This is a genomic window from Ochrobactrum sp. P6BSIII (assembly GCF_014138065.1).
Lineage (GTDB): Bacteria > Pseudomonadota > Alphaproteobacteria > Rhizobiales > Rhizobiaceae > Brucella.
Genome location: NZ_JACGXB010000001.1, coordinates 1 through 115,343, shown reverse-complemented (window position 1 = coordinate 115,343; position 115,343 = coordinate 1). Strand labels below are relative to the sequence as shown.

The following is a 115,343-nucleotide window of genomic DNA, read 5'->3' as shown; positions in this document are numbered from 1 at the left end:
TAGCGCGTGAATTGATCCCGCTGATGCAGGAACAGGGAACCGGTGACGAAGAAGCTGCGATTTCGCTTGGCGCCAACGGCTGGCAGACATTTCGCTATGTCACGCTGCCGAACGTCAAATGGGGCCTCCTCTATGGCGTTCTGCTTTGCAATGCGCGCGCCATGGGTGAATTCGGCGCCGTATCCGTGGTATCGGGCCGCATTCGCGGTCTCACCAATACGATGCCTTTGCATGTGGAAATTCTCTATAACGAGTATAACTTCGTCGCGGCATTCGCGGTGGCCTCGCTTCTGGCCCTGCTTGCGCTTCTGACGCTGGCGCTCAAGACAATCCTCGAACTGCGCTATAGCGATGAGCTGGCGGGCAGCAACGGGCACTGAAAACAATCTGGGATGCTGATCCCATGCGCTTGAACGCGCTTGAAAGAACGATGGCCGCGAAGCGGCAGGGGAAAGGATTGGGAATGGAAGTTCGTGTTGCCGATGTGCGTAAAGAGTTCGCCCGTTTTCCGGCTTTGCATAATGTGTCGCTGGATATCCGTTCTGGCGAACTGATCGCGCTGCTCGGCCCTTCCGGTTCGGGCAAGACCACGCTGTTGCGTTTGATCGCCGGACTGGAAACACCGACCGAAGGTACGATTTTCTTCGGTGAGGAAGACGCCTCGCAGAAAAGCGTGCAGGAGCGCAATGTCGGATTCGTTTTCCAGCATTATGCGCTGTTCCGGCATATGACGGTTGCGGACAATATCGGTTTCGGCCTCAAGGTTCGTCCCGGTTCAACCCGTCCGGCCACCGCTGAAATCCGCCGTCGCGCACTGGAGTTGCTCGATCTGGTGCAGTTGCAGGGGCTTGAAAAGCGCTATCCCGCCCAGCTTTCGGGCGGCCAGCGCCAGCGCGTCGCGCTTGCCCGCGCCATGGCCATCGAGCCGAAGGTTTTGCTTCTCGACGAGCCTTTCGGCGCGCTCGATGCGCTGGTGCGGAAGGAACTGCGCCGCTGGTTGCGTGAAATCCACGACAAGACCGGCCACACCACGGTTTTCGTGACGCACGATCAGGATGAAGCGCTGGAACTGGCCGACCGCGTTGTGGTCATGAGTCAGGGACGCATCGAACAGGTCGGCACGCCGGATGAGGTCTATGACGATCCGAACTCGCCTTTCGTCTATGGATTCATCGGCGAATCCAGCACGCTTCCGGTGCGGGTCGAGAATGGCGAAGTCTGGCTGACGGATCGCAATATCGGCCTCACCGCCGAGGGCGCTGCAAGCGGCGAGGCGCAGCTCTATTTCCGCCCGCATGATGTCGAACTGCTCGACGGTTGTGGCGGCTGCATCGCTGGCACGGTGGTGGCAAGCCGCCGTTCCGGCGGCAAGCGGCGCGTGGAGCTTGAGGTGGGCGGCGCGCGGGAGCGCATCGAGATCGAAATTCCGGCGGAACACCCGGCTGCGGAGAAAAGCCGCATCGCGTTTCGCCCGCGCTACTGGAAGTTGTTTCCGGCAGGTGGCCCCGAAAAGGCTTCGGCGGGAACTTCGGCAAAAGTCGACGCCTGAATCGCGATTTTTGGTCCAATAAACTGACAAAAGGCGGCTGTCGCGCGGTGATTCTTGCGCGACAGCCGCTTTTTTTGTCCTGTCGGGCGTGAATGCGGGCGCGCGCGTAAATTTCCTGCTCGCTTACTCAGAGTGGTATTATTTTAAATTTCAATATGTTACGATTGTAAAAGGCCACGATTTTCATAACGCAACATTACTGTTCGGAAAGAATTGTGCGTTGCGATTTAAACGGTTTGAATATCAGCACAATGCGCCGTCGCATTTTGGCCAAAAGCGGGCGACATGCAGGGAACCGATCAAGGATACTGTCGTTTCCCTAGACTGAATCGAATTTAGTATCCACCGCCGCAGATTACTCATTTCCTTCGGAAAGGCTGTTAAGGCAGATGCCGGAATTGTCTTCTTCGCACTCCAATTCAACCTCAACCGAGAATACATCGTCAAAGCCACCCAAAACGAATAGTCCGATGGAGCCGAAATCCACCGGGCAGGGTGGTTCTGATCAGATTCCGCCGGAACAGCCATCACCGATCCGTGCTCTCTACAAGACAGAAGATGAGCTGCGTGTTCTGGCAAGCACCGTCGCCCGCGGGGAAAATATCCCGCTGCCGGGCTATCTGGCGTTTCCGTTCGATCAGCGCCTGTCCGAAAACGGCAAGCTGATCCTGCACGCCTATCGCGCGTCTGACGCTGCGTCGCGTGCGGGTGAGACCATTACGCCTGCCGCGCAATGGCTGCTCGATAACCATTATCAGATCGACAAGAATGTCCAGCAGGCCCGCCGCGATCTGCCGCGCCGCTTCATTCGCCAGTTGCCGCCCTATAAGGCGGTTGAGGGCATGCCGCGCATTTTCGCGCTGGCCTGGCTTTATGTCGCCCATACGGACAGCAATTTCTCGCTGAAAACCCTGACGGCCATCGTCCAGGGCTTTCAGGAAGTCGAGCCGCTGAAGATCGGTGAATTGTGGGCGCTGCCGTCCGCCGTTCGCTATTTCCTGATCGAGAATGCGCGCCGTCTGGCGCTGCGCGTCGACCGCGCCCGCAACATGCGCAATCTCGCCAACACGGCTGCCGACCGTATCGTGGTCGCCGATGGCGCAGAGCTGGATTCCGTTCTGGCGCAATATACGCAGGCCGCCCGCGACAGCACTTTTGCCACGCATCTTCTCTATCGTCTGCGTTCCGCATCCACTGACACCACGGCTGCTGCCAGCTGGCTGGAGCGGATTCTGGAGCAGGAAGGCAGCAACCCGGAAGACGCCATCGTCGAGGAACATGCGCGCCAGTCCACTGGCGGCGTGACGATGGGCAACATCATTCGCAGCCTGAAATCCATCGACGACGTGGATTGGGAAACCTGGTTCGAAACCGTCAACGAGGTTGATGCGATCCTGCGCGATCACAGCGATTTCGAACTCCTCGATTTCCGCTCGCGCAACGCCTATCGCGTGACGATTGAAAAGCTCGCCCGCTATTCGGATATGAGCGAAATCGATATCACCTGGGCAGCACTCAAGCTTGCCGAGGAAGGACAGCGCGCCGAGCAGGCAGGCCATCCGCAAGCCGAAGGCAAGGGGTCCATCGCCTATTATCTTTCGGGCGACGGTCGCAGCGAATTGGAGAAGGTCTGCGGTTACAAGGCGCCCTTTGGCGTCAAGGCGCTGCGCTTTTATCGCGGGCTTGGACTTCTCGGACTGTTCATCCCGACGGCGATCTTCACGATCCTCATTCTGCTGCTCGTCAACTACTGTATGAGCCGCGCTGGTCTTTCGACCGATCTGCGCACGCTGTTCACGCTGCTGGCGATCTTCCCGGCGATGGATGCGTCCTATTCGCTGTTCAATGCGCTGGTGCCGTGGTTTGTGCAGCCAACGCGTCTGATCGGCTTCGAATACAAGGAAGGCTTGCCTGAAGAAGCGCGCACGCTTGTTGCTGTGCCGACCTTCATCACCTCGCGTGATTCCATCGATGAACAGATTCGCAATCTGGAAGTCCATTATCTTACCAATCCGCGCGGCGAGATTTATTTCGCGCTGGTCAGCGACTGGGTGGATGCGAAGCAGGAAATCAAGCCTGCGGATATGGAAATCTACGAATATGCGCGTGAGGAAATCGCCAAGCTCAACGAGCATTATACGGGCGGCGACCAGCCGCGCTTCTTCCTCATGCATCGTCGTCGCCTGTTCAACGACAAGCAGAATTGCTGGATGGGCTGGGAGCGCAAGCGCGGCAAGCTGCACGAGCTGAATCTGCTTCTGCGCGGCGACCAGGATACGAGTTTCTTCCCGCCGGACGAGCGTCTGCCGAAGGAAATCAAGTATGTGATGACGCTGGACGCCGATACGCGTCTGACGCCGGAATCTGTCACCAATCTGGCCGGCAAGCTCAGCCATCCGCTGAACCGCCCGGTCATCGACGAAAAGACCGGCAAGGTCGTTCGCGGTTATGGCATCCTGCAGCCGCGCGTCACGCCGTCGCTGACCACCGGCGACGAAGCGTCGTTCCTGCAGCGCGTCTTCTCGGTCAATCGCGGCATCGACCCTTACGTTTTTGCGGTTTCCGACACCTATCAGGACCTGCTGGGCGAAGGCACCTTCACCGGCAAGGGTCTTTACGACATCGACGCCTTTGAGGCGGCGCTGAAGGACCGCGTGCCGGAAAACACGCTTCTCAGCCACGATCTTCTCGAAGGCGGCTATGCCCGCGCTGCTTTGGTCAGCGATGTGGAAGTCGTGGAAGATTATCCGACCGGCTACAATGTCGATGTGTCGCGCCACCATCGCTGGGCGCGCGGCGACTGGCAGCTTCTGCCATGGCTGTTCTCCACCAATCGCGGCGTCAGCGCCACGACCCGGTGGAAGATGGTCGACAATCTGCGCCGCTCGCTGAACCCGATCCTGTGGCTTCTCGCTGCTGTGGTTGGCTGGAGCGTGCTGCCGCTCGGTGCGGCTGCCGTCTGGCAGGCCTTCCTGATCGTCAGCATGTTCGTGGCGCCGACTTTCGGCATCGTCACCAATCTGATCCCGGTGAATATGGATTATTCGCTGAAGGGGCATGCGCAATCGGTACTAACCGATATTGCGCTCGGCACGGCAGATGTGGCGCTGCGCACCACCTTCATCGCGCATTCGGCCTTCCTGATGGCCGATGCCATTGCGCGCACGGTCTATCGCCTGTTCGTTTCGCGCCGCAATCTTCTGGAATGGCGCACGGCTGCTCAGGCCAAGACGTCACCCGACACGCTGCTGTTCTATTTCCAGCTCATGTGGCCAGCCATGGCCATTGCGGGTCTGGCGATCCTGTTCCCGCTTGCTGCGGAAAGCCATGCCGCGCTGATTGCAGCACCTTTTGCGGTGATCTGGTTCGTCTCGCCGCTGATCGCATGGCTGGTCAGCCGTTCGGCCAAGCCGCAGGACACACTTGAAGTTCTGTCGTCCGACAAATCGGATCTGCGCCGTTATGCGCGCCGGACATGGCGTTACTTCGCCGAGTTCGCCAATGAGGAAAACCATCATCTGCCGCCGGACAACTTCCAGGAAGATCCGGCGCCGATCCTGGCCCAGCGGACCTCGCCGACCAATATCGGCGTCTATCTTCTGTCGATTGTCGCAGCGCGTGATTTCGGCTGGATCGGCTTCGATGAAACGGTAGAGCGTGTCGAGGCGACCGTCGATACGCTGGAAAAGATGGAGAAGTATCAGGGCCATCTCTACAACTGGTACGAAACCAACACGCTGAACCCGATGCGCCCGCTCTATGTTTCGGCGGTCGATAGCGGCAATCTCGCCGGCCATCTGGTGACGCTGTCTTCGGCGCTCGAAGAATGGGCGGAAGCACCGTCCGTCTATGTGCAGGGCGATCTCGACGGCATCCTCGATGTCAACGACATCCTTGAGGAAACCATCGCGAATATCCCGGACGACCGCCGCATCCTGCGTCCGCTGCGTCGCCGTCTGGAAGAGCGTACAGCCAATTTCCGCCGCGCCGTGCGCACCATCAAGGAAGAACCGGAAACGGCATCCTTCCGCACGATCAACCTGTCGCTTTTCGCCAATGACATTGTGCGTCTGATGGAAGAACTCGACAGCGAGATCGAGACGCCCGCCAGCGGCGAAGCCAAGGAATGGGCGCGTATTCTGGTCGATACCTGCCAGGCGCATACCGATGACGCCATGGGTGAACGCGATACCGACGCACTGCGCGAACGCCTGCGCGATCTCGCAACCCGTTCGCGTCAGCTGGCCTTCGACATGCAGTTCGGCTTCCTTGAGCGCAAGGAGCGTCGCCTACTGTCGATCGGCTTCCGCGTGCAGGAAAACGAACTGGACGAAAGCTGCTACGATCTTCTGGCTTCCGAAGCGCGTCTGGCGAGTCTGTTCGCCATCGCCAAGGGCGACGTGCCGGTCGAGCATTGGTTCAAGCTGGGCCGTCTTTTGGTGCCGGTGGGCTGGAAGGGCGCTCTGCTCTCCTGGTCCGGCTCGATGTTCGAATATCTGATGCCGCCGCTGGTCATGTCCGAGCCGCTCGGTTCGCTGCTCGACCAGACCAACAAGCTCGTCGTGCAGCGCCAGATCGATTACGCGACCTCACGTGGTCTGCCATGGGGCATTTCGGAAGCGGCGTTCAATGCGCGTGATGCGCATATGAACTACCAATATTCCAATTTCGGCGTGCCTAATCTGGGTCTCCAGCGCGGCCTGTCGCGCAATGCAGTCATCGCGCCTTATGCGAGCCTGCTGGCATCGCAATATCAGCCAGCGGCAGCCGTGGCCAACCTCAAGCGTCTGGCCAAGCTTGGCGCGCTGGGCCGCTATGGCTTCCACGATTCCGTGGACTTCACCCCGTCGCGTGTTCGCGAAGGCGAAACCTGCGCGGTCGTGAAGAATTATTATGCCCACCACCATGGCATGGCGATCATCGCGGTCAACAACGTGATCTTCGAAGGCCGCATGCGTGAGCGTTTCCACTCCGATCCGGTGATCGAAGCAGCCGAACTGCTGTTGCAGGAAAAGGCGCCGCGCGAAATCCCGATGATCTACGCCAAGACGGAAAATCCGATGCGCGTGGATTCGGGCGGTTTCGACGATGCGCCGATGCGCATCATCGACAAGCCGTTCAAGGCGCCGCGCACCACGCATATGATGTCGAATGGCCAATATGCGCTGATGGTCACCGCCAATGGCTCCGGCTACAGCCGCTGGCACAATTGGGACATCACCCGTTTCCACGCCGATGCATCGGAAGACCTTCAGGGCTCCTTCCTGTTCCTGCGCGATATGGAAAGCGGCTACTGGTGGTCGGCAACTGGCGAGCCGGTGCGCAATCCGGACGAAGAAACCAAGACGGTCTTCACCGAAGACAAGGCGGAATTCTACAAGACCGCCGGTGACATCAAGACCGTCATGGAAGTGATCGTCTCGTCGGAATATGACGGTGAGGGCCGCAGGCTCGACATCATCAATACGTCCGCGCGTGACCGCATCATCGAAGTTACCTCTTATGAGGAACTGGTGCTGACCGACAAGGACAGTGATGCCGCCCATCCGGCCTTTGCCAAGATGTTCGTCGAAACCGAGATCGCCGATAACGGTTCGACCATCTATGCCAAGCGCCGCAAGCGCGCGCCGTCCGATCCGGATATCCATGTGGCGCATTTCGTCACCGATCTGACCGGCGCTGTCCGTGAAACCGAGGTCGAAACCGACCGTCGCGCCTTCATCGGTCGTGGCCGCAGCCTGCGCGATGCGATCGCGTTCGAACCGGGTGCGAAGTTTACTGGCAGCCAGGGCTGCGTGCTCGACCCGATTGCTTCGGTGCGCACACGCGTTCGCGTTCCGGCGCACAAGAAGGTGAGCCTTGTTTTCTGGACCTTCGCCGGTGGCAGCCGCGATGCGGTGGAACATGCCGTGGCGATGCATCGTCATCCGGAAAGCTTTGCCCGCGAGTTCTCGCTGTCTTGGACCAGCTCGCAGGTGCAGCTCTATCATATCGGTATCAAGCCGGCGGAAGCTGCCGATTACCAGAAGGTCGCGGCCTATCTGCTCTATCCGGAGCGGACCTTGCGCCAGCCGCCGGAAACCATCGCCAGCGGTCTCGGCAAACAGTCCGATCTGTGGCCGATGTCGATTTCCGGCGATTATCCGATCTTCGCCCTGCGGATCGACAATGAAGCCGATCTTGAAGTGCTGCGTGGCGTGTTGCGCGCGCAGGAATATTGGCGCAGCAAGGGCCTCACCGTCGATGTGGTGGCGGTCAACGAACGCGCCTTCTCCTATGCGCAGGACACACAGCGCGCCATCGACTGGATCGTGGAAGGCTTCCGCGCCCGGGGTGGTGGACAACCGCACATCTTCGCGGTGCGCCGCGACCAGATGAGCGACGAAAGCTACAACACGCTTCTGGCTTCGGCGCGCATCGTCATGCATGCGCAGAACGGCTCGCTTGCCGAGCAGCTGCGCCGCAGCGAGGAAATCACGGTGGATCTGGCCGCGCGCGATGCCAAGTCGGCAACGACCGGTCAGGCTGCGGTTCAGGGTCTCGGTGCTGCGGGCCTTGCACCAGCGGTTATCGAGCGCGGTTCCAGCAGCACGGAAGAACGCCGTCCGGTCGTCAAGCCGAAGGTCACCAATCGTCCGGCTCCATCGGGCGACGATCTCCAGTTCTGGAACGGCTATGGCGGTTTTGCCGAGGACGGCAGCTATGTTGTGCGGGTCAATGGCCTGACCAACACGCCGCATCCGTGGATCAACGTCATCTCCAATCCGTCCTTCGGTTTCCATGTCTCGGCGGAAGGTTCGGCCTTCACCTGGGCTGGCAACAGCCGTGACTATCAGTTGACCCCATGGGCCAACGATCCGGTCACCAACCGTCCGGGTGAGGCGATCTATATACTCGACCGCGAAACGGGCCGCACCTTCGCGCCAACGTCGAATGTGCTGCGCGACGAGGCAGTGACTTATGAAGCCCGCCACAGCCATGGCTACAGCACCTTTGCGGCGCAGCATGGCGAGCTGGCGCTGGAACTGACCCATATCGTCGATGCCGACAAGCCGGTGCGCCTGTCGCGCCTGACGGTCACCAACAAGGGTCGCTCCAAGCGCAAGCTGCGCGCCTATGGTTATGTCGAATGGGTGCTCGGCAATGCCCGCGCCAAGAACGTGCCGTTCATCGTGCCGTCGCATGATGACGAACTGGGCGCGCTCTTTGCGGGCAATCCGTACCATCCGGACAAGTCGGGCCAGATCGCCTTCTTTGCGGCGACTGAAAAGCCGCAATCGGTGACGGCTGATCGCAGCGAGTTCATTGGTACCACCGGTTCGGTGGACAGGCCGGAAGTCGTGCTTGCAGGCAAGGCGCTATCCAATACGGTGGAAGCCGGACGCGATCCGTGCGCGGCGCTCGCGCTCGACATTGAAGTCGGACCGGGCGAAAGCCGTGAACTGGTGTTCCTGCTCGGCAATGCTGCCGATCAGGCGCAGGCGAAGAAGCTGATCTCCGATACACGGACTGTGTCCTTCGAAGACAAGCTTCAGGCGGCGAAGAACCAGTGGGAAACGCTCTTCAACCGTGTGCAGGTGAAGACGCCGGACCCATCATTCGACCTTCTGGTCAATGGCTGGCTGCCTTATCAGGCGATTGCATGCCGTATCTGGGCGCGTGCCGCCTTCTATCAGGCTAGCGGTGCCTTCGGCTTCCGCGACCAGTTGCAGGACACGCTGTCGCTGCTGCTCGTCGATCCGACGCTTGCCCGCGCACAGATCCTCAATGCCGCATCGCGCCAGTTCCCTGAAGGCGATGTCCAGCATTGGTGGCTGCCTGCCACGGGCGCCGGTGTGCGCACGCTGATTTCGGACGATGTGGTCTGGCTTGGCTATGGCACGTCGCTTTATGTCGAGACGACGGGCGACCGTTCGATCCTCGATGAAAAGCTGCCTTTCCTTGTCGGGCGCAAGCTGGAAGAGGGCGAACATGATGCCTTCTATGAGCCGGAAATCTCCAAGGACACGGTGAGCCTTTACGAGCATTGCGCGCTGGCGCTCGACCTCGCGGTTGATCGCACCGGCCAGCATGGTCTGCCGCTGATCCTCGGTGGAGACTGGAACGACGGCATGAACCTTGTCGGCGTGAAGGGCCAGGGTGAAAGCGTGTGGCTCGGCTGGTTCCTGGCCTATACGCTGCGTCAGTTCATCCCGATTGCCGAGGCGCGCAAGGACAAGAAGCGTGTCGATATCTGGAAAGCGCATCTGGAAAGCCTGACGGCTGCTCTGGATCGCGACGGCTGGGATGGCGAATGGTATCGCCGCGGTTTCTACGACAACGGCGCGCCGCTTGGTTCTAAGGACAGCGACGAATGCCAGATCGACGCCATTGCGCAATCCTGGAGCGTGTTGTCCGGCGTTGCCGATCCGAAGCGCGCCGAACAGGCGATGGTTTCGCTCGAAAAGCGTCTGCTGGATGATGAGGGCGAATTGCTTCGTCTCTTCACACCGCCTTTCGACAAGACCGTGCAGGAGCCGGGTTACATCAAGGGCTATCCGCCCGGCGTTCGCGAGAATGGCGGTCAGTACACCCATGGCGCAACCTGGGCCATTCTGGCGCTGGCCCGCATGGGCAAGGCGGCGGAAGCCTGGCGTCTGTTCTCGCTGATCAGCCCGGTCAATCATGGCCGCAACCCGGATGTCTATCGTGTTGAACCTTATGTGATCGCAGCCGACATCTATTCCGTCGAGCCGCGGCGCGGACAGGGCGGCTGGACCTGGTATACGGGTTCGGCAGGCTGGTTCTACCGCGTGGCAACCGAGGGTATCCTCGGCGTGACCAAGCGCGGTGACAGGCTGCATCTCGATCCGGCGCTGCCGCCGGAATGGGACGGCTATGAAGCCGAGCTTCGCTTCGGCGAGGCGCTCTATCGGGTCAAGGTTGTCGCCGGCGCTAAGGACAAGGCGATCAAGCTCAATGGCCGCAAGGTCGGCAAGCCGGACGAAGGCGTGCCGATCAAGCCGGATGGCGAACACGAAATTGTGGTAGAGCTTCCCAAACAGAAGTGAACCGATTAAAAAGGCGGGTGAAAACCCGCCTTTTGCACGACTCAGGGCTTATTCTTGAGCATTATCCTACGCAAAACCGCTACGCACTTTTGCTGGAAATGCTTTAAGTAAAACTGGGTCCTTGTGCCATCGGATACTTGTTATTTGCTGGAGGCCGTGATGGCCAGAACTGATATCGCGCGCCGCGTCTATAACCATGCCTGGAAGCTCGATCCGATTATCCGCAGTCTGCTGGATACGGATTTCTACAAGCTTCTGATGCTGCAGATGATCTGGGGCCTTTATCCCAAGGTCGACGCCACTTTCTCGCTCATCAATCGCACGACCTCGGTACGCCTTGCCGACGAGATCGATGAAGGCGAACTGCGCGCACAGCTTGATCATGCGCGCACGCTGCGCTTTTCCAAAAAGGAAATGATCTGGCTGGCGGGTAATACGTTTTATGGCCGCAAGCAGATTTTCCAGCCTGAATTTCTGGCATGGCTGCATGATTTCCAGCTGCCGGAATATGAGCTTCGTCGCAAGGACGGGCAGTATGAGCTGCATTTCCACGGGCCGTGGTCTCACACTTCCATGTGGGAAATTCCGGCACTTGCCATCATCAATGAGTTGCGTTCGCGCGCGGCGATGAAAAATCTCGGGCCGTTCTCGCTCGATGTGCTCTATGCCCGCGCCAAGGCCAAGATGTGGAGCAAGGTGGAGCGGTTGCGCCTGCTGCCGGACCTCAAAATTTCGGATTTCGGAACCCGCCGTCGCCATTCTTTCCTGTGGCAGCGCTGGTGCGTCGAGGCGTTGAAGGAAGGCATCGGCGATTCCTTTACCGGCACCAGCAATGTGCTTCTGGCGATGGATACCGACCTTGAAGCGCTTGGCACCAATGCACATGAATTGCCGATGGTGCTGGCCGCACTCGCCAAGACCGATGAGGAACTGCGCAGCGCGCCTTACCGCGTCTTGCAGGACTGGAACCGTTACTATGGCGGCAATCTGCTGATCGTCTTGCCGGACGCCTTTGGCACGGCGGCTTTCCTGCGCAATGCGCCGGACTGGGTTGCCGACTGGACGGGTTTCCGTCCCGACAGCGCCCCGCCCGTCGAAGGCGGCGAGCGCATCATCGAATGGTGGAAATCACGCGGCAAGGACCCGCGTGAAAAGCTGCTTATTTTCTCCGATGCGCTGGATGTCGATACGATCGAAGACACCTATCGACACTTCGAAGGCCGTGTGCGCATGAGCTTCGGCTGGGGCACCAACCTCACCAATGATTTCATGGGTTGCGCGCCGAAGAACATCGAAGGGCTGAATGCCATTTCGCTCGTCTGTAAGGTGACGGATGCCAACGGCCATCCGGCAGTCAAGCTTTCCGATAATCCGCAGAAAGCGACAGGCGATCCAAAGGAAGTGGCGCGTTATCTCAAGTTCTTCGGCAATGAAGAGCGGGTCGAGCAGCTCGTTAGAGTTTAACGAGCCGCACTTTATCGCTATTCCATCAGTCGTGCTGTGCCGGACAGGCGGATCGATCCGCCGCGTTCCGTGCCGATCTGGGCGCGAAGATGCGATGGGCTTCCCATGTCCTCGCCCTGAAACACTTCGATCTCGCCGCCATGCGGCCAGCCGATATCGCGCAGATAGGCAGCAAAGGCCGCCGTTGAAGCGCCTGTTGCCGGGTCTTCATAGACACCGCCCGCAGCAAAGGGATTGCGGCTGTGGAAGCGCTGTGGCGTTTCCGAATGGATGAGCAGGATGGTCGTCCAGCCCTGCCGTTTCATCATCACGCGGCCACGCGCCAGATCATAATGCATCGAGGCAAGCTTTTCGCGTGAGCGCAGCGGCAACAGGATATGGTCTGCGCCCGCATGGATCAGCGCAGGCGGAATGCCCGGCGCAAGATCATCCTTGTCGTAGTTGAACAGCGAGAGTGCCTGCTCCACCTCGACTTCGGCGGCGGCACGGTTGCGCGTCGGCGGCGATTGCAGGCTGGCGGCGAACAGCTCGCCTTCCTTGCGACCGTCAACGCTGATGGTGCTGCCATTGAGCTTCAGATTGAAATGTCCGTCGCCCATGCGCATGGCCAGCGCTGCACCGAGCGCAATGGTGGCATGGCCGCAGAACGGAACTTCCATTTCAGGCGCGAAATAACGTACGCGCCAGCTTTCGCCATCCGGCATGGCGAAAGCCGTTTCAGAAAAGCCAACCTCCTTGGCGATTTTCTGCATTTCCTCTGGAGAGGGAAGGCGGTCCGCAATCAGCACGCCTGCTGGGTTGCCGCCCTGATTGCCTTGCGAGAAGGCTGCGATGCGCAAGACGTCCACTGAATTGTCCTTCGCCATATTCGATTCTCTCCCACCCACTCTCTATAGAAGGCGCGAATTGAGTCGGGTCAATGGCGTAGGTTAGAAGGTGCTGTCTTATCTGTAGATGACGGAATCAATCCCGCATTTCTGCGGCCCAAGGCGGGTTTGCGCCTGCGCGGGAAACAGTGACGGCGGCAGCCCGAACGCCAAGCGCAACGGCGGAATGAATCTGGTCTTCGTTCAGATTCTCGATTGAACCCTTGTTGAGCAAGCCCTGATTGTGCAGGCTGACGAGAATGCCCGCATTGACGGTATCGCCCGCGCCGACCGTGTCCACGACATCAACCTTGACGCCCGGCACACGCACCGTTGCACCGGCCGTATAGGCATCGGCGCCATGAGCGCCCTTGGTGATGACGATCAACTTTGGACCAAGCTTCAGCCATTCGGCGGCGATTTCATCATGACTGCCATGTTCGCCAAACCAGTTGAGATCTTCGTCCGACAGCTTCACGATATCGGCCAGCGCGATCATGCGCTTCATGCGGGCCAGATGCTTCTCGCGGTCGGTGATGAAACCGGCACGGATATTGGGATCGAGGAACATGACGCGCTTTGGCGCTTCACGGGTCATCAGCGTTTCATAGACGCTGCCACACGGCTCGGAAATCAGGCTGATGCAGCCAAACAGCATGGCGTCGATGCTGTCATCCACGAAAGGCATATCGCTTTCGGAAAGCATGCGGCCAGCCGTGTTCTCATCGTAGAAAGCGTAGCGCGCCTGACCGTCCACAAGGCGGACGAAGGCAAGTGTCGTGGGGCGATCCGAAATGGCGGCAAAGGAATAATCCACATTCGAGCGGGCCAGCGTGTCACGCAGCACTTCGCCGAAGAAATCTGATGAAATGCCGGAGAAGAAGCCCGTCGGCACGCCAAGCCGCCCAAGCGCTATGGCCGAGTTGAAAACCGAACCGCCCGCAAAAGGCACGAAGGCCGTTTCGCCGGTCGCGGTTTCGCGTGGCAGCATGTCGATCAGGGCTTCACCGCAACAAAGGATCATGGCTCGGTCTACTGTTAAATTGGATTTTAAATCGATTAAAGCGAACTAAACAAAAAGCGCGGTGTTTTTCAACAGCCGCGCTTTGTATTTTTGTCAGACGTGCTGGCCGCCATTGATGTGTATTTCCGATCCTGTGACATAGGACGAAGCCTCGGTGCACAGGAAGTAGATGGTTTCTGCGACTTCCGAGGTTTTGCCGAGGCGGCGCATGGGCAATTGTTCGACCAGCTTTTCTGTGCCCGGCGACAGGATCGCTGTGTCGATTTCGCCCGGCGCAATGGCGTTGACGCGGATACCATAGGGGCCGAAATCCGAAGCCATTTCGCGGGTCAGCGAGGAAAGCGCTGCTTTCGACGTGGCATAGGCGGTGCCCGCAAAGGGGTGAACGCGGCTACCAGCAATCGAGGTCACGTTGACGACCGAACCCTGTGCTGCTTCAAGTTCCTTGAACAGGCCACGCGCCAGCATGATAGGCGCCATGAAATTGACCTGAAACACGTCGCGCCAGACGGCCATCGGTGTTTCGATCGAGTTCAGGCGGCGTCCAGCCTCGGCTTTCGGCGAAATGCCCGCATTGTTGACGAGCGCATGCAGCTTGCTGCCATTGGCTTCCAGCCGGCGGCGGATTTCGGCGATCGCCTTGCCGACATCTTCCTGATCGGCCAGATCGACCTTGATGTGGTCTTCCGGGCCAGCGGGCCATGGGCAGTTATCGGAGAAATCCTGCCGCGAGCAGGTAATCACGCGCCAGCCTGCACGTGAAAAACGCTTGACGGTCGCATGGCCGATACCACGGCTTGCGCCAGTCAGAACCAGCGTCTTGCGCTCTTCGTCAACCTTCGGGCCTTCGGACTGGGACGCGTCTGTTTTGGTCATTTGGGTCATGGGAAAACCTCGCTCTCAAATCTTGAATAGACCATGCCGCTCAAGATTTCGAGGGGAATCAGAGCATTTCCAGCAAAAGTGCGTAGCGGTTTTGCGTCGGATAATGCGTCAAAATAAATAGATAGAGCGGTTCCACGATCCGGTTCTAACCGGAACCGCTCTAACAACTGCGTGAGGAAGGTGCTTCACTTGATCGCGACCGGGGGAGCGGATTGTCATCCGCTCCCCCGGTTCTCGCCAATCCTTACTGCGAATTGCCCATGATGATATCGAGCAGCGTGGTCGAGCCGCCCTGACGTCGCTGCGGTTGTTGGGCAGGCTGCTGCATCGGCTCGCCGCCGACATCGCCGGGCGGCATCGGGCGATAGGTGTCATCATAACCGCCGGATGCATTGCCCTGTGGACCGGGTGCATTCACAGGATACGGGGCCTCTTGCGGCGACGCCTGCTGAATGTCGCCGCGCATGGTGGTCTCAGGCGCGGGCGGCCAGTAGCCATCGTCGCCGTTTGCGGCCATTGGCTGATCGCCGTAACCGCCTTGCGGCATCATGTTGGGATCGTAAGGCGCATTCGGGTCCATACCGTCGCTGCCGCCGGGAACGACATTCTGGATGTCGTAATGGCCGGGCAGTTCTGCAATGGGCACGCCTTTGTGCGCTACCTGCATGAAGCTCTTCCAGGCGGCAACCGGTAAGGTCGAACCGAAGACGCGCTTCATGCCCTTGCCGTCGTCATTGCCGAACCAGACGCCAGTGGTCAGATTGTACGTGTAGCCGACGAACCATGCGTCGCGGAAATTCTGGCTGGTGCCGGTTTTGCCCGCTGCGGGCCAGCCGCCAAAGGCTGCCTTGCGCGCCGTGCCGTCCTCGACGGTCCGCCGCAACATGGCGTTCATCATGCCGACATTGCGCTCATCGATGACGCGGGGACCGACGGCGTCGTCTTTTTGATAAAGCACCTTGCCGTCGGCATCCGTCACCTTGGTGATGAAATAGACCGGCGCGCGATAGCCGCCATTGGCAAAGGGCACATAGGCATCGGCCAGTTCCAGAAGCGTCACTTCCGAGGTGCCAAGCGCTAGCGAGGCATTCGGGTCAAGCTTCGACTGCACGCCGAGGCGATGCGCCGTATCGACCACGGTTTGTGGGCCGACTTCCATCACGAGCTGGGCAGAAACGGAGTTGAGCGAGTGCGACAGCGCGGTCGCCAGTGTCACTTCACCCATATATTTGCCGTTGTCGTTGCTGGGCGTCCATTTGCCGATCCGCACCGGCGCATCGTTGCGCACCGAATCCGGTGTGCGGCCCTGTTCCAGCGCCGAAAGATAGACGAACGGCTTGAAGGAAGATGCAGGCTGGCGGCGGGCATCCGTCACGCGGTCAAACTGGCTGGCGGCATAATCCACGCCACCGACCATGGCGCGCACTGCGCCGGTGCCGTCGATGGAAACGAGAGCGCCCTGGCTGACATTCATCTTCTTCCCGTTCTGGGAAATCTGATCCTTGATCGCTTCTTCACCGGCTGATTGCAGATTGAGATCGATTGTCGTTTCAACCGTGATATCGGTCTTTGCCTCGCCGATCAGCGCCGGCAATGCGGACACGACCTTGTCGGCGACATAGTTTTCCGAGCCCTGCCAGAAGGACGGCGCGCGCGTCGGCGGCTCGCTTTCGGCTATGGCTACCTGCTGGTCGTCGATCATGCCTTCCTCGCGCATCGCGCCCAGCACCAGCTTGGCGCGGGCGGCGGCGGCTTCGGGATCGCGGGCGGGCGACAGGCGGGATGGCGCTTTCAGAAGACCAGCCAGCGTGGCTGCTTCCATCAGGTTCACATCCTTGGCCGACTTGCTGAAATAACGCCGGGAGGCAGCATCGACGCCATAAGCGCCCGAACCGAGATAGACCCGGTTCAGATACATCTCCAGAATCTGGTCCTTGGTGTATTTATGCTCAAGCCACAAAGCGAGCATCACTTCCTGAACCTTGCGCTCCAGCGTGCGGTCAGGCGAGAGGAACAGGTTCTTGGCCAGCTGCTGGGTGAGCGTGGAGCCGCCCTGAACAGCGCGGCCCGAAACGGCATTGGTGACAATGGCGCGGGCAAGGCCGATGGGGTCGATGCCGAAATGCGAGTAAAAGCGCCGGTCTTCAATGGCCACAACGGCCTTGGGAATGAAGGCGGACATTTCGTGCAGGCCTATTGCTTCGCCGCCGGTGGTGCCGCGATTGGCAATCAGTTTTCCACTCACATCGACAATGCGCACATTCGGCGGCCTGTCGGGGATTTCCCAATCTGTCGTCGGCGGCATCTTGGCGGCGAAATAGACGAGCACACCGGCAAGGCCGATGCCGCCCCACAGGCCAAGGACGAAGCACCAGTAAATCGCACGGCGCAGAAAGCCGAAGAAGCCGCGCGGCTTCACCTTGCCGCGGCGTGCTGCACGCGGTTCACGATCCCGGGACGGTGTCCGTTTGCGTTGCTGCGAGCGCGCCATACGCTCCTCCTCATCGACATGGAAATCGTCCTCGTCAGTCCTTTTCTGTTCGTTGCCGAAAGAAGGGTCGATGCGTCCGTTCCTGTCGTCTCGCGATGCCATATTCTGCCTAAGTCGCCCACCTGCGCGCCGGTTCGTCATGCATGCGAACCGGTCATTTTCCAAAAATATTTCTGCATTGCCGTTACGTCGTCGGCGAATGCGAACAAGGGTCTACCCGGTGCAGGGTAAATGCGGCGGTTTAAAGGGACGTAAATCGCCTGTTAATAAAAAGCCCGCCATGAGGCGGGCTTTATCAAATTGTCGACGAATTATTCGCCGCGCGGCTTCTTGCTGTAGCCGCCTTCGGATTTCCGTGGGCCTTTCTTGAAGCCGTCGCCGCGAGGCTTGTCACCCCAGGACTTCTCGCCACGCGGCTTGTCGCCCCACGATTTTTCACCATAAGGCTTTTCACCACGCGGTTTGTCGCCCCAAGGCTTGTCTCCGCGCGGCTTGTCGCCCCACGACTTTTCGCCATAAGACTTTTCACCACGCGGCTTGAAGCTCTTGCTTTCGCGGCGTCCGGCATCTTCGCCAGCACCGGCAACCGCAGGGCGGATCACCAGACCCTTTTCGCCCGTGCCGCGCTCGGCAACAGACTGACGGAATTCTTCGGCCTTCGATGCGGCGATTTCAAAACGGGTTTCGCCGTCGAGAATCTTGATCGAACCGACATCGCGCTTCGATACGTCGCCTGCCTTGCAGATCAGCGGCAGCAGCCACTTCGGGTCGGCGCGGTGCTTGCGACCGGCAGAAACCGAGAACCAGACGCCGTCGAAATGCGCATTGCGGTCGAAGCGTTCGCCCGGCTCGCCGCGTTCTCCGCGATCAAAACGGTCGTTACGCTCGAAACGATCGCCACGGTCAGAACGCTCGCGCGGCTTCTTGCCGCCAACCGGATGAACTGGCGCGTCCGACACTTCTTCCGGTGCAGGCGCCAGCGACAATTCGCGATTGAGATAGGCGACAGCCAGCTGTTCCGGCGTGTAACGCTCCAGGAGCGCCTTCAGCACGTCCTGATGTTCTTCCTCGACCGGCTGGCCGAAGGCCTCGGAATTGAGAATGCGTTCGTTGTTCTTGGCCTGAACGGCGGCAATGCTTGGTGCGGGAATGGTCTGCGCATCAAGCTTTGCCATATGCAGAAGGCGCTCTGCAGAACGGCGGCGCGAGAACGGCACCACCAGCACGCAGGTGCCTTTGCGACCGGCGCGGCCGGTACGGCCCGAACGGTGCAGCATGGTTTCAGGATTGTTGGGCAGATCGGCATGGACAACCAGATCGAGATTCGGCAGATCGATACCGCGTGCGGCAACGTCGGTCGCCACGCAAACGCGGGCGCGGCCGTCGCGCATGGCCTGAAGCGCGTTGTTGCGCTCGGCCTGGCTCAGTTCGCCCGACAGGGCCACCACGGCAAAGCCGCGATTGGAAAGGCGGCTTGCCATATGCTTCACTGCTTCACGGGTCGAGCAGAAGATGATCGAGTTTTGTGAATCATAATAAAGCAGCGTGTTGATGATCGCGTGGTCGCGCTCATGCGGCGGAACCGGCATGGCGACATAATCGATATCGGCGTGCTGACTGGTTTCGCTCTGTACGGTGAGGCGCAGCGCATTGTTCTGGAAACGCTTGGCCAGCTGGGCGATGGGCTTCGGCACGGTTGCCGAGAACATCAGCGTGCGGCGGTCTTCCGGCGCTTCACCGAGGATGAATTCGAGGTCTTCGCGGAAGCCCATATCGAGCATTTCGTCGGCTTCGTCGAGCACGACGACGCGCAGCTGCGACATGTCCAGCGCGGAGCGGGTGATATGGTCGCGCAGGCGGCCCGGCGTACCAACGACGATATGGCTGCCGCGTTCAAGCGCGCGGCGCTCGGTGCGGATATCCATGCCGCCAACGCAGGATGCGATGCGCGCGCCGGTATCGGCATAAAGCCATTCCAGTTCGCGGCGCACCTGAAGCGCCAGTTCGCGCGTTGGCGCGATGATCATGGCAAGCGGTGCACCTGGTTCGCCGAAGCGAAGCTCGTCTTCCAGAATGGTGTTGGCCATGGAGAGGCCGAAGGCAACGGTCTTGCCGGAGCCGGTCTGGGCGGAAACGAGAAGGTCGGAATCGAGGGTTTCAGGCGCCAGCACGGCGTTCTGAACGGCGGTGAGGGTGTTATAACCGCGAGCGGCAAGAGCTCCGGACAGTGCCGGAGCGATGGTTTCGGGCAGAGACATGGACAACTTTCACAAAAGCTTCACAAGTCGCAAACCCATTGGCCGTAAACCTAACGTTCACGGCTCCCCTGGCGACCACCGAAGCAACAGAATTGCCGCTTCCCTATAGGGTTAAGATCGTCAGGTCAACCGGGCGAGGCCTTAATGGGCCTCATCCCAGTTATGCGCTGCACGCGCATCAACATGCAGCGGAACCGTCAGAGACACTGCCGGAAGGGCCGCATTCTCCATGATATGGCGCACCAGCGGAATGGTTTTTTCCACTTCATTTTCAGGCACTTCGAAGATCAATTCATCGTGCACCTGCAGCAACATGCGGGCAGCAAGTTTTTCGTTTTCAAGCGCATCTTCCATGCGAATCATGGCGCGGCGGATAATATCTGCCGCCGAACCCTGAATAGGCGCATTGATGGCGGCGCGCTCGTTGAAGGCGCGGACCTGCGGATTGGAGGCGCGAATATCGGGATAATGGGCGCGGCGTCCGAAAATGGTTTCGACGTAGCCATGTTCACGCGCGAAAGCCTTGGTGGCTTCCATATAATCCTTGATGCCGGGGAACCGCTCGAAATAGGTGCGGATATATTGCCCGGCTTCCTCACGCGGGATGGAAAGCTGGTTGGCGAGGCCGAAGGCGGAAATGCCGTAGATGATGCCGAAATTGATCGCCTTGGCGCGGCGACGCACTTCCGATGGCATGCCTTCCACTGGCACGCCGAACATTTCCGATGCGGTCATGGCATGAATATCGACGCCATCGGCGAAAGCCTGCTTCAATTGCGCAATATCGGCCACATGGGCCAGCACACGCAGTTCGATCTGGCTGTAATCGGCGGAAATCAGCTTGTTGCCCGGTTCCGCGATGAAGGCCGTCCGGATCTTGCGTCCCTCGGCGGTGCGCACCGGAATGTTCTGCAGGTTCGGCTCCGATGACGAGAGGCGACCCGTCGAGGTGGACGCCATTGCATAGGACGTGTGGACGCGCTTGGTTTGCGGATGGATAAAGCCGGGCAGCGCATCCGTATAGGTGGATTTCAGCTTGGTGAGCTGACGCCAGTCGACGATCCTGCGCGGCAGCGGATGGCCTTCGGCGGCCAGATCTTCGAGCACCTGCGCCGAGGTGGACCATTGGCCGGTCTTGGTTTTGGAAGCGCCAGGCAGGCCCATCTTGCCGAACAGGATATCGCCAAGCTGCTTGGGCGAGCCGATGGTGAATTTCTCACCGGCCAGTTCGTAGATTTCGTCTTCGTAACCGGCGGCAGCCTGTGCCAGATCGCCGGACAGGCGCGACAGAACCTGACGGTCCACGGAAATGCCGCGCTCTTCCATGCGGGCCAGCACATCAACCAACGGGCGTTCAAGCCGTTCATAGACCGACATGAGACCTTCCGCCGCCAGACGCGGTTTCAGGACTTGCCACAGGCGCAGCGTTACATCCGCATCTTCGGCTGCGTAAGCCGTCGCACGGTCGATATCGACCATATCGAAAGTCACTGCGTTTTTGCCGCTGCCCGCAACATCCTTGTAGGCGATTGGCGTATGGCCGAGCCAACGCTCCGAAAGCGGGTCCATGCCATGGCCGCCCGTGCCAGCGTCGAGCACATAGGAAATCAGCATCGTGTCGTCGAAGGACACGGTGTTGACGCCGTGACGGCGCATGACCAGCCAGTCATATTTCATGTTCTGCGCGATTTTGAGAACGGAAGCATCCTCAAGAACGGCTTTCAGCGCTTCAAGCGCCTGATCGAGCGGTATCTGCCCTTCGACCATACCGCCGCCGAGCAGATCGCCCTGACCGGATTTGTGCTGAAGCGGAATATAGGCGGCCTTGATCTCTTTGCTGTTCTGGGGAACGAGAGCCAGCGAGAAGCCGATCAACTCGGCCTGCATCGGATCAAGCGAATTGGTTTCCGTGTCGAAAGCCACGAGGCCGGTTTCGACAGCCTCGGCCAGCCAGAGCTTGAGCGTTGCGATATCGCGAATGCAGGTATAGGCGCTGGTGTCGATCTTCTGCGCGGTGGCTTCTGCAGCGCGCTTGTCCGCCAGCGCTTTCGGCGTGTAGCCATCGACAGCCGGGGCAGCAGCAGATGGTGCAGTGGCGTCCGTCCCGGTTGCAGCCGTGTCCGCAGCCTTGGCTGGCACATCGACATCTGGACCATGCGCATCCGCGCCCCATTCGGTTTCGACATGGGACGGTTCGACGGCCGAAGCATCCGTATCGGTCGCTTCGGCAACGCGCCGCGTCAGCGAGGTAAACTCCATGGCCTTGAGGAAGCCGATCAGCTTCGGGCCATTTTGCGGTTCGAGAACCAGAGCGTCCAGATCGACATCCAGCGGCACGTCAGTCTTGAGCGTGACCAGCTCGCGCGAAATCTTGGTCTGGTCTGCGAAGGCTATAATGTTCTCGCGGCGCTTGTTCTGCTTGATTTCCGAGGCGCGGGCCAAAAGCGTGTCGAGATCGCCGAATTCTTCCAGCAATTGCGCTGCCGTCTTGGGACCGATGCCCGGAATGCCCGGCACATTATCCGTGCTGTCGCCGGTCAGCGATTGCAGGTCGATCATCTTTTCCGGCGGCACGCCCCATTTTTCGATCACCTCCGGGATCGAAATCTGCTTGTCCTTCATGCTGTCATACATGGACACGCTTGGCGTCACGAGCTGCATGAGGTCCTTGTCGGAGGAGACGATGGTGACATCGCCGCCCGCTTGCTCGGCAAGGCGCGCATAGGTCGCGATCAGGTCGTCGGCTTCGAAACCGGCCTTTTCGACACAGGGCAGGTTGAAGGCGCGGGTCGCCTGACGGATAAGGCCGAATTGCGGAACAAGGTCTTCCGGCGGGGCCGTGCGATTGGCTTTGTATTCAGGATAAAGCTCGTTGCGGAACGTCTTCGACGAATAGTCAAAAATCACCGCGAAATGGGTCGGCACCACGCCAACATCCGTGTTGCGTGCATCTTTCAGCAGCTTCCACAACATGTTGCAGAAGCCCGATACAGCGCCCACCGGCAAGCCGTCGGTCTTGCGGGTCAGCGGGGGAAGGGCGTGATAGGCGCGGAAAATATAACCCGAGCCGTCAACGAGAAAGAGATGATCGCCTTTTTTCATGGCTTCTTTTTATCCTTCCGCACTTTCGGACGCAAAACCGTTTCGCATTTTTGCTGAATTGTTCCGGGATCAAGAGGCCCGGAACTGGAGGCCAAGAACTAAAGGAAAGCAGCCGCAAAGGGAACCTGCTCCGTGTCAGGAGAAACAATGATCCACGCGAAAGAAATCCATCACGGTAAGATAACGAGTTTGTTACAGATTTGTAATCTTCCGTGCCCTTGAATAGCCACGATTGAAAACCAAATTTTAGTCATCGACAGTTCGTCGGTCGCCGGTTTTCTGACCCGTCCCCCGTTGGATGCCGGATGCTAGCGGCAGCCTCATTCCCCTCTCCGGGCTGCCGCTTTGAGTGTAGTGATATGGCCGCTGTGGTATCCCCTCACCGCAGCGGCCAAATCATATCCGGGGCACCTTTTCCCTCATGCTTTCGGACAGTTTTTCTCAGGCGAGAAATCCCGGCTGCCATCTGGTTTGAACACTTTCGGGTTCGGATCGTAAAAGGGGCCGACGACGAGCGGTTCCGCCGGTAATATGGACTGGTCCTCACTGGAAACGACGGTGGTTGCAAGTGTCTGCAACAGGTCTCCATTCCTTGCGGTCACGCGAATGGAAACATCATAGGGCTTGTCCTTCACGATGCAGTGCAAAGGCTCGGTCTCTAGCGAAAGCTGGTCCTGATTGGGAAAGACTTTCCGGTCGACCACGACTGGCGCGCCCTGCGCGGGGTTGTCGAAGGCCGCAGTAACCGTCGCTCCTTCTTCCAGCGGGCCGATCTTGCGCAGCGTGACCAGAAAGGTTGCGCGGGCAATGCGATAATTGAAGACCACGAGCCGTCCCGAAATCTCGTAAGGTCCGGTCGTCTTTTCGCGCTGGCATGCCGCCAGCAGCGGAAAAGCGAGCGCGATTGCGACGAGCGGTTTCACATCTCTACCTCCCGATTGCGATAATAGTGGCGGCTGGCCTTGGCCCGGTTGCCGCAGACCGTCATGTCACACCAGACACGACTGCGATTGCGGCTCTGATCGAGGAAAAGCCAGCCGCAATTGGTGCAGATTTTCAGGCGATCCGCATCGGCTCCTGACTGGCACTTCGCCATCAGGCGGAGTGCTGAATGTGCGGCAGCCTTTTCCAGCGCTGCGGGCGACGTGGTCTGGCGTAGCACATCGGCTATGCATTCGAGAAGATCGGCCAGCAGCCGGTCATCAGCTTGCTCGCGAACGAATGCGCGAAAATAGCCGTCGATGGCTTCTCGCAAGGACAGAAACCGGCGCAGATTTTCCGGCTCGACCGGGACAAGCGGCAAAGGCAGGCCTTTCTCCGCGCAGAACGTTGCCGCCGCGTGCGCAAAGCTTTTCAGATTAGCCGGCTCGGCAAAACGATCCACGCTGCGCGCCGAGTCGCCGCGCAGGATGACGCTGTTGGCAATATCCAGTGCCAATGCGCCGCCGGAAAAACGATGCGGTGTCCAGGAAAAGCTCATGGCACATTATAACTGGTAAAAACCATTTTGACAGTTATAATCTTGCCAGTGTAGCGAGGGCGTATTCATGGCCTACCTCTTGCAGCAATTCGCCAATGCGGTGCCGCTGGCGGCAACCTATGCCATGCTGGCATTTGGCTATGCGCTGAGCTTCGCGGTCCTTAAGCGCGCAGATATCAGCTATGGTGCGCTGGTGGCCTTTTCGGGCCAGCTTCTTCTCATCTTCACGGCGTTTGGCTGGACCAGGCTCTGGCTGGTTCTGCCTGCCGCGATTGGCGTTGGTATAGCCGGGGCGCTGTTTTATACGCTTGCTGCCGGAGCGGTGATTGCGGGTCTCGTCATGCGACCGCTCAGTCGGGCGTCGCCCAATATGGCAATGGTGGCGGCGTTGGGCGTGGCCGTGGTGCTGATGGAAAGCGTTCGTCTCGCGGCTGGATCGCGGAACCTCTGGCTGCCGCCCTTGTTGCAGGACAAGATCACCTTCTGGGGCGAGGGGGACAAGGCGGTCGTGCTGACCACGATGCAGATCATCAATACGCTTGTCATGGCATCCATCGTGCTGATCGGCAGCTTCGCCTTGCAGCGCACCCGCTTTGGTCGCAACTGGCGAGCGGTCCGCGACGATGTGCTGGCAGCCCAGCTTTGCGGGGTCAATGCGGGGCGGGTCTTCCTTGCCGCTTATATGGGTGCGGTGCTGATTGCCGCCTTGTCCGGTATTCTGATGACGGCCTATTACGGCACGATGAGTTCCGGCGATGGGCTGCTGCTCGGCCTCAAGATATTGATGATTGGCGCCGTGGGCGGCTATTTCTCGCCGCTTGCTTCGGCAGGCGGTGCGGCCCTGCTGGCATTTGCCGAAACATTCTGGACAGCCTTTGCGCCGCTTGTCTGGCGCGAACCGGCAATATTCGCATTGCTGGTCTTTCTCCTGAGCGTCAGCCGTCGCGAAAGTCTTTCACCCTGACAAAGGCCTTCAATTTGCGGTAATCACTTGCGAATTGGGTTTCCAGCGGGAAGTGCTGGTTGTACTGTGCCGCCAGTTTACGTTTCGACTCGTCAGGAAATTTCCATGTCCCAGCAACCGTCTGCGCAATCGCTCGACAAAGTACTCAGCCACCTCGACGCCAATCTTGATAACAGCCTCGAACGCCTGTTCGAACTGCTGCGTATCAAGTCGATTTCGACAGACCCGGCCTACAAGGCCGACTGCCGCAAGGCTGCGGAATGGCTTGTGGCTGATCTGAAGACGATTGGCTTTGACGCCAGCGTGCGCGACACGCCGGGCCATCCGATGGTGGTTGCGCATCATGACGGCGCCACGCCCGATGCGCCGCATGTGCTCTTCTACGGTCACTATGATGTGCAGCCGGTCGACCCGCTCAACCTGTGGGAAAACGATCCTTTTGATCCTGCGATCAAGGATGTGGGCAACGGTCGTAAGATCCTGACCGGTCGCGGCACGTCGGATGACAAGGGCCAGTTGATGACCTTTGTGGAAGCCTGCCGCGCCTATAAGGCGATCAATGGCAATCTGCCCGTCAAGGTGACGCTGCTGTTCGAAGGCGAGGAAGAATCCGGTTCGCCGTCGCTGAAGCCGTTCCTCGATGCAAACAAGGCGGAACTGAAAGCCGATGTGGCGCTGGTCTGCGACACCTCCATGTGGGACACGGAAACGCCTGCCATCAGCGTCGGGCTGCGCGGTCTGGTTGGCGAGGAAATCGTCATCAAGGCTGCCGATCGCGATCTGCATTCGGGCTTCTTCGGAGGTGCTGCGGCCAATCCGATCCATATTCTGAGCAAGATTCTGGCCGATCTGCATGACGAAACCGGACGCATCACCGTTCCGGGCTTCTATGAAGGCGTGGAAGAAACCCCGTCGCAAATCCTGCAATCCTGGGAAGGTCTCGGTCGCACGGCGGAAAACTTCCTCGGGCCTATTGGCCTTTCGATCCCGTCCGGCGAAAAGGGCCGCAGCGTTCTGGAACTCACCTGGGCGCGCCCGACGGCGGAAGTGAACGGCATTATCGGCGGTTATACCGGCGAGGGCTTCAAGACCGTTATCGCAGCGCAAGCCTCGGCAAAGGTCTCGTTCCGTCTCGTCCACAAACAGGACCCGGTGAAGATCCGCGAAGCCTTCCGTGCTTTTGTGCAGGAACGTCTTCCGGCCGATTGTTCGGTGGAGTTCCACCCGCATGGCGGTTCGCCTGCAATCCAGCTGCCTTATGATTCACCGCTGGTTTCCAAGGCCAAGGACGCGCTGTCCGACGAATGGCCGAAGCCAGCCGTGCTGATTGCCATGGGCGGCTCGATCCCGATTGTCGGCGATTTCGACACGTTCCTTGGCATGGAATCGCTTCTCGTCGGCTTCGGTCTCGAAGATGACCGTATCCATTCGCCCAACGAAAAATACGAGCTGAACTCCTTCCACAAAGGGCAACGCTCATGGGCTCGGATTATGGCGGCTATTGCCGCCAAGTAGGGCTCGCATTATGGCGGCAACAGCCGCTAAACCGGCCCGCATTACGGCGGCAACTGCCGCGAAACAAGGACAACTGAATGACCATCCGTTTTCATAAAAACGATCTGCCGAACCTCGATCATTATCAGGTGGATGCGGTCGCCATTGATACCGAGACGCTGGGGCTGAACCCGCATCGCGACCGGCTCTGCGTGGTGCAGATTTCACCCGGTGACGGCACGGCAGACGTAATCCAGATCGAAGCGGGTCAAAAGAAGGCACCCAATCTGGTCAAGCTTCTGAAGGATCGCTCGATCACCAAGATCTTCCATTTCGGCCGGTTCGATCTGGCGGTGCTGGCCCATGCCTTCGGCACCATGCCGCAGCCGGTCTTCTGCACCAAGATCGCATCGAAACTCACCCGCACCTATACGGACCGTCACGGTCTCAAGGAACTGTGCAACGAGCTTCTGGATGTTTCGATCTCCAAGCAGCAGCAGTCATCCGATTGGGCCGCGGAAATTCTCTCGCAGGCGCAACTCGAATATGCCGCTTCCGACGTGCTTTACCTGCATCGCCTGAAGGCTGTTCTGGAACAGCGTCTTGAGCGTGATGGCCGCGCGAAACAGGCTGAAGCCTGCTTCAAATTCCTGCCGACCCGTTCGGAACTCGATCTGATGGGCTGGCCGGAAGACGATATTTTCGCGCATAGCTAGGGCTTGGTGCGAATATTGCGTCCCCATCAAACGGCGGCTGTGGCCGCCGTTTTCTTTTGCGATGCCTGATCAATGTAGGCCCATGCGGGGCGGCGGAACAGAAACTGTCCATAGCCGGTCCATTGAATAAGCCCATAAAGAATGACTGGCCCGACCACGCCGGATGCGGTGGTCAAAAGTGATACGGTGCCGATATCGATGAAGCCGAATTTCAGCAGCACTGTGCGCGCAATGGCCATCGGCAGGAAGAAGGCCAGATAGATCACAATCGAATGCGCGCCGAGCCAGCTCAAGGCGCGATGCAGCCAGTTTCGCGCAGGCAGCAGGCTTAAGATCGAAGAGATCGAAATGATCGCCAGCGCGCCGACCAGTCCCAGCAGAAGCGAAATAATGGGCAGATCGCTGACAGCGCCGCGCCCGTTCAAAAGATCGCTGGCGGGCGCGATCAGCGACGAGAGGCTTTCCGGCACCGGCATGAAGACAAGCTTGTATTCAACAAGGCCCCAGACGAGCAGCCCGGCAATGCCGACGAGCGGGCGCTGGCGCAGCCAGTCGGCGATCTTGAAGATGGCCGGTGCGAAGGCATAGCCGGCGAAGAAATAAACAAAACGCGAGCAGAACTCGTCGATCATCACCCAGCCCGTATGCACAGGCAGGATTTCCAGCACGGCCAGCACTGTAAAGGTCACCCCCACCGGCACACGCTTCAAAAGTCGCGTCGCAACAAAGAAGACGGGGAGGATATAGATGAACCAGAGCGTCCCGAACGGCTCAAGGAACGCCATGAGATAGGCTTGCACAACGCCCGAAACACCAGCTTCGCTGGCAATGCCTGGTGCCTTGAAGGCAAATTGTATGGTGAGCCACAGAATGTAGAAATAGAGGAAATGCACGACCTTGCGGTCGAGATAACGCCGCCATGGCCGGTCGATGACGAGGCTGAGAAACAGCCCGGAAATCATGAAGAAATCCGGCATGCGGAACGGTTTGGCGAAGGCGACCACATAATGCATCCAGCCTTCAGCGCCAGCTGCCTTTTCAACGCCCAATGTCGAATGCATCATGACGACGAAGATAATGCAGATGCCCTTGGCAATATCGACCCAGTCGATCCGTTCGCTGCTGCCCGCTATCCGCATATCAGTCTCCCGCCCCATTAAGCCCGACTTTCTATAGCTTGATTGGATCGGGATTAATATAGCGTGCAGGTCTTGCGGCATTTTTGGCAGTTAGTGCCCGATTTTTAACTATAAGAAGCGGTTTCACGGCTTCGTGTACGGCATTTTGCAGATTCTTCTTGCTGTGGCCCCGCTGCTACAGACTTTTATGAGCAATCGCTTATATTAAGGGCAAGCTTGGTTCAGTAAATTTCCTTCAGGAGGTTCATCATGAAGCTCAAAGCGCTTCTTCTCGCATCCACTGTCGCCCTCGTTGCTGCCACTGGCGCAAAGGCTGCTGACGCGGTTATCGAACAAGAGCCAGCACCTGTTGTCGTTGCTCCGACATTCACCTGGAACGGTGCTTACATCGGTGGCCAGGTTGGCTACGGCTGGGGCAAGGCCGACTTCAGTGGTGACGTTTTCACCAATGACAGCGTGAAGCCGGATGGCTTCCTCGGCGGTCTTTATGCCGGTTACAACTTCGATCTGGGCAACAATGTTGTGCTCGGTATCGACGGTGACATCACCTATAACGACCTGTCGAAGGGCATCCGCGTTTATGACGGCGACCTCGAAGTTGGTTCGTTTGAAAACAAGCTGCGCTGGTCGGGTGCCGTTCGTGCCCGCGCTGGTTACGCCTTTGACCGCTTCCTGCCTTACATCGCTGGCGGTGTGGCATTCGGCGACGTCAAGAACAGCGGCACGATCGACGGTATCGGCTTCTCTGAAAGCAAGACGCTCACCGGCTGGACCGTTGGCGGCGGTGTAGACTATGCCGCAACTGACAATCTGATCGTTCGTCTTGAATACCGCTACACCGACTACGGCGACAAAAACATCGACTTCGGTGGCCTCAGCGTCAAGAACGACTTCAAGACCAACGAAGTTCGTCTGGGCGTTGCCTACAAGTTCTGATCCAGCGTTAAAGGATTGCATGAGAAAGGCCCCGCACATGCGGGGCCTTTCTTTTTGCCGCTGCTAATCCGCCGGTTCCCAAACAGCAGACAAATAAAAAGGCCTCTGCGAACAGAGGCCTTTTTTGTAACGGTGCAGAACTGGATCAGACGTCCAGATTGGCGACGCTCAGCGCGTTTTCCTGAATGAACTCGCGGCGCGGTTCCACTTCGTCGCCCATCAGGCGCGAGAAGAGCGAGTCCGCGTCGGTCGCATCTGTAACCTTGACCTGCAGGAGCGAACGCACATTCGGGTCCAGCGTGGTTTCCCAAAGCTGCTCGGCGTTCATTTCGCCCAAGCCTTTGTAACGCTGTAGCGTCAGACCCTTGCGGCCGGTCGCGAAAATGGCATCGAGCAGCGCCATCGGACCGGACAGCGTGTCCGACTTGTCCTTGCGACGCAGCACAGGCGGCTCGCCGAAAGTCTCGGCAATACGGCCCGCCACGCGGTCGATCTGGCGGGCATCGGCAGAGCCGAGCAGCGCCATGTCGAGAATGGCAACGTCCTTGACGCCGCGCACCATGCGCTCGAAACGGTAGCCACCGTCTTCCATGACATGGCCGGTCCAGCCGCGCTCGGTCTCTTCCGAAATCATGTCGAGGCGCGTTGCAACCGTATCGGCGGAGCGCTGTGCCGTTGCATTGTCCTTCGATGCGTCCGGGTTGAGCAGACCGGCAATTGCCGCCTGTTCCACGACGCGGCGGTCATAGCGCGTATGCAGGCCATGCAGAAGCTGGCGCAGCGTGCGCGCATCGTCGACGACGGCGCGCAGATCCGGACCGGCGCGCACTTCGCCGCTCGCCATTTCAAGGGCCGCTTCTTCCAGACCGGTCTCGATGAGGAAGTCTTCGAAGGCGGCTTCGTTCTTGATGTATTGCGAGGACTTGCCACGCGATACCTTATAAAGCGGCGGCTGCGCGATATAGATATGGCCGCGCTCGATCAGTTCCGGCATCTGACGGAAGAAGAAGGTGAGTAGCAGCGTGCGAATATGCGCACCGTCGACGTCAGCATCGGTCATGATGATGATCTTGTGGTAGCGCAGCTTATCGGCGTTGAAGCCGTGCGTCTCATCCTTGCCGATCGACGTGCCGAGCGCCGTGATCAGCGTGCCCACCTGATCGGAAGACAGCATGCGGTCGAAGCGAACGCGTTCCACGTTCAGGATCTTGCCGCGCAGCGGCAGGATCGCCTGGTTCTGGCGCGAACGGCCGCTTTTCGCGGAGCCGCCTGCCGAGTCACCTTCGACGATGAAGATTTCAGACTTGGCCGGATCGCGTTCCTGACAATCGGCAAGCTTGCCCGGCAGCGAGGTCACGCTGAGCGTGCTCTTGCGGGTGATGTCGCGGGCCTTGCGTGCAGCTTCGCGGGCGGCGGCGGCCTGAATGACCTTCTCGACCACGGCCTTGCCCTGCGCCGGGTGCTCTTCAAGCCAGATCGACAGCGCTTCGTTGACGAGGCTTTCGACCACCGGGCGCACTTCCGACGAAACCAGCTTGTCCTTGGTCTGCGACGAAAACTTCGGATCCGGCACCTTGACGGAAAGCACGGCGGTCAGGCCTTCACGGCAATCGTCGCCGGTCAGCTGAACCTTTTCCTTCTTGGTCATGCCCGACGCATCCGCATAGCCCGTGACCTGACGGGTCAGGGCGCCGCGGAAACCGGCCAGATGGGTGCCGCCATCGCGCTGCGGAATGTTGTTGGTGAAGCACAGCACCTTTTCGTGGTAGGAATCGTTCCACCACATGGCGACTTCCACCGTCATGCCGTCTTTTTCGCTGCGGATATAAACCGGCTCGTCGATCAGCGGCTTCTTGTTCTGGTCGATATATTTCACGAATTCGACCAGGCCGCCGTCATAATGCAGCTCATGTTCCTTGGCGTCCGCGTGACGGTTGTCCGTCAGCTTGATGCGCACACCGGAATTGAGGAAGGCCAGTTCGCGCAGGCGACGTTCCAGCGTGTCATAGTCGAATTCGACCATGCTGAAGGTTTCCGTCGAGGGCAGGAAGGTCACGGAAGTGCCGGTCTCGCCATCGGCCACGTCGCCCGTCACCGCCAGCGGCGCATCGGCAACGCCGTGGGTAAAGCTCATCTCGTGAACTTTGCCATAGCGGCGGATCTTCAGCTTCAGCCAGACCGAAAGCGCATTGACCACCGAAACGCCCACGCCGTGCAAACCGCCGGAAACCTTGTAGGAATTCTGGTCGAACTTGCCGCCCGCATGGAGCTGGGTCATGATGACTTCGGCAGCCGAAACGCCTTCTTCCTTGTGGATGTCGGTCGGAATGCCGCGACCATTATCGGTCACGGTGCAGGAGCCGTCGGCATTGAGCGTCACGGTGACAAGCGTGGCATGGCCTGCCAGCGCTTCGTCGATGGCGTTGTCCACGACTTCATAAACCATGTGATGCAGGCCGGAGCCGTCATCCGTGTCACCGATATACATGCCCGGACGCTTGCGAACGGCATCCAGACCTTTCAGAACACGAATGGAATCCGCGCCATATTCGGCGGGGGCTTCGGAATTCATCTCGGGCGTCTCGCTCATGAAAATCTTTCGAAAACGTGCTGCGACTGCAGCCTTGAAGCCTGCTGCAATTGCAGCATCAAAAATACTGTCGAATCACACGACAAACATGGCTTTAATATAGGCGCTAACGGCATATTTTCCAAATTTTCGAGGTAAATTTACCGGGGATTCCGGTCGTTTGAGCGCATCTCCACCGCATATGACGAAACTGGCTGCGGATCGGCTTCTGGAAGCGCCACAATTGGCCCTTATATGTCATGAAGCAGGGTATTGGGCGGGTGTTCGAAACCCGATAGTGCGAGGAGCGCCTGATGGAAACAGCGACGATGATACCGGAAGCGCTCAAGCCCTTCGTGCCGCCAGCGCCACGCCCGCGCGAAAAGCCGGTCGGGCGCTTCGAGATGATGCGTGTCGTCTACAAAAACCCGCTCGAGCTATGGGGCGAGCCATCCTACAATGAACGGTGGATTTCCGTTAGCTGGTTTGGCCTCAAGACCATCATCGCCAACGACCCTGGATTGATCCGCCATGTGCTGGTGGATAATGCCGCCAATTATCCGATGTCCGCCATCCGCCAGCGCGTTCTGCGTCCGCTGCTGCGCGACGGTCTCCTGACGGCTGAGGGGCAGGTGTGGAAGCGCTCGCGCAAAGCCATGGCGCCGGTCTTCACGCCGCGTCATATCGGCGGTTTTGCGGAAGCCATGCGCGACCGTTCGCGCCTGTTCGTAGAGCGCTACAAGACCAGCGGCATGATCACCGATATCGCCCATGACATGACGCTCCTGACCTACGACATTCTGGCCGAAACGCTGTTTTCCGGCGAGATCGCGGGCGATCCCAATGACTTCGCGCGTCAGATCGACAAGCTGTTCGAAACCATGGGCCGCGTCGATCCCTTTGACTTGCTTGGACTGCCCGACTGGTTGCCACGTCTCACGCGTTTGCGCGGCCAGCAGTCGCTGGGCTTTTTCCGGGCGCTTGTCTCCGACACGATTGCCATGCGCAAGGCGCGTATGGATAAGGGCGAGGCGGTGCCGAGCGACTTCCTGACGCTGCTTCTGCGCGCCGAAGGCCCTGAGGGCTTGAGCCGTTCCGAGATCGAAGACAACATCATCACCTTCATTGGCGCTGGCCACGAAACGACAGCGCGGGCGCTTGGCTGGACGCTTTATCTGCTCGCCAAGGCCCCCGAAGAACGCGAGCGTGTCGAGGCGGAAATCGACACTTTTCTCGAAAAGGGTGGGCGCGATCTACCGCCGCATGAGTGGCTGGCCAGCCTGCCTTTCACGCGTGCGGCTTTCGAAGAGGCGATGCGCCTTTATCCGCCTGCGCCATCGATCAATCGAGAGGCGGCGGAAAATGATCGCTATGGCGATCTGGAAATACCGAAGGGCGCGACTGTTCTGGTCATGCCGTGGGTGATCCATCGTCACCGGCTCTATTGGGATCAGCCAGATGCTTTCATGCCGCAGCGCTTCTGGTCGGAAAACCGCGAACGGCTCGACCGTTTCCAATATCTGCCGTTCGGCGCTGGCGCACGTGTCTGCATCGGGGCCAGCTTTGCCTTGCAGGAAGCGGTGATTGCGCTGGCGACCCTGCTCGAGGGTCACCGCTTCGACGTGCTGGAGACAACAAAGCCGTGGCCGGTGCAAAAGCTCACCACGCAGCCGCAGGGCGGTCTGCCGATGAAGGTGATGAAGCGATAGCAAAAAGCCCGACCAAGTCGGGCTTTCGTTGCTGTTAGAGGCGCGCCGCATGCCAGCGAAGATGGTCGTCCATGAATGTCGAAATGAAGAAATAGGAATGATCGTAGCCCTCGCGCATATTGAGCGTGAGCGGAATGCCAGCCTTCTTGCAGGCTTCTTCCAGCAGCCACGGGCGCAGCCCGTCATTCAGGAAACCGTCCGCGGTGCCCTGATCAACGAGAAACGCCGGAAACTTGTAGCCGTCCTCAATCAGCAGTGACGCGTCATAGGGACGCCATGCGCGCTCTTCGGCCCCGAGATATTTTTCCAGTGCTGGCTTCGACCATCCGGCGGTCGACGGTTGCACGATAGGCGCGAAAGCCGAGGCCGATTTGAACCGGTCGGGATTTTTCAGCGCAATCGTCAGCGCGCCATGACCGCCCATGGAATGGCCGGTAATGGCCTGCCGCGCCATATCGAGCGGAAATTCAGCGGCAACCAGTTCGGTCAGTTCCTGCGTGATATAGCTGTACATCTGGTAATTCTTGGCGAAAGGCTCCTGCGTCGCGTCGACGTAAAAGCCTGCGCCCTTGCCAAACTGCCAGTTATCCGACTCATCCTGAACGTCATCACCGCGCGGGCTCGTATCGGGGCAAATAACGGCAATTCCAAGTTCTGCGGCCAATTGCCGATATTCGCCTTTGTCCATCACGTTTTGATGTGTGCAGGTCAGTCCGGACAGATACCAGAGCACCGGCACCGGTCCGTTTGCAGCCTGTGGCGGCAGGAAGACGGCAAAGGTCATGTCGCACTGGGTGGTTTCGCTTTTGTGCCGATAGACGCCTTGCGTTCCGCCAAAGCACTTCGCAGTCGAAATCGTTTCCAGGGTCGTTGTCATAAGAATTCCAGTTCCTGATTTGGCGCAGATTGGGCAACATCAGCTGCCGAGCGCTACGGCGGCATTGACCGCTGCCGCGACGAGAATGGTGTTGAAGAAATAGGATACCACGCTGTGCATCAGCGTCAGCCGCCGCATGGTGGTGGTGGTGACGCTCGTATCCGATGTTTGCGCGGTCATGCCGATGACATAGGCGTAATAGGCGAAGTCCCAACCCGATGGTTCCGGCGTGCCGGGAAAGTCGAAGCCGCCGCGATAGCGGCTGGCGTGGCTGCTGTCATCGCCGGCCGGATCACGGGGCTGCCAATAGGCATGGGCGTAGTGAATGGCCGTCAGCATGTGTATGGTTGCCCAGCCGAGCGGCACCGACGCAAGTGTGGTCACCAGCGTGAAACTGTCGGCCTGCGGGTGCCTGTTGACCACGATGAACAGCGACACAACCGCCACGATGACAGTTGCGAAAGTCACCAGAAAGATGATCCATGCCGGTTCATCGGTGCTGGCCGCGTGCTTTTTGAGAAATGCCGCCGTGAGCTTCGGCATGACCGTCAAAGTGAGTGCCAGATAAAGCACGAAGAATGTGTTTGCGCCGATGACTGGCGCAAGCGGGCTTTTCAGAAGCCAGGAGACGATAAAGGCTGCCGCGCCGCCGATAGCCGCGAGATAGAAGGACATATGGCGGCGCAGCAGGAACATTAGTTGCTCTTTCTTTGCGGTTGCAGCCGCATGTCTACATGCGGGATGCCGTCTTCCAGATATTCGTCCGAAATGGCTTCGAAACCAAACGAGCCGTAGAATTTCTGCAAATGGCTCTGGCCGCCCAGCTCGATGGCGGTGCCGGGAAAGCGTTCTTCCGAAAAAGCAATTGCTTCCTGCATCAGCCTTCGGCCGAGCTGGTAGCCCCGGTAATCCGGGGCCACGACCACACGTCCGATCTTGGCGGGTTTGCCTTCGCTTTCCGGCGGCAGAACCCGCAATGCGGCTGCGAGTTCGTCGCCGTCAAGAATGCGCAGGTGGAAAGCGCCAATGTCCTTGCCGTCGATTTCCGGATAGGGGCATTTCTGCTCCACCACGAAAATATCCACGCGCAATTTCAGCAGCGCATAAAGTGCGCGCGGGGTAAAATCATCCAGCTCGTCCCAGCGGGATATCAGCGTCTTTTCGCTCATCAGTAAACAATCACCGAACGGATCGACTTGCCTTCATGCATCAGGTCGAAAGCCGTGTTGATTTCATCCAGCGGCATGGTGTGGGTGATCAGATCGTCAATGTTGATCTTGCCGTCCATGTACCAGTCGACAATCTTCGGTACGTCGGTGCGACCGCGCGCGCCACCGAAGGCGGTGCCTTTCCAGACGCGGCCCGTGACCAGCTGGAACGGACGCGTGGCGATTTCCTTGCCTGCTTCGGCAACGCCGATGATGATGGATTCACCCCAGCCGCGATGGCAGCATTCCAGCGCCTGACGCATGACATCGGTGTTGCCGGTTGCGTCGAAGGAATAGTCCGCGCCGCCATCGGTCAGGTCCTGAATGGCCTGAACCACCTTGTCATTGCCCACTTCGCGCGGGTTGACGAAGTCGGTCATGCCAAACTTCTTCGCCATTTCGACCTTGGACGGGTTGATATCCACGCCGATAATCTTGTCAGCGCCGACCATGCGTGCGCCCTGAATGACATTGAGGCCGATGCCGCCGAGGCCGAACACCACGACATTCGAACCCGGACGAACCTTTGCCGTGTAGATCACTGCGCCGATGCCGGTGGTGACGCCGCAGCCGATATAGCAGATCTTGTCGAATGGCGCGTCTTCACGCACCTTGGCGACCGCGATTTCCGGCAGAACGGTGAAGTTCGAGAAGGTCGAGCAGCCCATATAATGGAACACTTCGCCGCCATCGCAGGAGAAGCGCGTGGTCTTGTCGGGCATCAGGCCCTGGCCCTGAGTCGCGCGGATCGAGGTGCAGAGGTTCGAGCGCTGCGACAGGCAGGTTTTGCACTGGCGGCATTCCGGCGTGTAAAGCGGGATCACATGGTCGCCCGGCTTGACGGAGGTCACGCCCGCGCCGACTTCGCGCACGATGCCCGCACCTTCATGGCCGAGAATGGCCGGGAACTTGCCTTCGGAATCAAGACCCGACAGCGTATAGGCGTCAGTGTGGCAGACGCCGGTTGCCATGATTTCGACCAGCACTTCGCCAGCCCGCGGTCCGCCAATTTCGACGGTTTCGATGGTGAGAGGCTTCTTTGCCTCCCAGGCAACGGCTGCACGTGATTTCATGACGATGTTCCCTTCCAGTTGAACAGTAGAGCATTTCCAGCAAAAGTGCGAAACGGCTTTTGCTTAGGGAAATACGTAAAAACAAATACTTGGCGCTCTATTTCAGATAGGTGCGCAAAATTTGCATGATTTGATCGATCTCGGCATCCGGGTCTGTTGCGACATCCCGCACGATGGTCTCACGCGCTTGCCCGAATGTCTCGCGGAAGTGACTTTCCAGAACTTCCGCCATCAAGCCATTGGCCGCGCCGCGCAAAGCTGCGATCTGCTGCAGCAGCGCCGCACATTCCGTGCCCGCTTCCACGGCGCGTTCGAGCGCTTCCGCCTGTCCACGGATGCGGCGAAGGCGCGTCAGCGCACGCTTTTTGTCTTCCGGTGAATGCGGCATGAAACCTCTCGATCTTGCGGGAAACTATATACTATGGGGGAGTATGTCAATTGCTCCTGAATTGGCTTTTGCAAGAATGGTTTTCTCTGCAATTGGCACGGCCCGGATTTTTAAGCCTCAAGCCTGAGATGCAGCAGCGGATAAGGGCGTCCCTGATCATCGGTTTCCGAGCGACCTGTCTCGACAAAGCCCAGATGGCGATAAAAGCCCACGCCTTGCGTGTTCTGCTCGTTCACATCAACGGTCAGCGCGCCGCGTTGTTTGGCGTGCGCAATCATATGCTTGCCAATGCCTTTGCCGCGCTGGTCGGGCGAAATGAACAAACTGTCGATATTGTTGTCGGTCATTCCCATGAAACCGACAGGTTTGCCGTCGTTTTCAATGACATCGACTTCCACATTCGGCAGATATTGCTCGCCGACCAGCTTTTCGAGTTCATTGAAATCGTCGGGGCTCAGAAAGTCATGCGTGGCGCGCACGCTGGCGCGCCAGATTTCGGTGAGGGCCGGGGCATCAGCCGGAATGGATTTTCGGATATGGATCATCTCTGTTCCTTGTGTGATAAGCACTGAACTGACGCATTATCTTACGGAAATTCATTTGACGAGCCTGCCCGATCTTCCCGTTACACGCATTCTACCGCAATTGGATGAGGCGATGAACGCCCATGCAAGCGCGGTGCTTGTTGCGCCGCCGGGCGCGGGCAAGACAACGCTGGTGCCGATCCATATGTTGAATGCGGCCTGGCGCGGCGATGGCATGATCGTGCTTCTGGAGCCGAGGCGTCTTGCCGCGCGTGCTGCCGCGCGCCGCATGGCGCAGCTTCTGGGCGAAGAGCCGGGCGAAACGGTTGGTTACCGGATGCGTCTGGAAAGCAAGGTGTCGAGCAGGACGAAAATCCTCGTCGTCACCGAAGGTGTCTTTGCGCGGATGATCCTTGACGATCCCGACCTCAAGGGCGTGGCGGCAGTGCTGTTCGACGAGTTTCACGAGCGCAGCCTCGATGCGGATTTCGGGCTGGCGCTGGCGCTTGATGTGCAGGCGGTCTTGCGCGACGATCTGAAAATTCTGGTCATGTCCGCAACGCTCGACGGTGCGCGTGTCGCAGCCCTTCTGGGCGATGCGCCGGTGGTCGAAAGCGAGGGCCGGGCTTTCCCCGTCGATATTCGTTATCGGGAACGAAAAGCCGACGAGCGCGTGGAAGACGCCATGGCCCGCAGCATCCGCGATGCGCTGGCCGACGAGACAGGCAGTATTCTGGCTTTCCTGCCGGGGCAGGGCGAGATCGAGCGCACGGTGCGCCTTCTGGAAGATCGTGTGCCAGCTCATGTGATGCTTGCGCCGCTTTATGGCGCGATGGAAGGTCGCGATCAAGACGCGGCGATCAAGCCCGCACCGGAAGGCAAGCGCAAGGTGGTTCTGGCGACCTCGATTGCCGAAACCTCCATTACGATTGACGGCGTGCGCGTGGTGATCGACAGCGGGCTTGCCCGTCTGCCGAAATATGAACCGGCCACCGGCCTGACGCGGCTGGAAACCGTGCGCACATCCCGTGCCAGTGCCGATCAGCGGGCGGGTCGCGCCGGGCGAACAGAACCGGGTATTGCTATTCGTCTCTGGCATCAGGGGCAGACGGCATCACTGCCAGCCTTTTCGCCGCCCGAGATTCTGGAGGCGGATCTGTCTGGCCTCGTGCTCGACAGTGCCGCATGGGGCGTGACCGATCCGGCAACGCTGAACTTTCTTGACGCACCGCCGAAACCGGCGCTGAACGAAGCCCGCACCTTGTTGCGGCGGCTCGGTGCTCTGGACGAGGCCGGGCGTCTGACCCCCGACGGCGAAGCCATGCGTCAGCTCGCCTTGCCCGCACGTCTTGCCCATATGGTGGCCGAGGCGGGCAAACGCGGCGAAGCCTCAAAGGCTGCCGAACTGGCTGTGCTTTTGACGGAGCGTGGGCTTGGTGGCAACGAAACCGATCTCGACACGCGTTTTTCGCGCTTTCGCAATGATCGTTCTGACCGCGCCCAAAGGGCCAAGGGGCTGGCAAAGCGTCTTGCGGCCAATGTGCCCAATCAGGGTACGCCCGCAGGATCAGGGATCGGTCGTATGCTGATCGACGCCTATCCCGACCGGATCGCCAGAGCGCGTGGCCAGACCGGGCAGTTTCTGCTGGCCAATGGTCGCGGCGGAGAGGTGGATAGCGCGATAAGCCTCAGCCGTGCTCCCTGGCTGGTCGTGGCGGATATGTCAGGCAAGGCAGGACGCGCGCGGGTTCTTTCGGCTGCCGAAGTATCGGAGGCGGAAATCCGGTCTGCCCTTGGCGACCGGATCGAGAGTGGGCGACAGGTTGTCTACGATCCTGAAAAGAACGCGCTCAGGGCGCGAGAAGCCGTGCGCATCGGTGCGATAGCCCTTTCGGAAAAGCCGTTGGCCGCACCATCGGGAAGTGCAGCCGATGAGGGCGTGATTGCCGCCGTGCGCGAGCATGGGCTTGGTATTCTGCCCTGGGGCAAGGAAGCCGATATTCTGCGCCGCCGTCTTGGCTGGCTTTATCGCGGGCTTGGCGATCCATGGCCATCCATGGAAGACGAGCATTTGCTGGAGACATTGGAAGACTGGCTGCTGCCCTTCCTGACCGGCGAAGCGCAGATTGACCGCATTCCGGGTCATGTGTTGAAAAATGGCCTGATGAGCCTTGTGCCCTTCGATCTCCAGCGCAGCGTGGATCAACTCGCGCCGACGCATTTCACCGTGCCGACCGGCTCGCATATTCCGATCCGCTACGATGCCGAAGAGCCTGTAATCGCGGTCCGCGTGCAGGAACTGTTCGGTCTGGGCCAGCATCCGTCCATCGCCAATGGCAAGGTGCCATTGTTGCTGGAACTCCTGTCGCCAGCCCATCGTCCGATCCAGATCACCCGCGATCTGCCTGGTTTCTGGAAAGGATCATGGGCCGATGTCCGGTCCGACATGCGTGGGCGCTATCCCAAACATGTCTGGCCGGAAGATCCGGCCAATGCGGAAGCAACACGCCGGGCAAAGCCGCGCGGGACGTAGAGCATTTCCAGCAAAACATGCATTAACCACCTGCGACCGGATAACGCAGTTCCGCTTGCATTCCTGTCTCCGCTTGCCCCATAAGGGGCAGGATAGAGGGACATCAAACTATGCACGCAGAATTCGAGAATCGCGCTTCCAATCTTTCGCGTCGTCCGCGATTGACCACGCTGGTTCGCGTGCGCTGGCTAGCCATCGCCGGGCAGACGGCAGCCGTCATGCTGGTGGCGCTTTATCTGCAATTTCCGTTTGCAGTCGGTATTTGTTTTGCACTGATTGCCTGCTCGGCCTGGCTCAATCTCTATCTGGCCTTTCGCTTCCCGACCAATCATCGGCTGAACCCGGAAGCGGCAAGCCTCGTGCTGGCCTTCGATATTCTGCAACTGGCGGGCCTGCTTTATCTCACCGGCGGGCTGCAAAACCCCTTCGTCATACTGATGATCGTGCCGGTCATCATTTCGGCCACTTCGCTTTCGGCCCGGCACACGCTGGCGCTGGCTCTGCTGGTCGTGGCCTGCACATCGGTGCTTTCCATCCGGCATGAACCGCTGCCCTGGTATCCGGGCGAAGAGTTGAACCTGCCTTTCCTGTTTGTGATCGGCATCTGGTGCGCCATCACATCGGCGCTGGGCTTTACCGGCGTCTATGCCTATCGCATTGCAGAAGAAGCCCGCCAGCTGGGCGATGCTTTGAGCGCTGCGGAACTCATTCTCCAACGCGAACAGCATCTGACTGCTCTCGATGGCCTCGCTGCTGCTGCCGCCCATGAGCTAGGAACACCGCTTGCCACCATTGCGCTGGTGGTGAAGGAAATGCAGCGTTCCTATGCCAAAAATCCGGTCGATACGGGGCTTGGGGAAGATATTGCGCTGTTGCATTCGCAAACCCAGCGCTGCCGCGAAATCCTGCAAAGACTGACCAGCCTCTCCTCGGAAAACGAGGAGCACATGTCGCGCTTGCCACTCTCTTCGCTGATTGAGGAGGTGATTGCACCGCACCGCAATTTCGGTGTGGTCATTGATGTGCAGAAAGTGGAAGGGCCAAAGCCGGAGCCGGTCACGCGGCGCAATCCCGGTCTGCTGTATGGTCTCGGCAATCTGGTGGAAAACGCGGTCGATTTTGCACGCGGCAATGTCAGCGTGACCTGGGGTTGGACGGATAATCAGGTCAGCGTCACCATTCAGGACGATGGCGAAGGCTTCAAGCCGGAAATCCTTGACCGTATTGGCGAGCCCTATATGACCAGCCGCGACAATACCCGCAATGGCGGGGGGCTTGGTCTCGGGCTGTTCATTGCAAAAACCTTGCTGGAGCGTTCCGGTGCACAGATTGCGTTCCGTAATCGAAGCAATCCGGGGCAGGGGGCCGAAGTCAAAGTGGTTTGGGCGCGTTCAACCTTCACGAGGGTATGAGCCAAAACCTGTTTTCAAATTTGTTTTTGCTCAACTTCTTGTGTTGTCTTTTAGAATTATTAATCAAATACAATGATTTATAGTCTCGCGCAAAATTCGGTGCCGTAGAAATTGCTTCAACGATTCAATGGCTATTTGACTTTTTGACGCAGGGGTATCAATAAGGGATCAAAAATACAGGCAGGAAGCACCCGATGGACGACTTGAAGCAGGAAGACAGCGAAGCCATAGGCAACGACCCCACCCTTCTTCTGGTTGATGACGACAAACCTTTCTTGCAACGCCTGGCCCGCGCTATGGAAAGCCGGGGCTTTCAGGTGACCACAGCGGAATCGGTTGAAGAAGGTATCGCCGCTGCCAAGGCAGCAGCACCCGCTTATGCCGTGGTGGATATGCGGCTGGGAGATGGCAACGGTCTCGACGTCATCGAAGCCATTCGCCTGCGCCGTTCCGATACGCGCGCCATCGTCCTCACCGGTTACGGCAATATCGCGACCGCCGTGAATGCGGTGAAGCTCGGCGCCATTGATTATCTGTCGAAGCCAGCCGATGCCGATGAAGTCTTCGCCGCTCTGACCCGCCGTCCGGGCGAGAAGGTCGCGCCGCCGGAAAACCCGATGTCCGCCGATCGTGTCCGCTGGGAGCATATCCAGCGCGTCTACGAAATGTGCGAGCGCAATGTTTCCGAAACCGCACGCCGCCTCAACATGCATCGCCGCACCTTGCAGCGCATTCTCGCCAAGCGCGCCCCGCGCTGAGCGTGACGGGAAGCAATCCGGCTTTTGGCGGCTTGTACTGAAAGTTTAGTAGTTTCTTAACTTAGTGAAAAATCCAGTAAAGCCAGATGGTTTTGCTGGATTTTTTTATTTACTGAGAGTTTTGAGGTATTTTCACTATATTATGCGCCATTCCTAGGGAATTGATCTAAAGTTGAATATAAAAATCTATAATAATAAGGCAACTAGAGCACATCCCGAAAAGTGTGAAACGGTTTTCGGATAAGATGTGCTACAAAAACAAACAGTTAGAGCGGTTCTGAAATCGCTCTAAGGCTATTCGGAGGAGAATACTGCGCTTTTAGAGCCGCAGGCCTAATTCTCTTGCGCCCGAATGCGCTATCTAACATTCAAGGCAACACATGACTGCTCATATTGATGCATCTTCAAGCGCGGCTGCTCGCCGGCGTGCGCTTATCGCCAGTTTGACTGGCAGTTCTATCGAATGGTTCGATTATTTTCTCTACGGCACCGCAGCCGCACTTGTTTTCAACAAGCTGTTCTTTCCTAATTTCGACCCCGTCGTCGGGTTGATGCTGTCTTATCTGTCGTTTTCGCTGACCTTCTTCATCCGTCCGCTCGGCGGCGTGATTTTCGCGCATATCGGTGACCGCATCGGTCGCAAGAAGACGCTGGTCATCACGCTGTCGCTGATGGGCGGCGCCACGGTTCTGATTGGCTTACTGCCGACCTATGAACATATTGGCGTCTGGGCTCCCATTCTGCTGATCCTGCTGCGCATGGTGCAGGGGCTTGGCATTGGCGGCGAGTGGGGCGGCGCTTTGCTTCTCGCTTATGAATATGCGCCTGCCAACCGCAAGGGCTTCTTCGGCAGCGTTCCGCAGGTCGGTGTGACCATCGGCATGTTGCTGGCCACGCTTTCGGTTAGCCTGATGGTGACCTTGCCGGATGAATCCTTCATGGCATGGGGTTGGCGTGTTCCCTTCGTGCTGAGCGCCGGTCTGGTTTTCCTCGGTCTGTGGATCCGTAACGGTCTCGACGAAACGCCGGAATTCAAGCAGGCGAAGGAAAGCGGCAATGTCGCCAAGATGCCGCTGGTTGAAACGCTCCAGAACCATTGGCGCGAAGTGCTGATCGCCGCTGGCCTGAAGGTCGTGGAAACCGCACCGTTCTATATCTTCTCCACTTTCGTGGTCAGCTATGCGGTGAGCACGCTCGGCTTCGACAAGAGCGCCGCGCTGAATGCCGTGATGATCGGTGCTCTGGTCGCTTCGGTTCTGATCCCGACTATGGGTCTCGTTTCCGACTATGTGGGTCGCAAGACGGTCTATGTCGTTGGTTGCGTGCTGCTTGGTCTGTTCATCATTCCCTATTTCATGCTGCTCGACACAAAGACCGTCTGGGGCCTGACCCTGGCAACGGTCATCAGCTTCGGTGTTCTCTGGTCGCCGATCACTGCCGTTCTGGGCACGCTGTCGTCGGAAATCTTTGCCACCAAGGTGCGTTATACCGGCATCACGCTTGGCTATCAGCTGGGTGCTGCTTTGGCGGGCGGTACCGCTCCGCTGATCGCCACATGGCTGCTCGCCAAATATGAAGGCAGCTGGCATGCGGTGGCGGCCTATCTGCTGGTGACGGTGCTGATTTCGCTTATCGCAATCATCGCGATCAGCCGCAGCCGTTCGCGTCAGTAACAGGAAAAAACAAACATTTGAGAGCGGGGAAACCACATCGGTTTCCCCGCTTTTGTTTGATTAGAGCGCATCTTCTCCGAAAACCGTTTCACACTTTTCGGGATGCGCTTTAAAAATCACCGCCCGGCATGTCCAATCCGGAAAGCTCCGCATAGGTCAGGCGCGCCGCGCCTGCGCGGGCAAAGCGAAGCATCAGCGCCTTGCGTGTAGCGCCTGCCAGCTTGTGTTCGGGCGCATCACGTAGGATTTCTGCGCCATAGCCGTCCGAGAGAATGAAGCCGCATTCCTCCGGAAATATCTCGCGCGGTACCGCCGGGTGGGTAGCGAAAAACAGCCGGTCGCAATAGTCGCGATATTCCGGCCATTTGCGGTCGGCCTTCCAGTCCTCGATCGATGATTTGATCTCGACAATCCAGATTTCACCCTTGCGGCTGACCGCGATGAGGTCGGCACGGCGGCCTGATGCAAGCGGCAGTTCCGGCAAGGTCGCAAGCCCCATATCCAGAAAAAGGCGCTGCACACCACGGCGTACAAGCATGGCGTTGTCCGATTGCCGTCCGTCGGACAAGGGATGGGTCTGGTTGGGAATCACGATTGGCATGGCCGCATTTTGCGTGCGGTTGCAGGGCGAAACAACTGAAAACACGCGATTCTTTGTGGTGTTTTTCGAGTATTCGCGGGTGAAACAAGGCCAAAGAAGGCAAAAAAATGGCCTAATAAAGAACTTTTCAATTTACGGTTAACGCACAGTTAACAATACTGCCGCATCTTCAAGCATGAATGGGCGATTCGCTCCTTTTGACGGCACATTTGATTCTACCTTGGGGGAATGCATGAATTCTCGCGTCCTTAAGCTGACGACGGCACTTTTTCTCGCAGGCGCACTTGCTGGCTGCTCTACTGTCGGCGGAACGTTCTACACGGCCTCTTACTCGTCGGTCACCGATGCTGGCTATGTTGTTCCTGCTATTCCGAGCGAAAAGATACCATCGCAGTATCGTCGCCAGATCGTGAAGTATCAGACCGATGAGGCCCCTGGCACGATCATCGTCGATACCCCGGAAAAGTTCCTCTATTATGTTATGCCGGACGGCAAGGCGATGCGTTACGGCATCGGCGTCGGACGCGAAGGCTTCGGCTGGTCGGGCACGGCCCGCGTTGCCATGAAGCGCGAGTGGCCGACCTGGACGCCGCCATCCGAAATGATCAAGCGTCAGCCGGAACTGGCAAAGTTCCGCAATGGCATGGATCCGGGTCTCAAGAACCCGCTCGGCGCACGTGCGCTCTATCTGTTCAACAAGGGTGGCGATACCGGTTATCGTCTTCACGGAACGCCTGAATGGTGGACCATCGGCAAGGCCATGTCGTCGGGCTGCATCCGTCTGATGAATCAGGACATCATCGATCTCTATGATCGCGCCGAACAGGGCGCAAAGGTGATCGTGAAGCAGTAAATGATACAATATCGGCGATACACGACATTAAAGTGGTGATCGTGTATCGCCGAAGTTTTAATAATAAATTTTCTCTTTTAGAGTAATTCAAGTAATCTTTCTGCATAAATCAGAAAGATATTTGAAATGGAATGTATGAATTCTAGGTATACACTTGGAAGATTTTCAATATCTATATCTGAGCAATATAATGGTATATGAATCATAGGCTCCCCTTTTATTTAATAAAATAAATTTAATATTTTTTTCGATACTGCAATCGCCATAGCTTGCTACATGATAAGTGCCATAATATAACTTATACTTAATATATGATGGATCCTCATCCACTACACGTTGATAATGACCACACCGGCCTTTCCATAAAAAACGCCGGACTGATGATCCGGCGTCTTTTCTGAATTATCAGTTTTGAGATCGATCAGATCTGCTCAACCTGCTGGACTTCCGGCACGAAGTGGCGGAGCAGGTTCTGGATGCCGTGCTTCAGCGTCGCGGTCGACGACGGGCAGCCGGAGCATGCGCCCTTCATGTTGAGGAACACGGTGCCGTTTTCGAAGCCACGGAAGGTGATGTCGCCGCCATCTTGCGCAACGGCAGGGCGAACGCGGGTTTCAATCAGTTCCTTGATGGTTTCGACGATCTCGGTATCGGCTTCATCGAAGAATTCTTCATCACCATGCGCGGCGGCGGCATCTGCATTGGCATTGCCAGCCATTGCCGAAGCGCCCGACATGAAATGTTCCATGATCGTGCCGAGGATCGCAGGCTTCAGGTGCTGCCATTCACCATCGTCCTTGGTGACTGTGATGAAGTCATAGCCGAAGAAAACGCCGGTGACACCAGGAACGGCGAACAGCTTGGCCGCCAGCGGCGACGTGTTGCCTGCGGTTGCAGCATCGCGGAAATCGGCGGTGCCTTCCGGCATGACCACCTTGCCGGGCAGAAACTTCAGGGTCGCCGGATTGGGCGTGGTTTCAGTCTGGATGAACATGCCAGTTCTCCGCTTTCAATTTTGGAACTGTTCTAATAATCGCGAAACCGCGCGGAAACAAGGGCTGTCGCTCTCAGGCGCGTTTCAGTTGCTATCAATATAGGGTGATTGCACGACGGTTGCAAACTCGTCAGGCCGTGGCGAAAGAGTGATTTTTCGAGCACCGGAGCGCGGGCAATTGCTCTTTGCAGCCCGGCATCACGAAGAATGGAACTGTTGTGTCAGGTCACCGCATCAATGTCGTCATCGGTCAACCCTGCGGGAACCACGGTGACGGGGATGGGAAACTGCGCGCGGCCAGCGAGCGATTGAACAAGAGGGCCGGGGCCTTCCTTGCCGGAACCGGCAGCAAGAACCAGAATAGCGATATCCTGATCCTCCTCGATCAAGCTGAGCAGCTCTTCGGCTGTCTGGCCTTCACGGATGCTCAGTTCGGGTTCGATGCCCTGATCTTCGCGCACAACAGCGGCGAATTTTTCCAACGCGGACCGTGCTCGATCCTGCGCTTCGGACCGCATGATTTCGCCGACGCCCAAAATTTGCTGGAAATCGGAGTCATCGATAACGAATAGCAGAATAAGCGAGCCGCTCGTGTTTTTGGCACGGCGTGCGGCATAGGCGACTGCGCGCCCGCATTCGGGCGTTTCGTCGATGACGGCTAGAAATTTGCGTCGGTGACCGGATTCCCGGCTCAGTCGTTTGGATACCATGGGCGCAATTTGCCATCAGGATTGGCCGCCCGCAAGCCAGCATTGTTTGCTGTGACCGCAAACGACAGGCGTTTTTTCTAAGCGCATCCCGAAAAGTGTGAAACGGTTTTCGGATAAGATGTGCGTCAAAGCACAAATGAAGATTAGGGCGACCGCAAAAAAGCGGTCGCCCTAATTGCCGGAATTGAAAATCAGTTCTGCAACCAGCCGATGATGTCGCGCACATCGCGCATGGTCTTCTCGGCAAGAACGCCTGCGCGCTCGCCGCCATCACGCAGAACGCTGTCGATATGGGCCGGATCGGCCACCAAACGGCGCATTTCATGGGTGATCGGCGAAAGCTTGGTCACAGCCAGTTCGGCCAATGCCGCCTTGAATTCCGAGAACTGGCGTCCGCCGAATTCGCCGAGGATATCTTCCTTCGACTGCGAAGCGAGAGCTGCATAGATGCCGACCAGATTGTCCGCTTCCGGGCGACCGGACAGACCGTCCAGTTCCGACGGCAGGCCATCAGAATCGGTCTTGGCCTTGCGGATCTTCTTGGTAATCGTGTCTTCGTCATCGATCAGATTGATGCGTGACAGGTCAGACGGATCAGATTTCGACATTTTCTTGGTGCCGTCGCGCAGCGACATGATGCGCATGGCCGGACCCGAAATCATCGGCTCGGTCAGCGGGAAGAAGCCCGAAACCTTCTCGTCGCCCACCTGCATATCCACGCCGATACCAAGCGATGCGATACGGTCGGAATAGTCGTTGTTGAACTTCTGCGCGATATCGCGTGTGAGTTCGAGGTGTTGCTTCTGGTCTTCGCCAACCGGCACGGCGGTGGCGCGATAAAGCAGAATGTCGGCAGCCATCAGGCTCGGATAGGCAAAGAGGCCAAGCGAAGCATTTTCGCGGTCCTTGCCGGCCTTGTCCTTGAACTGCGTCATGCGGCTCATCCAGCCGATGCGCGCAATACAGTTGAACACCCAGGCGAGTTCCGCATGCTGCATGACGCGGCTCTGGTTGAAGACGATGCTCTTCTTCGGATCGATGCCCGAAGCCAGAAACGCCGCCGTCACTTCACGGGTGGATTGCAGCAGTTCAGCCGGGTCGGGCGACACGGTCAGCGCGTGCATGTCCACGACGCAATAAATGCATTCTTCGGTCTTCTGGACCTCTACCCACCGCTTGATCGCCCCCAGATAATTGCCGAGGTGAAGATTTCCGGTCGGTTGGACGCCGGAGAAGATAAGCGGTTTGAACGTGCTCATGATAAAATCCTGATGTTGGCCTTCGCCGGTGGAGAGCGAAGGAATTTTTGAACGCAGGTCTTTTCGCAGAGGCACAATCGCCTTTCAAGGACAATTATGCGTCACTTTCAGGCTCCTTCTTGACCGCCCCCCGTTTGACATTGCGACGGATCATGCCGGTATTTGCGCCGCCAAGACCGAAGGCGAGGCCGAAATAGACGATCATCGCGGCAAGCACCATGGCGCAGACCGTACCGGCCCGAACCGCAAAGGGAGCGGCGGAAGAAAGCTCATAGGCGAAATGGCCGATGGCATAATGAATGCCGAATGCCATCACGCCCGCCGCGATCAACAGGCGCGGAATGCGGGTGAGAAGTGGAATATCCTGCCCCCAATGGCCGCGCTTCACCAGCGTTGCAAACAGCAGAACGGCATTGACCCAGCCAGCCACGATTTCTGCCGTGGCGATGCCGGTCGGGCCGAGGCGCGGGAACAGTGTGACGGCAAGCGACACGTTCACAGCAACGGAAATGGCCGCGAAGATCATCGGCGTGCGCGTATCCTCGCGGGCGAAGAAGCCCGGAATGAACGCCTTGATCAGCACGAAAGCGGGCAGGCCGAGACCGTAAATCGCCAGAATGTTGGAAACCACAATTGTGGAATCCGGGCTGAATTTGCCGCGTTCGAACAAAAGCCGCACGATGGGTTCCGACATGACGAGAAGCGCTGCTGCTGCGGGAAGCGTAAGAAACAGCGTGAACTCGACCGAGCGGTTTTGCAGGTTCGAGGCTTCCTTCATGTGGCCGCCCCGCAAGGCGCGCGACAGTTCCGGCAACAACACGGTGGCAACCGCAATGCCCACCACGCCCAGCGGCAGCTGATAGATGCGGTCGGCATAGACCAGCGAGGAAACAGCGCCTTCCATGCCGGAAGCGATATTGGTGTTGATGAGAAGGTTGATCTGCGTGATGCCGCCGGTGATCGCGGCAGGCAGGGCCAGCACCAGCAGTCGCTTGACGTTGGACGTCAGGCGCGGGCGGCGGAAGCCGATCTTGATGCCCGCATTGCGCACGGCGAGCCAGACGATGGCAAGCTGCACCAGACCTGCCGCCATCACGCCCCAGGACAGGCCATAGCCGACCGCCAGCGCGTCATAGCCGCGCCACCAGGCAAGCGCCAGCACGCCGATCAGGATGATGTTGAGGAAGACTGGTGCAATCGCCGCCGCAAAATAGCGGTGGAGCGAATTGAGCATGCCGCCCATCATGGCCGCCAGTGACATGCAGGCGAGATAGGGGAACATGATGGTGGCGAGCCGCACCGTATTGTCGAACTTGACCGGATCGTCCATGAAGCCCGGCGCAATGACGGTGCGCACGATAAAGGGCATCGAAAGTTCCATCACGATGGTGATGAACAGCAGCACCGTGAACAACACGCCGAACACTTCTTCGGAGAAGCGGCGGGCGCCGTCCATGCCGTTCTTTTCGATTTCCTTGGCGAAAAGCGGCACGAAAGCGGAGTTGAATGCGCCTTCGGCAAACAATCTCCGGAACGTGTTCGGAAAGCGGAATGCTGCGTTGAAGGCATCGGCCACCGGGCCGGTGCCGAGCGCTGCCGCCATGAACATCTCGCGTGTGAAGCCGAATATGCGGCTCATCAGCGTGCCGGATGCCACCGTGGCGAACTTTTTGACCAGACTCATGCTTTTGAGAAACCTAACTTATGCTGCAGCCTGCGACGAGCGGCCATTGGCCTTGCTGCCGTTTTCGCCGCTGAGCAGTGCAAGAACCTTGCGCCGGATATTGCCCTGGCGGGTGGCGTTGGAAATCTTGTGACCCACGAGGTCCGTTACATAAAAACTGTCGATGACCTTTTCACCGAAGGTCGTGATATGCGCCGAAGCAATATCCAGAGACAGGTCAGAAATAAGGCCGGTCAGTTCCGACAACAGGCCGGGACGGTCCAGACCTTCCACTTCGATGACCGAGAACTTGTTCGACAGCGTGTTATTTATCTCGACACGCGGCTCCACGGTGAACGCCTTGGCGTTCTTTTTCGGCTTGGTGCGCTTGGCCAGCACATCGGGCAGATGCGCTTTGCCGGAAAGTACGTCTTCGATCACCTTGCCCACGCGTTCGGCGCGGCGGCGTTCATCTTCGTCGAGATCGAATTCGCGGCTGATGAGGATCGTATCGAGCGCGCGTCCGTCACCGGTGGTGAAGATTTGTGCGTCGACAATGTTGCCGCCTGCGGCAGCACAAGCGCCGGTGATGATCGACAAGAGGCGCGGATGATCGGGCGCCAGAACGGTGATTTCCGTCACGGCCTCGAAGCTCTGCGGCTTGGCCATGGTGGCAAGCGCGCGACCTTCCCGGTCGGCTTCGCGGATGAAATGCGCATGGCGCACCTGATCGTCGAGGCTGACGGTGAGAAAATAGTTGATGTAATGCAGGCCAAGATAGGCGTCGCGCTCGGCGGCTGGCCAGTCGGCAAGCTTTTCTGCCAGTGCTTCACGGGCCTGCCGGTCGCGGTCGGCGCGCGAAAGCTCGGAGAAGCCGCCGGTCAGCACCAGTTCGGTTTCATAGAAAAGCGTGCGCAGAAGCTGGCCCTTCCAGCCGTTCCAGACGCCGGGGCCAACCGCCTTGATATCGCAAACGGTCAGGATCAGCAGCAGCTTCAGCCGTTCCATTGTCTGCACCGTATCGCCAAAGTCGATGATGGTCTTGCGGTCGTTGAGATCGCGCGACTGGGCCACCATGCTCATGGTCAGATGTTCGCGCACCAGCCATTCCACCGTCTCCGTCTCGGAAGGGGTGAGGCCGAAGCGGGGGCAAAGCCTGCGGGCTATGCGCGCCCCGGCAATCGAATGATCTTCCGGGCGTCCCTTGGCGATATCGTGCAGGAGAAGCGCCACATAGAGCAGGTTGCGGTCACGCTTGATCGTCGTGATCAGATGGTTGGAAAGCGGATGCTCGTTTTCCAGCTCGCCATGTTCGATTTCCGACAGAACGGCAATGCAGCGCAGCAGATGCTCGTCCACCGTATAGTGGTGATACATGTTGAACTGCATCATGGCGACGATCTTGCCGAAATCCGGAATGAACTTACCGAGCACGCCGGATTCGTTCATGCGGCGCAGGATCAGTTCGGGATTGCGCGGCGATGTCAGAACGTCGAGGAAAAGCTTGTTGGCTTCGGGGTTCTCGCGCAGATCGCCATTGATGAGTTTCAGCGAGCGGGTGAGCTGCTGCATCGCTTCCGGGTGAAATTCCAGTCCGTGCTTGTCGGCCAGCTGGAAGATGCGGATGATATTGACCGGGTCTTCCGAAAATACGTCGGGGTGCGCCGTGTTGATGCGATGATTTTCGGAGACGAAATAGCCATCCGTCGAAAGCTTGCGCTTGCGGCGCGAAAAGGTGAGGAAAATGCGGTTGAAGCCCGGCACATGCTTGGCCTGCTGTTCCTCAAGTGCGGCGCAGATGATGCGGGTCAGGTCGCCCACATCCTTCGCCACGAGGAAGTAGTGCTTCATGAAGCGTTCGACATGGTTCTGGCCGGGATGCGCGGTATAGCCGAGGCGCTGGGCGATTTCCGGCTGAATGTCGAAGGAAAGGCGCTCTTCCGCTTTCAGCGTCGCAAAATGCATGTGGCAGCGCACGGCCCAGAGAAAATCTTCCGCCTTGTTGAAGATGCGCAATTCGGCACGCGACAGCACACCGAGCTTGACCAGCTCTTCCTTGGTTTTGACACGGTAGAAATATTTGGCGATCCAGAACAACGTATGCAGGTCGCGCTGGCCGCCTTTGCCTTCCTTGACATTCGGCTCTACCAGATAGCGCGTCTCGCCCGCCTTGCGGTGGCGTTCGTCGCGCTCGGCAAGCTTGGCCTGGATGAATTCCGGCCCGGTATCCTTGACGATTTCATCGTCGAAGCGGGTGACGAGCGCGGTGAACAGATCCTTGTTGCCGGTGAGAAAACGCGCATCAAGAATGGCGGTGCGGATCGTCATGTCTTCGCGCGACAGGCGGATGCATTCATCGATATTGCGCGTGGAGTGGCCGACTTTCAGCCCCATGTCCCACAGCATGTAGAGCATATATTCGACGACCTGCTCACCCCATGGGGTCTGCTTGTAGGGCAGCAGGAACAGGAGATCGATATCGGAACCCGGCGCCAGTCCATTGCGTCCATAACCGCCGACCGCGACGATGGCCATGTTTTCCGCCTTGGACGGATTGACCATCGGATAGACCTTGGTGGTCGCAAACTCGAACAGCACCTCGATCAGCGTGTCCATGAGATAGGAGAGGCGTCGCGCGCAGAGCGTGCCGCCGCCGTCCTTCATCAACAGGCCTTCCGCATTGGCACGGCCGCGCACCAGCGCATCTTTCAGCGCCTGCAACACCACCTTGCGCACCGGAAGGCTCGTGTAACTTTCGTCGGTCGAATCCGCCAGCTCGTTGAGCTTGCGACGGAGCGTATCGGGATTGACGATCTCTTCCAGCTTCAGGTCGTGTGCGCTCATGCGGCTTGCAGGTCCGGCTTTTCGGGAAAGGAATTGCGGTGACGGCGATAACGTATAACCGCTTTTAAACTGGATGAATATGCAAAAGCAAAGGCCGGGTTTCCCCGGCCTTCTCATGCATCATTTCTAATATTTAGTTCGTCGCATTATAGGCGGCGATGGCCGCCATATTGACGATATCGGAATCCTTGGCTCCGATGCTGACGATCTGTGCTGGCTTATCGAGACCGACCAGCAGCGGGCCGATAATGGTCGCGCCGCCCAGTTCCTGCAGCATATTGGCAGCAATGGATGCCGAGTGATTGTCCGGGGTCACGATGACATTGGCCGGGCCCGACAGGCGGATGAACGGATATTGTTCCATCAGCTTCGGGTTCAGCGCCACATCTGCGCTCATCTCACCGTCGAATTCGAAATCGACATGACGGGTATGGAGAATGCGCACTGCTTCCTGAATACGGGCAGAGGTTTCGCCGCCCATATGGCCGAAGGTCGAGAAGGCGGTGAGTGCAACGCGCGGAACATAGCCCATGCGGCGCGCCATGCCTGCGGCTTCCACCGCAATATCGGCAAGCTCGTCTGCTGTTGGCTTCTCGTGCACGGCGGTATCCGCGATGAACACGGTGCGACCACGGCAGAGCGCGATGGAAACACCAACCACGCGATGGCCCGGCTTTGAATCGACAACGCGGCGCACATCGTCGAGGCCGGTAGCATAATTGCGGGTCACGCCCGTCACCATACCATCGGCATCGCCCAGCGCCACCATGCAGGCCGCAAAATGATTGCGGTCATTGTTGATGAGGCGATGGCAATCGCGGGTCAGATAGCCCTTGCGCTGCAATTTCTCATAGAGATAGTCGGCATAGGCCGAATTGCGGCTGGAAAGGCGCGCATTAATGATCTCGATGCCGGGGCGCTCGATATCCATACCGGCGGCTTTTGCGGTTTCCTTGATGCGCTCGTCGCGACCGACGAGAATGGCTGTGCCCAGCCCCTGGTTCACATAGGAAACGGCGGCGCGCATGACCTGCTCTTCTTCACCTTCGGCAAAGACGATGCGCTTTGGCTGGCGGCGCACGCGCTCGTAAATGCCGCGCAGCGTCGAGGCGATCGGGTCGCGACGCGCCGACAATTCGCGCTTGTAACCTTCGATGTCGGTGATGATGTGACCGGCAACGCCGGTTTCAATCGCGGCCTTGGCAACGGCTGCGGAAACCGAGGCGAGCAGACGCGGATCGAATGGCACCGGAATGATGTAGCTCGGGCCGAAGCGCGGACGGCTGCCCTGATAGGCGGCGACCACATCGTCCGGCACATCTTCGCGGGCAAGTTCGGCCAGCGCATTGACGGCGGCGATCTTCATCGCATCGTTGATCGTCGTGGCACGCACATCGAGAGCGCCGCGGAAAATATAGGGGAAGCCAAGCACATTGTTGACCTGGTTCGGATAGTCCGAGCGGCCGGTGGCGACGATGGCGTCATCGCGAATGCGCGCGACTTCTTCCGGGGTGATTTCCGGGTCGGGATTGGCCATCGCGAAGATGATCGGGTTTGGCGCCATGGCGCGCACCATTTCTTCGGTCAGGGCGCCCTTGGCGGAGAGGCCGAAGAACACATCGGCATCCTTCAGGGCGTCAGTCAGCGAACGACGGTCGGTCTTCACGGCATGCGCCGATTTCCACTGGTTCATGCCTTCTTCACGACCCTGATAAACGACGCCCTTGGTGTCGCACAGGATGATGTTTTCCGGCGCAAAGCCCATGGCCTTGATCAGTTCGATACAGGCGATGCCCGCCGAACCCGCGCCATTGCAGACGAGCTTGGTCGTCTTCATGTCGCGTCCGGTCAGATGCAGCGAATTGATCAGACCGGCGGCGGCGATGATCGCGGTGCCATGCTGGTCGTCGTGGAAAACCGGAATGTCCATCAGCTCGCGCAGGCGCTGCTCGATGATGAAGCAGTCGGGCGCCTTGATGTCTTCCAGATTGATGCCGCCGAAGGACGGGCCGAGATAGCGCACGGCGTTGATGAAGGCGTCGATATCGGTGGTGTCGACTTCAAGGTCGATGGAATCGACGTCGGCAAAGCGCTTGAACAGAACGGCCTTGCCTTCCATGACCGGCTTCGACGCCAGTGCGCCGAGATTGCCGAGGCCGAGAATGGCAGTGCCGTTGGAAATGACGGCGACGAGATTGCCCTTGGCCGTATAGTCATAGGCGCGCGCGGCATCTTCCGCGATGGCTTTCACCGGCACGGCGACGCCCGGCGAATAGGCCAGCGACAGGTCGCGCTGCGTGGTCATGGGCTTGGTGGGGTTGATTTCCAGCTTGCCGGGACGGCCCTGCGCGTGAAAGTCGAGCGCTTCTTTCTCACTGGCTGTGGGTGTGCGTTCTGGCGTGTTGCCCTTCGGCGTCGAGACTGGCATGTTCCCTCCGGAATCTTGTGCGGTCGCATTCGATAGCGCCAGTCTGGAAATGTGTAAACAGCGCTTTTGGGAATAGTTATTCATTCAAAAACGAATGAATGCATCATTGAAAGCAATCCCAGGAAAAGTGTGAAACGGTTTTCCGTCCGGGATTGCGAAGAAATAAAGTAACTTTGAGTGCGTGAAACGCGCAATAAAAGAAGCATTTCCAGCAAAAGTGCAAAGCGGCTTTGCGTAGGATAATGCGTAACAATAGAAGGTTTTATGGCATGGACGTGCGGGGCGAAAACGATAAGCCGGAAGCGGAAGAAAATACCGCGCAGGAAACGGTTGTTCGCCTCACACCCATGATGGAGCAGTATATCGAGATCAAGGCGGCGAATGTTGATTCGCTCCTGTTCTATCGCATGGGCGATTTCTACGAACTGTTCTTCGACGATGCTGTGGAGGCATCCGCCGCGCTCGGCATCACACTCACCAAGCGCGGCAAACATCTGGGTGAAGACATTCCCATGTGCGGTGTCCCGGTCCATGCCGCCGATGATTATCTGCAAAAGCTCATCTCCAAGGGCTATCGCGTCGCCGTCTGCGAACAGGTCGAAGATCCGGCGGAAGCAAAGAAGCGCGGTTCGAAATCCGTGGTGCGCCGCGACGTCATCCGTCTGGTTACACCCGGCACGCTGACCGAGGAAAAGCTGCTCGATCCCTCTGAGGCCAATTTCCTGATGGCGCTTGGTCGCACCAAGGGAGACGGGGCGCTGGCACTGGCCTGGATCGACATTTCGACGGGCACATTCCGCGTTGCTGAAACGACAGAAGAACGGCTTTTTGCCGATATCATGCGCGTTGATCCGCGCGAGCTGGTGGTGGCCGATACGGCGTTTCACGATCCTGAACTGCGCCCGTCTTTCGATCTGATCGGCAAGGCAGTGTCGCCGCAGCCCGCAACCCTGTTCGATAGCGCTGCTGCGCAGACGCGTATCCAGCGTTATTACGATGTGGCGACATTGGACGGTTTCGGCCAGTTCAGCCGCTCGGAATTGTCGGCCATTTCCGGCGCCATCGCCTATATCGAAAAGACGCAGATTGCCGAACGCCCGCCGCTGATGCGGCCGGAGCGCGAGCATGAAGGCGGTACGATCTTCATCGATCCGGCAACGCGCGCCAGTCTGGAACTGGTTCGCACCATGTCGGGCAACCGCGATGGCGGCTTGCTCAAGGCGGTGGACCGCACTGTCACCGGGGGTGGCGCGCGGCTTCTGGCCGAGCGCTTGACCGCGCCGCTAACCGATCCCAAGGCAATTGCGATGCGGCTTGATTCCGTGTCGTTCTTTCTCAGCGAGCAGTCGCTTTGCGATGCGCTGCGACGCGAGCTGAAAGGTGTGCCGGATATGCCGCGCGCGCTGTCGCGCCTGGCGGTGGGGCGTGGCGGTCCGCGTGATCTGGGTGCTTTGCAGCGCGGCTTTGAGGCGGCGGGCACGCTGGCCTCTTTGCTGGAAGGTTCGCTTCTGCCGGAAGAGTTGGGCGCGGCGCGGGATGCGCTTGAAGCCATGCCTGCGGCTTTCGCGGCGCATGTCGACCGGGCGCTGGCCGACGAGCTGCCGCTATTGAAGCGTGACGGCGGTTTCGTGCGCGAGGGCTACAATACGGAACTCGACGAAATGCGCGCCTTGCGCGACCAGTCCCGCCGTGTGATCGCTGGCTTGCAGGCCGACTATATCGAGGAAACCGGTATCAAGTCGCTGAAGATCAAGCATAACAATGTGCTTGGCTATTTCATCGAAGTGACGGCAAATAATTCCGGCGCGATGACCGATACGGATGCCGCCAAGGGCCGCTTCATCCATCGCCAGACCATGGCCAATGCCATGCGCTTCACGACCACGGAACTCGCCGCGCTTGAAAGCAAGATCGCCAATGCCGCCGACCGTGCTCTGTCGATTGAACTGGCGATCTTCGAAGAGCTGACGGCTGAAGCCGTTTCCCATGCCGACAGCATTCGCGCAGCCGCAGCCGCCCTTTCGGTATTCGATGTTTCGGCAGCGCTTGCCGTGCTTGCGGACGAGCAGGGCTATTGCCGCCCACTGGTCGATGACAGCCTGTCCTTCAATATTGTGGCCGGTCGTCATCCGGTGGTGGAACAGGCGCTGCGCCGTCAGGCAGCCAATCCCTTCGTCGCCAATGATTGCGATCTTTCACCGCAAAAGGACGGCGGCAATGGCGCAATCTGGCTGCTGACCGGCCCGAATATGGGCGGTAAGTCGACCTTCCTGCGCCAGAACGCGCTGATTGCGATCCTCGCCCAGATGGGCTCATTCGTGCCTGCGGGTGCGGCACAGATCGGCGTGGTGGACCGGTTGTTCAGCCGCGTTGGCGCTTCTGACGATCTGGCGCGCGGGCGCTCGACCTTTATGGTCGAAATGGTGGAGACGGCGGCGATCCTCAATCAGGCTGGCGAGCGTTCGCTGGTCATTCTCGACGAGATCGGTCGTGGCACCGCGACGTTCGACGGCTTGTCCATTGCCTGGGCTGCCGTTGAATATCTGCATGAAAAGAACCGCTGCCGCGCTTTATTTGCCACGCATTTCCACGAAATGACGGCGCTGTCGGAAAAGCTGGAGCGGCTTTCCAATGTCACCATGCGGGTCAAGGAATGGGACAATGATGTCGTCTTCCTGCATGAAGTGGCCAAGGGCGCTGCCGACCGGTCCTATGGTGTGCAGGTGGCGCGGCTGGCCGGTCTGCCGGAAGCAGTCGTCAACCGTGCGCGCGATGTGCTGCACCAGCTTGAAGCTGGTGAAACATCCGGCAAGGCCGACAAGCTGATTGATGATCTGCCGCTGTTTTCCGTTGTGCTACAGCAGGAAAAGCCGAAGCCGCAGGCATCGGCAAAGGACAGCGAACTGGCAAAGGCTGTGGCAGGCATCAGCCCTGACGAACTGACGCCCCGTGAAGCGCTCGACCTGATCTACAAGCTGAAGGAACTGGCCGGAAAGGCGTGAGATTTCTAAATGGTTTCCCCTCATCCTGATGAGGCCCGTAGGGCCGTCTCGAAGGGCGAGGGGAATATCTACAGACTACACGAAGCGGTTTGCTTCAGCGCCGTAATAGGTGATGTAGCGGCTGGAGATGCGCTCGATCGGCAGAATGATGAACACATCGGTCGTGCCGAATGCTTCATCGATCACCGCGCCGTCGCCGATCATCGCGCCGAGGCGCAGATAACCCTTGACCAGCGGTGGCATGGAGAACAGCGCAACCTTGTTGTTGATCGCTTCCTTCGGCATCAGGTCCATTGGCTGATAGCGATGCGGCAGTGCGCGCACATCCCAGTCCGGCGTGGCGCGGCAGTTCTGGTGCAGGAACGACAGGCCAAGCGCGTGGGCGGCAGGAACCGGCCCATGGAACGAGGCGCAGCCGAACATCACGTCAATCGAATGGCGACGGCAATAGGCCCATGCACCCTGCCACAGCAGTTCGACTGTGCGCTTCGAACGGTATTCCGCCTTCACGCAGGAGCGGCCAAGCTCGAGCAGGTTGAGATTGGGGCGGGACAGCGCTAAGCGCTGCACGTCATATTCATCCGCCGAATAGAAACCGAGCGCCTTGTCGGCCTGATCGCTGCGCATCAGCCGGTAGGTGCCGACGATCTGCTTGTGTTCAGGGACCGGCAGGGCGGTATCATAAACGAGAAGGTGATCGCAGATCGTGTCGAAACGGTCGGCATCGCGAAGCTCCACGGCCTCGATGGATTCCTTGCGCGCGCCCATTTCTTCGAAGAACACGCGGAAACGAAGTTCCTGCGCGGCTTCAATGGCTTCACGGGAGTTTGCAAGTCGCACTTCGAGCGAGCCGATACGTCCGAGAACGATCGGGTCATCACCGGTTGCGAATAGCGCCTGTTGTGCTTCTAAGCCTGACATGACCGTATCATCAATGATTTGCTGGCCCATTCCAAGCAGTACTGTCATGATGATTCGCTCCTGATTTGTCTATTCACGTATTCCTGAACCTTTTCTCACTGATTAAGCAGTGAAATCGGCCTTCTCATTCGTAGGACGGCGGCGCAGATGAACTGCAGCTTGCCGTGGTACTAGAGAGCGAGTGCTACGTGAGGATGACAGAAGCGTGTCACCAATGTGTCATTTCGGATAGGTGCCGCTTATCCCCTTCAAATGGCTTTAAAATTACGATCTTCACGTTATGCGAAAGCCCGATAACGATCAAGTTATCCACGCCCGGCAACAAATTGGGCGTCATATTAGCTTATCAACGGGCAGCGCGTTCGCGCCGCCAGCCGAGAAATTCTTCCAGAATGATCAGTGCAGCACCGATGGTGATAAAGGTGTCGGCTAAATTGAAGACGGCGAAAGACCATGTCGGCAGGTGGAACAGGATATAATCCACCACATAGCCGTGCATCACGCGGTCGATCAGATTGCCGACCGCGCCGCCGATCACCAGTGCAAAACCATAGCGGGCGAAGACGCGGTCCTGCGCATTGGTCCACCAGAGATAGAGCACGAAGACGATGACCGCAGCGGTAATCGCCACCAGACCCCAGTCGTGCAGCCCGGCGAGCATCGAGAAGGCGATGCCTTCATTATGCGTGCGAAACAGTGCGAGAAACGGCAGCAGGTCGATCTGCTGGGCGTAATCCATGCGGGTTTCAACCAGATGCTTGATGCCCTGATCAATCAGAACCGTGAGAATGACGACGAGAAGCGAAGACAGAACCGCGTGACGCTTCATCATTATCCCCTTGCGTCCAGGGTGAGCGCCTCACGGCGGATTTCATAGAGCATGACACCGGTGGCGATTGCCAGATTGAGCGAGTCGGCGCGGCCCGCCTGCGGAATGCGTGCAAGCTTGTCACACGCATTGGCGAGATTGTCCGGCAGACCCTGCTGCTCATTGCCCATCATCAGCACGACCGGCTTGTTGGCATAGGGAATCGTGCGGTAATCGACAGCGCCCTTCAGATGCGTGCCGACGATCAGACCGGAAAAACCCTTGCGCCAGTTGAGGAAGTCGTTTTCCGTCGTCTTGTAGAGCGGTACGGAAAAGACCGAGCCCATGGTGGCGCGCACGGTTTCGAGCGAATAGGGGTCCGTGGTGTCGCCGATCAGGATGACGCCCTTCGCACCAACTGCATCGGCGGTGCGGATGACCGTGCCGAGATTGCCCGGATCGCGCACGCGGTCGAGCGCGATATAGACGTCGTTATGCTTCGGCTTGAGGCTTGCCAGCGACTGGTATTGCTGTTCGAAAACACCAACCACCACCTGCGGATTATCGCGGCGGGTGATCGCGGCGATCACCTTTTCGGTCACTTCCAGCACCAGTCCGCCCTTGGCGAAGGTGCGGGCGGCAACCTGCTCGACCATTTTGTTGCCCTTGCCGGACTTGGCGAAAACCAGCGTCTTGATGCGCCAGTCCTGCTCCAGCGCGTCGATGACGAGCTTTAGCCCTTCGGCCAGAAATACGCCTTGCTGGTCACGGAATTTCTTCAATGCCAGCGAGCGCAGATCCTTCACGATCGGGTTGGTCAGGCTGGTGACTTCCTTCACCTGCCCGACTTTGGAGTGTCCCGATGCATGATCACCGCGCGAACCGCTGTTTCTGGAAAAATCGTCGTTACGGCTCATTTGGCTACCCAGCGGCTGAACATGGATGTTGAAAGCGCGCGTCCAGCAGAACGCTCACGCAGGATAAGCTCGCCCGATTCGACCGTGCCGCCAAGGCCGATGAACCGGTCGCGCATCAGTTCGTGAATGGCGAAAAAGGAAGCGCGGATCGAATAGGCGGTCAGGATCACGGCAAGCGGCTTCGGTGTCAGGATCGAGCGGCACGTATCGACCATTGCAGGCAGGTGCTCGAACAGTTGCCAGACTTCGCCGCTCGGGCCGCGTCCGTAAGCGGGCGGGTCGAGCAGGATGATGTCGTAGAAACTGCCGCGCCGTTCTTCGCGCGCCACGAATTTCATCGCGTCTTCGCAGATCCAGCGGATCGGCTTATCCGACAGTCCCGCCATTTCCTGATTTTCGCGCGCCCAGATAATGGCTTTCTTGGAGGCGTCGACATGGGTGACTTCCGCACCGGCGCGGGCGGCAACCAGCGAGGCAACGCCCGTATAGCCGAACAGGTTCAGCACCTTCACGCTACGCCCGGATTTTACCCCGTCGCGAATGAGGCCGTCCATGTAAGACCAGTGCGCGGCCTGTTCTGGAAACACACCGACATGGCGGAACGAGGTGAAGCGACCGTGAAAGGAGATACCGTCATGCTGCATCGGCCATGTTTCGCCGAGCGGCACTTTGGGAAACGCCCAGCGTCCAATGCCTTCTTCATCCGTATTGCCGGTGAAGACCGCGTCGACCTGATCCCATTCCTTCTGCGGCAGGCTTGGCAGCCAGATCGCCTGACCTTCCGGGCGAACGATGCGGTAAGGACCGTATTGCTCAAGCTTCAGTCCGTTGCCGCTGTCGAGCAGCGCATAATCGGCGGATGGTTCGGTTTCGAGGATGACCGGCAATTTTTCGCCCGGGCGAGGGCCGGTATAGGGCTTGATTTCGCGCAGCGGCGCGACAACCCGTTCGCGTTCTTCAGTGGCTACGGGCTTGGGTGCGGCCTTGGCAAATTGCGGGCGCGGCTTCTTGAAAGCCGAACCTTTACCCGGATTGGCAGAATCGAACTTGTTCTCATGACGCGGCGCATCATGCTTCGCGCGTTCGAAACCGCGATCCAGTTTGCCGCCCGACGGCTTTTTGCCTTTTCCCTTTGGCGCTTTCACCCGAAACTCCAATCACAATGATTGCGGTCTAGGTAGGATAAACAAGGCCGGTGTGGAAGGGGGAAACGACGTTCTTTCGCGTGCGCAGGCCTTTTCAAGGCCGTAAAACCCGGAAGTTCTGCTTCCGGGCCTGAGAAAAGCGGGCGTTTCAGGAGTTCGCGACCGATGTGTTGCGCCTTTCGGCGGCTTCGGCGCGTTCGAGAAGACGGGTCGCTTCCAGCTTGCGATCACGCGCTCTGCGGCGATGCTTGCCCTGCGTTAGCCAGGTGACCAGCGAACCGATCACCACGCCGATCAGCAACGCGCCAAACAGCCAGATGAACAGTGGCGCGCTGTAGGACAGCGCTGGATTACCCGGATTGAACGGATCGACCGTCAGAATCGTGGTGGCACGATTGGCAACCGACAGCGCGATCAGAATGACCGCGAGCGGGACCAGAATGACGATTGCGACGATACGTTTTGCCAGCATGATCTTCTATCAGACGGCGCCGTTGAGACGGTCGCGCAGTTCCTTGCCGGTCTTGAAGAAGGGAACCCACTTTTCTTCCACGTCCACCGTTTCGCCGGTGCGTGGGTTGCGGCCGCTGCGGGCCGGACGGTTCTTGACCGAGAAAGCGCCAAAGCCACGCAGCTCGACGCGGTTACCGTCCGCGAGGGCATTGGTGATCTCGTCGAAAACCGCGCCGACGATGTTTTCGACATCGCGCTGAAAGAGATGCGGATTGCGGCTGGCGATAATCTGAACGAGTTCCGATTTGATCACGGCTTTAAACCCCTGTTTCCTGTTCTTGTACTGTCAGGCCTGACGCCAGACATTGTTAGGTCGCTGAATTTACGTCAATTTACGTCTGGCTTTCCATCAACGTGCCAAACCGAGAGAAGTCCGTCAAGAAAGATGCGATCCTTTGCTATCTCCTTGAGCATACTATCGGCTTCCTGAGGCACACCGATGAGCCGCGCACCGGCATGAATGAGGAGATCGCGCAGCGAAAATCCTGTTTCACTGTTGACCGGCTTCCATTCAAGACGAGGCAATTTGGTGGAAACGCCCTTGGTGCCGAGCCAGGCAACCGCTTCGTCTTCGCCGCCAAGCCCGTCGATGAGTTTCTTTTCCAGCGCCTGACGGCCTGTGAAAACCGCTCCATTGGCCAATGCAAGCGCCTGTTCATGCGTGAAGGAGCGGCGCTTTTCCACAATGTCCACAAACCATGCATAGGAATCCATGATCATATTGCGGATCATGCCTTTTGCTTCTTCGCTGGCCGGGCTGAAATAATTGGGTTCCGCCTTCAGCGGCGCGGACTTGATGGTTTCGACCTTCACGCCGATCGTATCGAGAAGCTTGGAAAGGTCGGGATACTGGAACAGCACGCCGATGGAGCCGACGATGGATGTCTGCCGCGCCACGATATGGTCGGAAGCGCTGGCGATCATATAACCGGCAGACGCCGCCAGCGTGCCGACCTGCGTGACGACTGGCTTCTTTTCGGCGATTTTACGGACGGCTTCATAAATGGCTTCGCCGCCGACGGTGGTGCCACCGGGCGAATCGAGAACCAGAATCACGCCCTTGACCGCATCGTTCTTGGCAATCCTGTCGAGGCGCTTCAGAAGCTCCTCATTCTCGAAGATGGTGCCTTCGATGCGCACCTTGGCGATGTGCGGCTGGGAGAAATTCGTGCCGCGCATCGACCATGAGGCGAACCCGACGACAAGAAGGGCGAGCAGAAGCAGAAATGCCACGCGCCAAACGGTCAGCTTGCGGCGCAGCTTTCGTCTTTCGATCAGTGCTTCGGCGTCCTGGGCCATTCTGTCCATCCATTCGTCTTTATAAATGCGACCAGCCTCGATGGGCGGTCATGAAAATCCATGTCGATCTTTGTGCCTTCAATTAAGTCAGGCGGCAAGACGCTTCAATCTTGTTACGCATTTCAAAGAGATAGTGCTGCACAACTGCATTGTCATGACATTCGTGTGCGAGATTCTGTCTCTAACCAGAAACAAGGTGTTCAATTGCAAGTTACGCATGCGCGTGTCGCGCTGTAACGCAGGGCCTTTTTGTGGTATCAAAGAGTTGATTAGCATTCTACCTAATTGGTGGCTGTGCTGATTGCGATGAATTATCAATGAGATAGCAAGGCTTGTCTATGTTTTTTGGACAGGTGCGATATTTTGCGCCGCCATCACGCTATTGAGCATCCGCGCAAATTATCCCAAATAAACCATATTGAAGTGAAAGAGCGCCTATTGATTGCAGGTAGTGAGCCTCTACATCGAGCGCATTCTGATCTTTGACTGGAAATTCTTGAATTGACTACAGTGGATTATCTGAAGGACGTCATGACTACCGACACCACTAACAGCCCTGTTGCGCAGACCGCAGCCCCTTCCGGGCGCGGCAAGGGCGGCGTGCGTTTTGGTGCGTCCCAGAAAGCCGAGTCGCTTTTTCATGCTGCGCAGCGCCATTCGGTTCGCGTGCGAGTGCTGAAAACCGCCCTGCCGGTTGCCGCCATCGCGCTTGCAGCCGTTTTCTCCTGGTATACGTTTCTCGCCACGCCCGCCACGCCGATCAAGGTCGAGATGAATACGGGCGGCGAAAATGGCAAGCTCGTCATGTCGAGCCCGCATTTGAACGGCTATAATAAGGACAACAAGCCTTATTCGATGACGGCTTCCAGAGCGACGCAGGAAGCTAATAATAGCGGTGTCATCACGCTTGAAGGTATTCAGGCCGAATTGCCGGTGGGCGACCGGGGCGTGGCCAAAGTCGAGGCTGCATCCGGCATTTACGATAATGCGAATGGTCGTTTGCAACTTGATAAGGACTTTATCGTAACCACGAATGAAGGTTTGCGTGCTGTGATGCACTCGGCGGATGTCAATCTGAAGAGCGGACAGATCACAACCGACAAGCCGGTCGATATTCGCAACGGAAATACGCATATTCTGGCCGACAGCATGCAGGTCAAGGACAATGGCAAGGTTCTGATTTTTGAGAACCGCGTTCAGATGACCGTTGACGGCAGCGTGATTTCGGGAAACAAGGCGCCCTGACCGGGCGCTGGATAAGGGCATATCAAGCGTTCAACCGTACTTTTTGGTATGGCGCGGATTTGTTTTTGTACGCATTTTGTGAAGCCTAATGTTCCCATTTGGCGGCAAAGTGCTTAATGTTGCATCTGGACGCAGGTTGTTCAAAGCTTAAGCGCCTGCATTCGGGGGACTGAAGATTTATGGAACGTGAGACGGGCAAGATGATCAAGGGCACTATGGCTCGCACGATGCGGGCAGGATTCGCAGTTCTGGCGCTTGGCATCGTTGCCGCTCCTTTTGCCGCTTCGGCGCAGGAAGCCGCAGGCGGCGCAGTGAACGGGCTCAAGCTTTCCAACAGCAAGGCACCGGTCAAGATCGACGCCGACAAGCTGGAAATGCGCGACAAGGAAGGCGTTGCGGTTTTCACCGGCAATGTTTCCGTTGCGCAGGGCGATGCCCTGCTGAAGGCAGGTCTGATGACCGTCTATTACAACAAGGCTGCCAAAGACGATAAGGGCGAAGCCCCGAAAGAACCGGCAAGTGCGGGTGTTGGTGGTCTCGATTCGTCGAGCATCGATCACATCGACATTTCCGGCAAGGTTTACCTGAAGTCCGGCACGCAGGTCGCAACGGGCGATACCGGCCGTTACGACGCGAAGAATCAGATCATGATTCTCGAAGGCTCGAAGGTCGTTCTGACCGACGGTGACAATGTCGTCACCGGCTGCAAGCTGACGGCGCATCTCGATACTGGCCGCGCCAATGTCGAAAGCTGCAAGAGCGGTGCGAACAGCAAGGGTCGCGTGTCGATCATCATGGCGCCGAAGGATCAACAGCAGGGCGGTGCCGCGCCCAAGCAGAACTGACCGGGGCGTCACGCGTGGGATTGTTCTGGAACAAGAAAGCCGGTGAACCGCAGGCGGTTGCCGAGAGTGCCGACTCTTCGGGCGGTGCGCATGGCGTCATGCCAGCACAGCCGGGCAAGACGGCGCGCCTGAAGGGCACGCTGGTCGCGCGCGGTCTCTGCAAGAGCTATCGCGGTCGTCAGGTCGTCAATGGTGTGTCGTTCGGCGTGCGCGCTGGCGAAGCGGTTGGCATCCTCGGTCCCAACGGTGCCGGCAAGACAACCTGTTTCTACATGGTGACAGGTCTGGTTCCAGCCGATGCCGGTTCCATCGAGATTGACGGTTTCGACGTCACATCCATGCCGATGTATCGTCGCTCGCGTCTAGGCATTGGCTATCTGCCGCAGGAAGCGTCCATTTTCCGTGGACTTTCGGTCGAGAACAATATCAAGGCCGTGCTTGAAGTGGTCGAAAAGGACCGCAAGAAGCGCGCTTCCGAACTCGACGCACTGCTGGAAGAATTCCACATTGCGCATCTGCGCAAGGCGCCCGCCATCTCGCTTTCGGGCGGTGAGCGGCGTCGTCTGGAAATTGCCCGCGCGCTTGCGTCGCGCCCGAATTTCATGCTGCTCGATGAGCCCTTCGCGGGCGTTGATCCCATTGCGGTTTCGGATATTCAGCAGCTCGTGCGTCATCTGACCAGTCGCGGCATCGGTGTTCTGATCACCGACCACAATGTGCGTGAAACGCTCGGTCTGATCGACCGCGCCTATATCATCCACGCCGGTCAGGTGCTGACCCATGGTCGCCCGGCCGAGATTGTCGCCAATCCGGATGTGCGCCGCCTCTATCTCGGTGATCAGTTCACGCTCTGATTATTCCTGAGTGAAAAACCCATTTGACCCGCAAGCTTCGGCTTCCGGGTCTATTTGAGCTGGCTAACATAAAAGCCGCTCCAAAAAATGCATCAATCTTGCGACTATTTTCCCCTTTTGTCCCAAAACTGCACATTCTGAATTGACAAGCAAGGATCATACCAGTTTTGATCAGGGAGAAACTCCGGTCATCAAGGCCGGGTGAAATAGCGGCTCAGGGTTTTGGTCGACCAGTCGTTCGCAGGGGGAATAACGCGTCGTATGGCTCTGTCGCCCAAGCTAGATTTCCGTCAGTCACAATCGCTGGTGATGACACCCCAGCTGATGCAGTCGATAAAACTGCTTCAGATGACGCATCTTGAGCTTGAGCATTTTCTCGATCTGGAAATTGAAAAGAATCCGCTGCTGGACAGAATAGAGGCAGCGAATGATGATTTCGCAGGCGCTGACGTTGCCCGTGACGATGATCGCTCTTCTGCAAGCGGCGACCCGACGGACGACCGCCAGTCGGATGAGGACGGCCTTTTTGATGAGGGGCAGGCGGACTGGTTCAAGACCGACGCGCCGGATGCTGCTGAAAATCTCTCCACCACTTTCGACAGTTCGCTGGAAAACATTTTTCCCGACGATCCGGGCCGTTATGACGAGATCAATCCCGACCTCGCCGCCCAGTGGAAATCGTCGACGCTCGACGCCTATAGCAGTGGCAGCGGTGGCGGATATGACCTTGATCAGGTGACGGCGAGCCGGGTCTCGCTGGCTGACTTTGTGGGCGAGCAGATCGCCCTGACCTTTTCGCAGACCTCTGACCGTTTCATCGCCATGGCTCTCGCCGATGCGCTGGACGAGAGCGGCTATCTGCGCGTGGACATTATCGGGCTGGCGCAAAATCTGGGCGTGGAGACCGCGCAGGTGGAGCGCGTTCTGGCCGTGATGCAAAGCTTTGATCCGCCTGGCATTTTTGCACGCGATCTGCGCGAATGCCTTGCGATCCAGCTGCGCCTGAAGGACCGTTTCGATCCGGCCATGGCGGCACTGGTCGATAATCTCGATCTGCTGGCGCGGCGCGATTTCGCCACGCTGAAAAAGCTCTGTGGTGTCGATCAGGCCGACATTCTCGACATGCTGTCCGAGATCCGCACACTGGATCCGAAGCCCGGCGCCTTGTTCGAAGTTGCGGTGGCCGACGCCATCGTGCCCGATGCGGTCGTCACGCCCTCGCGTGACGGTGGCTGGGCCATCGAGCTTAACCCGGCGGCCATGCCGAGGCTTATCGTCAATAATGAATATTATGCCGAGGTGAGCGCTTCGGTGAAGGCTGAGGAAAAGACATTTCTGGCCGATTGCATGCAGACGGCGAGCTGGCTGGTGCGCAGCCTGGATCAGCGCGCGCGAACGATTTTAAAGGTGACACAGGAAATCGTGCGCCAGCAGGACGGGTTTCTGCGCCACGGCGTCACGCATCTCAAGCCGCTGAACTTGCGCATGGTGGCCGATGCGGTGGGCATGCATGAATCCACCATCAGCCGCGTGACGGCGAACAAGTTCATGGAAACGCCACGCGGCGTGTTCGAATTGCGTTATTTCTTCACCGCTTCCATCGCCTCGTCGGAGGGCGGAGACGCCCATTCTTCCGAAAGTGTTCGGCATCGTATTCGCCAGATGATCGACGCTGAAAAGCCAGATGATGTCCTGTCTGACGATGCAATTGTTGATGCATTGAAGAAAGACGGTGTGGATATTGCGCGAAGAACTGTCGCAAAATATCGGGAATCGATGAATATTGCTTCATCGGTTCAGCGCAGGCGTGAGAAGAAAGCCAAGCTTTCTGTTTCTTAGAACACATCCCGGAACGCGAAACTGTTTTCGGACGAGATGCGTGTCAAAACAACTGTTTAAACCACCGGTTACCCGGTGGTCCGGAATAGACGATTGTACCTCCAGAGCGATTTTTGACCGGTTCAAACCCAAGAGAATGCTCTGAAATTTTGAACTTGAAGCACCGTTCGATCAGAAAAAATCGATCATGATCGCAAGAACCGGCAGCGCTTCGAGTTGGCCAACTGGCAGGAGGACCAATTGACAAGCGCCGTTTCAATCAATAGAAGCCCGGCTCGCGCTGCAACGCTTGCCCGAAAAAGCTGGAATAGTCCGGTTTTGCGGGCTTTTGCGAATGTGGCACAAAATATGCATCGGCTTTTTCTGAAAGAGTTAGCGGATGTCCGAGTGCTTAAAGGAAAGGCAGTTTAGCAGAAACGGCAACGATCACGCGTTTGGGGCGTTGCATAAGACAAGGAAGTTTCAAGGTGCCGTTTGACCGGTTTTTGATCGGAAAAGCGTGGATTTTGAAGGTGTTTCGGGGTTTCGACCGGCAAGCCGGATCAAGTCTGAAAAACCCGTAGGATGAATGCCATCTTTGATGACGGTTCGCTTTGCGCTTCGCTTGCCTTGTGATTAGACTAAGCCCTGTGGTGTAACGCAAATGAGGTGTGCCAAATGACTCTGCGTGTATCTGGAAAGCATATGGACGTCGGTGAAGCTTTCACAACCCGGATCGTAGATCGGGTGAATGAAACGGTCGGCAAATATTTCGATCATGGCTTTTCCGGGCAGGTAACGGTCTCGAAGTCCGGCTCACGGTTCAGTGCGGATTGTACATTGCACCTCGACAGTGGTGCGACGCTACAAAGCACTGGTGATGCGCAGGATCCGCAGCTGGCTTTTGATGCGGCAGCGGACAAGATTGAAACCCGCCTTCGGCGCTATAAGCGCCGTCTGAAGTCGCGTACGGCTACCCAGCCAAATGCGATCTATGACGACGTGGCATATCGTGTTATGGCACCGCTGCCGGAGGAAGAGGAGGAGCTTCCGGCTGATTATGCGCCTACCATTGTGGCGGAAACGTCTGTCGCCCTGCGCACCATGTCGGTGGCTTCGGCGGTGGTCGAGCTTGATCTGATTGAAAATCCGGTTCTGGTTTTCCGGAACGCGGGCAATGATGAAGTAAACATCGTCTACCGTCGAGCGGACGGCAATATCGGCTGGGTTGACCCATCGACGGTTACCCGCCAGGCCGCGCCTCGCGTCTGACGGCAAACCCGAAGCGCACGTTATGCGTAACCGCTGTGAAGGGCGGGCCCATTCGTGGGTAGTTGCGTGCGCTTCCTAAAACCGGGCCGAAAACGGCCTGATTGAAGAAGGAACGGAGAGAATGGATCTTAGTGATCTGATTCAGCCGGGGGCGATTATCCCCGCGCTGAAAGCCAGCTCCAAAAAGCAGCTTTTGCAGATTTTGTCTGAAAAGGCTGCGGAACTGACCGGTCTCCCTGAGCGTGAAGTTTTCGAAACAATTCTCCAGCGTGAACGCCTCGGTTCGACCGGGGTGGGCAGCGGTGTGGCTATCCCGCACGGTAAGCTGGCGAATATCGGCAAGATTGCCGGCATCTTCGCGCGCCTTGAAACGCCGGTTGATTTCGAGGCGCTGGATGATCAGCCTGTCGATCTCGTTTTCCTGCTGTTGGCCCCGGAAAATGCCGGGGCTGATCATCTGAAAGCCTTGTCGCGCATTGCGCGTATGCTCCGCGATCCGGATATGGTCGCCAAGCTGCGAGGCACACATGATGCACAGGCGCTTTATTCATTTCTGACAGCCCAGCCGGCCTCCAACGCCGCCTGAGCCTAAAAGCGCCGGATTTGTTCGTACCGGCGCTTTGAAATCGATTTTTGTGAAGCCGTCACTCGTTCAGAGTGGCGGCTTTTGCTATTTCCGCTATGCCGCATAGTATTATTAGGCTCGCTTAAAATATGGATTATGCGATGAATAGAACTCGTGTAGAAGGATTTTGTAAAACTCATAAAGATGGAAAATAAATTGAAGAAATATTTTTCAGCATTGATTGCTGCGATAGTATTTTCCGGTCCCGCATTGGCTGCTGAAAATAAAATTGAGTGTGTTGAGCGTGTTGGAAAAGAGTGTATCGCGAAGCACGGGAGTGATTTTCTGGGGTTCAATGCAGATTATCATGAATGCTTAGCGAAAAAATTGCCACTTTGCCCGGAATTTGGCAAGTAATTCATAATTTAATTATACTGAGGATATCAAATTCAAAAAAGTAATTTTTGCATTGATTGCTTTGGGGGCTGTCACCAATGTTGCATGGGCTGACAGAAGCGTGGTGTGTACCGAGCGGGCAAAAATAGAATGCGATACTCTGCCAGAGCTCGTCAAAGCTAGCGTTGATGCCTGTCGCAATCATCAATACAAAATGTGCATGGCGGAGAAGTTTCAGCCTAATCCCGTAAAGTAAATGCCATTGCGGTAATAAAAATTCTGCATTGAGAATTAATATCGTGTCACATTCAGTAGATTAATATTTTAAGTGATCAACACCATGTTCGGTATCTTTTCCAAGACAGAGTGCTCGTTGGACTGATGTCTTTATTGGTAATATGGAAATCAGTTTTTATATCATTATTTTAGATTGGTTTGAGGCAGCGAAAATTGAATAAATACATTTTCACCTTAATCGCTATTTTTACAGCTTTTAACGTCGCACTCGCCGATGGAAATGTGAATGATAAAGAGGAGGTCTGCAGAAAATACGCTTTGAGTCATTGCGTTGGACCGCTAAAGCCTATTTCTGACAAGCATTCATGTATTGAAGATAGATTCAAAGAATGTATGAATAAATAATATATACTTGATTTCTGAATTGCTCCTCTTTTTGCTTCCGTTTTTGCCCGGGCGAATACCAAGGCTTAATAAGAAAGCAATCCAGGACGGGAATGGAGCTGGGGTTTATTCGACATATAAAGCGCTTTAAGAGCGCCGAGGAGCTTTACTCGAAGCAGTAAAGACCAGCATGCAACTCTTACGCCAGCCACACAATAGTGGCGATAGCGGCTCTGCATAGCGTGGAGCCGCTATCGTTGCATATTCAGCAGGGCTGCCATTTTAGTTGAGCAGCACCGTGCGTAATTCGTGTTCATGTGCGCCTTGCAGCGCAGTAGCGCGGACATCGGAGAGCACAATCGGCTCGCCGCTTGCGCCAAAGAGAGCCCAGAGTTCAAGACCAGGCTCGATTGGTGGGAGGGCAGGGAAGCTGCGTGCCAGATCGTCGGAGCGGATCTTGCGTACGTAGGCAATTTCACCTTCGCCCAGATGAGCGAATTCATTTTCGGTGAGAACCTGTCTGTTCATGGTCTTAGCCTCCATTTGAGCGGCACACCATTCACGGCTATGCCGCACCAGAGCTTCACGATAGTTATCATAGCCTTAATGACTGAACGAAACCTGAACGTTTTTCAGTCTTTCACAGCTATGTTGATTTTCTTGATCAGCCGTTCCGGTTCCGGTCGGTCGAGATCGACAGCGAGAAGACCGTTTTTCAACTCGCAACCCAGCACCCGCATGCCATCGGCCAGCACGAACACACGCTGAAACTGACGGGCCGCGATGCCGCGGTGCAGATATTCGCGTTCGGTGTCGTCGGTCTGTCGCCCGCGGATGACAAGCTGGTTGTCTTCCGTCATGACGTCGAGATCTTCGCTGGAGAAACCTGCCACGGCAAGCGTAATGCGCAAGCGCTCAGAGCCTGTTTCACCGCGTAGGCGTTCGATATTATAGGGCGGGTAGCCATCGCCGGATTTGGCAATCCGTTCGAGTGTCTTTTCCATCGTGTCGAATCCGAGCAAGAGAGGGCTCGAAAACGGAGTCATTCTTGTCATTGCATCAGTCCTTGATGAGAAGCGACCGTTATGAAGAGAACCCGTTCGGCGTATCTCTCCGCTAACTGATATGGCTTGTGAAAAGCCCGACTTCAAGGGCCAATGCCGGAATCCCCCTTTGTCATATCGTAAAACGACGATGGGGCAGGGCGATACCCGCCACTGTTGCGGGGCGGATAGTGTCAAACTTAGCATATATTGAAACGCGCTCTACCGTCGTGCCTCGGCCAAGGCTGCGCGAAAGGCGGTGGCGAAGTTTTCGCGGTCGTCGGGGTTCAGAAAACTGCCGATGGCGACGTGCTTGTCGCGGCTTTCAACGCTCATATCCGTAATGCCGATATCCGGCTTTCGCGCCACGCGAAAGCGCGTCCAGAAGGGGTTGAACTGATGCGCCGTCATTTTGCCGGAAGGGGCATATTGGCGGATATGCAGGGCTGCGCGCGAAACGGAAATCTCTTCACGCGCCCGGGCAGAGCGGTAATTCCAGCGAAATGCCAGATAGATCAACAGCACATCGAGACCGAAAAAGCCGAAGATTGGCCATGCGCCAATGGACCAGAACAAAATTCCGACAAACAACCAGCAGCCGATAAGTGCCGCCATCAGGACGGTGAAGCCCGTGCGCCCCAGCGAGCGATAGGGCGTCAGCAAGGCTTCAAAAATAGGGGTCTCGAACCTGTCCGGTTCCGCGCCGTCTGGATGGTGCATTGAAGTCTGAACCCTTGATCTGAAAGCCGCCTGCGTCAAGCTGCGGGTTGTCTTCCAGGAACAGACCTCAGTATAGAGACAGAATGCAAAAGGCCAAAATCAAATCGCCCGTGACAGTTTCCGTCGCCGCAAGCAGCCCGGCAGCGAGCCCCGCCGTTCGTCGCCCGCGCCGCGTGGCCGGTACGCTTTATACGGCTGACGAGATTCACGAAATCTTCCGCCGGTTCTCCGTGCAGCGCCCGGAACCGAAGGGCGAACTGGAGCATGTGAACGCCTTCACCTTGCTGGTGGCGGTGGTGCTATCCGCTCAGGCGACGGATGCGGGCGTCAACAAGGCGACGCGCGGTCTGTTTGCCGTCGCTGACACGCCGCAGAAAATGCTGGCGCTGGGTGAGGAAAAGGTCGGCAATTATATTCGTACCATCGGCCTTTGGCGCAACAAGGCGAAGAATGTCATCCTGCTTTCGGAAGCGCTGATCCGCGACCATGGCGGTGAGGTGCCGGGCGACCGCGACGCGCTGGTCAAACTGCCGGGCGTCGGACGCAAGACGGCCAATGTCGTGCTCAACATGTCGTTCGGCCAGCCGACCATGGCAGTGGACACGCATATATTGCGCATCGGCAACCGGATCGGTCTGGCGCCGGGCAAGACGCCGGATGCGGTCGAGGCCATATTGGTGCGGGTCATTCCGGCGGAATATATGCTGCACGCCCATCACTGGCTGATCCTGCACGGGCGCTATACCTGCAAGGCGCGCAAGCCCGAATGCGAGCATTGTGTCATCGCCGATATCTGCAAATCGCCGGACAAGACCTGCGATGTGCCTGCCGCGCTGATTCCGCTTCCGCCTCAGGCGTAAGTTTTGACAGGCTTGGCGGCCTCGCGCTGCGAAATGGCTTTGTGCAGATGCACCATGAGTGCTGCCGCGAAAAGCGGGGTCAGAAGATTGACCAGCGGAATGGCCATGAAACCGGCAATCAGCAAGCCCGCCAGAAAGACCGTCACGCCATAATGGGAGCGCAGCGCCTTGGCTTCCGCTTCGGTGCGATAGCGCATGGCGGCAAATTCGAAAAACTCGCGCCCGAGCAGATAGGCGTTGATGACGAAAAAGGCGATCAGGTTGATGCCCGGCACAAAGAGCAGGGCGAGAGCCAGAAGATTGCCAAGGATCACCACGCCGAGGAATTTCAGTGAAACCACGATGGAGCGTCCAAGCGGCAGGGCGTCGCCCGCCGGGTCGTTTGGATAATCCGTGCGCTCGACCACTTCGGCAACATCATCAAGGAACAGACCTGCCACAAGCGCCGTGACGGGCGCGATCATCAGCGCCAGAACAAGCGCCAGCCCAAGCCCCGCCGCAATGGCGGCGACGATACCCAGCCAGCCTGCCCAGGCGGGCATGCCGGGCAGCAATTGCTCCATCCACGGCCAGGCATAGATAAAAAAGATTTGACGAATACTGGCCCAGAGACCGGCCAGCAGCAAAAGCGTCAAACCCAGCGTTTTCCAGAAAACCGAGCGAAACTCCGGCGTCAGCAGACGATTCAGGGCTTTCAGGGCGGCGTCTATGATCATTCTTTTTCCGTTTTGAGCCTGTTTTGGCTGTGGACGAAATGAAAATAGGTATGGCCATCGGGCCGCGCAAGCCAGACTACCCACATACCGGGATCGTGGCGGGGTAGCCAAAGAGGGAGCAAAAGGTTAAACCCGCACCCGAATATCTATCCCACCGTATCACGTTCAGGATAGATAGCTGGCGCCAAAGCCTCCTCCTGCCCGAACGGAAGCAGGCTGGAGAATTGAAAAAAGGGGAGCTTCTCGAGCTCATGGCCACATTCGACGTTCTTTGCATCGGCAATGCCATTGTCGATATTCTCTCGCGTACGGACGACTCTTTCCTCGAAGCCAACGGTATCGTCAAAGGTGCAATGAACCTGATCGATGCCGATCGCGCAGAATTGCTCTATAGCCGGATCGCAGGTCCGGCGACGGAAATGTCCGGCGGCAGCGCGGGCAACACAGCGGCAGGCGTTGCCAGCCTCGGCGGACGTTCCGCCTATTTCGGCAAGGTGGCGACTGACCATCTTGGACGTGTTTTCGCGCATGATATCCGCGCGCAGGGCGTGGCCTTTGATACGCGTCCACTGGAAAAGGGTTCGCCAACCGCCCGCTCGATGATTTTCGTGACGCCGGATGGCGAACGCTCGATGAATACTTTCCTCGGCGCCTGCGTCGAGCTTGGACCGGAAGACGTCGAGACCTCCAAGGTCGCCGATGCCAAGGTCACCTATTTCGAAGGCTATCTGTGGGATCCGCCCCGCGCCAAGGAAGCCATCGTGATGGCTTCGAAGATCGCGCATGAGGCAGGTCATGAAGTGGCCATGACGCTCTCCGATCCGTTCTGTGTCGACCGCTATCGCGAAGAGTTCCGCGACCTGATGCGCCAGCGCACGGTCGATATCGTTTTTGCTAATGAAGACGAAGCCAAGTCGCTCTACCAGACCAAATCGCTCGAAACGGCGATTGCCTCGATGCGCATGGATTGCAAGCTGTCGATCATCACGCGCTCGGAAAAGGGCGCAGTCATTGTGACGCCTGATCAGACGCTGACCGTTCCGGCCATCGAGATCGACGAACTGGTCGACACGACCGGCGCGGGCGATCTTTATGCAGCAGGTTTCCTCTATGGTTATACCAAGGACCGCTCGCTGGAAGATTGCGCACGGCTCGGCTCGCTTGCCGCCGGTCTCATCATCCAGCAGATGGGCCCGCGTCCGCTGCTCAGCCTTCAGGCCGCTGCAAGTCAGGCTGGCCTGATATAATCACTACTCGGACCGAATGATCCGGTCGCGCTGGAGTTCTTCTTCTGTGCGGCCGGGACGGCTTTTATAAACCGGCAGATTCCAGCCGAAATAAAGCGCTCCGCCGCGCACGGTAAAACTGGTCAGCGCCGCGACCACTGCCGAAAAGAACGGATCGACGCCAAGGCGCGCCAGCCCGACATAGAGGCAGGCTCCCGCCAGCGCCGCCGTGATATAGATTTCCCGCCGCATGATCACCGATGGCTCTCCGGCCACCATATCGCGCAGGATGCCGCCCAGCGTGGCAGTGAAAATGCCGGTGACGATGGCCACCGGTGCGCTGACGCCGAGAGCAAGCCCCTTGGCCGCACCCATGACCGTATAGGCCGACATGCCGATGGCATCGAGCCAGAGCAGCACGCGATAGCGTGATTCCACCATATGGGCGGTAAAATAGACCGCGAAGGCGGCCAGTGTGCCCGCCAGCAGGTAGATCGGCTCCTGAACCCAGAAAACCGGTGTGCTCAGGATGAGATCGCGCAGCGTTCCGCCGCCGATGCCGGTGATATTGGCAAGAAAGATGAAGCCGACAATGTCGAGCTGTCGCCGCGAGGCGGCAAGCGCGCCAGTTGCCGCGAAGACGAAAACACCCGCAAAGTTCAGAAACTGTACGACGGTCACGCGGCTTCCCCCAGCAAGATATGTGACGCGATTTTCTATTGCTCTGCGCGCCTTGGCAATATGGCTGTATGAGCGCAGGTCAGCAGATACAAAAAAGCGGCGGATGGACCGCCGCTTTTTCTGTCATCTCATTCGCTCAGCGTATCAGCTGTCGCCTTCCGCGCCACCGGTCTCGGCAGCAGCTTTCGGGCCGCCCTTGGATACGCCGACCATGGCCGGGCGCAGGACGCGGTCACCAATGGCGTAACCAGCCTGCACAACCTGCACGACGGTGTTGTTCGGCAGATCCGGGTTCGGCACTTCGAACATGGCCTGATGGAAGTTCGGATCGAACTTCTGGCCTTCCGGCTCAAGCTTGGTGACGCCGTGGCGTTCCAGAGCCTGCAACATGGCGCGTTCGGTCATTTCCACGCCTTCGGCCAGAGACTTCAGGCTGGCGTCGGCTTCCAGCATCTCGGGCGGAATGGTGTCGATGGCGCGGCGCAGATTGTCGGAAACCGACAGCATGTCGCGGGCAAAATTGGTCACCGCATAGGTGCGGGCATCCTGCACGTCGCGCTGGGTGCGCTTGCGCAGGTTTTCCATTTCGGCAGCAACGCGCAGAACCTGATCCTTGAGTTCCTTGTTATCGGCTTCGAGCGCGAGAATCCGGTTTGCGGTTTCATCAGCCGCATTGTCCGCTTCGTCTTCCGCAACTTCGGCGCTGGCTTCGGCCTTGCGCGCTTTCAGGAAATCGGCGGCAGCCCGGTTCAGCGCCTCACGATCCCGTGGATTGTTGATGTCGCGCTGCTCAAGATCGGGGTTCTGGGTTTTGTTCTTTTCGTCAGACATAATGCTTCTTCCGTCTTGAATATCGTCTGGGGCGGATATCGAGTTTCATGCCATTAAAATCAAGGCTTAATTTCTGGTGACCCGGTAAGATTGACACTTCACCGCAGAAGTCTAGACACGATCTGGGCCGTATAGTCCACCATCGGAACGATACGCGCATAATTGAGACGGGTCGGGCCGATGACGCCGAGCGCCCCGATGACCCGCTGTTCGCTGTCGCGATAGGGTGCAACCACCAGCGACGAGCCGGACAGCGAAAACAGCTTGTTTTCCGAGCCGATGAAAATGCGCACACCCGAACCCGTTTCGGCCAGATCCAGAAGCTGGACCATGCCGTCCTTGGTTTCCAGATCGTCGAAGAGATGGCGCAGACGCTCGATATCTTCCTGCGCGTGAATGTTCTCCAGAAGATTGGCGCGGCCGCGCACAATCAGCCGCGACGGCTGGTCAGAGCCGGTGCCGCCCCACACGGCGAGGCCCTGTTCGACAAGTTCCTGCGAAAGCTGGTCCAGTTCCTGGCGGGTTTCCTCCATCAGCACCTTCAGCTCGGCCTTGGCTTCGGAAAGTGTGTGGCCGTGAATATGGGCGTTGAGGAAATTCGAGGCTTCCACCAGTTGCGATGCGCTGATGCCGACCGGCAGATTGATGACGCGGTTTTCCACATCGCCATTCTGCATCACCAGCACGGCAAGTGCACGGGTCGGCTCCAGCCGCACGAATTCGATATGCTTGAGCGCGCCTTCCGTCTTGGTGGCAAGCACGAGACCCGCGCCACGCGACAGGCCGGACAGGACCTGACTTGCCTCGGTCAGCACGCTTTCCACCGAATTGCTGTTGCCGGCGGCGCGCACCTGCGCCTCGATGGACGAGCGTTCGCCCGGCGGCAGATCGCCGACTTCCATAAAGGCGTCGACGAAAAACCGCAGGCCGATCTGCGTCGGCAGACGGCCCGCCGACACATGCGGCGCATAGATCAGGCCCAGATGCTCCAGATCACTCATCACATTGCGAATGGTGGCAGGCGAGAGCGAATGCGGCAGCAGGCGGGACAGATTGCGCGAACCGACCGGGTCGCCGTCGTTGAGATAGCTCTCGACGACCAGCCGGAAAATTTCGCGCGACCGCTGGTCGAGCGAATTCAGAAGCTGATGTTCAGGCGATTTCATCATGATAGAGCGGCGAACCTGTTGATTGCTTACCCTAAATATAAGGTTGCGGCGCGAAGCGTCAAAGGCTTTAGCTCCAGACTGGCATTCCTCTCAACACTTCTCGACATGTCTTTGGGCTGGCGAAGCGCAAAATTCCTTTCTATTTGCGCCCGGGGGGCCTAAAAAGCCGCACGGAAAACTTTGAATCCCCAAAAACTCGATCAAGGAAATTGATATATGCGTCCATCCAAGCGTGCTGCCGACGAAATGCGCGCCGTCTCTTTCGAGCGCGGCATCTCCAAACATGCGGAAGGCTCCTGCCTAGTCAAATTTGGCGACACGCATGTTCTGTGCACGGCAAGCCTTGAGGAAAAGGTTCCGGGCTGGATGCGCAACACCGGCAAGGGCTGGGTCACGGCGGAATACGGCATGCTGCCGCGTTCGACCGGCGACCGCATGCGCCGCGAAGCCGCCACTGGCAAGCAGGGCGGACGCACGCAGGAAATCCAGCGTCTGATCGGACGATCCTTGCGCGCTGTCGTGGACATGCAGGCGCTGGGCGAAGTGCAGATCACGGTTGACTGCGATGTCATTCAGGCCGATGGCGGCACGCGCACTGCAGCCATCACCGGCGGCTGGGTGGCCTTGCATGAATGCCTGCGCTGGATGGAAGCGCGCCAGATGGTGCGGGTCGAGAAGGTGCTGAAGGATCATGTCGCCGCCATTTCCTGCGGCATCTATGAAGGCGCTCCTGTTCTCGATCTGGACTATGCGGAAGATTCCGTCGCCCAGACCGACAGCAATTTCGTCATGACCGGCGCGGGCGGCATTGTTGAAATTCAGGGCACCGCCGAAGGCGCGCCTTTCTCGGAAGAAGAGTTCCTGAACCTGATGAAGCTGGCGCGCAGCGGTGTCGATCGTCTTGTGTCCCTGCAAAAGATGGCCGTGGCTTAAGAGCCTGAATCAAAAAAAGGTATTTGCAGCCGCACAGGACGACTTTTGGAACAGGCTCTGCTAGGACAGGGTCTGCTCCATCTGAATGAGGAGACCTGATCCATGCGCGCTGCACGTATTCTTGAAACGGCACTCTATGTCCGCGACGTCGCCGAGGCGGTAGAATTCTATCGCAACACGATGGGGCTGGAACCGGTGGGCCAACTCAGCGAGCGCAATGCTTTCTTCCGCTGTGGTGAGGGCATTTTGCTGCTCTTCAAGGCGGAAGAAACCTTGAAGCCGCCTTTGTCCGGCAATCTGCCTGTGCCGCCGCATGGCACAACGGGGCCGGGTCATGTATGTTTTGCTGCAAGCCGCGCGGAGATCGAGGGCTGGCGGAAACATCTGGAAAAGCATGGCGTTGCCATTGAGGCCGATTTCGATTGGCCCAATGGCGCACATTCGATTTATTTCCGCGATCCATCCGGCAATTCGCTGGAGATTGCCGAACCCAAACTATGGAATTGAAAATGAGAACGCTGGAAAAGGGCAAGCTGATTGTCGCCTCGCACAATGCAGGCAAGCTGAAGGAATTCGACGGGCTGATCGGTCCGTTCGGCTTCGATGTCAGCTCTGTTGCAGCACTTGGCTTGCCGGAGCCGGACGAGACCGGCACCACGTTTGAGGAAAACGCCTATATCAAGGCGCTTGCTGCGGCTGAAGCTACCGGACTGCCCGCATTGTCCGACGATTCCGGCCTGATGGTCGATGCGCTGGACGGCGAGCCGGGCGTCTACACGGCCGACTGGGCCGAAACCGAAGACGGCACGCGTGATTTCAATATGGCGATGCGTAAGGTCGAAGATCTTTTGCAGGAAAAAGGTGCCACGACCGCGGACAAGCGCGGCGCGCGTTTCGTCTCCGTCATCTGCCTTGCATGGCCGGATGGCGAAGCGGAATATTTCCGCGGCGAAGTGGAAGGCGTGCTGATCTGGCCGCCACGCGGCACGACCGGCTTCGGCTATGATCCGGTGTTCCTGCCAGCGGGCCACGAAAAGACCTTTGGCGAAATGACTGCCGATGAGAAGCACGGCTGGAAGCCGGGCGACGCTGAGGCCCTGTCGCACCGCGCCCGCGCCTTCAAGCTTTTTGCCGAAAAGGCGCTCAACGTGGAGCCGGCTTCCGCGAAATGAACAAGCTGTTTCCCTCTTCACCGGCGTTAGTGGACGGCGTGAGCACGATTCCCATCGCGCGTGCGAATGGGGAAACTGCGTTCGGCGTTTATGTGCATTGGCCGTTCTGTCTGGCCAAATGCCCTTATTGCGACTTTAACAGCCATGTCCGTCACAAGCCGGTGGATCAGGCGCGGTTTTCCGAAGCGTTCCGGCGCGAGATGGAAACGCTGCGCGAGCGCACGGGCCCGCGCACGGTCACCAGTATTTTTCTGGGTGGCGGCACGCCATCGCTGATGCAGCCCGAAACGGTGGGCGCTCTGCTCGATAATATTGCGTCGCATTGGTCTGTCGCACCTGACATCGAAGTGACGCTGGAAGCCAATCCGACCAGTGTGGAAGCCGACCGTTTTCGCGGCTATCGCGCGGCAGGCGTCAATCGCGTGTCGCTCGGCATTCAGGCGCTCAACGATCCCGATTTGCGCCGTCTCGGCCGCATGCATTCGGTCGAGGAAGCCAAGGCGGCCATTCGTCTGGCGCGCGAGATTTTCCCGCGCCTGTCCTTCGATCTGATCTATGCGCGCCCGAACCAGAGCATCGAGGCATGGCGCGAAGAGCTGAAGGAAGCCATCGGACTTGCTGCCGATCATCTCTCGCTCTACCAGCTGACCATCGAGGAAGGCACACAGTTCTACAATCTCTGGAAGGCCGGAAAGCTGACCACGCCGGAGCCGGACCACGCCGCAGCGCTTTATGAAGAAACGCAAAGGGTGACGGCAGAGCATGGTCTCCCGGCCTATGAGATTTCCAATCATGCGGTGCCGGGGCGCGAGTCGCAGCACAATCTCGTCTATTGGCGCTATGGGCAATATGTCGGCATCGGCCCCGGTGCGCATGGGCGTTTCGTGGAAAACGACGTTCGCACCGTCACGATTACCGAAAAGCATCCGGAAACCTGGCTCGACAAGGTTGATCGGCGCGGCCACGGCATTATCGAGGAAGAATATCTTGATGGCGGGCAGGAGGGCGACGAGTTCCTGATGATGGGGCTTCGTCTGCGCGAAGGCATCGATCTGGATCGCTACAAGCGGCTGTCGGGTCATGATGTTGACCAGAAGCGTCTGGCGAAACTGATCACCGAGGGCATGATCGAGCCGATGGGCGGCAGCATCATTCGCGCAACGCCGGACGGTGCGCTGGTGCTGGATGCGCTGGTCGCGGATCTCGCGGCATGAGGTATAAGCAATGACTGAAGATATGGGCGCCCAGAATATTGACGATGGACGGCGCGATTATGTGGTGGGCGGCACTGCCATGCGCGCCCGTCCATTGGAGCCAGCACTTTATATCGTGTCGACGCCGATCGGTAATCTTGGCGACATGACGCTGCGCGGCATCGAAACGCTCGCCGCAGCTGATGTTCTGGCCTGTGAGGATACACGTGTGACCCGCGTTCTCCTCGACCGTTACGGCATTTCCCGCCGTCCGATCAGCTATCATGAGCACAATGCGGCAGAAGCTGGTGAAAAGCTGATTGCTGCGCTGTCTGCGGGCAAAAGCGTTGCGCTGGTGTCCGATGCGGGCACGCCGCTCGTCTCCGATCCGGGCTTTCGTCTGGTTGGAGAAGCACGCGAAGCGGGTATTCGCGTCGTCCCCATTCCGGGTGCCTCCGCGGTTCTGGCCGCACTTGCCGCTTCTGGCCTGCCGACTGACGCCTTCATGTTCTGCGGCTTTCTTCCATCCAAGCACGGGCAAAAGCAGACGAAGCTCGAAAGCCTCAAGGGCATCGACGCAACGCTGGTGTTTTATGAATCGCCAAACCGGACAGCGGCGACGCTGGCCGAAATGGCTGAAGTGTTCGGGCCGGATCGTATGGGCGCGCTTTGCCGCGAACTGACCAAAGCCTATGAGACCATTCGCACCGCGCCGCTGGGTGAGCTTGCAGCAGAGTTTGATGGCGAAGATCGCATTCGCGGTGAAGTGGTTCTGCTGGTTGGTCCGCCGACGGGCAACACCATTCCGCAAAGCGAGGAAGATATCGACAAGCTGCTTCTGTCGCTTGCCGCCGAGCTGCCGCCATCAAAGGCTGCAGGCGAGGCAGCGCGTATGACTGGCGGGCAGAAATCGGTTCTCTATCAGCGCCTTATGCAACTGAAATCGGATCAGCGATGACAGACCTCCGCGAGAAAAAGCGCAGCGCTTTCTTTCGCGGACACAGCGCCGAACGCTTTGCGTCCGTGCTGCTTCTTTTAAAAGGCTTTCGGATCGTTGCGCAGCGCTTTCTTTCGCGGACACAGCGCCGAACGCTTTGCGTCCGTGCTGCTTCTTTTAAAAGGCTTTCGGATCGTTGCGCGGCGCTATCGAACGCGGCTCGGTGAAATCGATCTGATCGCCCGGCGGGGCAATCTTGTGCTCATTGTCGAGGTCAAGGCGCGCAGCAGCCTGGAAGCCGCGCATCTCGCCGTCACACCGCAGGCCATGCGCCGTATCGAAGCCGCAGCCGATCTCTGGCTGCAACGCCAGCCCGACCATGCCCGTCTGTCGTTGCGTTTCGATCTGATTGCCGTGCTGCCGCGCCGCTGGCCCAAACATGTTCCGGCCTTCTTCACGAGCGGCGATTATCGGTAACCGATATCTATAAGTCTATGTAAACCCTATAAAAATTGTGGGATATATTTCTGGCCTTATGGGAAATTAAAATCCCGCAATCGGCTGTTTTGAGAAAAAGTGATGCTCGCCGTGATTTTCACGCGCAAGCCCGTTTCTTATAAATCTCCCGCTCTCCATGGATAATGGCGCCATCTTTTTACCAGACGCATTTCTGTAACTGAAACCGGTATCGGCTTTCTCTGGAAATGCTCCCAAGGATCGTGCCGTGTCTCTACCGCAAAAGCGTTTACTGGCTGATTTTCCTGCCTTCTTCCGGGTGTCGGAAGAGGTGGTTGTCGTCGTTGGCGGCGGCGAGGAAGCTTTGAACAAGGCGCGCCTCGTGGCGCAGACATCCGCACGTCTTCGCATCATTGCCGAAGAAACAGAACACCATCTGGCCGATTTCATCGCGAGCCATGGTGCGGAGCATATTGCAGCACCTTTTGCGCCGGAACATGTCGAGGGCGCAAAGCTTGTTTTCGTGGCGACTGGCGATGAAGCGCAGGATCGCGCCATTGCTGCCGTGGTCAAGGCCGAGAAGGTTCCGGTCAATGTCGTTGACCGTCCAGCCCTTTGCGATTTCCTGACGCCTGCCATCGTCAACCGTGCGCCGCTGACGATTGCGATTGGTTCGGAAGGAAGCGCTCCGGTTTTGGCGCAGATGGTTCGTGCGCGCATCGATGCCGCCTTTTCGCCGCGCCTTGGCGAGCTTGCGCATTTTGCCGAAAGCTGGCGACCGCTGGTCGAGCGGGCGCTGCCCAAGGGTCTGGTGCGCCGCAGTTTTTGGCGCGGGTTCTTTTCGGGTCGCGTGGCCAGCGCCATTGAAAGTGGCGATCGCGTTGAAGCCTACAAGGCTGCGAGCGATCTGATCGAGCAACGTGACAATGCTGCCGGATATGTCTGGCTGGTCGGCGCCGGTCCGGGTGCCGAAGACCTGCTGACCCTGCGCGCCCATCGCGCTTTGATGGAAGCCGATGTGATCGTGCATGATGCGCTGGTGCCGGAAGGCGTCATTGCCATGGGCCGTCGCGACGCCGAGCGCCTTGCCGTTGGCAAGCGCAAGGGCTGCCATTCCAAAAGCCAGGAAGAGATCAACCGCCTGCTGGTTTCGCTGGGGCAGGAAGGCAAGCGCGTTGTGCGGCTGAAATCCGGCGATCCGCTGGTATTCGGACGCGCAGGTGAAGAAATGGCGGCGCTGCGTGCTGCCGGTATCGGTTTCGAAATCGTGCCCGGCATCACCTCGGCCTTTGCTGCCGCTGCCGATATGGAATTGCCGCTGACGCTGCGCGGTGTCGCTTCGTCGCTGGTGTTCACCACGGGCCATGACATGACGGGCGATGTGCTGCCGGGCTGGGCGAAGCTCGCCGTCTCGGGTGCAACAATTGCCGTCTATATGGGCTCCACGGTCGCGGCATCGGTTGCTGCGCGCCTGATTGGTGCGGGCCTGCACGAAGATACCGCCGTGGCGGTGGTGGAAAATGCGAGCCGACAGGACAAGCGCCTGTTCCACGGCACGCTGAAGGATTTGCCGGATCTGGAAAACCGCAAGGAACTTTCCGGCCCGGTCATGGTGATCATTGGCGATGCCGTCGCCGGTGCCGCAATCGACAAAGCCGAAGCGCTGGCCCTCAAGCCGGTTTCCGTCGCAGCCTAAACCCGCAGGATGCGCGGTTAACAAAAGTTTGGAGTTTGGAAATGGTCGTAAAAGTTCTCACTGCAAACCGGCTGATCGACGGGCAGGCTGTGTGGCTCGGTGCAGACGGTTCGTGGCATGAGACCATCGACGGCGCGCTGATCGCTCGCCATGCGGAAGCCGTGACGGGGCTTGAAGAGGCGGGCAAGCTTGCAGCGAAAGCCAATCTGGTCGTCGATGTGAATGTGATCGATGTCGAGGAGCGCGAAGAGGGGCTTTACCCGATCCGCCTGCGCGAGCGTATTCGCCTGTCCGGCCCGACCATCGTTACCTTCGGTGATCTGCCCCTTGATAAGCCTGCTTTGAAGCGCGCCTCGTAATATCTGTTGACGCATTTCCGGACGCAAAACCGGTTCCCACTTTCGCTGGAAATGCTCTGAACCCGGATTTAGACTATGTATCGTTATGATGAATTCGACCGCGATTTTGTTGCGGCCCGCGTTGCCCAGTTCAAGGATCAGGTCGAGCGCCGCCTGACTGGCGAGCTGACCGAAGACCAGTTCAAGCCACTGCGTCTGATGAACGGCCTCTATCTGCAATTGCACGCCTATATGCTGCGCGTGGCCATCCCCTATGGCACGCTGTCGAGCCGCCAGCTGCGCAGGCTTGGATCGATTGCACGCGACTATGATCGTGGCTTCGGCCATTTCACCACGCGCCAGAACATCCAGTATAACTGGCCCGCCCTGAAGGACGTGCCGCGCATTCTGGAAGAGCTGGCGGAAGTCGAGATGCACGCCATCCAGACCTCCGGCAATTGCATTCGCAACGTGACCGCCGATCATTTCGCAGGTGCTGCCGCCGACGAAGTGGCCGATCCGCGTCCGTTTGCAGAAATTTTGCGCCAGTGGTCGTCGCTGCATCCGGAGTTTTCCTATCTGCCGCGCAAGTTCAAGATCGCCATTGTCGGCTCGGACCATGACCGCGCTGCCATTCAGGTGCATGACATCGGCTTGCAGTTGAAGAAGAACGAGGCAGGCGATCTGGGACTGGCTGTCTATATTGGCGGCGGTCAGGGCCGCACGCCGATGGTGGCGAAGAAGATCCGCGACTTCCTGCCCCTCGAAGACATGCTGACCTATGTGACGGCCATCGTGCGCGTCTATAATCTGCATGGTCGTCGCGACAACAAGTATAAGGCGCGCATCAAGATTCTCGTCCATGAAACGGGCGTCGAAGAACTGACCCGGGAGATTGACGCCGAATGGGAAGATATTCGTTACGGCGAGCTGAAGCTGCCACAGCGCGATATCGACGCCATCGAAAGCTATTTCCGCATGCCGAACCTGCCGCAACGGCCGGAAGGCTGGGAAGTGCTGGCGGTAACCCAGAAGGCCGATGCGGAATTTGCAAGCTGGGTGGCGCGCAATGTCACGCCGCACAAGAACCCGGATTATGCGGTCGTCACCATTTCGCTGAAGCCCATCGGCGGTATTCCCGGCGATGCGAGCGCCGAGCAGATGGAGCTGGTGGCGGACATTGCCGAAACCTATTCCTTCGATGAAATCCGCGTCAGCCACGAGCAGAATCTGGTTCTGCCGCATGTGGCCAAGGCCGATCTCGCAGCCGTCTATGATTTGCTGCAATCGGATGGTCTGGTGACGCCGAATGCCGGTCTCATCACCGACATCATCGCCTGCCCGGGCCTCGATTATTGCGCCCTTGCCAATGCGCGCTCCATTCCGGTGGCGCAGCGTATTTCCGAGCGCTTCGGCGACCACCAGCGCCAGCTTGAAATCGGCGATCTCAAGATCAAGATTTCCGGCTGCATCAATGCCTGCGGCCATCACCATGTCGGCCATATCGGCATTCTGGGCGTTGAGAAGAAGGGTGAGGAACTCTATCAGATCACGCTTGGCGGTTCGGCGGATGAGCATTCGACCATTGGTGAAATCACCGGTCGCGGCTTCTCGTCGGAAGAAGTGGTGGATGCCATCGAAACGGTGGTGGACACCTATCTGTCCCTGCGTGAAGGCCCGGAGGAAACCTTCCTCGCCGCCTATCGCCGCGTTGGCATGGAGCCGTTCAAACGCGCGCTTTATGGAGAAATAAGCCGTGCAGCTTGATGCTGAAGAAAGTGCCAGCGCCGAAGCCCGCCTTCTGGAGGCCAGCCACGGTGCGTCTACCCCGCAGGAAGTGATCGCGCTTGTCACGCGCGAACTCTATGAGGGGCAGATCGCGGTCGTGTCTTCCTTCGGGGCGGAATCGGCAGTGCTTCTGCACATGATCTCGGAAATCGACCCGGCAACGCCGGTTCTGTTTCTCGATACGGGAAAGCATTTTCGGGCCACGCTCGATTATCGTCATGATCTGGTGGACCGGCTGGGTTTGACCGATGTGCAGGATATCCTGCCGCTTGAGGATAGCATCAAGGCGGACGATCCGTTCGGCGCGCTGTCGATGACCGACAAAGATCGCTGCTGCTTCATCCGCAAGGTTGAGCCGATGGCGCGCGCTGTGGCCCCTTATCGGGCCTGGATGACGGGCCGCAAGCAGTTTCAGGCATCGACGCGCGAAAGCCTGCCGGTGTTTGAATCGGTCGGCCCGCGTATTCGTATCAATCCGCTGGCGCGTTTGCAGGCAGCCGATCTCAAGGCCTATGGCGAAAAGCATGATCTGCCGCCGCATCCCCTGACCGCGCAGGGCTACCGTTCCATCGGCTGCATGCCCTGCACGCGGCCCGTGAACGACGGCGAAGATCAGCGTGCCGGACGCTGGGCGGGATCGGAAAAGACAGAATGCGGCATCCACCTGTCGGGTCTGTCCGACAGCTTGAAGAATTTGGGAGCAGGTGACCGGAAATGAGCGATATTAACGAAACCAAACTCTGGTCTGCCGATGGCTTTCGCGAAGACGATTATGTCTTTGCCGACGATCTTGACGCGGCGGGCGACGCTCCGGCTGTCATCATTCCGCTCGCCGTCTGGCTTGGACTGGACGAAGAACGCCGCCGTGCCTCCAATCGCCGGATCGGCGTTTCGGTTGCGCCGGGCGAAGCCATTGAACCGCTGCTGGATGATCTTGGCAGCCTACCGCTGATCGCCTTGCAGTTCCCGGCTTTCAATGACGGTCGCTCCTATTCCAAGGCTGAGATTTTGCGCCGCGAAGGTTTTGCTGGCGAATTGCGCGCCGTTGGCGATGTGCTGATCGATCAGGCTGCGCTGATGCTGCGCACCGGCTTCGACAGCCTTCAGGTGACGAACAAGGTTGCCCAGAGCCGTCTTGGCGAAAACCGTCTGGTCGACACGCCCGGTTACTACCAGCCGGGGCGCGGCTCCGTGCCGGAAGCAGGCGGGTTTGCCTGGCGTCGCGTGAAAGCGGGCTGAATTTCGTCCCTGAGCGTCTGCAAATTGCGTCTTTCTGCGCTTCCGGTGCTCATGTCTCTTTTTTGACGCATAGTCTTATCCGAAAAGTCTGCAACTTTTCGGGACTATGCGGGAAGTACATTGCGCTCCGGTGCTCGAAAGCCACCATTTTCGCCAGCTCAGGAACGAAATTGGGCGCGTCGTGCCGGCAATTATTTGCCATTTTTTTGGCTGTCTTGATGCGCTAGATACGCCCTGTCACTTACAGGGAGTTGAGGCGTGATCCGGCACATTGTTTTTTTCAGCGTTAAGGAAGGTCAGGATATCGAGACCGTCAGGAAAGGGCTGGAGCAGCTTGCCACCATCCCCTATTCCGATGTCTTCGAAGTTTTGCCGAATTCCAGGGTCGATCCGATGTGCGACCGCATCGATCTCGTGGTCTATGCCGAGTTCAAGGATGAAGAAGCGCTTTTCGCTTTCAAAAAGCATCCGACCTACGATGCCACGACACAACTCGTGCGCCCGATGCGCGAATTGCGCTTCTCGGCCGATGTGGTTACTGACAAGAGGTAGTTACCACTCCGCTTGCGGTCGCTCCTGAAGCGGCAGGCCGCCAAACAGGTCGGGCTCGCTGGAGATTTTGGCGCGCTCGATATTGAGAAGCTTCAGTTTGGTCGCCGTGCCGCCAGCCGCCGAAAACCCGCCGACCTTGCCATTGGACCCGAGAACCCGGTGGCAGGGCACGATGATCGGAAACGGGTTTTTGCCAAGCGCATAGCCAACCGCCTGTGACAGGCTGACATCGCCAAGCCGTCTCGCAATCGCACCATAGGTGGTGGTTTCACCGGCCTTCAATTCGAGAATGATCTCGTAAACCTGCCGGTTAAGGTCGGGCAGGGATTCGAACGCCAGCGGTGTTTGCGAAAAATCCGGCGATCCGCCGTCGAGAAGCACACGCACTTTTTCAATAGCCTGCGCCACAAAGGCTGGCACATCAGCCTGTGCTTCGGGAAACTGTTCGCCCACCCGCTCACCGAGACGGTAGCGGGTTTCCGTCTTGTCCGTATCGCCGATTTCGACACCAACGACTTTTGCGCCGCGCCAGGCAATGCCGCACGCGCCGATAGGTGTTTCAAAAATGGTGATTCCAGACGGTTCCATACGTATCAATATAGCACGGATTTTACGGCTGAACGGCGGTCAGAAACGATAACGTGTAACATTTGCAGCGAATGGCGCTGCGAAATGGTTGAAGAACGCCACGAATAATGATTGTGTGAGCGAGAAGGTCAGGATGGCGGCGTGAGAGATTCCACGCCCTTAAATGGCCAAACGGGTCGCTATAAGTTTCCGTCGCAGTTTTCGCGAGATCGGAACCGAGGAATTTAAATGGACGATTATGAGCGTTATGCCACGGGGTTAATGATCGTTTTCGGCGCGCTGATCATCGGCGGGTTGATGGCGGCAAACCTTTATCATGGCGACAAGCCGGGTTTTCTCTTCGCGCTCGGTGCGGCGGTTGTGGGCTGGTTTTCAGCTTTCGCCGTTCTTTTCGACAAGCCGCGCGTTTATGGCGTGATGATTGCGGTCGCGATCGGGCTGGTGGCGGCTTCCATCGGCGCCTATGTCACCTGAGCAGCCATAAAGATTCCAAGACAGTTTAGAGAAAAGCCCCGCATTGCGGGGCTTTCTTCGTTGGTCGCGGCCTTACAGATAAGGCGAATAGCACTGGCGGCGCGGCCCGTAATTGGGCTGGAAGGTGTTGTCATAGGCGCGATAGGACCGATAACGGTTGTAGCACCAGCGGACATGCGGATTGCCGCCGCGATAGACTGGCGCCGGGCGGTGACGATAAACCGGTCCCGGTCCCCAGTAACGCCGGTCATGCCGATAATAGGGCCGGTAGCGAGGCCGGTCATAGCGCCAATAACGGCGGTCGCCTCGATAATCGTAATATTGCACGGTCTGTACATTGGGGGCTGAGGTCTGTGCCGACGCGGTGGTCGGTGCCGCCATCAGGGAGGGCTGCGCTGCATTGGCCGTCCCGGCCGCGGCTGAAAGCCCCATGCCAAGCGACAGACATGCGGCAAACAGGGAATAACCAAACCTTTTCATAGGTCGCTCCTAATAAAAGCAAATCATCCGTGCGGAAATTTTGCGTGCCCATTGTGGCGGAGCGGTGGCTTTGAGCGGTCACGATTTCTTTCTGTCCGGCAACAGATCGGTGAAGTGGGTCCGGGTTGGTCGCATTGTCTCGAGACCTCATTCTTGGGTGCATATATCGTGCTCCAAAAGCTGATCAATAATTGACATAAAGATATGTTTATGTCATTAAGCGACCTTCTGCGATTATGCATATCAGAATACAGGCGGTACTCTTATGGCGTCTTCTCTCGACGATCTCTTCGGTGCAACGGCTGCAAAGCCGGATGGTTCGGAGGTGCTGGCCGCGCTGACGAAAGCAGCGCGCGAGCGTATTTTGATCCTCGACGGCGCGATGGGAACGCAGATTCAGGGGCTTGGCTTCCATGAAGAGCATTTTCGCGGCGAGCGTTTCGGCGCTTGCGATTGCCAGCTTCAGGGCAATAATGACCTTCTGACGCTGACCCAGCCCAAGGCTATTGAAGAAATCCACTACGCTTACGCCATTGCGGGCGCGGATATTCTCGAAACCAACACATTCTCGTCCACGACGATTGCCCAGGCCGACTACGGCATGGAAGAGCAGGTGTATGAGCTGAACCGCGACGGTGCGCGTCTTGCGCGTCGTGCGGCCCTGCGCGCCGAACAGAAAGACGGTCGTCGCCGCTTCGTTGCCGGAGCACTTGGACCGACAAACCGCACCGCCTCGCTGTCGCCGGATGTCAATAATCCAGGCTTCCGCGCGGTCACCTTTGACGATCTGCGCATCGCCTATGCCGAGCAGATCCGTGGGCTGATCGATGGTGGTTCCGACATCATCCTGATTGAAACCATCTTCGACACGCTGAATGCGAAGGCCGCCGTCTTCGCTTCGGAGCAAGTGTTCGAAGAGAAGGGCATTTTCCTGCCGGTGATGATTTCCGGCACGATCACCGATCTTTCCGGCCGCACCCTGTCCGGCCAGACGCCAACGGCATTCTGGCATTCGCTGCGTCACGCCAAGCCGTTCACCATCGGCCTCAACTGCGCGCTGGGCGCCAATGCTATGCGCGCTCATTTGGATGAATTGTCGAATATCGCCGACACATTCATCTGCGCCTATCCGAATGCCGGTCTGCCGAACGAATTTGGCCAGTATGACGAAACGCCGGAAGCGATGGCCGCCCAGATCGAGGGCTTTGCCCGCGACGGTATGGTCAATGTGGTTGGCGGCTGCTGTGGCTCGACGCCGGAACATATCCGCGCCATTGCCGAGGCCGTTGCAAAACACCCGCCGCGCAAGCCTGCCAAGGTCGCGCCGCTGATGCGTCTTTCCGGCCTTGAGCCTTTCACGCTGACCGAGGACATTCCCTTCGTCAATGTCGGTGAGCGCACCAACGTCACCGGCTCCGCCCGCTTCCGCAAGCTGATCAAGGCTGGTGACTTTGCTGCCGCCCTTGATGTGGCGCGCGATCAGGTGGCCAATGGCGCCCAGATCATCGACATCAATATGGATGAAGGCCTGATCGATTCCGAAAAGGCGATGGTCGAGTTCCTCAACCTGATCGCTGCCGAGCCGGATATCGCCCGCGTGCCGATCATGATCGACAGCTCCAAATGGGAAGTCATCGAGGCTGGCCTGAAATGCGTTCAGGGCAAGCCGGTGGTCAACTCCATCTCGATGAAGGAAGGCGAGGAAGCCTTCATTCATCACGCCAAGCTCGTGCGCGCCTATGGTGCGGCGGTCGTGGTCATGGCGTTTGATGAAACCGGACAGGCCGATACCGAAGCGCGCAAGATCGAAATCTGTACCCGTGCCTACAAGATCCTGACCGAGCAGGTCGGTTTCCCGCCGGAAGACATTATCTTCGATCCGAATATTTTCGCGGTAGCGACAGGTATCGACGAGCACAATAATTACGGTGTCGACTTCATCGAAGCGACCCGGCAGATCATGACGACCTTGCCGCATGTCCATGTCTCGGGCGGCGTGTCGAACCTGTCATTCTCGTTCCGTGGCAATGAGCCGGTGCGCGAGGCGATGCATGCCGTGTTTCTCTATCACGCCATTCAGGCGGGCATGGATATGGGCATCGTCAATGCTGGTCAGCTGGCGGTTTACGATGCCATCGATCCGGAACTGCGCGAGGCCTGCGAAGATGTGGTGCTGAACCGCCGTTCGGATGCGACCGAACGCCTGCTGGAAATTGCCGAGCGTTTCCGCGATTCCGGTTCGAAGGAAGCCAAGGCGCAGGATCTCGCCTGGCGCGAATGGCCGGTGGAAAAGCGCCTTGCCCATGCGCTGGTCAACGGTATTACAGAATATATCGAAGCCGATACGGAAGAGGCGCGCCAATCTGCCGAGCGGGCGCTTCACGTTATCGAAGGCCCGCTGATGGCTGGCATGAATGTGGTTGGCGATCTGTTCGGCGCGGGCAAGATGTTCCTGCCGCAGGTGGTCAAGTCCGCCCGCGTGATGAAGCATGCGGTGGCTGTTCTCCTGCCTTACATGGAAGAGGAAAAGCGCCTCAATGGTGGCGAAGAACGCCAGAGCGCTGGCAAGGTGCTGATGGCGACCGTGAAGGGCGACGTGCACGATATCGGCAAGAATATCGTCGGTGTCGTGCTGGCCTGCAACAATTACGAGATCATCGATCTCGGCGTCATGGTGCCTTCGCAGAAGATTCTGCAAGTCGCCCGTGACGAAAAAGTTGATGTCATTGGTCTGTCCGGCCTCATCACGCCATCGCTTGACGAAATGGCGCATGTGGCAGCTGAGATGGAACGCGAAGGTTTCGACATTCCGCTTTTGATCGGCGGGGCGACGACCAGCCGTGTCCATACGGCGGTGAAAATTCATCCGCGTTACGAGCGCGGTCAGGCGGTTTATGTCATCGATGCCAGCCGCGCGGTTGGCGTTGTGTCCAGTCTGCTTTCGCCGGAAGCCAAGGGCGATTATGTCAGTGGCGTGCGTGATGAATATGCCAAGGTCGCAGCCGCTCATGCGCGCAGCGAAGCGGAAAAGCAGCGCCTGCCGATAGCGCGTGCCCGCGCCAATGCGCACAAGCTCGACTGGGACAGCTTTGCTCCGGTGAAGCCGAGCTTTACCGGCACGAAGACTTTCGACGATTACGATCTGGCCGAAATCGCGCGCTATATCGACTGGACGCCGTTCTTCCAGACCTGGGAGATGAAAGGGCGTTATCCGGCGATTCTTGAGGACGAAAAGCAAGGTGAGGCCGCGCGCCAGCTCTGGTCCGATGCGCAGGCCATGCTCAAGAAGATCATCGACGAAAAATGGTTCACGCCGAAAGCCGTGGTCGGCTTCTGGCCAGCCAATGCGGTGGGCGACGATATCCGGCTGTTCACCGATGAAAGCCGGAAAGAGGAACTTGCGACCTTCTTCACCTTGCGCCAGCAGCTTAGCAAGCGCGATGGCCGTCCAAATGTCGCCATGTCCGACTTTGTGGCGCCGGTGGAAAGTGGAAAGCAGGATTATGTCGGCGGCTTCGTCGTTACGGCAGGCATTGGCGAGGTGGCCATTGCCGAGCGTTTCGAGCGCGCCAATGATGATTACTCCGCGATTCTGGTGAAGGCGCTGGCCGACCGTTTTGCCGAAGCCTTTGCAGAACTGATGCATGAGCGTGTGCGTCGCGAATTCTGGGCCTATGCGACGGATGAAACCTATACGCCGGAAGAACTGATCGGCGAACCTTATCAGGGTATTCGTCCGGCCCCGGGTTATCCGTCCCAGCCAGACCATACCGAAAAGACCACGCTGTTCCGTCTGCTTGATGCCACGGCTGAGACCGGTGTGGAACTGACCGAAAGCTACGCCATGTGGCCGGGCTCATCGGTTTCGGGCCTCTATATCGGCCATCCGGAAAGCTATTATTTCGGTGTCGCCAAGGTGGAGCGCGATCAGGTCGAGGATTATGCGAGCCGCAAGGGCATGAGCGTTCGCGACGTCGAGCGCTGGCTTGCGCCGATCCTCAATTATATTCCCGGCGATGTTGCCGACGAAGCTGCATAGTCGAAGCGACTGTTACAACCAAAAGAAGAGGGCCCTGCGATGCGGGGCCATTTTTTATTTTAGGCGCTTTTCCGTCGACCATAGCCAGACCTGTTTAAAACGGCTGTTTTTCAAAAGGTTCCAGCTTTTTTGAAAGCAATCTTTCTGGAGAGGCTTACAGGAAAATGCTATTTAAGGCTGTGCGTTCGAAATTTTGTGAGCGTAAAAGTTGTATTGTGCGTAAGTTATTGAAAACATTATTAGGATGGCAGCAATGAAATGGGAATTGTTATGCGATGCCATGCAGTCTGCGGATAATGCGGACAAGCTGTTTGAATATGTAAAAAAATATGCCCGCGAAATCGGCTTTGACCATGTTTCATATGTCATGTCGGTTCCGTCCTTGAATGGGGCGGTCAAATGGGTACGTCACGAGGACATGCCGAAAGGCTGGACTGAACTTTATACCGCCAAGAAATATGTCGAGGTCGACCCGCTGGTCCGGCTTGGTCTGCACAGTATCGACCCGCTGGTCTGGTCGCCGAAGCTTTTTGCCGACACGCCGCAATTATGGGCTGATCTGCAAAGCTATGGACTGAAGGTGGGCATTTCGCAGCCGTGCTGGGCTGCTCAGGGCGTGTTTGGAATGCTGACATTCCTGCGCAGCGGCCAGCCGTTGGCCGCAGCCGAGGTCACCGCACTGCGGCGTCAGTTGCAGATGGTGACCAATCTTCTGCATCTGTCGATGTTCACACTGGTCAATGTGCCGCGAATGAATTGTGCCAGTGAAGTTTGCCTGACGGCGCGTGAGCGTGAAATCCTGCGTTGGACGAGTGAAGGAAAAACTGCCGAGATTATCGGGGCGATCCTCAATATTTCTACGCGTACCGTGAATTTTCATATCAGCAACGTGCTGACCAAGCTTGTTGCCGTGAACAAGGTTCAGGCTGTCGCGAAGGCCCGCACCTTCGGCCTGCTCTGATCCACTCTAAGCCCCGCGGCGGTTTGGCCCGTTGGGTGCTTTCAAAATCTTCCTCTCATAATGAGCGCCTATCCGTCCCGCGCATCGGATGATGCCCGTGTGGCACGCAGCTTTTTGAGCAAGAATTTACCCAGTTTTTGCTCTCCAAAAGCGCTAAATATCACAATTTTAGTAGGATTTTCCGCCATTTAAGCGAAATTCCGCTTTTTGCCGGCTGCGCAAGTTTGTTCCCGCCTTGTGGCCAAGACTGCAAGTTTTTCGCGCAGGTTCATCGGAATACGCGAAAGCGTTCTTTCACTTTTGGGCTTCTTTTCACGACAATGCGGCCAACTTAGTCAGGGTACCGATTTCGCTCCGTCAGAACCGTAATCCTGCTTTCTCGTCTCTATCCGGTTTCCGGGAGTAAATGTCGTGCATCATGCATCCCTGACCAAGAACCTGACGCATCTGCAGCGTCTTGAAGCAGAAGCGATCCATATTTTTCGCGAAGTTGCAGCAACCTTTTCCAATCCGGTGATGCTCTATTCGGTGGGCAAGGATTCGTCGGTCATGATGCATCTGGCGATGAAGGCGTTTTATCCAGCACCACCGCCATTTCCCTTTCTGCATGTCGATACGACCTGGAAGTTCCGCGAAATGATCGAGTTTCGCGATGCGCAGGCGCGCGAAAAGGGCTTCGAGCTTCTGGTCCATATCAATGAAGATGGCGTGCGCGATGGCGTCGGCCCTTTCAGCCATGGTTCGAATGTCCATACCCATGTGATGAAGACGGTCGGTCTGCGGCAGGCGCTCGACAAGTACAAGTTCGATGCAGCCTTCGGCGGCGCGCGTCGCGATGAGGAAAAGTCCCGCGCCAAGGAGCGCATTTTCTCGTTCCGCAATGCGCAGCACGGCTGGGACCCGAAGAACCAGCGTCCCGAAATGTGGAAAGTCTACAATACGCGCGTGGCAGCCGGTGAATCGATCCGCGTCTTTCCGCTGTCGAACTGGACCGAACTCGACATCTGGCAGTATATCTTGCAGGAAAATATTCCCATCGTGCCGCTCTATTTTGCAGCCCGCCGCCCGGTGGTGGAGCGCGACGGCATGCTGATCATGGTCGATGATGACCGCATGAAGCTGCGGGATGGTGAAAAGGTGGAAGACCGGTTGGTGCGTTTCCGTACGCTCGGCTGCTACCCCCTGACCGGGGCGATTGAATCCAGCGCCTCAAGCCTCTCGGATATTGTCGAGGAAATGCTGATCGCCCGCACGTCGGAACGTCAGGGCCGTGCCATTGACCGCGATGAAGCGGGTTCCATGGAAAAGAAGAAGCGCGAGGGCTATTTCTGATGAACGCTGCGATAAAGCCCTTGGGCCAGCCTTCCGTAACCAGCGCAGCCGTGACCGCGTTTCTCGCCGATCAGGAACGCAAGACGCTGCTGCGTTTTCTCACCTGCGGCTCCGTCGATGACGGCAAGTCGACGCTGATCGGGCGTCTGCTCTATGACACCAAGCTGATTTTCGAAGACCAGCTTGCCGCGCTCAAGAATGACAGCCGCAAGTTCGGCACGACGGATGATGATTTCGACTTTGCGCTGCTGGTTGACGGTCTGGAAGCCGAGCGCGAGCAGGGCATCACCATCGACGTCGCCTATCGGTTCTTTTCGACGCCGCGCCGCAAGTTCATCGTCGCCGATACGCCGGGCCATGCGCAATATACGCGCAATATGGCGACGGGCGCTTCGACCGCCGATCTGGCCGTGGTGCTGATTGATGCGCGACAGGGCGTGCTGACGCAGACGCGCCGTCATTCCTTCATCGCTTCGCTGCTTGGCATTCGCCATATCGTGCTGGCGGTTAACAAGATCGACCTCGTCGACTTCTCGCAGGAAGCGTTCGACCGCATCGTTGCCGATTATATGAGCTTCGCCAAAGACCTTGGTTTTGCCAGCATCCAGCCGATCCCGCTTTCGGCGCGTTTCGGCGACAATGTCACCAGCCTGTCGCCGCGCATCGGCTGGTATCAGGGGCCGCATCTGCTCGAACATCTGGAAACTGTGCGCATCGATACGGAAGCCGCAGCCAAACCGTTCCGTTTCCCGGTGCAATATGTGAACCGGCCCAATCTGGATTTCCGCGGCTTTTCCGGCACGGTAGCCTCCGGTTCGATTGCGGCGGGCGACACGGTTGTCGTGGCCAAATCGGGCAAGCAGTCGCGCGTGAAGCGTATCGCCACTTATGACGGTGATCTGCCTCGTGCCTCGGAAGGTCAGGCTGTCACGCTGGTGCTCGAAGACGAGATTGAGGTTTCGCGCGGCAATATGTTGGTTGGCGCAGAAGCGCGACCCGACGTGGCGGATCGCTTCGCGGCCAATATTGTCTGGTTCGGCGAAGATGCCTTGCAGCCGGGACGCTCCTATCTCTTGCGCACCGAGACCGACCAGACGCCGGTGACAGTGAGTGAAATCAAATATCGGACGGATGTGAACACATTTGCACGCGAGGATGCAGCGCGTCTCGATCTCAACGAAGTCGGCTTCTGCTATCTCCAGACGGCGGACCCGATTGTGCTCGATCCTTATGCCGACAACCGCGTTACCGGCGCTTTTGTGCTGATTGACCGTGTGTCCAATGCGACGGTCGGCGCAGGCATGATCGACAGCGCGCTTCGTCAGGCGACCAATGTGCATTTGCAGGCTTTCGATCTCGACAGCAAGGCACGGGCCGCACAGAAATTCCAGAAGCCGGCGGTGCTCTGGTTTACCGGCCTTTCCGGTTCGGGCAAGTCCACCATCGCCAACCGGCTGGAACAGCGCCTTCACGCGCTCGGCAAGCACACTTATCTGCTGGATGGCGACAATGTCCGCCATGGCCTCAATAGTGATCTCGGCTTTTCCGATGCTGACCGGGCGGAAAATATCCGCCGCGTCGGCGAAGTGGCGCGGTTGATGGCGGATGCCGGGCTGATCACGCTGGTTTCGTTCATTTCTCCGTTCCGCTCCGAGCGCGACACCGTGCGTGCGCGAGTGCCGGAAGGGGAGTTCATCGAAATCTTCGTCGATACGCCGATTGAGGAATGCATTGCGCGCGACCCGAAAGGCCTCTATGCGCAAGCGCTGCGCGGTGAAATCAAGTCCTTTACGGGCATTGATTCGCCTTACGAAGCGCCGGTTTCGCCAGAATTGCGTCTCGATACGACGGGGCGCAATGTTGACGAACTGGTCGCGGAAGTAGAAAAGTATCTGGCCGAACGCGGTGTCATCGGCAGTTATGGTAGCGATTCCTGGTCGATCTGAGCGATGAACATTCCAGCCTCTCCCAAAGCAGACCCCAACGGCGCAGCCTTGCTCGCCGTTTTTGAAGAGGCCGTGCTTGAGGCTGGCCGGGTCATCATGAAGCATTATGTCGATGGCTGTGCGGTTGAGCGCAAAAAGGATGAATCGCCTGTCACCGAGGCAGACCGTGCCGCCGAGGCGATCATCCTTGCGGCATTGTCGTCGGTAGCACCCGATATCCCGGTCGTGGCGGAGGAAGAGGTGTCTGCCGGTCGTCTTCCGACCCATCTCGGACGGCGTTTTCTGCTCGTCGACCCTCTCGACGGCACGCGGGAATTTCTGCTGCGCAATGGCGATTTTACCGTCAATATCGGCCTGATTGAAGATGGTGTGCCGGTCGCGGGCATTGTCTACGCTCCGGCCCGCAATCTGCTGTTTACGGGTGCGGGCAACCGCGCCGAGGAAGCGGAAACGACTGCGGATCACAAGATAATCCGCCGCCGTGCAATCCGGGCGCGGGCGGTTGCCGAGCAACGCATTGCTGTTTGCAGCCGGTCGCATAATACGCCTGAAACCGAGCATTTCCTGCAGGCAAACCAGATTTCCGGCCATGTCTCGGTCGGCTCGTCCCTGAAGTTCTGCCTGATTGCGCGCGGTGAGGCGGACATTTATCCGCGTTTTGCGCCAACGATGGAATGGGACACGGCGGCAGGTGATGCGGTGCTGCGTGCGGCGGGCGGCATGACCGCCACCATCGACGGCAAGCCGTTTGTCTATGGACAGCGCGCCGGGCAGGGCGTGAAGGGCTTCGCCAATCCGCACTTCGTCGCTTATGGCGCAGGCTTTACGCCGGTCTTTCCAGCCGAAGTGCTCTGATCCTGTGACATTTATGAGCGGTCGCGATTGTGACCGCAAAAAAACTGCATCATGCTCTTGCGGCATCAAAAATGCAGCGTTATAAGCCGCCTCAACGGTCGCACCGTCTGGTTGCGACCAACTGGTTCGGAGTGTAGCGCAGCCTGGTAGCGCACCTCGTTCGGGACGAGGGGGTCGGAGGTTCGAATCCTCTCACTCCGACCATTCAGATGCTGGAAGCTGTTCCCGATTTTCCAGAAACCTCTTCTCTTCACGAATATGTGTTTATCGCTTTCGGTCGAAAACCGACATGCGCATGAACTCGCCGTCATATTCCGCGAGCGCAACAAGGCGTTGGCGATCGAGGATCTCGACCCGGTTTGAGCGGAAGAGGACAAGCCCTTCCTCGCGCAGATCCCGCAACATGCGATTGAGGTGGATCGGCGTCAGTCCCAACGCATCGGCCAGCTGATATTGCGTCAGGGGACAATAATAGGAATCGGGATCGTCAATGCAGCAGGCTTTGACCCGGTCCGACAATTCCAGCAGCAGATGTGCGGTCCGCACAAAGGCGCTGCGGCGACCGACATTCGTCAGATGCTCGATCAGCATGGCGCGCTGTCGCGACAAAAGCTCGATGAAGATCATTGCCAGACGTGGAACACGCCGGATCGCGCTTTCGAGAGAAGCCAGTGGAATTTCAATGACTTTCATCGGTGTGATGGCGGATATCGTATTGTAGCTATAGCCATCTGCGGTGCGAAGGCCGATGAAATCGCAACGCATCGGAAAGTCGATAATCTGCCTCTGGCCACCGGACAGATCGCGATAGACACAGCCCCAGCCAGACACGACCATATGCACGTTTCTGACGCGCTCACCCTGTTCTATGATGACGGTATCGGTGGTAAAATTGTTTTCCGTGATGACAAGAGAAGCCAAAGCACCAATCGCATGCGCATCAAGGTCCGCCAGAATCGGAGAAGATTCCAGTAAGTCGATCAGCACCCCCACCGAAGGTGCCGCAATGCCTCTGCCACTATGCATAACACTTCCGTACTAAACGAAAGATATAGTTTTATATCTTCCTACTGTTTAAGTCGCTCTTACGGACAACATAAATTTTCGAACTTGCTAACATAAATTAATGACACGATTGCTTTGAGGTAGCAATATTAGCCTATGGAATGGCGGGAATTCGTCAATATAAGTCATAAGCATCATTTAAATACCGATCTTGCGGCGGGGCAGGACCGGCGGATCACTGTGTAGGAGTTAGTAAACCTTCGTGCCGGGGAGACGCGCCGATGTTGGATGCCAGGGGTGCCAGTCTGTGGGCTGTACCGAAAGAAAGAGACAATGGAGCGGTTGGTGTCGGCGTTCTGCCGAACAGTGACCGCCATTTGCTACTCGTATGCAAAAGCAATCTGGAGCGGGAGTGCCTTTTCAACGGCCTCCTGATGAATGGGCTGAAAATGCCGGTGACGTGCTACGCCTTTGTAGAGCAGGCGAAGGCGTTCAACGGCAGTGCTGTCATTTTGCTGCATATCGGCGCCAAGCGGCTTGCCGATCCGTTCTTCTCCGAAGAAATCCGCTCCCTCGTGGAAATGTGGTCACCATCGCCGATTGTGCTTCTCGCCGAACGTGAGGAGTGGGCGCAGGTGGTGCGGGCCATGGAAATCGGCGCCAGAGGCTATATCCCCACCTCGGTCGATGTTCGTGTTTGCGTCGAGGCCATCCATCTCGCCAGCGCGGGCGGCATGTATATTCCCGCTTCCATGGCCATCAAGTCGCCGCCGCCCGATATCGATGAGGATGTGCTGGGCGAATTGCTGACCGCGCGCGAAATCGAGGTGGTGCATGCGATTCGCATTGGTCGCTCCAACAAGGTGATCGCTTTCGAACTTGGCATGAGCGAAGGCACTGTGAAGGCGCATGTCCATAATATCATGCGCAAGATCGGCGCAGCCAACCGGACCGAAGTGGCCTGCAAGCTGCACAATATGTACAACAGCACTTTGGGCGATGATTGAGCGGTTTCGTTGTCCGTCCGCGATCCCTGTATTCCCGGCTAAAGTATTTCCAGCAAAAGTGCGAAGCGGTTTTGCGTAGGATAATGCGTGAAAACAAAACAGGCTGCGAAAACGGTGCAGATAGGCATAGGCAGTTGCTTTCTCTCCGAAAACAGAGACATTACAGGCTCGCAATTCTAACAAACTCAGCGCGGGCAAAAAATGCAGCTTACCCCTCGTCACAATGCAATTCTGGACCTTGCACGCCGTCAGGGGCAGGTTCTGGTGGACGATCTGGCTGCGGCTTTTGATGTCACGCCGCAAACCGTGCGCAAGGATCTCAACGATCTGTGCCGCGCACGCCTGCTGCGCCGCATTCATGGCGGGGCGCTTTATCCCTCCGGCGTTGAGAATATGGAATATGAGGCCCGCCGCCGGATCGCCGCCAATGAAAAAGAATCGATCGGCAGGGCGGCAGCTGAAATCATCCCCGATGGCGCGTCCCTGTTCATCAATATAGGCACCACGACCGAAGCTGTCAGCCATGCCCTGATCGACCATAGCGAACTGATGGTCATCACCAACAACATCAATGTCGCCAATACGCTTCGTGTGCACACTTCCATCGAAGTGGTCATTGCTGGCGGCGTGGTCCGCTCGTCCGACGGCGGTATTGTGGGTGAGGCGGCAGTGGACTTCATTCGCCAGTTCAAGGTTGATTATGCCATCATCGGTGCTTCGGCCATGGACGAAGACGGTGCGCTGCTCGATTTCGATTTCCGCGAAGTGAAAGTCGCGCAGGCGATTATCGCCAATGCGCGCCACGTTATCCTCGTTTCCGATTCCACCAAGCTGGAACGCACTGCACCGGTGCGCATTGGCCATATTTCGCAGATCAACACCTTCATCACCGACCGCTGCTCCTCGCAGCAGCTGCGTGATCTGTGTGCAGAACATGAGGTTGAGCTGATCGAAACCCTTAATGATAGCGGGGCGGCGACCAAAGCGGGGTAGTTTCGTTTATTTTCGCTTTGCTTTCGTATTAAATAGTTTTATATTCGCTTTGGTGTTCTGAGGCGCGTCGGGTGACGCGCGTTAAAATGAATGTTCGAGCGTCTGTCTGCTGCAAACGCTCTGAAAGCCGCTTTCAAGGTTTGCCATGGCGCAGGAAAAAATATTCGACATTTTCGTTATTGGTGGCGGCATCAACGGATGCGGCATTGCACGCGACGCGATCGGGCGCGGCTTTTCTGTTTTCCTGGCGGAGATGAACGATCTGGCGAGCGGCACTTCTTCCCGCGCCACCAAGCTGATCCATGGCGGTCTGCGTTATCTGGAGCATTACGAGTTTCGTCTGGTGCGCGAGGCGCTGATGGAGCGCGAGGTTCTATGGGCCAATGCGCCGCATATGATCCATCCGATGCGCTTTGTGCTGCCCTATCATAAAGGCGGGGTGCGTCCGGCATGGCTGCTGCGGCTGGGTCTGTTTCTCTACGATCATCTGGGTGGCCGCAAGAAACTCCCGGCGACACGCACGCTGAATATGCGCACTGACCCTGCTGCTCAGCTGCTGAAGCCGCTTTTCACCAAGGCATTCGAATATTCCGATTGCTGGGTCGATGATGCCCGTTTCGTAGCGCTGACCGCGCGCGATGCATCTGACCGTGGCGCGTCCATTCGCACCCGGACCAAGGTCGTGGCCGCACGGCGCGACAGTCAGGGCTGGACAATCACGATTGAGAACGCCGACACCGGACATCAGGAAGAAATCCGCGCACGTCTGCTGGTCAATGCCGCCGGTCCGTGGGCCGATAAGGTTTTGCAGGGTGTCGAAGGTGACCGCCAGTTGCACAATGTGCGTCTGGTGCAGGGTAGCCATATCGTGGTGCGCAAGAAGTTTGCCGATCCGCGCTCTTATTTCTTCCAGAATAATGATGGTCGCATCATCTTTGCGATCCCCTATGAAGATGATTTCACCCTGATCGGAACCACCGATCAGGACTATAAGGGCGATCCCGCCAAGGTGGCGATCACTGAAGCCGAAACAGAATATCTGTGTGCTGCAGCAAGCGAATATTTCGCCGAACCTGTGCGGCGCGAAGATGTGGTCTGGACCTATTCCGGCGTGCGTCCGCTCTATGATGACGGCGCCAGCAAGGCGCAGGAAGCAACGCGCGACTATGTTCTGAAAGACGACGCGCCAGCCGGTCTCGCACCACTCATCAATGTCTTCGGCGGCAAGCTGACGACAGCGCGCAAGCTTGCCGAACATATGCTGGAAAAGATCGAGCATCATCTGGGCAAGAAGGGTGCGCCATGGACCCATGCGGCAGCACTGCCCGGTGGTGATTTCAAGGAAGTTGCTTTCGACAGCGAGTTAAAGAAAGTACAGGCGGCCTATCCATTTCTCACGCCAGTCCATGCCCGCCGCCTGTTCCGGCTCTATGGAACGCGTGTTCATGTGCTGCTCCGCAAGGCCGCATCGCTCGCTGATCTTGGTCGCCATTTCGGCGCTGATCTCTATGAAGCTGAAGTCTCCTATCTCATTGAAAATGAATGGGCTTGCACGGCGGAAGATATTCTGTGGCGTCGCACCAAGCTTGGCTTGCGCCTCAGTGCCGCAGAGGCGGAAGCATTGAATAATTTCATTCAAAACAAAGAAAAAACCTTGTCACCATTTATTGCGGGTTCCTAATAGCAATCAAATGATTGTAATTTTCAATTATTCTTCTTTATGATAGTTTACTCATGTACTTTAAGACTTTTTATACTTAAAAATTTATAAATATTACTTTTAGAATGCGGTGCGGATACTGATCGATTCCTCCCGATACAGCTCGGACTGGTGTATTTTTGTCCGGGTGGCATCAACTAGATTGGTTCCGCACCGTTTATAAAAACACACCTCTCACGAGGTGCATACCTCCTGATAAGTACTAACCTCCCAAAGACCACATTTCACGGCCCGGCGATTATTTCTGCCGGGCCGTCTTTGTTTCTTCGCTTTGACGATGCGCTTGCCAGTTGTGGGGGAACAGGCCATTATCATCAGGAACATGCCCGGCAGACCTTTATAGCGGTTCTGTTGTCCGGGAATGTTCAAGGCGAATTCAGCGGTTCCAGCCTTCCTGGGAGGAGAAAGATGGGTGCACCGCAAGAGAGAGTTCATGCGGACCGTGTTCTGTCCGAAATCCACACCGGCGGTTCTGCCCGCTCGGCGCTGGTGGCGTCATGGCAGCGTTCTGCCGAACTGCACAAGCTCGACCCTGCCGATCCGGGCACCGTGCGCACGCTTTCCGAGAGGGAGTTCCGCACCGCGCATGAGCGGGTGGAGCGGCTGGTCAGCGTGGCGCAGGCTAGTATGGATCGCCTTTACATGGCGGTCGGCGGCGTCGGCTGCTGCGTGCTTCTGGCCGACAGCGAAGGCGTGCCGGTAGAGCGCCGCGGTGCGGCAAGCGACGACGACACGTTCTATCGCTGGGGCCTGTGGACGGGCGCGGTGTGGAGCGAGGAATGCGAAGGCACCAATGGCATCGGCACCTGTATCGTTGAACAGCGTGCGCTCACCATCCATCGCGACCAGCACTTTCATTCACGCAATATCGGGCTGTCCTGCACGGTGGCGCCGATCCACGATCATCAAGGCCGTCTTATGGCTGCGCTTGACGTGTCATCCTGCCGTTCCGATCTGACGGAAGCCTTTGCGCAGCTCATCTCTGTGGCGGTGATCGATGCGGCGCGGCGGATCGAAGCAGAAAACTTCCGGCAGGCTTTTCCAAAGGCCCGCATCATGCTGGCTCCAAGCGTGGACCGCAGCGGCGGCGCTTTGATCGCCGTCGACAAGGATGATCTGGTGATTGGCGCGACACGGGCTGCGCGTCTGGCGCTTGGTCTCGATGATGTGGCGCTGGCAGGCCCGCTGCCTGCTGCCGATATTCTCGGCTGGAATGCCGATCCGCGCGAGGACATGGCGGAGTCGGAACGCGGGGTCATCCTGCGTGCGCTGGCCCGTGCGGAGGGGAATATTTCTGCCGCCGCAGTGCTTCTGGGCATCAGCCGGGCCACGCTGCACCGCAAGCTGAACCGCCTGAAGATCATTCGCCCGCATTGATCCCTTTGCAAAATCACCTGACGCAACTGTCTCAATATTGCGACACATGATCTTGCGAGCGTGAAAACACGGGATGACTCTCCCCCGCTATCGCGCGATCCTCCTTGTCGAAGCGCTGTAGGAGCAGCGTCATTTCGGGAGGAGAATACCATGAATAAGGTTGAATTCAGCCGGACGGTGAAGCCGGCTTTTGCCAAACGTTATGGAAACTTCATCGGCGGCAAATGGGTTGAACCCAAGTCTGGCCGCTATTTCGAAAATACCTCGCCGGTCAATGGTCAGGTTCTGTGCGAAGTGGCACGGTCCGACGCTGCGGATGTTGAAGCAGCGCTTGATGCCGCTCATGCCGCCAAGGATGCATGGGGCCGTACCAGCGCAGCCGAGCGCGCGCTGATCCTTAACCGCATTGCCGACCGCATCGAAGAAAATCTGCCTGCGCTCGCTGCTGCCGAAACATGGGACAATGGCAAGCCGATCCGTGAAACCACCGCTGCGGATCTTCCGCTGGCTGTCGATCACTTCCGCTATTTCGCCGGTGTCATCCGCGCGCAGGAAGGCGGCATTTCGGAAATCGACCACGACACGGTTGCCTATCACTTCCACGAGCCGCTGGGCGTTGTCGGCCAGATCATTCCGTGGAACTTCCCGATCCTGATGGCGGTTTGGAAGCTGGCTCCGGCGCTCGCCGCTGGCAATTGCGTGGTGCTGAAGCCTGCCGAACAGACCCCGGCTTCGATCCTCGTCCTGATGGAACTGATTGCCGATCTTCTGCCAGCTGGCGTGATCAATGTCGTCAATGGCTTCGGTCTTGAAGCGGGCAAGCCGCTGGCATCCAGCCCCCGCATCGCCAAGATCGCATTCACAGGCGAAACCACGACCGGTCGCCTCATCATGCAATATGCCAGCCAGAACCTCATTCCGGTTACGCTGGAACTTGGCGGCAAGTCGCCCAACATCTTCTTCAAGGATGTGGCTGCCGAAGATGACGACTTCCTCGACAAGGCCATTGAAGGCTTCGTCATGTTCGCCCTCAATCAGGGTGAAGTCTGCACATGCCCGAGCCGTGCGCTTGTCCATGAGTCGATCTACGACAAGTTCATGGAAAAGGCGCTGAAGCGTGTGGAAGCCATCGTGCAAGGCGATCCGCTTGATCCGGCAACGATGATCGGCGCGCAGGCCTCGAGCGAGCAGCTTGAGAAGATCCTGAGCTATCTCGACATCGGTCGTCAGGAAGGCGCAGAAGTGCTGACCGGCGGTGAACGCAATGTTCTGCCGGGCGATCTGGCTGGCGGCTATTACGTCAAGCCGACCGTGTTCAAGGGCAACAACAAGATGCGTATCTTCCAGGAAGAAATCTTCGGACCGGTCGTGTCCGTTGCGACCTTCAAGGACGATGCGGAAGCGCTGTCGATTGCCAATGACACGCTCTATGGTCTCGGCGCCGGTATCTGGACCCGTGACGGAACGCGGGCCTATCGCTTCGGTCGCGCTATTCAGGCGGGCCGTGTGTGGACCAACTGCTACCATGCCTATCCGGCCCACGCGGCCTTCGGTGGTTACAAGCAGTCGGGCATCGGTCGCGAAAACCATCTGAAGATGCTGGAGCATTACCAGAACACCAAGAACATGCTGGTGAGCTACAGCCCGAAGAAACTCGGCTTCTTCTAAAGCATGTCGCGGAAAAGTGGGAACCGTTTTTCCGATCACGACATGCGTATAAACTAAGTGCGTTATATTCAGGCTATGGCGGCCTGCAAACGGCATTCTTCTCCGCTTCCGGTGCTCACGTACCTTTAAGTACGCTCCGCTCCGGTTCTCGAAGAACACCATTTTCGGCACGCCATAGCCAGAATCTAATCACCCCTTGTCCTCGTCGCTGGGCGTGCTGCAAAGCGGGGAATTAACGTCTCCGCATTGCGTCTAATCAAAGCGTATTTGCGTCTTCCAGGTCAGTATTGCGTTGGAAGAACGGCATCGGTTCACCCTCCCAGGGGACTGCGAAGGGGCCTGGGCGAAAATGCCCGGGCAACCCTTGAATGGTCCTGAAAGCTGCATTGCGCGGCAAGCTGGACGCGGCACCCGGGTGCGCCATATTCCTGTTACTCATTTCTTCCGACCCGTATCGGGAAACAGCTTGAAAGAAACTCAATTCGATAACGAAGGAGAGACTTCATGGCCAAGACAATGAAAGCAGCAGTGGTACGAGCATTTGGCAAGCCGTTGACAATCGACGAGGTGCCGATACCCGAACCGGGACCGGGACAGATACAGGTTGCCATTCAGGCATCCGGCGTCTGTCACACCGATCTTCATGCCGCCGAAGGCGACTGGCCGGTGAAGCCCAATCCGCCATTTATCCCCGGACATGAGGGCGTGGGTTTCGTGTCGGGCGTGGGTGCTGGCGTCAAGCATGTGAAGGAAGGCGACCGCGTCGGCGTTCCATGGCTTTATACGGCCTGCGGTCATTGCCGCCACTGTCTCGGTGGCTGGGAGACGCTCTGCGAGGAACAGCTCAATACCGGCTATTCGGTCAATGGCGGCTTCGGGCAATATGTGGTTGCTGACCCGAATTTCGTCGGCCATTTGCCGAAGAATGCCGATTTCAACGAAATCGCGCCGGTGCTCTGTGCCGGTGTTACGGTCTATAAGGGCCTCAAGGTGACAGACACCAAACCGGGCGATTGGGTGGTGATTTCCGGCGTCGGTGGCCTTGGCCATATGGCGGTGCAATATGCCAAGGCCATGGGAATGAACGTTGCCGCCGTCGATATCGACGACAAGAAACTCGAACTGGCTCGTAAGCTTGGCGCGACGGTGACGGTCAATGCCAAGACCAACAAGGATCCGGCGGCCTATATCAAGAAGGAAACCGATGGCGGCGCGCAAGGTGTGCTGGTGACAGCGGTTTCGCCCATTGCCTTCGAACAGGCGCTTGGCATGGTGGCGCGCGGCGGCACGGTGGCGCTGAACGGCTTGCCGCCGGGCGATTTTCCGCTGTCAATCTTCAACATGGTGCTGAACGGCGTCACCGTGCGCGGTTCCATCGTCGGCACCCGGCTCGATTTGCAGGAATCGCTCGATTTCGCTGCCGACGGCAAGGTCAAGGCGACCATCCGCACCGAGAAACTGGAAAATGTTAATTCCATCTTCGATGATATGCGCAAGGGCAACATCGAAGGTCGCGTCGTGATGGATCTGACGCAGTAAAGCGTGCAGGATAGACGTTACATATTCTGAACGGGCGGACCTGTTTCGCCCGTTCTCATGCGAGGGAGGAGAGAATGTTGCAAGAAAACCCGCAAAAGGGTTCTGCGAGGAATCCTGAAACGAACGCTGGCGACGACGGCAAGGGCCAGGTCAGCGCCACGCCTGCCGCGCTTGATCTCATTGCCGAATTGCAGGCGGAATATGGGCCGATCATGTTCCATCAGTCGGGCGGCTGTTGCGACGGTTCTTCACCGATGTGCTATCCGCAGGGCGAGTTTGTCGTCGGAGACAATGATGTCAAACTGGGCGAAATTGGCGGCGCGCCGGTCTATATCAGCGGCCCGCAATATGAAGTCTGGAAGCACACTGAACTCATCATTGATGTCGTTCCGGGGCGCGGGGGCATGTTTTCGCTCGATAACGGGCGCGAAGTGCGTTTTCTGACGCGATCCCGCATATGTTCCATTCCCTGAAGCGTTTGGCCTTTTCGTTATCCGACGAACAGGTTAGAGCATTTCCAACAAAAGCGTGTAGCGGTTTTGTGTTTGGGAGTGCGCAAAAATAGCGAACGCTTCGAGGAGGAAGACGATCCCATATGGCTGCAACAGGCAAAAGAGCGACGATACACGATGTGGCGCGTCTGGCAGGCGTGTCGATCAAGACCGTTTCGCGTGTTTACAACGACGAACCGAATGTGCGCGAGGCAATCCGCGAAAAGGTGCGCGAAGTGGGGCAGGAGCTGCGCTATCGGCCCAATGCGGCGGCGCGCAATCTGGTGGAACGACGTTCGCATCTGATCGGTCTTTTCTTCGAAAACCCCAGTTCCAGCTATGTGACGGAATTGCAGATGGGCGCGCTGGAGCGCCTGCGCGGCACGCGCTATCGCCTGCTGATCTTTCCGGTCGAGAACCGCGCCGATATTCGTGGCGCGCTGATCGAAACCGCCCATGCGTCAGGCCTCGACGGCATCATCGTGACGCCGCCCATGTCGGACGATCCGGAAATTTTGCAGGAGCTTTCAGCCTCGGCCATGCCGTTTGCGCGCGTGGCGGGCGACGTCAATGTGCATCCGACCGATAGTGTTTCCATCGACGACGAAGCAGCAACCGTCGACCTGATGGAGTATCTTCTGAAGCTCGGCCACAGGAAGATTGCGATCATCATTGGCGACCCGACCCACCGCTCCGCCGAATTGCGACTGGCCGGTTATCGCCGGGCGCTGGAAGCGGCAGGGATCGAGCGCAATCCCGATTATGAAGCGCAAGGCGGCTTCAGTTTTGCCAGCGGTCTTGTGGCGGGAAAGAAACTTCTGTCACTCGAAAATCGCCCGACGGCGATCTTCGCCTCCAATGACGATATGGCGGCGGCGGTGGTGCAGATGGCGCATGACCACAAACTGTCGGTTCCGGGCGATCTCACCGTGGTCGGTTTCGATGACAGCTCGATTGCCAGCATGGTGTCGCCGCAGATCACCACCGTGCGCCAGCCGATCTTCGAAATGACGCGTGGTGCAGCCGATATGCTGTTGAACCATATCGAGAACGGCCAAACCTCACCGGCCCGAAAGATCGACTACAAGCTGATCATTCGCCAGTCTGCCGGCAAGGCGCCGGTATAAACACCGCGATTAGCTTTGTGACGGGGCCGGGAAGAACCGGTCTCGTGCATAGCTGCTGCCGAAGATCATGTCATATTGCAGCATTTGATAGTCGCGCAGGAGCGGCGCGAAAGGCGGGCGCTGCTGCCAGCCTTCATCGGCATTTTCATCGCCATCGAACACGGCATGCGCATCAACAATGCGGTACTGGTCGTGCAACTGGCGCAGGAAGCCGGTGTAATAGGGATGCTGCATCCCGGCCATTTCGAGTATCTGCATCGGCAGGAAAGCCGGGCTGATCGTGCCGGTGCCGCGTTCCGCGCCGCGCTTGTTCGTCCATAGCACCAGCGGTGTTTCATGCTGGAGAAGCATGTCGGCGGCAGGCGCGATGCGGCTTGCGACGCGATCCTGCATGAAACCGGTTTCGGTATAGACCGGGCCGAGCGGCGGCAGATGATCGCCGAAGAACACCAGAATGGTTTCGCGTTCGCGCTTCGATGCCCATTCCATCAGACGGGCGAGGCTTGCATCGGCATCCATAGCGCCTTGCGAGTAGGTGCGGATCGACTGGCGCACAGCTTCGCTGGCGTCGGTCTGCACATCGAGCTTTGAATCCGGATAGCGGTTGGCCTCATAGGGGCCATGGCCTTGCAGCGAAACAGCAAAGAAGAAAAACGGGTCCTGCTGCTCATCCGCCTCGCGAATGATCTCGGTGGTCAGCGCATCGTCCGAGGCAAGCGTGCCGCGCTTTTCCAACGGCGGCATGTTTTCTTCCGACATGAACTTGTCGAAGCCCATGTTTTCATAGACAGGACCGCGGTTCCAGAACCACTGGCGATAGGGATGGATCGCCCGCGTTGCATAGCCCTGTTCCTTGAAGAAGCTTGCAAGCGATGGCAGCGGACGGCGAATATATTGCTGATAAGGAATGCTGCCCGAAGGCAGGAATGCCTTGGAAAAGCCTGTCAGCGCTTCAAACTCGACATTGGCGGTCATGCCGCCGAATTCCGGTGAGAACACATAGCCGGACTGTTCGGCGCGCACGGTCGGGATCGGATCGGCGCTGAAGGCCACACCCGGCAGACGGGTCGGGTCCCAGAAAGACTCGCTCATGATCATGATGACGTCGGGCTTGCCGGTATCAAGTGCTGCCGGAATGAGCTGCGCTGGCGGTTCAATCGACGCGATGGTTTCCGGTGAATAGCCTTCCGGCGCGAAGACGGTTGCCATTGGCACGTTCAAAATGAAGGCCATGGTGAAACCGTTATGCGCGTAATTTTCCTTCTGGTCCCACATGATGGGCAGAACGCGCAGGCGGTCGCGCGCCAGTGAAAAACTGGAATAGTCGGAAATGAAAGCGAACCAGGCGAGCAGCGGTAGCGCGAAGGCCAGACGAAGCGCGCGACCTTTCCAGGGAATGCGGTCGAAACGACGCCACCAGAAAAGGCTTGCGGCAATCAGCAGCGCAGCGCTGGCAATCAGGAGAAGGGCGATGCCGACAGCGCTCCACGGACGCTCACGCACCAGAAGCGGCAGCAGATCGACGATCTGGCGCGCATAGAGAAAATCGCTCGGATAGAGCGGGTCGCCGAGATAAAGGCTTTTTTCACGCGCAGTCGTCGCGGCGATCAGCGCTAGCGGCCCAACCACGAAAAGCCCGTAATGGATACGCCCGAAAAGCGCGTCGCTGGCGGTCAGCACCACGACGAAGAAGGCAACCGTTGTCCATGCCGGCTTATGCGGGGTGCGGAAAAACTCGATGGCTTCGGCAAACGAACCGCGGAAAATCCACTCGACGGAGAAGACGAGCAGAACGGACAGGACGATGGAGGCAAGCGCAACCCAGACGAAGCGCACTGGCCACGAGACATGCGAAGCGCCGAAAATGGCCGCATCGCTCCAGCGACGTTCGCCCGCGTTTTCCACTACTCCAGACATGTCTTACCTGCTACCATTTCTAAATATGAGAAATTTCGTGTCACATTTCTGTCATGGAAATGTCAAGCCACGGTTGAGCGGCGGGTGATACCGGACGTGATCTGAACGCGCAATGAATAGAAAAAGCCCAATAAAAATAGGGCCGGAAGTGATTCCGGCCCTATTCTTTAAGTGCTGACGATATTCGTCGGTTAAATGACGTCTTCGAGACCCTTGGTCAGCTCCAGCGCCTGCCGTTCGAACAGACGGCGGTAGATGCCGCCCGGCTTGCGGATCAGCGCGTCATGGTCGCCTTCCTCGATGATCTGACCCTTGTCGAAGACAAGCAGCCGGTCGAGTGCGCGCACCGTCGATAGCCGGTGAGCGATGACGAGCGTGGTACGCCCGACCATCAGACGTTCCATCGCCTGCTGGATCAGCACTTCCGATTCCGAGTCGAGGCTGGACGTCGCCTCGTCAAGGATCAGAACCGGCGCATTGGCCAGAAACGCCCGGGCAATGGCCACGCGCTGGCGTTCGCCGCCCGACAGCTTCACGCCGCGTTCACCCACCAGTGTCGCATAGCCCTTCGGCAGCCGGGTGATGAAGTCATGCGCGCTGGCAAGGCGTGCCGCTTCCTCAATCTCGGCCTGTGTCGCGCCGGGACGGGCATAGGCGATGTTCTCGGCCAGTGTGCGGTGAAACAGGATCGGCTCCTGCTGCACGATGGCAATCTGCGACCGCAGCGACGCCTGGGTGACCTCAGCAATGTTCTGACCATCAATGCGGATGGCGCCGTCCGTGACGTCGTAAAGCCGCTGAATCAGCTTCACGAAGGTGGTCTTGCCGGAGCCGGAATGGCCGACAAGGCCGACCCGCTCGCCCGCATCGATCTTGACCGAGAAGTCGCGGTAAAGCGGGTCTTCATGGTTGCCATAATGGAACGTGACATGATCGAATGTGATCTCGCCCGCACCGATCTTGATGGCGGGAGCGCCAGACCTGTCGGCAATGCCATAGGGCTGTGCCTCGATATCGACCAGTTCTTCCATGTCGTTGACCGACCGTTGCAGGTTGCGGATATGCATGCCGACATCGCGCAGATAGCCCTGCAACATGAAGAAGGCTGTCAGAACAAAGGTGATGTCGCCTGCCGTGGCTTTGCCCTGGCTCCAGAGATAGAGCGCAAAGGCAATGACAACACCGCGCATGACCAGAAGGTTCGCGCCCTGAATGAAGCCGTTCAGCGTGCCGATCAGCCATGTGCGGCGCGTGCGACTGCGCCACTTGGTGACGACCTTGGACAGACGAACATCTTCACGGCTTTCCGCGCCGAATGCCTTCACGACAGCGTTGCAGGAGATGGCATCGGCCAGCGAGCCGCCCATGCGCGTGTCCCAGCTATTGGCCAATGTTGCAGCGGGCGCAACAAAGCCAAGCGAAATCACAATCGTGCAGACGATGAACAGCACAGAGCCGATTGCAACCAGCAGCCCCATCAGCGGCCAGTACCACGACAGCAACGCAACCGAGCCAAGCAGCATCAGGATTGACGGCAACAGCGCCACGATCAGCGTGTCATTGAGCAGATCGAGCGCCCACATGGCGCGCGAAACCTTGCGGACTGTTGATCCGGCAAAGGCATTGGCGTGCCAGTCGGTCGAAAACCGCTGCAACTTGTGGAACGAACTTGCCGCCATGTCGCTCATGATCTTCAGGGTGAAGTCGGTGATGACATAGAAGGTCAACTGGCGGGTGATCAGCGCCAGCGCGCCCAGCGCCAGTAGCACGACAAGCGCCTGAATGGCGGCATCCCATGCACCATTATTGCCAAGCGAAAGCGCATCGACCAGCCGCCCTGAATAGAGCGGGGTCAAAACATCTGCGGCTGTTGCAAGCAGCATGCCGATTATCATCAGCGCCAGCCGCAAGGGCTGACTTCGCCAATGGCTGAAAGTGTAGCCGAGGACATTGCGGAACGCAGGTCCCCGGAAATCTAAACGAAACCGAGTCATATCCATATTACCAGCCTGTGCTCGCGCGCAGAACTGGCCCTTGATTGAGAAAACAAAACGATCGGCTCCGGGAGGAGCCGCGAACAGCGGTGGTTTTGGAAAGGTGCTCCGAAGGAGCGATACTCAGCCCGCGAGGCGGGCCGCGGACCTAGCGATTAGAGGCGCCCGCAGAAACACAGGGCACCATTGGGAATGGATAATCGACGCGCATCTCATACCTCCTGCCAGTGTTTCAGATGCGTGCACAATAAATGAGCAAGATTGTTTGCCAAGGCCCTAAATGCAATTTCTGGTTCGCAAGGTGTCGGGTGTGGCAATTTTACAAGAACGTCGATTTTGGGATTTTAAAAGTAATACTTTTCACATTTTCTGCTAAAAGCCCGTTGCAACCTTGCATTCGCTGGTTCGATGCGCGAATGAAAGTGAGATATATCAGGGCCGCACGGCTGATATCGGGAGAGAGAGTTCATATGACAATTCATCAGAATCTGATCGCTGGCGAGTGGGTTGGCGGTGACGGCACTGCCAACATCAATCCGTCCGACACCAATGATGTGGTGGGCAC

At 58.0% G+C, this 115,343-nt stretch carries 92 protein-coding genes and 1 tRNA gene (1 of these 93 running past the window's edge); 51 read left to right on the top strand and 42 right to left on the bottom strand.

Annotated elements, in window-relative coordinates; all coding sequences use genetic code 11:
- The 4 genes from cysW to pncB form a co-directional block, all read left to right on the top strand.
- A protein-coding gene (gene cysW / locus FHW00_RS00465; RefSeq protein WP_078339677.1) for a sulfate ABC transporter permease subunit CysW crosses the window boundary here: on the top strand, positions 1 to 380 show its 3' end. The gene continues 484 nt to the left of window position 1, outside the view; the window shows 380 of its 864 coding nt (coding positions 485–864); its start codon lies beyond the left edge, outside the window; its stop codon occupies positions 378 to 380.
- Positions 381 to 463: 83 nt separating this feature from the next.
- The gene (locus FHW00_RS00460; protein ID WP_078339676.1) at positions 464 to 1,549 is read left to right on the top strand and encodes a sulfate/molybdate ABC transporter ATP-binding protein; all 1,086 of its coding nucleotides are present in this window, start codon (positions 464 to 466) and stop codon (positions 1,547 to 1,549) included.
- Between the two features lie 470 nt (positions 1,550 to 2,019).
- Positions 2,020 to 10,599 (top strand): GH36-type glycosyl hydrolase domain-containing protein, encoded by an 8,580-nt coding sequence (locus FHW00_RS00455; protein ID WP_445558195.1) that lies wholly within the window; start codon positions 2,020 to 2,022, stop codon positions 10,597 to 10,599.
- 159 nt (positions 10,600 to 10,758) lie between these two features.
- Positions 10,759 to 12,063 (top strand): nicotinate phosphoribosyltransferase, encoded by a 1,305-nt coding sequence (gene pncB / locus FHW00_RS00450; protein WP_078339675.1) that lies wholly within the window; start codon positions 10,759 to 10,761, stop codon positions 12,061 to 12,063.
- A gap of 17 nt (positions 12,064 to 12,080) precedes the next feature.
- Here pncB and FHW00_RS00445 read toward each other — a convergent pair whose 3' ends face one another.
- From FHW00_RS00445 to FHW00_RS00410, 8 genes are all read right to left on the bottom strand, one after another.
- On the bottom strand, positions 12,081 to 12,911 hold the full coding sequence (locus tag FHW00_RS00445; RefSeq protein ID WP_078339707.1) for a PhzF family phenazine biosynthesis protein: 831 nt from the start codon (positions 12,909 to 12,911) through the stop codon (positions 12,081 to 12,083).
- A gap of 115 nt (positions 12,912 to 13,026) precedes the next feature.
- Positions 13,027 to 13,953, bottom strand: a complete 927-nt coding sequence (locus FHW00_RS00440; protein WP_078339674.1) for a carbohydrate kinase family protein — start codon at positions 13,951 to 13,953, stop codon at positions 13,027 to 13,029.
- Between the two features lie 93 nt (positions 13,954 to 14,046).
- Entirely contained in the window at positions 14,047 to 14,838 is a 792-nt protein-coding gene (locus tag FHW00_RS00435) for an SDR family NAD(P)-dependent oxidoreductase (RefSeq protein ID WP_078339673.1), read from the bottom strand.
- A gap of 244 nt (positions 14,839 to 15,082) precedes the next feature.
- Positions 15,083 to 17,431, bottom strand: a complete 2,349-nt coding sequence (locus tag FHW00_RS00430) for a transglycosylase domain-containing protein (RefSeq protein WP_182514630.1) — start codon at positions 17,429 to 17,431, stop codon at positions 15,083 to 15,085.
- A gap of 209 nt (positions 17,432 to 17,640) precedes the next feature.
- Complete coding sequence (locus tag FHW00_RS00425) at positions 17,641 to 19,587, bottom strand: DEAD/DEAH box helicase (protein WP_078339672.1); 1,947 nt, start codon at positions 19,585 to 19,587, stop codon at positions 17,641 to 17,643.
- 141 nt (positions 19,588 to 19,728) lie between these two features.
- Entirely contained in the window at positions 19,729 to 22,689 is a 2,961-nt protein-coding gene (gene polA / locus FHW00_RS00420; protein WP_182514629.1) for a DNA polymerase I, read from the bottom strand.
- Between the two features lie 419 nt (positions 22,690 to 23,108).
- The gene (locus FHW00_RS00415) at positions 23,109 to 23,612 is read right to left on the bottom strand and encodes a hypothetical protein (protein ID WP_078339671.1); all 504 of its coding nucleotides are present in this window, start codon (positions 23,610 to 23,612) and stop codon (positions 23,109 to 23,111) included.
- The gene (locus tag FHW00_RS00410; RefSeq protein ID WP_078339670.1) at positions 23,609 to 24,169 is read right to left on the bottom strand and encodes a CGNR zinc finger domain-containing protein; all 561 of its coding nucleotides are present in this window, start codon (positions 24,167 to 24,169) and stop codon (positions 23,609 to 23,611) included. Before FHW00_RS00410 ends, FHW00_RS00415 begins: the two co-directional genes overlap by 4 nt.
- Positions 24,170 to 24,236: 67 nt before the next feature.
- Between FHW00_RS00410 and FHW00_RS00405 the strand changes: the two genes are divergently transcribed.
- From FHW00_RS00405 to FHW00_RS00395, 3 genes are all read left to right on the top strand, one after another.
- On the top strand, positions 24,237 to 25,133 hold the full coding sequence (locus FHW00_RS00405; RefSeq protein ID WP_078339669.1) for a branched-chain amino acid ABC transporter permease: 897 nt from the start codon (positions 24,237 to 24,239) through the stop codon (positions 25,131 to 25,133).
- Positions 25,134 to 25,238: 105 nt separating this feature from the next.
- The gene (locus FHW00_RS00400; RefSeq protein ID WP_078339668.1) at positions 25,239 to 26,648 is read left to right on the top strand and encodes a dipeptidase; all 1,410 of its coding nucleotides are present in this window, start codon (positions 25,239 to 25,241) and stop codon (positions 26,646 to 26,648) included.
- Between the two features lie 77 nt (positions 26,649 to 26,725).
- Complete coding sequence (locus FHW00_RS00395; protein WP_078339667.1) at positions 26,726 to 27,343, top strand: ribonuclease D; 618 nt, start codon at positions 26,726 to 26,728, stop codon at positions 27,341 to 27,343.
- 26 nt (positions 27,344 to 27,369) lie between these two features.
- On the opposite strand, the gene FHW00_RS00390 is transcribed toward FHW00_RS00395, so the two are convergent.
- Positions 27,370 to 28,482, bottom strand: coding sequence for an acyltransferase family protein (locus FHW00_RS00390; RefSeq protein ID WP_078339666.1), 1,113 nt, complete (start codon positions 28,480 to 28,482; stop codon positions 27,370 to 27,372).
- A 249-nt stretch (positions 28,483 to 28,731) separates the two neighbouring features.
- Here FHW00_RS00390 and FHW00_RS00385 point away from each other — a divergent pair, with 249 nt between their 5' ends.
- Positions 28,732 to 29,418, top strand: coding sequence for an outer membrane protein (locus tag FHW00_RS00385; protein ID WP_078339665.1), 687 nt, complete (start codon positions 28,732 to 28,734; stop codon positions 29,416 to 29,418).
- A 145-nt stretch (positions 29,419 to 29,563) separates the two neighbouring features.
- On the opposite strand, the gene gyrB is transcribed toward FHW00_RS00385, so the two are convergent.
- Positions 29,564 to 32,008 carry a DNA topoisomerase (ATP-hydrolyzing) subunit B gene (gene gyrB / locus FHW00_RS00380; protein ID WP_078339664.1) on the bottom strand — a complete coding sequence of 815 codons (2,445 nt, stop codon included), beginning with the start codon at positions 32,006 to 32,008 and terminating at the stop codon, positions 29,564 to 29,566.
- 293 nt (positions 32,009 to 32,301) lie between these two features.
- Between gyrB and FHW00_RS00375 the strand changes: the two genes are divergently transcribed.
- Positions 32,302 to 33,696, top strand: coding sequence for a cytochrome P450 (locus tag FHW00_RS00375; RefSeq protein WP_078339663.1), 1,395 nt, complete (start codon positions 32,302 to 32,304; stop codon positions 33,694 to 33,696).
- Positions 33,697 to 33,730: 34 nt separating this feature from the next.
- On the opposite strand, the gene fghA is transcribed toward FHW00_RS00375, so the two are convergent.
- From fghA to FHW00_RS00345, 6 genes are all read right to left on the bottom strand, one after another.
- Complete coding sequence (fghA, locus tag FHW00_RS00370) at positions 33,731 to 34,561, bottom strand: S-formylglutathione hydrolase (protein WP_078339706.1); 831 nt, start codon at positions 34,559 to 34,561, stop codon at positions 33,731 to 33,733.
- A 51-nt stretch (positions 34,562 to 34,612) separates the two neighbouring features.
- Positions 34,613 to 35,269, bottom strand: a complete 657-nt coding sequence (locus tag FHW00_RS00365) for a DUF1345 domain-containing protein (RefSeq protein WP_078339662.1) — start codon at positions 35,267 to 35,269, stop codon at positions 34,613 to 34,615.
- Positions 35,269 to 35,742 (bottom strand): GNAT family N-acetyltransferase, encoded by a 474-nt coding sequence (locus tag FHW00_RS00360; protein WP_078339661.1) that lies wholly within the window; start codon positions 35,740 to 35,742, stop codon positions 35,269 to 35,271. Before FHW00_RS00360 ends, FHW00_RS00365 begins: the two co-directional genes overlap by 1 nt.
- Positions 35,742 to 36,854, bottom strand: a complete 1,113-nt coding sequence (locus tag FHW00_RS00355) for an S-(hydroxymethyl)glutathione dehydrogenase/class III alcohol dehydrogenase (RefSeq protein ID WP_078339660.1) — start codon at positions 36,852 to 36,854, stop codon at positions 35,742 to 35,744. Before FHW00_RS00355 ends, FHW00_RS00360 begins: the two co-directional genes overlap by 1 nt.
- A 97-nt stretch (positions 36,855 to 36,951) precedes the next feature.
- Positions 36,952 to 37,242 (bottom strand): metal/formaldehyde-sensitive transcriptional repressor, encoded by a 291-nt coding sequence (locus tag FHW00_RS00350; protein ID WP_078339659.1) that lies wholly within the window; start codon positions 37,240 to 37,242, stop codon positions 36,952 to 36,954.
- A gap of 110 nt (positions 37,243 to 37,352) precedes the next feature.
- Complete coding sequence (locus tag FHW00_RS00345) at positions 37,353 to 37,787, bottom strand: acetyltransferase (RefSeq protein WP_078339658.1); 435 nt, start codon at positions 37,785 to 37,787, stop codon at positions 37,353 to 37,355.
- Between the two features lie 55 nt (positions 37,788 to 37,842).
- Between FHW00_RS00345 and hrpB the strand changes: the two genes are divergently transcribed.
- The 4 genes from hrpB (at position 37,843) to FHW00_RS00325 (ending at position 44,142) form a co-directional block, all read left to right on the top strand.
- Positions 37,843 to 40,299 carry an ATP-dependent helicase HrpB gene (gene hrpB / locus FHW00_RS00340; RefSeq protein ID WP_078339705.1) on the top strand — a complete coding sequence of 819 codons (2,457 nt, stop codon included), beginning with the start codon at positions 37,843 to 37,845 and terminating at the stop codon, positions 40,297 to 40,299.
- 110 nt (positions 40,300 to 40,409) lie between these two features.
- Positions 40,410 to 41,711, top strand: coding sequence for an ActS/PrrB/RegB family redox-sensitive histidine kinase (locus tag FHW00_RS00335; RefSeq protein ID WP_078339657.1), 1,302 nt, complete (start codon positions 40,410 to 40,412; stop codon positions 41,709 to 41,711).
- 194 nt (positions 41,712 to 41,905) lie between these two features.
- Positions 41,906 to 42,469 (top strand): global response regulator transcription factor RegA, encoded by a 564-nt coding sequence (gene regA / locus FHW00_RS00330; RefSeq protein ID WP_078339656.1) that lies wholly within the window; start codon positions 41,906 to 41,908, stop codon positions 42,467 to 42,469.
- A 380-nt stretch (positions 42,470 to 42,849) separates the two neighbouring features.
- Positions 42,850 to 44,142 (top strand): MFS transporter, encoded by a 1,293-nt coding sequence (locus FHW00_RS00325; RefSeq protein ID WP_078339655.1) that lies wholly within the window; start codon positions 42,850 to 42,852, stop codon positions 44,140 to 44,142.
- A gap of 109 nt (positions 44,143 to 44,251) precedes the next feature.
- Here FHW00_RS00325 and FHW00_RS00320 read toward each other — a convergent pair whose 3' ends face one another.
- Positions 44,252 to 44,743 carry an MmcB family DNA repair protein gene (locus tag FHW00_RS00320; protein ID WP_078339654.1) on the bottom strand — a complete coding sequence of 164 codons (492 nt, stop codon included), beginning with the start codon at positions 44,741 to 44,743 and terminating at the stop codon, positions 44,252 to 44,254.
- Positions 44,744 to 44,975: 232 nt separating this feature from the next.
- Between FHW00_RS00320 and FHW00_RS00315 the strand changes: the two genes are divergently transcribed.
- The gene (locus FHW00_RS00315) at positions 44,976 to 45,596 is read left to right on the top strand and encodes a L,D-transpeptidase (RefSeq protein WP_078339653.1); all 621 of its coding nucleotides are present in this window, start codon (positions 44,976 to 44,978) and stop codon (positions 45,594 to 45,596) included.
- Positions 45,597 to 46,017: 421 nt separating this feature from the next.
- Here FHW00_RS00315 and FHW00_RS00310 read toward each other — a convergent pair whose 3' ends face one another.
- The 6 genes from FHW00_RS00310 to FHW00_RS00285 form a co-directional block, all read right to left on the bottom strand.
- Positions 46,018 to 46,590, bottom strand: a complete 573-nt coding sequence (locus FHW00_RS00310; protein WP_113533727.1) for a NifU family protein — start codon at positions 46,588 to 46,590, stop codon at positions 46,018 to 46,020.
- A gap of 221 nt (positions 46,591 to 46,811) precedes the next feature.
- Positions 46,812 to 47,300, bottom strand: a complete 489-nt coding sequence (locus FHW00_RS00305) for a universal stress protein (RefSeq protein ID WP_078339652.1) — start codon at positions 47,298 to 47,300, stop codon at positions 46,812 to 46,814.
- A gap of 191 nt (positions 47,301 to 47,491) precedes the next feature.
- On the bottom strand, positions 47,492 to 48,559 hold the full coding sequence (gene trpS / locus FHW00_RS00300) for a tryptophan--tRNA ligase (protein ID WP_078339704.1): 1,068 nt from the start codon (positions 48,557 to 48,559) through the stop codon (positions 47,492 to 47,494).
- Between the two features lie 94 nt (positions 48,560 to 48,653).
- On the bottom strand, positions 48,654 to 50,243 hold the full coding sequence (gene murJ, locus FHW00_RS00295; protein WP_078339651.1) for a murein biosynthesis integral membrane protein MurJ: 1,590 nt from the start codon (positions 50,241 to 50,243) through the stop codon (positions 48,654 to 48,656).
- A gap of 18 nt (positions 50,244 to 50,261) precedes the next feature.
- The gene (locus FHW00_RS00290; RefSeq protein ID WP_078339650.1) at positions 50,262 to 53,066 is read right to left on the bottom strand and encodes a [protein-PII] uridylyltransferase; all 2,805 of its coding nucleotides are present in this window, start codon (positions 53,064 to 53,066) and stop codon (positions 50,262 to 50,264) included.
- A gap of 133 nt (positions 53,067 to 53,199) precedes the next feature.
- Positions 53,200 to 55,494, bottom strand: coding sequence for an NADP-dependent malic enzyme (locus FHW00_RS00285; protein ID WP_078339649.1), 2,295 nt, complete (start codon positions 55,492 to 55,494; stop codon positions 53,200 to 53,202).
- Positions 55,495 to 55,763: 269 nt separating this feature from the next.
- Here FHW00_RS00285 and mutS point away from each other — a divergent pair, with 269 nt between their 5' ends.
- Positions 55,764 to 58,496: a DNA mismatch repair protein MutS gene (gene mutS, locus FHW00_RS00280; RefSeq protein WP_078339648.1), complete on the top strand. Its 2,733-nt coding sequence runs from the start codon at positions 55,764 to 55,766 to the stop codon at positions 58,494 to 58,496.
- Between the two features lie 75 nt (positions 58,497 to 58,571).
- Here the strand turns inward: mutS and FHW00_RS00275 are convergent, their stop codons facing one another.
- The 7 genes from FHW00_RS00275 to sppA all read right to left on the bottom strand — a co-directional run bounded on the left by FHW00_RS00275 (position 58,572) and on the right by sppA (position 64,099).
- On the bottom strand, positions 58,572 to 59,465 hold the full coding sequence (locus FHW00_RS00275) for a GNAT family N-acetyltransferase (RefSeq protein WP_176168338.1): 894 nt from the start codon (positions 59,463 to 59,465) through the stop codon (positions 58,572 to 58,574).
- Between the two features lie 298 nt (positions 59,466 to 59,763).
- Positions 59,764 to 60,246, bottom strand: coding sequence for a signal peptidase II (lspA, locus tag FHW00_RS00270; protein WP_078339647.1), 483 nt, complete (start codon positions 60,244 to 60,246; stop codon positions 59,764 to 59,766).
- A gap of 2 nt (positions 60,247 to 60,248) precedes the next feature.
- Complete coding sequence (locus FHW00_RS00265; RefSeq protein ID WP_078339646.1) at positions 60,249 to 61,142, bottom strand: TrmH family RNA methyltransferase; 894 nt, start codon at positions 61,140 to 61,142, stop codon at positions 60,249 to 60,251.
- Complete coding sequence (locus FHW00_RS00260) at positions 61,139 to 62,287, bottom strand: class I SAM-dependent methyltransferase (RefSeq protein WP_078339645.1); 1,149 nt, start codon at positions 62,285 to 62,287, stop codon at positions 61,139 to 61,141. The genes FHW00_RS00265 and FHW00_RS00260 overlap by 4 nt, the downstream gene beginning before the upstream one ends.
- Positions 62,288 to 62,435: 148 nt before the next feature.
- Positions 62,436 to 62,759, bottom strand: coding sequence for a LapA family protein (locus FHW00_RS00255; protein WP_078339644.1), 324 nt, complete (start codon positions 62,757 to 62,759; stop codon positions 62,436 to 62,438).
- Between the two features lie 9 nt (positions 62,760 to 62,768).
- The gene (locus FHW00_RS00250; RefSeq protein WP_061344837.1) at positions 62,769 to 63,053 is read right to left on the bottom strand and encodes an integration host factor subunit beta; all 285 of its coding nucleotides are present in this window, start codon (positions 63,051 to 63,053) and stop codon (positions 62,769 to 62,771) included.
- A gap of 74 nt (positions 63,054 to 63,127) precedes the next feature.
- Positions 63,128 to 64,099 (bottom strand): signal peptide peptidase SppA, encoded by a 972-nt coding sequence (sppA, locus tag FHW00_RS00245; RefSeq protein WP_078339643.1) that lies wholly within the window; start codon positions 64,097 to 64,099, stop codon positions 63,128 to 63,130.
- Between the two features lie 531 nt (positions 64,100 to 64,630).
- Here sppA and lptC point away from each other — a divergent pair.
- The 7 genes from lptC (at position 64,631) to FHW00_RS00210 (ending at position 71,115) form a co-directional block, all read left to right on the top strand.
- Positions 64,631 to 65,344 (top strand): LPS export ABC transporter periplasmic protein LptC, encoded by a 714-nt coding sequence (gene lptC / locus FHW00_RS00240; RefSeq protein WP_078339702.1) that lies wholly within the window; start codon positions 64,631 to 64,633, stop codon positions 65,342 to 65,344.
- A gap of 179 nt (positions 65,345 to 65,523) precedes the next feature.
- Positions 65,524 to 66,189 (top strand): LptA/OstA family protein, encoded by a 666-nt coding sequence (locus FHW00_RS00235; protein WP_078339642.1) that lies wholly within the window; start codon positions 65,524 to 65,526, stop codon positions 66,187 to 66,189.
- Between the two features lie 14 nt (positions 66,190 to 66,203).
- The gene (gene lptB, locus FHW00_RS00230) at positions 66,204 to 67,043 is read left to right on the top strand and encodes an LPS export ABC transporter ATP-binding protein (protein ID WP_078339641.1); all 840 of its coding nucleotides are present in this window, start codon (positions 66,204 to 66,206) and stop codon (positions 67,041 to 67,043) included.
- Between the two features lie 261 nt (positions 67,044 to 67,304).
- Positions 67,305 to 68,882 (top strand): RNA polymerase factor sigma-54, encoded by a 1,578-nt coding sequence (rpoN, locus tag FHW00_RS00225; RefSeq protein WP_078339640.1) that lies wholly within the window; start codon positions 67,305 to 67,307, stop codon positions 68,880 to 68,882.
- 657 nt (positions 68,883 to 69,539) lie between these two features.
- Complete coding sequence (gene hpf, locus FHW00_RS00220; RefSeq protein WP_078339639.1) at positions 69,540 to 70,133, top strand: ribosome hibernation-promoting factor, HPF/YfiA family; 594 nt, start codon at positions 69,540 to 69,542, stop codon at positions 70,131 to 70,133.
- Positions 70,134 to 70,254: 121 nt separating this feature from the next.
- Positions 70,255 to 70,719 (top strand): PTS IIA-like nitrogen regulatory protein PtsN, encoded by a 465-nt coding sequence (gene ptsN / locus FHW00_RS00215; protein ID WP_078339638.1) that lies wholly within the window; start codon positions 70,255 to 70,257, stop codon positions 70,717 to 70,719.
- Positions 70,720 to 70,914: 195 nt separating this feature from the next.
- Positions 70,915 to 71,115, top strand: coding sequence for a hypothetical protein (locus tag FHW00_RS00210; RefSeq protein ID WP_078339637.1), 201 nt, complete (start codon positions 70,915 to 70,917; stop codon positions 71,113 to 71,115).
- Positions 71,116 to 71,997: 882 nt separating this feature from the next.
- Here the strand turns inward: FHW00_RS00210 and FHW00_RS00205 are convergent.
- The 3 genes from FHW00_RS00205 to FHW00_RS00195 form a co-directional block, all read right to left on the bottom strand.
- Entirely contained in the window at positions 71,998 to 72,243 is a 246-nt protein-coding gene (locus FHW00_RS00205) for a BQ00720 family protein (RefSeq protein WP_078339635.1), read from the bottom strand.
- A 104-nt stretch (positions 72,244 to 72,347) separates the two neighbouring features.
- A complete protein-coding gene (locus FHW00_RS00200; RefSeq protein WP_078339634.1) occupies positions 72,348 to 72,770 on the bottom strand; it encodes an Hsp20 family protein in 423 nt (140 codons plus the stop codon).
- 210 nt (positions 72,771 to 72,980) lie between these two features.
- Positions 72,981 to 73,478 (bottom strand): DUF2244 domain-containing protein, encoded by a 498-nt coding sequence (locus FHW00_RS00195; protein ID WP_078339633.1) that lies wholly within the window; start codon positions 73,476 to 73,478, stop codon positions 72,981 to 72,983.
- Positions 73,479 to 73,561: 83 nt separating this feature from the next.
- On the opposite strand from FHW00_RS00195, the gene nth reads away from it, so the two are divergent.
- Positions 73,562 to 74,338, top strand: a complete 777-nt coding sequence (gene nth / locus FHW00_RS00190; protein WP_078339632.1) for an endonuclease III — start codon at positions 73,562 to 73,564, stop codon at positions 74,336 to 74,338.
- Here the strand turns inward: nth and FHW00_RS00185 are convergent.
- Entirely contained in the window at positions 74,329 to 75,054 is a 726-nt protein-coding gene (locus tag FHW00_RS00185) for a sulfate transporter family protein (protein ID WP_078339631.1), read from the bottom strand. The genes nth and FHW00_RS00185 overlap by 10 nt on opposite strands.
- Positions 75,055 to 75,305: 251 nt before the next feature.
- Between FHW00_RS00185 and FHW00_RS00180 the strand changes: the two genes are divergently transcribed.
- On the top strand, positions 75,306 to 76,301 hold the full coding sequence (locus FHW00_RS00180; RefSeq protein WP_078339630.1) for an adenosine kinase: 996 nt from the start codon (positions 75,306 to 75,308) through the stop codon (positions 76,299 to 76,301).
- Positions 76,302 to 76,304: 3 nt separating this feature from the next.
- On the opposite strand, the gene FHW00_RS00175 is transcribed toward FHW00_RS00180, so the two are convergent.
- The 3 genes from FHW00_RS00175 to hrcA form a co-directional block, all read right to left on the bottom strand.
- Positions 76,305 to 76,961 (bottom strand): trimeric intracellular cation channel family protein, encoded by a 657-nt coding sequence (locus FHW00_RS00175; RefSeq protein WP_078339629.1) that lies wholly within the window; start codon positions 76,959 to 76,961, stop codon positions 76,305 to 76,307.
- 144 nt (positions 76,962 to 77,105) lie between these two features.
- The gene (grpE, locus tag FHW00_RS00170; protein WP_078339628.1) at positions 77,106 to 77,792 is read right to left on the bottom strand and encodes a nucleotide exchange factor GrpE; all 687 of its coding nucleotides are present in this window, start codon (positions 77,790 to 77,792) and stop codon (positions 77,106 to 77,108) included.
- Between the two features lie 98 nt (positions 77,793 to 77,890).
- On the bottom strand, positions 77,891 to 78,961 hold the full coding sequence (gene hrcA, locus FHW00_RS00165) for a heat-inducible transcriptional repressor HrcA (protein ID WP_078339627.1): 1,071 nt from the start codon (positions 78,959 to 78,961) through the stop codon (positions 77,891 to 77,893).
- 216 nt (positions 78,962 to 79,177) lie between these two features.
- On the opposite strand from hrcA, the gene rph reads away from it, so the two are divergent.
- The 12 genes from rph (at position 79,178) to FHW00_RS00105 (ending at position 89,265) form a co-directional block, all read left to right on the top strand.
- On the top strand, positions 79,178 to 79,894 hold the full coding sequence (gene rph, locus FHW00_RS00160) for a ribonuclease PH (RefSeq protein ID WP_078339626.1): 717 nt from the start codon (positions 79,178 to 79,180) through the stop codon (positions 79,892 to 79,894).
- Positions 79,895 to 79,996: 102 nt separating this feature from the next.
- On the top strand, positions 79,997 to 80,401 hold the full coding sequence (locus FHW00_RS00155; RefSeq protein WP_078339625.1) for a VOC family protein: 405 nt from the start codon (positions 79,997 to 79,999) through the stop codon (positions 80,399 to 80,401).
- Between the two features lie 2 nt (positions 80,402 to 80,403).
- Positions 80,404 to 81,066: an RdgB/HAM1 family non-canonical purine NTP pyrophosphatase gene (gene rdgB / locus FHW00_RS00150; RefSeq protein ID WP_078339624.1), complete on the top strand. Its 663-nt coding sequence runs from the start codon at positions 80,404 to 80,406 to the stop codon at positions 81,064 to 81,066.
- Entirely contained in the window at positions 81,063 to 82,280 is a 1,218-nt protein-coding gene (gene hemW, locus FHW00_RS00145) for a radical SAM family heme chaperone HemW (RefSeq protein WP_078339623.1), read from the top strand. Before rdgB ends, hemW begins: the two co-directional genes overlap by 4 nt.
- A 10-nt stretch (positions 82,281 to 82,290) precedes the next feature.
- On the top strand, positions 82,291 to 83,217 hold the full coding sequence (rsmI, locus tag FHW00_RS00140) for a 16S rRNA (cytidine(1402)-2'-O)-methyltransferase (protein WP_078339622.1): 927 nt from the start codon (positions 82,291 to 82,293) through the stop codon (positions 83,215 to 83,217).
- Positions 83,218 to 83,313: 96 nt separating this feature from the next.
- On the top strand, positions 83,314 to 83,673 hold the full coding sequence (locus FHW00_RS00135) for a YraN family protein (RefSeq protein WP_182514628.1): 360 nt from the start codon (positions 83,314 to 83,316) through the stop codon (positions 83,671 to 83,673).
- 247 nt (positions 83,674 to 83,920) lie between these two features.
- Positions 83,921 to 85,348, top strand: coding sequence for a siroheme synthase CysG (gene cysG, locus FHW00_RS00130; RefSeq protein WP_078339620.1), 1,428 nt, complete (start codon positions 83,921 to 83,923; stop codon positions 85,346 to 85,348).
- A 41-nt stretch (positions 85,349 to 85,389) separates the two neighbouring features.
- The gene (locus tag FHW00_RS00125; protein WP_078339619.1) at positions 85,390 to 85,707 is read left to right on the top strand and encodes a DUF2849 domain-containing protein; all 318 of its coding nucleotides are present in this window, start codon (positions 85,390 to 85,392) and stop codon (positions 85,705 to 85,707) included.
- A 75-nt stretch (positions 85,708 to 85,782) separates the two neighbouring features.
- On the top strand, positions 85,783 to 87,453 hold the full coding sequence (locus FHW00_RS00120; RefSeq protein ID WP_078339618.1) for a nitrite/sulfite reductase: 1,671 nt from the start codon (positions 85,783 to 85,785) through the stop codon (positions 87,451 to 87,453).
- Entirely contained in the window at positions 87,443 to 88,192 is a 750-nt protein-coding gene (locus FHW00_RS00115) for a phosphoadenylyl-sulfate reductase (RefSeq protein ID WP_078339617.1), read from the top strand. The genes FHW00_RS00120 and FHW00_RS00115 overlap by 11 nt, the downstream gene beginning before the upstream one ends.
- Entirely contained in the window at positions 88,189 to 88,713 is a 525-nt protein-coding gene (locus tag FHW00_RS00110) for a DUF934 domain-containing protein (RefSeq protein WP_078339616.1), read from the top strand. Before FHW00_RS00115 ends, FHW00_RS00110 begins: the two co-directional genes overlap by 4 nt.
- Positions 88,714 to 88,971: 258 nt before the next feature.
- Entirely contained in the window at positions 88,972 to 89,265 is a 294-nt protein-coding gene (locus FHW00_RS00105; protein WP_078339615.1) for a Dabb family protein, read from the top strand.
- On the opposite strand, the gene FHW00_RS00100 is transcribed toward FHW00_RS00105, so the two are convergent.
- Entirely contained in the window at positions 89,266 to 89,853 is a 588-nt protein-coding gene (locus tag FHW00_RS00100; RefSeq protein ID WP_078339614.1) for a methylated-DNA--[protein]-cysteine S-methyltransferase, read from the bottom strand.
- Between the two features lie 228 nt (positions 89,854 to 90,081).
- On the opposite strand from FHW00_RS00100, the gene FHW00_RS00095 reads away from it, so the two are divergent.
- Positions 90,082 to 90,327, top strand: coding sequence for a hypothetical protein (locus tag FHW00_RS00095; RefSeq protein ID WP_006465911.1), 246 nt, complete (start codon positions 90,082 to 90,084; stop codon positions 90,325 to 90,327).
- 72 nt (positions 90,328 to 90,399) lie between these two features.
- Here the strand turns inward: FHW00_RS00095 and FHW00_RS00090 are convergent, their stop codons facing one another.
- Positions 90,400 to 90,807, bottom strand: coding sequence for a BA14K family protein (locus tag FHW00_RS00090; protein ID WP_078339613.1), 408 nt, complete (start codon positions 90,805 to 90,807; stop codon positions 90,400 to 90,402).
- A gap of 265 nt (positions 90,808 to 91,072) precedes the next feature.
- Between FHW00_RS00090 and metH the strand changes: the two genes are divergently transcribed.
- From metH to FHW00_RS00060, 6 genes are all read left to right on the top strand, one after another.
- Complete coding sequence (gene metH / locus FHW00_RS00085; RefSeq protein WP_078339612.1) at positions 91,073 to 94,846, top strand: methionine synthase; 3,774 nt, start codon at positions 91,073 to 91,075, stop codon at positions 94,844 to 94,846.
- Between the two features lie 253 nt (positions 94,847 to 95,099).
- A complete protein-coding gene (locus FHW00_RS00080) occupies positions 95,100 to 95,807 on the top strand; it encodes a LuxR family transcriptional regulator (protein WP_078339701.1) in 708 nt (235 codons plus the stop codon).
- Positions 95,808 to 96,218: 411 nt separating this feature from the next.
- Positions 96,219 to 97,139 carry a sulfate adenylyltransferase subunit CysD gene (gene cysD / locus FHW00_RS00075; RefSeq protein WP_078339611.1) on the top strand — a complete coding sequence of 307 codons (921 nt, stop codon included), beginning with the start codon at positions 96,219 to 96,221 and terminating at the stop codon, positions 97,137 to 97,139.
- A complete protein-coding gene (gene cysN, locus FHW00_RS00070) occupies positions 97,139 to 99,085 on the top strand; it encodes a sulfate adenylyltransferase subunit CysN (RefSeq protein ID WP_078339610.1) in 1,947 nt (648 codons plus the stop codon). The genes cysD and cysN overlap by 1 nt, the downstream gene beginning before the upstream one ends.
- Before the next feature lie 3 nt (positions 99,086 to 99,088).
- The gene (gene cysQ, locus FHW00_RS00065; protein WP_078339609.1) at positions 99,089 to 99,940 is read left to right on the top strand and encodes a 3'(2'),5'-bisphosphate nucleotidase CysQ; all 852 of its coding nucleotides are present in this window, start codon (positions 99,089 to 99,091) and stop codon (positions 99,938 to 99,940) included.
- A 127-nt stretch (positions 99,941 to 100,067) separates the two neighbouring features.
- Positions 100,068 to 100,144: transfer RNA gene (locus FHW00_RS00060), tRNA-Pro, on the top strand.
- A gap of 60 nt (positions 100,145 to 100,204) precedes the next feature.
- Here the strand turns inward: FHW00_RS00060 and FHW00_RS00055 are convergent.
- The gene (locus FHW00_RS00055) at positions 100,205 to 100,966 is read right to left on the bottom strand and encodes a Crp/Fnr family transcriptional regulator (protein WP_078339608.1); all 762 of its coding nucleotides are present in this window, start codon (positions 100,964 to 100,966) and stop codon (positions 100,205 to 100,207) included.
- Between the two features lie 260 nt (positions 100,967 to 101,226).
- On the opposite strand from FHW00_RS00055, the gene FHW00_RS00050 reads away from it, so the two are divergent.
- The 8 genes from FHW00_RS00050 to FHW00_RS00015 all read left to right on the top strand — a co-directional run bounded on the left by FHW00_RS00050 (position 101,227) and on the right by FHW00_RS00015 (position 110,867).
- A complete protein-coding gene (locus FHW00_RS00050; RefSeq protein WP_078339607.1) occupies positions 101,227 to 101,952 on the top strand; it encodes a response regulator transcription factor in 726 nt (241 codons plus the stop codon).
- Between the two features lie 201 nt (positions 101,953 to 102,153).
- On the top strand, positions 102,154 to 102,945 hold the full coding sequence (locus FHW00_RS00045) for a DeoR/GlpR family DNA-binding transcription regulator (protein WP_078339606.1): 792 nt from the start codon (positions 102,154 to 102,156) through the stop codon (positions 102,943 to 102,945).
- Positions 102,946 to 103,090: 145 nt separating this feature from the next.
- Positions 103,091 to 104,626 (top strand): glycerol-3-phosphate dehydrogenase, encoded by a 1,536-nt coding sequence (gene glpD, locus FHW00_RS00040; protein WP_078339605.1) that lies wholly within the window; start codon positions 103,091 to 103,093, stop codon positions 104,624 to 104,626.
- Positions 104,627 to 105,073: 447 nt separating this feature from the next.
- Positions 105,074 to 106,042 (top strand): GAF domain-containing protein, encoded by a 969-nt coding sequence (locus FHW00_RS00035; RefSeq protein ID WP_078339604.1) that lies wholly within the window; start codon positions 105,074 to 105,076, stop codon positions 106,040 to 106,042.
- A gap of 150 nt (positions 106,043 to 106,192) precedes the next feature.
- A complete protein-coding gene (adh, locus tag FHW00_RS00030; RefSeq protein WP_078339603.1) occupies positions 106,193 to 107,710 on the top strand; it encodes an aldehyde dehydrogenase in 1,518 nt (505 codons plus the stop codon).
- Between the two features lie 504 nt (positions 107,711 to 108,214).
- Positions 108,215 to 109,249 carry an alcohol dehydrogenase AdhP gene (adhP, locus tag FHW00_RS00025; RefSeq protein ID WP_078339602.1) on the top strand — a complete coding sequence of 345 codons (1,035 nt, stop codon included), beginning with the start codon at positions 108,215 to 108,217 and terminating at the stop codon, positions 109,247 to 109,249.
- Positions 109,250 to 109,323: 74 nt separating this feature from the next.
- The gene (locus tag FHW00_RS00020; RefSeq protein ID WP_078339601.1) at positions 109,324 to 109,722 is read left to right on the top strand and encodes a DUF779 domain-containing protein; all 399 of its coding nucleotides are present in this window, start codon (positions 109,324 to 109,326) and stop codon (positions 109,720 to 109,722) included.
- 122 nt (positions 109,723 to 109,844) lie between these two features.
- A complete protein-coding gene (locus tag FHW00_RS00015; protein ID WP_078339600.1) occupies positions 109,845 to 110,867 on the top strand; it encodes a LacI family DNA-binding transcriptional regulator in 1,023 nt (340 codons plus the stop codon).
- A 9-nt stretch (positions 110,868 to 110,876) separates the two neighbouring features.
- On the opposite strand, the gene FHW00_RS00010 is transcribed toward FHW00_RS00015, so the two are convergent.
- Together FHW00_RS00010 and FHW00_RS00005 are read right to left on the bottom strand one after the other, a co-directional pair.
- A complete protein-coding gene (locus tag FHW00_RS00010) occupies positions 110,877 to 112,784 on the bottom strand; it encodes an LTA synthase family protein (RefSeq protein ID WP_078339599.1) in 1,908 nt (635 codons plus the stop codon).
- A 191-nt stretch (positions 112,785 to 112,975) separates the two neighbouring features.
- A complete protein-coding gene (locus FHW00_RS00005; protein ID WP_113533795.1) occupies positions 112,976 to 114,778 on the bottom strand; it encodes an ABC transporter ATP-binding protein in 1,803 nt (600 codons plus the stop codon).
- Positions 114,779 to 115,343: the final 565 nt, after the last annotated feature.

Excerpts from the sequence above, each read along its gene's own strand:
- FHW00_RS00460 (WP_078339676.1), top strand. The coding sequence starts at position 464 with ATGGAAGTTCGTGTTGCCGATGTGCGTAAAGAGTTCGCCCGTTTTCCG.
- FHW00_RS00455 (WP_445558195.1), top strand. The coding sequence starts at position 2,020 with ATGGAGCCGAAATCCACCGGGCAGGGTGGTTCTGATCAGATTCCGCCG.
- pncB (WP_078339675.1), top strand. The coding sequence starts at position 10,759 with ATGGCCAGAACTGATATCGCGCGCCGCGTCTATAACCATGCCTGGAAG.
- FHW00_RS00440 (WP_078339674.1), bottom strand. The coding sequence starts at position 13,953 with ATGATCCTTTGTTGCGGTGAAGCCCTGATCGACATGCTGCCACGCGAA.
- FHW00_RS00435 (WP_078339673.1), bottom strand. The coding sequence starts at position 14,838 with ATGACCCAAATGACCAAAACAGACGCGTCCCAGTCCGAAGGCCCGAAG.
- FHW00_RS00430 (WP_182514630.1), bottom strand. The coding sequence starts at position 17,431 with ATGGCATCGCGAGACGACAGGAACGGACGCATCGACCCTTCTTTCGGC.
- FHW00_RS00425 (WP_078339672.1), bottom strand. The coding sequence starts at position 19,587 with ATGTCTCTGCCCGAAACCATCGCTCCGGCACTGTCCGGAGCTCTTGCC.
- polA (WP_182514629.1), bottom strand. The coding sequence starts at position 22,689 with ATGAAAAAAGGCGATCATCTCTTTCTCGTTGACGGCTCGGGTTATATT.
- FHW00_RS00410 (WP_078339670.1), bottom strand. The coding sequence starts at position 24,169 with ATGAGCTTTTCCTGGACACCGCATCGTTTTTCCGGCGGCGCATTGGCA.
- FHW00_RS00405 (WP_078339669.1), top strand. The coding sequence starts at position 24,237 with ATGGCCTACCTCTTGCAGCAATTCGCCAATGCGGTGCCGCTGGCGGCA.
- FHW00_RS00400 (WP_078339668.1), top strand. The coding sequence starts at position 25,239 with ATGTCCCAGCAACCGTCTGCGCAATCGCTCGACAAAGTACTCAGCCAC.
- FHW00_RS00395 (WP_078339667.1), top strand. The coding sequence starts at position 26,726 with ATGACCATCCGTTTTCATAAAAACGATCTGCCGAACCTCGATCATTAT.
- FHW00_RS00390 (WP_078339666.1), bottom strand. The coding sequence starts at position 28,482 with ATGCGGATAGCGGGCAGCAGCGAACGGATCGACTGGGTCGATATTGCC.
- FHW00_RS00385 (WP_078339665.1), top strand. The coding sequence starts at position 28,732 with ATGAAGCTCAAAGCGCTTCTTCTCGCATCCACTGTCGCCCTCGTTGCT.
- gyrB (WP_078339664.1), bottom strand. The coding sequence starts at position 32,008 with ATGAGCGAGACGCCCGAGATGAATTCCGAAGCCCCCGCCGAATATGGC.
- FHW00_RS00375 (WP_078339663.1), top strand. The coding sequence starts at position 32,302 with ATGGAAACAGCGACGATGATACCGGAAGCGCTCAAGCCCTTCGTGCCG.
- FHW00_RS00365 (WP_078339662.1), bottom strand. The coding sequence starts at position 35,269 with ATGTTCCTGCTGCGCCGCCATATGTCCTTCTATCTCGCGGCTATCGGC.
- FHW00_RS00360 (WP_078339661.1), bottom strand. The coding sequence starts at position 35,742 with ATGAGCGAAAAGACGCTGATATCCCGCTGGGACGAGCTGGATGATTTT.
- FHW00_RS00355 (WP_078339660.1), bottom strand. The coding sequence starts at position 36,854 with ATGAAATCACGTGCAGCCGTTGCCTGGGAGGCAAAGAAGCCTCTCACC.
- FHW00_RS00350 (WP_078339659.1), bottom strand. The coding sequence starts at position 37,242 with ATGCCGCATTCACCGGAAGACAAAAAGCGTGCGCTGACGCGCCTTCGC.
- FHW00_RS00345 (WP_078339658.1), bottom strand. The coding sequence starts at position 37,787 with ATGATCCATATCCGAAAATCCATTCCGGCTGATGCCCCGGCCCTCACC.
- FHW00_RS00335 (WP_078339657.1), top strand. The coding sequence starts at position 40,410 with ATGCACGCAGAATTCGAGAATCGCGCTTCCAATCTTTCGCGTCGTCCG.
- regA (WP_078339656.1), top strand. The coding sequence starts at position 41,906 with ATGGACGACTTGAAGCAGGAAGACAGCGAAGCCATAGGCAACGACCCC.
- FHW00_RS00325 (WP_078339655.1), top strand. The coding sequence starts at position 42,850 with ATGACTGCTCATATTGATGCATCTTCAAGCGCGGCTGCTCGCCGGCGT.
- FHW00_RS00320 (WP_078339654.1), bottom strand. The coding sequence starts at position 44,743 with ATGCCAATCGTGATTCCCAACCAGACCCATCCCTTGTCCGACGGACGG.
- FHW00_RS00315 (WP_078339653.1), top strand. The coding sequence starts at position 44,976 with ATGAATTCTCGCGTCCTTAAGCTGACGACGGCACTTTTTCTCGCAGGC.
- FHW00_RS00310 (WP_113533727.1), bottom strand. The coding sequence starts at position 46,590 with ATGTTCATCCAGACTGAAACCACGCCCAATCCGGCGACCCTGAAGTTT.
- FHW00_RS00305 (WP_078339652.1), bottom strand. The coding sequence starts at position 47,300 with ATGGTATCCAAACGACTGAGCCGGGAATCCGGTCACCGACGCAAATTT.
- trpS (WP_078339704.1), bottom strand. The coding sequence starts at position 48,559 with ATGAGCACGTTCAAACCGCTTATCTTCTCCGGCGTCCAACCGACCGGA.
- murJ (WP_078339651.1), bottom strand. The coding sequence starts at position 50,243 with ATGAGTCTGGTCAAAAAGTTCGCCACGGTGGCATCCGGCACGCTGATG.
- FHW00_RS00290 (WP_078339650.1), bottom strand. The coding sequence starts at position 53,066 with ATGAGCGCACACGACCTGAAGCTGGAAGAGATCGTCAATCCCGATACG.
- FHW00_RS00285 (WP_078339649.1), bottom strand. The coding sequence starts at position 55,494 with ATGCCAGTCTCGACGCCGAAGGGCAACACGCCAGAACGCACACCCACA.
- mutS (WP_078339648.1), top strand. The coding sequence starts at position 55,764 with ATGGACGTGCGGGGCGAAAACGATAAGCCGGAAGCGGAAGAAAATACC.
- FHW00_RS00275 (WP_176168338.1), bottom strand. The coding sequence starts at position 59,465 with ATGACAGTACTGCTTGGAATGGGCCAGCAAATCATTGATGATACGGTC.
- lspA (WP_078339647.1), bottom strand. The coding sequence starts at position 60,246 with ATGAAGCGTCACGCGGTTCTGTCTTCGCTTCTCGTCGTCATTCTCACG.
- FHW00_RS00265 (WP_078339646.1), bottom strand. The coding sequence starts at position 61,142 with ATGAGCCGTAACGACGATTTTTCCAGAAACAGCGGTTCGCGCGGTGAT.
- FHW00_RS00255 (WP_078339644.1), bottom strand. The coding sequence starts at position 62,759 with ATGCTGGCAAAACGTATCGTCGCAATCGTCATTCTGGTCCCGCTCGCG.
- sppA (WP_078339643.1), bottom strand. The coding sequence starts at position 64,099 with ATGGCCCAGGACGCCGAAGCACTGATCGAAAGACGAAAGCTGCGCCGC.
- lptC (WP_078339702.1), top strand. The coding sequence starts at position 64,631 with ATGACTACCGACACCACTAACAGCCCTGTTGCGCAGACCGCAGCCCCT.
- FHW00_RS00235 (WP_078339642.1), top strand. The coding sequence starts at position 65,524 with ATGGAACGTGAGACGGGCAAGATGATCAAGGGCACTATGGCTCGCACG.
- rpoN (WP_078339640.1), top strand. The coding sequence starts at position 67,305 with ATGGCTCTGTCGCCCAAGCTAGATTTCCGTCAGTCACAATCGCTGGTG.
- hpf (WP_078339639.1), top strand. The coding sequence starts at position 69,540 with ATGACTCTGCGTGTATCTGGAAAGCATATGGACGTCGGTGAAGCTTTC.
- ptsN (WP_078339638.1), top strand. The coding sequence starts at position 70,255 with ATGGATCTTAGTGATCTGATTCAGCCGGGGGCGATTATCCCCGCGCTG.
- FHW00_RS00205 (WP_078339635.1), bottom strand. The coding sequence starts at position 72,243 with ATGAACAGACAGGTTCTCACCGAAAATGAATTCGCTCATCTGGGCGAA.
- FHW00_RS00200 (WP_078339634.1), bottom strand. The coding sequence starts at position 72,770 with ATGACAAGAATGACTCCGTTTTCGAGCCCTCTCTTGCTCGGATTCGAC.
- FHW00_RS00195 (WP_078339633.1), bottom strand. The coding sequence starts at position 73,478 with ATGCACCATCCAGACGGCGCGGAACCGGACAGGTTCGAGACCCCTATT.
- nth (WP_078339632.1), top strand. The coding sequence starts at position 73,562 with ATGCAAAAGGCCAAAATCAAATCGCCCGTGACAGTTTCCGTCGCCGCA.
- FHW00_RS00185 (WP_078339631.1), bottom strand. The coding sequence starts at position 75,054 with ATGATCATAGACGCCGCCCTGAAAGCCCTGAATCGTCTGCTGACGCCG.
- FHW00_RS00180 (WP_078339630.1), top strand. The coding sequence starts at position 75,306 with ATGGCCACATTCGACGTTCTTTGCATCGGCAATGCCATTGTCGATATT.
- grpE (WP_078339628.1), bottom strand. The coding sequence starts at position 77,792 with ATGTCTGACGAAAAGAACAAAACCCAGAACCCCGATCTTGAGCAGCGC.
- hrcA (WP_078339627.1), bottom strand. The coding sequence starts at position 78,961 with ATGATGAAATCGCCTGAACATCAGCTTCTGAATTCGCTCGACCAGCGG.
- rph (WP_078339626.1), top strand. The coding sequence starts at position 79,178 with ATGCGTCCATCCAAGCGTGCTGCCGACGAAATGCGCGCCGTCTCTTTC.
- FHW00_RS00155 (WP_078339625.1), top strand. The coding sequence starts at position 79,997 with ATGCGCGCTGCACGTATTCTTGAAACGGCACTCTATGTCCGCGACGTC.
- rdgB (WP_078339624.1), top strand. The coding sequence starts at position 80,404 with ATGAGAACGCTGGAAAAGGGCAAGCTGATTGTCGCCTCGCACAATGCA.
- hemW (WP_078339623.1), top strand. The coding sequence starts at position 81,063 with ATGAACAAGCTGTTTCCCTCTTCACCGGCGTTAGTGGACGGCGTGAGC.
- rsmI (WP_078339622.1), top strand. The coding sequence starts at position 82,291 with ATGACTGAAGATATGGGCGCCCAGAATATTGACGATGGACGGCGCGAT.
- FHW00_RS00125 (WP_078339619.1), top strand. The coding sequence starts at position 85,390 with ATGGTCGTAAAAGTTCTCACTGCAAACCGGCTGATCGACGGGCAGGCT.
- FHW00_RS00120 (WP_078339618.1), top strand. The coding sequence starts at position 85,783 with ATGTATCGTTATGATGAATTCGACCGCGATTTTGTTGCGGCCCGCGTT.
- FHW00_RS00110 (WP_078339616.1), top strand. The coding sequence starts at position 88,189 with ATGAGCGATATTAACGAAACCAAACTCTGGTCTGCCGATGGCTTTCGC.
- FHW00_RS00100 (WP_078339614.1), bottom strand. The coding sequence starts at position 89,853 with ATGGAACCGTCTGGAATCACCATTTTTGAAACACCTATCGGCGCGTGC.
- FHW00_RS00095 (WP_006465911.1), top strand. The coding sequence starts at position 90,082 with ATGGACGATTATGAGCGTTATGCCACGGGGTTAATGATCGTTTTCGGC.
- FHW00_RS00090 (WP_078339613.1), bottom strand. The coding sequence starts at position 90,807 with ATGAAAAGGTTTGGTTATTCCCTGTTTGCCGCATGTCTGTCGCTTGGC.
- metH (WP_078339612.1), top strand. The coding sequence starts at position 91,073 with ATGGCGTCTTCTCTCGACGATCTCTTCGGTGCAACGGCTGCAAAGCCG.
- FHW00_RS00080 (WP_078339701.1), top strand. The coding sequence starts at position 95,100 with ATGAAATGGGAATTGTTATGCGATGCCATGCAGTCTGCGGATAATGCG.
- cysN (WP_078339610.1), top strand. The coding sequence starts at position 97,139 with ATGAACGCTGCGATAAAGCCCTTGGGCCAGCCTTCCGTAACCAGCGCA.
- cysQ (WP_078339609.1), top strand. The coding sequence starts at position 99,089 with ATGAACATTCCAGCCTCTCCCAAAGCAGACCCCAACGGCGCAGCCTTG.
- FHW00_RS00055 (WP_078339608.1), bottom strand. The coding sequence starts at position 100,966 with ATGCATAGTGGCAGAGGCATTGCGGCACCTTCGGTGGGGGTGCTGATC.
- FHW00_RS00050 (WP_078339607.1), top strand. The coding sequence starts at position 101,227 with ATGTTGGATGCCAGGGGTGCCAGTCTGTGGGCTGTACCGAAAGAAAGA.
- FHW00_RS00045 (WP_078339606.1), top strand. The coding sequence starts at position 102,154 with ATGCAGCTTACCCCTCGTCACAATGCAATTCTGGACCTTGCACGCCGT.
- glpD (WP_078339605.1), top strand. The coding sequence starts at position 103,091 with ATGGCGCAGGAAAAAATATTCGACATTTTCGTTATTGGTGGCGGCATC.
- FHW00_RS00035 (WP_078339604.1), top strand. The coding sequence starts at position 105,074 with ATGGGTGCACCGCAAGAGAGAGTTCATGCGGACCGTGTTCTGTCCGAA.
- adh (WP_078339603.1), top strand. The coding sequence starts at position 106,193 with ATGAATAAGGTTGAATTCAGCCGGACGGTGAAGCCGGCTTTTGCCAAA.
- adhP (WP_078339602.1), top strand. The coding sequence starts at position 108,215 with ATGGCCAAGACAATGAAAGCAGCAGTGGTACGAGCATTTGGCAAGCCG.
- FHW00_RS00020 (WP_078339601.1), top strand. The coding sequence starts at position 109,324 with ATGTTGCAAGAAAACCCGCAAAAGGGTTCTGCGAGGAATCCTGAAACG.
- FHW00_RS00015 (WP_078339600.1), top strand. The coding sequence starts at position 109,845 with ATGGCTGCAACAGGCAAAAGAGCGACGATACACGATGTGGCGCGTCTG.
- FHW00_RS00010 (WP_078339599.1), bottom strand. The coding sequence starts at position 112,784 with ATGTCTGGAGTAGTGGAAAACGCGGGCGAACGTCGCTGGAGCGATGCG.
- FHW00_RS00005 (WP_113533795.1), bottom strand. The coding sequence starts at position 114,778 with ATGACTCGGTTTCGTTTAGATTTCCGGGGACCTGCGTTCCGCAATGTC.